92 protein-coding genes and 6 tRNA genes are annotated in these 98658 nt (G+C 39.2%); 46 read left to right on the forward strand and 52 right to left on the reverse strand.

Annotated features, from left to right (window positions below):
• Positions 1–207 precede the first annotated feature (207 nt).
• From OCV82_RS10280 to OCV82_RS10295, 4 genes are all read right to left on the reverse strand, one after another.
• Entirely contained in the window at positions 208–1095 is an 888-nt protein-coding gene (locus OCV82_RS10280; protein WP_154044296.1) for a DUF4377 domain-containing protein, read from the reverse strand.
• Positions 1096–1321: 226 nt separating this feature from the next.
• Positions 1322–1924 carry a lysine exporter LysO family protein gene (locus OCV82_RS10285; RefSeq protein WP_154044297.1) on the reverse strand — a complete coding sequence of 201 codons (603 nt, stop codon included), beginning with the start codon at positions 1922–1924 and terminating at the stop codon, positions 1322–1324.
• Positions 1921–2202, reverse strand: a complete 282-nt coding sequence (locus OCV82_RS10290; protein WP_154044298.1) for a LysO family transporter — start codon at positions 2200–2202, stop codon at positions 1921–1923. The genes OCV82_RS10285 and OCV82_RS10290 overlap by 4 nt, the downstream gene beginning before the upstream one ends.
• A gap of 349 nt (positions 2203–2551) precedes the next feature.
• The gene (locus tag OCV82_RS10295; protein ID WP_154044299.1) at positions 2552–3562 is read right to left on the reverse strand and encodes an aspartate-semialdehyde dehydrogenase; all 1011 of its coding nucleotides are present in this window, start codon (positions 3560–3562) and stop codon (positions 2552–2554) included.
• Positions 3563–3743: 181 nt separating this feature from the next.
• On the opposite strand from OCV82_RS10295, the gene OCV82_RS10300 reads away from it, so the two are divergent.
• The 5 genes from OCV82_RS10300 to OCV82_RS10320 all read left to right on the forward strand — a co-directional run bounded on the left by OCV82_RS10300 (position 3744) and on the right by OCV82_RS10320 (position 9158).
• Positions 3744–5891: a cation:proton antiporter gene (locus OCV82_RS10300; protein ID WP_154044300.1), complete on the forward strand. Its 2148-nt coding sequence runs from the start codon at positions 3744–3746 to the stop codon at positions 5889–5891.
• The gene (locus tag OCV82_RS10305; protein ID WP_154044301.1) at positions 5870–6595 is read left to right on the forward strand and encodes a tRNA threonylcarbamoyladenosine dehydratase; all 726 of its coding nucleotides are present in this window, start codon (positions 5870–5872) and stop codon (positions 6593–6595) included. Before OCV82_RS10300 ends, OCV82_RS10305 begins: the two co-directional genes overlap by 22 nt.
• A gap of 13 nt (positions 6596–6608) precedes the next feature.
• The gene (locus OCV82_RS10310) at positions 6609–7259 is read left to right on the forward strand and encodes an ABC transporter ATP-binding protein (protein WP_154044302.1); all 651 of its coding nucleotides are present in this window, start codon (positions 6609–6611) and stop codon (positions 7257–7259) included.
• A gap of 135 nt (positions 7260–7394) precedes the next feature.
• Positions 7395–8234, forward strand: coding sequence for a CvfB family protein (locus tag OCV82_RS10315; RefSeq protein ID WP_154044303.1), 840 nt, complete (start codon positions 7395–7397; stop codon positions 8232–8234).
• 126 nt (positions 8235–8360) lie between these two features.
• Entirely contained in the window at positions 8361–9158 is a 798-nt protein-coding gene (locus tag OCV82_RS10320; protein WP_154044304.1) for a hypothetical protein, read from the forward strand.
• A 157-nt stretch (positions 9159–9315) separates the two neighbouring features.
• Here OCV82_RS10320 and OCV82_RS10325 read toward each other — a convergent pair whose 3' ends face one another.
• The 5 genes from OCV82_RS10325 to OCV82_RS10345 form a co-directional block, all read right to left on the reverse strand.
• Positions 9316–10644, reverse strand: coding sequence for a TolC family protein (locus OCV82_RS10325; protein WP_154044305.1), 1329 nt, complete (start codon positions 10642–10644; stop codon positions 9316–9318).
• A 27-nt stretch (positions 10645–10671) separates the two neighbouring features.
• Entirely contained in the window at positions 10672–11766 is a 1095-nt protein-coding gene (locus OCV82_RS10330; RefSeq protein ID WP_154044306.1) for an efflux RND transporter periplasmic adaptor subunit, read from the reverse strand.
• A 106-nt stretch (positions 11767–11872) separates the two neighbouring features.
• Positions 11873–13117 carry an ABC transporter permease gene (locus OCV82_RS10335; protein ID WP_154044307.1) on the reverse strand — a complete coding sequence of 415 codons (1245 nt, stop codon included), beginning with the start codon at positions 13115–13117 and terminating at the stop codon, positions 11873–11875.
• A 2-nt stretch (positions 13118–13119) separates the two neighbouring features.
• Positions 13120–14367: an ABC transporter permease gene (locus OCV82_RS10340; RefSeq protein ID WP_154044308.1), complete on the reverse strand. Its 1248-nt coding sequence runs from the start codon at positions 14365–14367 to the stop codon at positions 13120–13122.
• 11 nt (positions 14368–14378) lie between these two features.
• Positions 14379–15098, reverse strand: coding sequence for an ABC transporter ATP-binding protein (locus OCV82_RS10345; RefSeq protein ID WP_154044309.1), 720 nt, complete (start codon positions 15096–15098; stop codon positions 14379–14381).
• A 139-nt stretch (positions 15099–15237) separates the two neighbouring features.
• Between OCV82_RS10345 and OCV82_RS10350 the strand changes: the two genes are divergently transcribed.
• Positions 15238–16212, forward strand: coding sequence for an ROK family protein (locus OCV82_RS10350; RefSeq protein WP_154044310.1), 975 nt, complete (start codon positions 15238–15240; stop codon positions 16210–16212).
• Between the two features lie 81 nt (positions 16213–16293).
• Here the strand turns inward: OCV82_RS10350 and OCV82_RS10355 are convergent, their stop codons facing one another.
• Entirely contained in the window at positions 16294–16689 is a 396-nt protein-coding gene (locus OCV82_RS10355; RefSeq protein WP_154044311.1) for a VanZ family protein, read from the reverse strand.
• Between the two features lie 92 nt (positions 16690–16781).
• Here OCV82_RS10355 and OCV82_RS10360 point away from each other — a divergent pair, with 92 nt between their 5' ends.
• Positions 16782–18149 (forward strand): sodium-dependent transporter, encoded by a 1368-nt coding sequence (locus OCV82_RS10360; RefSeq protein WP_154044312.1) that lies wholly within the window; start codon positions 16782–16784, stop codon positions 18147–18149.
• A gap of 12 nt (positions 18150–18161) precedes the next feature.
• A complete protein-coding gene (locus OCV82_RS10365; RefSeq protein ID WP_154044313.1) occupies positions 18162–18881 on the forward strand; it encodes a helix-hairpin-helix domain-containing protein in 720 nt (239 codons plus the stop codon).
• A gap of 120 nt (positions 18882–19001) precedes the next feature.
• Here the strand turns inward: OCV82_RS10365 and OCV82_RS10370 are convergent, their stop codons facing one another.
• A complete protein-coding gene (locus tag OCV82_RS10370) occupies positions 19002–20423 on the reverse strand; it encodes an alkaline phosphatase (protein ID WP_154044314.1) in 1422 nt (473 codons plus the stop codon).
• Between the two features lie 136 nt (positions 20424–20559).
• On the opposite strand from OCV82_RS10370, the gene OCV82_RS10375 reads away from it, so the two are divergent.
• The 3 genes from OCV82_RS10375 to OCV82_RS10385 all read left to right on the forward strand — a co-directional run bounded on the left by OCV82_RS10375 (position 20560) and on the right by OCV82_RS10385 (position 23505).
• Entirely contained in the window at positions 20560–21474 is a 915-nt protein-coding gene (locus OCV82_RS10375; RefSeq protein WP_262543486.1) for a fimbrillin family protein, read from the forward strand.
• A gap of 94 nt (positions 21475–21568) precedes the next feature.
• Positions 21569–22141 carry a xanthine phosphoribosyltransferase gene (gene xpt, locus OCV82_RS10380; RefSeq protein ID WP_154044316.1) on the forward strand — a complete coding sequence of 191 codons (573 nt, stop codon included), beginning with the start codon at positions 21569–21571 and terminating at the stop codon, positions 22139–22141.
• A 32-nt stretch (positions 22142–22173) separates the two neighbouring features.
• Entirely contained in the window at positions 22174–23505 is a 1332-nt protein-coding gene (locus OCV82_RS10385; RefSeq protein ID WP_154044317.1) for a nucleobase:cation symporter-2 family protein, read from the forward strand.
• Between the two features lie 177 nt (positions 23506–23682).
• Here OCV82_RS10385 and OCV82_RS10390 read toward each other — a convergent pair whose 3' ends face one another.
• Positions 23683–24327 (reverse strand): HAD family hydrolase, encoded by a 645-nt coding sequence (locus OCV82_RS10390; protein ID WP_154044318.1) that lies wholly within the window; start codon positions 24325–24327, stop codon positions 23683–23685.
• Between the two features lie 190 nt (positions 24328–24517).
• Between OCV82_RS10390 and OCV82_RS10395 the strand changes: the two genes are divergently transcribed.
• Positions 24518–25924: an amidophosphoribosyltransferase gene (locus tag OCV82_RS10395; RefSeq protein WP_154044319.1), complete on the forward strand. Its 1407-nt coding sequence runs from the start codon at positions 24518–24520 to the stop codon at positions 25922–25924.
• A 76-nt stretch (positions 25925–26000) separates the two neighbouring features.
• On the opposite strand, the gene OCV82_RS10400 is transcribed toward OCV82_RS10395, so the two are convergent.
• Positions 26001–27227, reverse strand: coding sequence for a BamA/TamA family outer membrane protein (locus OCV82_RS10400; RefSeq protein WP_154044320.1), 1227 nt, complete (start codon positions 27225–27227; stop codon positions 26001–26003).
• A gap of 209 nt (positions 27228–27436) precedes the next feature.
• Between OCV82_RS10400 and pepT the strand changes: the two genes are divergently transcribed.
• From pepT to OCV82_RS10420, 4 genes are all read left to right on the forward strand, one after another.
• Positions 27437–28663, forward strand: coding sequence for a peptidase T (pepT, locus tag OCV82_RS10405; RefSeq protein ID WP_154044321.1), 1227 nt, complete (start codon positions 27437–27439; stop codon positions 28661–28663).
• Positions 28664–28769: 106 nt separating this feature from the next.
• A complete protein-coding gene (gene gcvT, locus OCV82_RS10410) occupies positions 28770–29855 on the forward strand; it encodes a glycine cleavage system aminomethyltransferase GcvT (RefSeq protein WP_154044322.1) in 1086 nt (361 codons plus the stop codon).
• A 118-nt stretch (positions 29856–29973) separates the two neighbouring features.
• The gene (locus OCV82_RS10415; RefSeq protein WP_154044323.1) at positions 29974–32226 is read left to right on the forward strand and encodes a cation:proton antiporter; all 2253 of its coding nucleotides are present in this window, start codon (positions 29974–29976) and stop codon (positions 32224–32226) included.
• Between the two features lie 121 nt (positions 32227–32347).
• Positions 32348–33910 (forward strand): tetratricopeptide repeat protein, encoded by a 1563-nt coding sequence (locus OCV82_RS10420; protein ID WP_154044324.1) that lies wholly within the window; start codon positions 32348–32350, stop codon positions 33908–33910.
• Positions 33911–33981: 71 nt separating this feature from the next.
• Here OCV82_RS10420 and OCV82_RS10425 read toward each other — a convergent pair whose 3' ends face one another.
• Both OCV82_RS10425 and OCV82_RS10430 read right to left on the reverse strand, forming a co-directional pair.
• Positions 33982–34536 carry a 1-acyl-sn-glycerol-3-phosphate acyltransferase gene (locus OCV82_RS10425; RefSeq protein ID WP_154044325.1) on the reverse strand — a complete coding sequence of 185 codons (555 nt, stop codon included), beginning with the start codon at positions 34534–34536 and terminating at the stop codon, positions 33982–33984.
• A gap of 17 nt (positions 34537–34553) precedes the next feature.
• Positions 34554–34820 carry a hypothetical protein gene (locus OCV82_RS10430; RefSeq protein WP_154044326.1) on the reverse strand — a complete coding sequence of 89 codons (267 nt, stop codon included), beginning with the start codon at positions 34818–34820 and terminating at the stop codon, positions 34554–34556.
• Positions 34821–35093: 273 nt separating this feature from the next.
• Between OCV82_RS10430 and OCV82_RS10435 the strand changes: the two genes are divergently transcribed.
• From OCV82_RS10435 to OCV82_RS10450, 4 genes are all read left to right on the forward strand, one after another.
• Complete coding sequence (locus OCV82_RS10435; protein WP_154044327.1) at positions 35094–36737, forward strand: diphosphate--fructose-6-phosphate 1-phosphotransferase; 1644 nt, start codon at positions 35094–35096, stop codon at positions 36735–36737.
• 149 nt (positions 36738–36886) lie between these two features.
• Entirely contained in the window at positions 36887–37795 is a 909-nt protein-coding gene (locus OCV82_RS10440; RefSeq protein ID WP_154044328.1) for a glycoside hydrolase family 25 protein, read from the forward strand.
• Between the two features lie 69 nt (positions 37796–37864).
• Positions 37865–38233 carry a YccF domain-containing protein gene (locus OCV82_RS10445; protein WP_154044329.1) on the forward strand — a complete coding sequence of 123 codons (369 nt, stop codon included), beginning with the start codon at positions 37865–37867 and terminating at the stop codon, positions 38231–38233.
• Between the two features lie 37 nt (positions 38234–38270).
• Positions 38271–39611, forward strand: a complete 1341-nt coding sequence (locus tag OCV82_RS10450; protein WP_154044330.1) for an MFS transporter — start codon at positions 38271–38273, stop codon at positions 39609–39611.
• Between the two features lie 225 nt (positions 39612–39836).
• Here OCV82_RS10450 and OCV82_RS10455 read toward each other — a convergent pair whose 3' ends face one another.
• The 15 genes from OCV82_RS10455 to prmA all read right to left on the reverse strand — a co-directional run bounded on the left by OCV82_RS10455 (position 39837) and on the right by prmA (position 51061).
• Positions 39837–40214 (reverse strand): hypothetical protein, encoded by a 378-nt coding sequence (locus OCV82_RS10455; RefSeq protein WP_154044331.1) that lies wholly within the window; start codon positions 40212–40214, stop codon positions 39837–39839.
• On the reverse strand, positions 40211–40765 hold the full coding sequence (locus tag OCV82_RS10460; RefSeq protein ID WP_154044332.1) for a hypothetical protein: 555 nt from the start codon (positions 40763–40765) through the stop codon (positions 40211–40213). Before OCV82_RS10460 ends, OCV82_RS10455 begins: the two co-directional genes overlap by 4 nt.
• Before the next feature lie 115 nt (positions 40766–40880).
• The gene (locus tag OCV82_RS10465) at positions 40881–41972 is read right to left on the reverse strand and encodes a hypothetical protein (protein ID WP_154044333.1); all 1092 of its coding nucleotides are present in this window, start codon (positions 41970–41972) and stop codon (positions 40881–40883) included.
• A 10-nt stretch (positions 41973–41982) separates the two neighbouring features.
• Positions 41983–42729, reverse strand: coding sequence for a DUF6175 family protein (locus OCV82_RS10470; RefSeq protein WP_154044334.1), 747 nt, complete (start codon positions 42727–42729; stop codon positions 41983–41985).
• A complete protein-coding gene (locus OCV82_RS10475) occupies positions 42726–42977 on the reverse strand; it encodes a hypothetical protein (protein WP_154044335.1) in 252 nt (83 codons plus the stop codon). The genes OCV82_RS10470 and OCV82_RS10475 overlap by 4 nt, the downstream gene beginning before the upstream one ends.
• Before the next feature lie 5 nt (positions 42978–42982).
• A complete protein-coding gene (locus OCV82_RS10480; RefSeq protein WP_154044336.1) occupies positions 42983–43597 on the reverse strand; it encodes a DUF4230 domain-containing protein in 615 nt (204 codons plus the stop codon).
• A gap of 10 nt (positions 43598–43607) precedes the next feature.
• Entirely contained in the window at positions 43608–44162 is a 555-nt protein-coding gene (locus tag OCV82_RS10485; protein ID WP_154044337.1) for a DUF4230 domain-containing protein, read from the reverse strand.
• 238 nt (positions 44163–44400) lie between these two features.
• Positions 44401–45549: an EcsC family protein gene (locus OCV82_RS10490; protein WP_154044338.1), complete on the reverse strand. Its 1149-nt coding sequence runs from the start codon at positions 45547–45549 to the stop codon at positions 44401–44403.
• A gap of 140 nt (positions 45550–45689) precedes the next feature.
• Complete coding sequence (locus OCV82_RS10495; RefSeq protein ID WP_258321474.1) at positions 45690–45845, reverse strand: hypothetical protein; 156 nt, start codon at positions 45843–45845, stop codon at positions 45690–45692.
• An 81-nt stretch (positions 45846–45926) separates the two neighbouring features.
• Positions 45927–47681, reverse strand: a complete 1755-nt coding sequence (locus OCV82_RS10500; protein ID WP_154044339.1) for a KAP family P-loop NTPase fold protein — start codon at positions 47679–47681, stop codon at positions 45927–45929.
• Between the two features lie 58 nt (positions 47682–47739).
• Positions 47740–47982, reverse strand: a complete 243-nt coding sequence (locus OCV82_RS10505; protein WP_154044340.1) for a hypothetical protein — start codon at positions 47980–47982, stop codon at positions 47740–47742.
• A gap of 72 nt (positions 47983–48054) precedes the next feature.
• Positions 48055–48366, reverse strand: coding sequence for a hypothetical protein (locus OCV82_RS10510; protein ID WP_154044341.1), 312 nt, complete (start codon positions 48364–48366; stop codon positions 48055–48057).
• Between the two features lie 54 nt (positions 48367–48420).
• Entirely contained in the window at positions 48421–49083 is a 663-nt protein-coding gene (locus tag OCV82_RS10515) for a hypothetical protein (protein WP_154044342.1), read from the reverse strand.
• A 1-nt stretch (position 49084) separates the two neighbouring features.
• The gene (locus OCV82_RS10520) at positions 49085–49447 is read right to left on the reverse strand and encodes a hypothetical protein (protein WP_154044343.1); all 363 of its coding nucleotides are present in this window, start codon (positions 49445–49447) and stop codon (positions 49085–49087) included.
• Between the two features lie 768 nt (positions 49448–50215).
• Positions 50216–51061, reverse strand: a complete 846-nt coding sequence (gene prmA / locus OCV82_RS10525) for a 50S ribosomal protein L11 methyltransferase (RefSeq protein ID WP_154044344.1) — start codon at positions 51059–51061, stop codon at positions 50216–50218.
• A 171-nt stretch (positions 51062–51232) separates the two neighbouring features.
• Here prmA and OCV82_RS10530 point away from each other — a divergent pair, with 171 nt between their 5' ends.
• The 7 genes from OCV82_RS10530 (at position 51233) to OCV82_RS10560 (ending at position 59879) form a co-directional block, all read left to right on the forward strand.
• The gene (locus OCV82_RS10530; RefSeq protein ID WP_154044345.1) at positions 51233–51454 is read left to right on the forward strand and encodes a hypothetical protein; all 222 of its coding nucleotides are present in this window, start codon (positions 51233–51235) and stop codon (positions 51452–51454) included.
• On the forward strand, positions 51451–51867 hold the full coding sequence (locus tag OCV82_RS10535) for a putative toxin-antitoxin system toxin component, PIN family (RefSeq protein ID WP_154044346.1): 417 nt from the start codon (positions 51451–51453) through the stop codon (positions 51865–51867). Before OCV82_RS10530 ends, OCV82_RS10535 begins: the two co-directional genes overlap by 4 nt.
• 212 nt (positions 51868–52079) lie before the next feature.
• On the forward strand, positions 52080–53363 hold the full coding sequence (locus OCV82_RS10540; RefSeq protein WP_154044347.1) for a hypothetical protein: 1284 nt from the start codon (positions 52080–52082) through the stop codon (positions 53361–53363).
• Positions 53364–53398: 35 nt separating this feature from the next.
• Positions 53399–55030, forward strand: a complete 1632-nt coding sequence (locus OCV82_RS10545) for a hypothetical protein (protein ID WP_154044348.1) — start codon at positions 53399–53401, stop codon at positions 55028–55030.
• A 126-nt stretch (positions 55031–55156) separates the two neighbouring features.
• The gene (locus tag OCV82_RS10550; protein WP_154044349.1) at positions 55157–56326 is read left to right on the forward strand and encodes a tetratricopeptide repeat protein; all 1170 of its coding nucleotides are present in this window, start codon (positions 55157–55159) and stop codon (positions 56324–56326) included.
• A 181-nt stretch (positions 56327–56507) separates the two neighbouring features.
• Positions 56508–58286, forward strand: coding sequence for a glycosyltransferase family 117 protein (locus OCV82_RS10555; protein ID WP_154044350.1), 1779 nt, complete (start codon positions 56508–56510; stop codon positions 58284–58286).
• 45 nt (positions 58287–58331) lie between these two features.
• Entirely contained in the window at positions 58332–59879 is a 1548-nt protein-coding gene (locus OCV82_RS10560; RefSeq protein WP_154044351.1) for a hypothetical protein, read from the forward strand.
• Positions 59880–60162: 283 nt separating this feature from the next.
• Here the strand turns inward: OCV82_RS10560 and OCV82_RS10565 are convergent, their stop codons facing one another.
• The 4 genes from OCV82_RS10565 to OCV82_RS10580 all read right to left on the reverse strand — a co-directional run bounded on the left by OCV82_RS10565 (position 60163) and on the right by OCV82_RS10580 (position 62370).
• The gene (locus OCV82_RS10565; protein ID WP_154044352.1) at positions 60163–60597 is read right to left on the reverse strand and encodes an RNA-binding S4 domain-containing protein; all 435 of its coding nucleotides are present in this window, start codon (positions 60595–60597) and stop codon (positions 60163–60165) included.
• 1 nt (position 60598) lies between these two features.
• A complete protein-coding gene (pth, locus tag OCV82_RS10570; protein WP_154044353.1) occupies positions 60599–61162 on the reverse strand; it encodes an aminoacyl-tRNA hydrolase in 564 nt (187 codons plus the stop codon).
• 40 nt (positions 61163–61202) lie between these two features.
• Positions 61203–61808 (reverse strand): 50S ribosomal protein L25/general stress protein Ctc, encoded by a 606-nt coding sequence (locus OCV82_RS10575; RefSeq protein ID WP_154044354.1) that lies wholly within the window; start codon positions 61806–61808, stop codon positions 61203–61205.
• Positions 61809–61989: 181 nt separating this feature from the next.
• Positions 61990–62370: a DUF3276 family protein gene (locus OCV82_RS10580; protein WP_154044355.1), complete on the reverse strand. Its 381-nt coding sequence runs from the start codon at positions 62368–62370 to the stop codon at positions 61990–61992.
• Between the two features lie 176 nt (positions 62371–62546).
• On the opposite strand from OCV82_RS10580, the gene nusB reads away from it, so the two are divergent.
• The 5 genes from nusB to OCV82_RS10605 all read left to right on the forward strand — a co-directional run bounded on the left by nusB (position 62547) and on the right by OCV82_RS10605 (position 65944).
• The gene (gene nusB / locus OCV82_RS10585; RefSeq protein ID WP_154044356.1) at positions 62547–63470 is read left to right on the forward strand and encodes a transcription antitermination factor NusB; all 924 of its coding nucleotides are present in this window, start codon (positions 62547–62549) and stop codon (positions 63468–63470) included.
• Positions 63471–63518: 48 nt separating this feature from the next.
• On the forward strand, positions 63519–63827 hold the full coding sequence (gene yajC, locus OCV82_RS10590) for a preprotein translocase subunit YajC (protein WP_154044357.1): 309 nt from the start codon (positions 63519–63521) through the stop codon (positions 63825–63827).
• A 15-nt stretch (positions 63828–63842) separates the two neighbouring features.
• A complete protein-coding gene (locus OCV82_RS10595; protein ID WP_154044383.1) occupies positions 63843–64868 on the forward strand; it encodes a CdaR family protein in 1026 nt (341 codons plus the stop codon).
• The gene (gene coaE / locus OCV82_RS10600; protein WP_154044358.1) at positions 64858–65454 is read left to right on the forward strand and encodes a dephospho-CoA kinase; all 597 of its coding nucleotides are present in this window, start codon (positions 64858–64860) and stop codon (positions 65452–65454) included. Before OCV82_RS10595 ends, coaE begins: the two co-directional genes overlap by 11 nt.
• 85 nt (positions 65455–65539) lie before the next feature.
• Complete coding sequence (locus OCV82_RS10605; protein WP_154044359.1) at positions 65540–65944, forward strand: DUF5606 family protein; 405 nt, start codon at positions 65540–65542, stop codon at positions 65942–65944.
• Positions 65945–66046: 102 nt separating this feature from the next.
• On the opposite strand, the gene OCV82_RS10610 is transcribed toward OCV82_RS10605, so the two are convergent.
• From OCV82_RS10610 to OCV82_RS10645, 8 genes are all read right to left on the reverse strand, one after another.
• Positions 66047–66119, reverse strand: a tRNA-Gly gene (locus tag OCV82_RS10610).
• A 14-nt stretch (positions 66120–66133) separates the two neighbouring features.
• A tRNA-Tyr gene (locus tag OCV82_RS10615) sits at positions 66134–66216 on the reverse strand.
• 28 nt (positions 66217–66244) lie between these two features.
• Positions 66245–66317: transfer RNA gene (locus OCV82_RS10620), tRNA-Gly, on the reverse strand.
• A gap of 13 nt (positions 66318–66330) precedes the next feature.
• A tRNA-Tyr gene (locus OCV82_RS10625) sits at positions 66331–66413 on the reverse strand.
• 28 nt (positions 66414–66441) lie between these two features.
• Positions 66442–66514, reverse strand: a tRNA-Gly gene (locus OCV82_RS10630).
• A 13-nt stretch (positions 66515–66527) separates the two neighbouring features.
• Positions 66528–66610 (reverse strand) — tRNA-Tyr (locus OCV82_RS10635).
• 61 nt (positions 66611–66671) lie between these two features.
• Complete coding sequence (ribH, locus tag OCV82_RS10640) at positions 66672–67166, reverse strand: 6,7-dimethyl-8-ribityllumazine synthase (protein ID WP_154044360.1); 495 nt, start codon at positions 67164–67166, stop codon at positions 66672–66674.
• Positions 67167–67271: 105 nt separating this feature from the next.
• Positions 67272–67949, reverse strand: coding sequence for a tetratricopeptide repeat protein (locus OCV82_RS10645; RefSeq protein WP_154044361.1), 678 nt, complete (start codon positions 67947–67949; stop codon positions 67272–67274).
• 146 nt (positions 67950–68095) lie between these two features.
• Between OCV82_RS10645 and recF the strand changes: the two genes are divergently transcribed.
• Together recF and OCV82_RS10655 are read left to right on the forward strand one after the other, a co-directional pair.
• The gene (gene recF / locus OCV82_RS10650) at positions 68096–69220 is read left to right on the forward strand and encodes a DNA replication/repair protein RecF (protein ID WP_154044362.1); all 1125 of its coding nucleotides are present in this window, start codon (positions 68096–68098) and stop codon (positions 69218–69220) included.
• Positions 69207–69497, forward strand: a complete 291-nt coding sequence (locus OCV82_RS10655; RefSeq protein WP_154044363.1) for a DUF721 domain-containing protein — start codon at positions 69207–69209, stop codon at positions 69495–69497. The genes recF and OCV82_RS10655 overlap by 14 nt, the downstream gene beginning before the upstream one ends.
• On the opposite strand, the gene OCV82_RS10660 is transcribed toward OCV82_RS10655, so the two are convergent.
• The 7 genes from OCV82_RS10660 to OCV82_RS10685 form a co-directional block, all read right to left on the reverse strand.
• Positions 69484–70035 (reverse strand): 5-formyltetrahydrofolate cyclo-ligase, encoded by a 552-nt coding sequence (locus OCV82_RS10660; RefSeq protein ID WP_154044364.1) that lies wholly within the window; start codon positions 70033–70035, stop codon positions 69484–69486. The two genes, OCV82_RS10655 and OCV82_RS10660, sit on opposite strands and share 14 nt — an antisense overlap.
• Complete coding sequence (locus OCV82_RS10665) at positions 70035–71696, reverse strand: S41 family peptidase (RefSeq protein WP_262543511.1); 1662 nt, start codon at positions 71694–71696, stop codon at positions 70035–70037. Before OCV82_RS10665 ends, OCV82_RS10660 begins: the two co-directional genes overlap by 1 nt.
• A gap of 28 nt (positions 71697–71724) precedes the next feature.
• The gene (locus OCV82_RS10670) at positions 71725–72153 is read right to left on the reverse strand and encodes a deoxycytidylate deaminase (RefSeq protein ID WP_154044365.1); all 429 of its coding nucleotides are present in this window, start codon (positions 72151–72153) and stop codon (positions 71725–71727) included.
• A 2-nt stretch (positions 72154–72155) separates the two neighbouring features.
• Entirely contained in the window at positions 72156–72638 is a 483-nt protein-coding gene (locus OCV82_RS10675; protein ID WP_154044366.1) for a DUF4847 family protein, read from the reverse strand.
• 92 nt (positions 72639–72730) lie between these two features.
• Positions 72731–73021, reverse strand: a complete 291-nt coding sequence (locus OCV82_RS15200; RefSeq protein WP_353880951.1) for a Fic family protein — start codon at positions 73019–73021, stop codon at positions 72731–72733.
• A gap of 13 nt (positions 73022–73034) precedes the next feature.
• On the reverse strand, positions 73035–75071 hold the full coding sequence (locus tag OCV82_RS10680) for a M3 family metallopeptidase (protein WP_154044367.1): 2037 nt from the start codon (positions 75069–75071) through the stop codon (positions 73035–73037).
• A 56-nt stretch (positions 75072–75127) separates the two neighbouring features.
• The gene (locus tag OCV82_RS10685) at positions 75128–75808 is read right to left on the reverse strand and encodes a Crp/Fnr family transcriptional regulator (RefSeq protein ID WP_154044368.1); all 681 of its coding nucleotides are present in this window, start codon (positions 75806–75808) and stop codon (positions 75128–75130) included.
• A gap of 167 nt (positions 75809–75975) precedes the next feature.
• Between OCV82_RS10685 and OCV82_RS10690 the strand changes: the two genes are divergently transcribed.
• Entirely contained in the window at positions 75976–76614 is a 639-nt protein-coding gene (locus tag OCV82_RS10690; RefSeq protein WP_154044369.1) for a MarC family protein, read from the forward strand.
• A gap of 104 nt (positions 76615–76718) precedes the next feature.
• On the opposite strand, the gene OCV82_RS10695 is transcribed toward OCV82_RS10690, so the two are convergent.
• Positions 76719–77567 carry a helix-turn-helix domain-containing protein gene (locus OCV82_RS10695; protein WP_154044370.1) on the reverse strand — a complete coding sequence of 283 codons (849 nt, stop codon included), beginning with the start codon at positions 77565–77567 and terminating at the stop codon, positions 76719–76721.
• A 232-nt stretch (positions 77568–77799) separates the two neighbouring features.
• On the opposite strand from OCV82_RS10695, the gene OCV82_RS10700 reads away from it, so the two are divergent.
• Genes OCV82_RS10700 through OCV82_RS10725 form a run of 6 tightly spaced genes read left to right on the forward strand, consistent with a single transcriptional unit; the run spans position 77800 to position 87139 of the window.
• A complete protein-coding gene (locus OCV82_RS10700) occupies positions 77800–80406 on the forward strand; it encodes a DUF4493 domain-containing protein (RefSeq protein ID WP_154044371.1) in 2607 nt (868 codons plus the stop codon).
• 17 nt (positions 80407–80423) lie between these two features.
• A complete protein-coding gene (locus OCV82_RS10705; RefSeq protein ID WP_154044372.1) occupies positions 80424–81689 on the forward strand; it encodes a DUF4493 domain-containing protein in 1266 nt (421 codons plus the stop codon).
• Positions 81686–83878, forward strand: a complete 2193-nt coding sequence (locus OCV82_RS10710; protein ID WP_154044373.1) for a DUF4493 domain-containing protein — start codon at positions 81686–81688, stop codon at positions 83876–83878. Before OCV82_RS10705 ends, OCV82_RS10710 begins: the two co-directional genes overlap by 4 nt.
• A gap of 20 nt (positions 83879–83898) precedes the next feature.
• Positions 83899–84627, forward strand: coding sequence for a hypothetical protein (locus OCV82_RS10715; RefSeq protein ID WP_394802657.1), 729 nt, complete (start codon positions 83899–83901; stop codon positions 84625–84627).
• 5 nt (positions 84628–84632) lie between these two features.
• On the forward strand, positions 84633–85517 hold the full coding sequence (locus tag OCV82_RS10720) for a hypothetical protein (RefSeq protein ID WP_154044374.1): 885 nt from the start codon (positions 84633–84635) through the stop codon (positions 85515–85517).
• Between the two features lie 11 nt (positions 85518–85528).
• Complete coding sequence (locus OCV82_RS10725) at positions 85529–87139, forward strand: PCMD domain-containing protein (protein ID WP_154044375.1); 1611 nt, start codon at positions 85529–85531, stop codon at positions 87137–87139.
• 238 nt (positions 87140–87377) lie between these two features.
• Here OCV82_RS10725 and OCV82_RS10730 read toward each other — a convergent pair whose 3' ends face one another.
• Complete coding sequence (locus OCV82_RS10730; RefSeq protein WP_154044376.1) at positions 87378–88712, reverse strand: NADP-specific glutamate dehydrogenase; 1335 nt, start codon at positions 88710–88712, stop codon at positions 87378–87380.
• 223 nt (positions 88713–88935) lie between these two features.
• On the opposite strand from OCV82_RS10730, the gene OCV82_RS15205 reads away from it, so the two are divergent.
• A complete protein-coding gene (locus OCV82_RS15205) occupies positions 88936–89088 on the forward strand; it encodes a hypothetical protein (protein WP_394802658.1) in 153 nt (50 codons plus the stop codon).
• A 78-nt stretch (positions 89089–89166) separates the two neighbouring features.
• Here OCV82_RS15205 and OCV82_RS10740 read toward each other — a convergent pair whose 3' ends face one another.
• Positions 89167–91452, reverse strand: coding sequence for an NADP-dependent malic enzyme (locus tag OCV82_RS10740; RefSeq protein ID WP_154044378.1), 2286 nt, complete (start codon positions 91450–91452; stop codon positions 89167–89169).
• A 312-nt stretch (positions 91453–91764) separates the two neighbouring features.
• Here OCV82_RS10740 and OCV82_RS10745 point away from each other — a divergent pair, with 312 nt between their 5' ends.
• The 4 genes from OCV82_RS10745 (at position 91765) to lpxA (ending at position 98450) form a co-directional block, all read left to right on the forward strand.
• A complete protein-coding gene (locus OCV82_RS10745) occupies positions 91765–92976 on the forward strand; it encodes an efflux RND transporter periplasmic adaptor subunit (RefSeq protein WP_154044379.1) in 1212 nt (403 codons plus the stop codon).
• 66 nt (positions 92977–93042) lie between these two features.
• A complete protein-coding gene (locus OCV82_RS10750) occupies positions 93043–96264 on the forward strand; it encodes an efflux RND transporter permease subunit (protein WP_154044380.1) in 3222 nt (1073 codons plus the stop codon).
• 11 nt (positions 96265–96275) lie between these two features.
• A complete protein-coding gene (locus OCV82_RS10755; RefSeq protein ID WP_154044381.1) occupies positions 96276–97658 on the forward strand; it encodes a TolC family protein in 1383 nt (460 codons plus the stop codon).
• A 24-nt stretch (positions 97659–97682) separates the two neighbouring features.
• The gene (gene lpxA / locus OCV82_RS10760; protein WP_154044382.1) at positions 97683–98450 is read left to right on the forward strand and encodes an acyl-ACP--UDP-N-acetylglucosamine O-acyltransferase; all 768 of its coding nucleotides are present in this window, start codon (positions 97683–97685) and stop codon (positions 98448–98450) included.
• Positions 98451–98658: the final 208 nt, after the last annotated feature.

Here is a 98658-nt window from a genome sequence, read left to right on the forward strand (position 1 = left end):
TAAGGACTCGCTTTTCTATTGTACAAACAGGGCACTGGCATCTGTAGGTACGAACTTATTTGTGAATTACTCATATGTATAAAATTAATTTTGAATAGTTACTTACAATGTTTTTTTTATAATTTATTCTGATATAATATCTATTGTTTACTTACCGGTTGTCTTTTCGTAATGCTTAACTTGTCTTTGTTTTAATGGAATCAATGTCTATTTTATGCTATGACTTACCGCTACAGCCTTTACTCCGGCTTCAGGATATTTCTCCTGATAATACTGTGTAAAATCTTTATAGAAATATGGAACAGGTGTAGGACCGGCAGATTTGCTTTTTGAAGGATTGCAAATGAATACATCATATTTTATTGCATTTTCTTCATTTTCAGGATCATTGCCTATAATGAAAGTCCATTCCATAGTTCCGGCTATCGTTCCTTCAGGTTTAAGATTTTTGTATGATTCCGGAAAGTCAGCACCATCTATGTTCACTTTCTTTATAAAACCAAGCATACCTATTTCCTTCTTTTCGTTTACAAGAAGCCATCTTGTCCAGTCGTTTTCTATATAGCAATTTAGATCGCCGAATGTAATCATAGGATTTGAGTTTATATCTTCTTCTATGATATCTTTATTTTCCGCATCAATATAATATCTGAAATCAGTATTAATACAGCTACAGTATTCAGTGTAGAACCATTCAGGGATAAAATTGTTTGGAACGTCATCAGATGTTTTTTCTTCCTTGGAAATCAGTTCCAGCTGCTCATATTCCGTCCACGCCGGATCTCCCATGCTATGATCCAGATAGTTGGTCTCGCTGATGCGTAAAGTATATTCATATCCAGGTTCGTATTCAAATCCTTTTATACTTCCAAGTTGTTCCCATTCGGCAGAATGTTCCCTCATTACCGCATATACTTCTGATAAGTGATTGTCACCGGATGAAAATAACAGTCCCGGCACTTTTTCTGATGCTACTGTGATGGTATATTCTTCATAACCTGTAATTTTTCTGCCTTCTTCTTCCTTCTGGCAGCTTATAAATATGGATGTACAGATTAATAATACAAGTGTTTTCAAGATTTCTGAAGTTTTCATTTCGATTACATGTATTCGTTTCCATAAGCAAATGTAGATTTTTATTTTATGAAAAACAATAAATTAGTATGCAAATTACAGTTCCTAAACGGCTTAATCAGCCCCTAAAAATTACCTTCTAAAAGAATATTTTAAAGCGTGGGCAAATTCGATCTAAAACGTGCCCGTGTTTTAGGTCGAATTTGCCCACGTTTTTTCAAAGGTATTTTCAAGGTGATTTAGTTCATTATAAAGAACAGAAGAAAGTGACTAGAAACGGAACGCTGAAGTCTACTACAAAACCATGAAATATTGAAACAACTACAAATTCCTGTCCGCTGCATCTTGTAATTATGGGTAATGTGGTATCCATTGTTGTAGCACCTCCTGATGAAATAGGAGCCAGGTTTCCGAACCATCTTACAAGTAATGGTGCAGCCAGTAGAGTTATAATTTCTCTTGAAATATTTGATAGCAGAGCCATTGTTCCTAATTCTGCTCCCTTATATTCTGTAATGAATATGCTTGATAGCGAATAATACCCGAATCCGCTTCCTACAGCCATACATTCAGCTGTTGTTCTGTGCGTCAGGATGAGGCTGGCCACTGCTGCTCCCGCCAATGTACCGAGGATTGTCATGACAGGTAGGAATACCAGTCTGGGATTTAGGGCACGGAAGTTTTTTATAGTTTGCGGATCATTGCCTATGCTTAGTCCTACGGAGAACATTAGTGCACATAAAGCATAGAAGCTGATGTCTGTTTCTGAAATATCCAATGGCAGAATATTATACAATCCTGTGATACACCCCAAAATAAAGAAACCTACGATAATAAGACTGCCTTTCATACTTTTGCTCCTTTCTTTCTTTTGTAGAGGACATACCATAATGCCCATGCACAGGTACAGCTGCCCAATACTGCACAGATTGTAATTATGATGGCTTCCAGGCCAAGGGTGGCTAGTCCGTTTATAATCTCCTGGTTGCCGCCTACCTCGATGCCGAGAATGAATAATAACAACCATATAAGAAATGTTATTAGTCTGTTGATTGGTTTCAACGGATATTTTCGGGTGAAAACACCTATAATAATACCGGTAAACATTATTAGAATTACTGTGAACATACGCTTGATTTGTGGATATTTAGTTAATAAAGATATACTACATGTAAATCGTGTTATAAACCATTGATTTGTTTATTTCAAATTTGCAAATTAAAAAAAACTCCTTACCTTTGCATCGTGTTTTTCATAGTATTAGATTTAAGGTTAATAAAGGTTGGAGTACAGCGGTACTCCTTTTTTTATGTCCGTATGTATAGGTCTGATATGTTTAAGAAAAATGACAAGTCGTTTTGTTTAAAAAACAGTACATTTTTTTGATTTAGTAAACCATGTTTGGTATAGATAAAAAAGGAGGTTTCAGTTTTATTGGGCTGAAACCTCCTTTGCTGTTTATTGGATATATGGTCAATTATCCTATATTCTTGACCTTGATGAGGTATTCTGCTATTTGTACGGCATTCAGTGCGGCACCTTTCTTGATCTGGTCACCCACAATCCAGAATGTAAGTCCGTTTTCGTCTGCCAAATCCTTACGGATGCGACCAACATAAACTGGATCCTTGCCTGCAAGGAACAATGGCATAGGATATTCTTTTTCAGCAGGGTTGTCCATAAGAACAAGTCCTTCGCCTTTTGAGAAAGCTTCGCGAGCCTCTTCTACTGATACAGGACGTTCTGTTTCAATCCAGATGCTTTCAGAGTGTGAACGAAGAGCAGGAACACGAACACATGTTGCACTTACCTTAACGTCAGAGTGCATGATCTTGCGTGTTTCGTTATACATCTTCATTTCTTCCTTAGTATAACCGTTTTCAGTGAATACGTCAATCTGAGGGATGAGGTTGAATGCAAGCTGATAAGCGAATTTTTCAACTGTTACAGGCTCGTTGGCCAATACCTGACGATACTGTTCGTAAAGTTCGTCCATAGCGGCAGCACCTGCACCGCTGGCAGCCTGATATGTTGATACGTGAACACGCTTGATATGTGTGAGGTTTTCGATAGCTTTAAGAGCTACAACCATCTGTATAGTTGTACAGTTAGGGTTTGCGATGATACCACGAGGGCGGTTCAATGCATCCTCTGCATTAACTTCAGGAACTACCAATGGAATATCGTTGTCCATACGGAAAGCACTTGAATTGTCTATCATTACTGCTCCGTACTTGGTGATTGTTTCCGCAAATTCTTTTGAAGTACCAGCACCGGCAGAAGTAAAGGCAATGTCAACACCTTTAAAATCATCGTTGTGCTGCAGAAGTTTGACTTCTATTTCTTTTCCACGGAATGTGTATTTTCGTCCTGCACTACGTGAGGAACCGAACAAAACTAATTCATCTAAAGGAAAATCTCTTTCTTCGAGCACTCTCAGGAACTCTTGTCCTACGGCTCCGCTCGCACCAACAATTGCTACTTTCATGTCTTTATAAATCTATTAAGTTAATATTTCCCTAACTATTATATATTCGTAAATTTTAGTCGTATTGTATCGTTTGTTATTATTTAGACTGCAAAAATAAAACATTCTGACTGATAAATATTGAAACTCGGAACTTTTTTTCTATTTTTGTTCAATAAATGAAAAATTACGATACGAATTTATGAAAGATTTGCTCAATTTACTAGACCTTGATTTTCATTTCCCCATAACAGACCCGACGTGGATTTTCTTTTTGGTGCTGGTAATCATATTGCTTGCTCCTATTATCTTGGAAAAACTGCATATTCCGCACATCATAGGAATGATATTGGCCGGAGTCGTTATCGGTGAGCATGGATTTAATATCCTGGCGCGCGACAGCAGCTTTGAACTGTTCGGGAAAGTAGGACTGTATTATATCATGTTCCTTGCCGGTCTGGAAATGAATATGGAGGACTTCAAGAGCATACGTGGAAAAGCGATGGTATTGGGGTTGTTGGCCTTCGTCATTCCGTTGGGCATCGGTTTTTGGACCAATGTAAACATCTTGGGCTATGGAGTCGTCTCTTCGGTATTGCTTGCCAGTATGTATGCGTCGCATACTCTTATCGCTTACCCCATTGTCATCCGTTACGGCATAAACCGCCATCGGGCTGTGGGTATCGCGGTAGGGGGTACGGCGGTGACAGATACCCTTACTTTGCTTGTGTTGGCAGTCATCGGCGGCCTGTATAAAGGCGAGACTTCGGATATGTTCTGGGTATGGCTGGTGTTGAAAGTGTTAGTGCTTGGAGCCATCATTATGTACACCTTCCCGCCTATAGCCCGCTGGTTCTTCCGCCGTTATAGTGACAATGTGGTGCAATATATTTTTGTCATGGCGATGGTGTTCCTTGGTGCCGGACTGATGGAAATCGTTGGCATGGAAGGTATATTGGGAGCGTTCTTGGCCGGATTGGTATTGAACCGTTTGATTCCTCACGTGTCACCGCTGATGAATCATTTGGAGTTTGTGGGTAACGCGTTGTTCATCCCTTATTTCCTTATAGGTGTCGGCATGCTGATAAACGTAAACGTGTTGTTCGGGCATATAGATTCTATAAAGGTAGCTTCTGTGATGATTGTGGTGGCATTGGTCGGGAAATGGATAGCTTCGTGGTTGACTCAGAAGATTTTCCGGATGCGTGCCGTGGAGCGTGAGTTGATGTTCGGGCTGAGCAACGCGCAGGCGGCGGCCACTCTGGCGGCGGTATTGGTGGGTTACGACATTATCTTTCCCTCCGGCGAGCGGCTGTTGAACGAAGATGTGTTGAACGGGACGATTTTGCTTATATTGGTGACATGTGTTGTCAGTTCGTTCATTACCGAACACACGGCCAAGCAGATTGCCACGAGCGACGATGTAGGCTTGGATGAAGGCAAAGAGCATGAAAAAGAGCGTTTCCTGGTTCCTATAGCTAATCCGGAAACTTTGGAAAGCTTGATGAGTTTGGCGTTGGTCTTGCGCAACGAAAAGATAAGCGACAATTTGGTTGCGCTTAGTGTCATCAACGACAACAACGATTCGGTGAAGCAGGAAATGCGAAGCAAGCGTAACTTGGAGCGGGCGGCCCAGATAGCAGCGTCAACCAATGTGCGGATGAAGACTGTTAGCCGTTTTGATTTGAACATAACAACAGGCATTCTTCATACGGCAAAGGAATGTGATGCGACTGACATTATCATAGGTTTGCATTATAAGGCGAGCATCGTTGACTCTTTTTTCGGTAACATGACAGAGAATTTGTTGAAGAATACATATTTGCAAGTGATGATTGTGCGTTTCCTGATACCTGTCAATACGTTGCGCCGAATAATTGTGGCGGTGCCTCCAAAAGCCGAGTTCGAGCACGGTTTTACCAGATGGATAACATATATGTGCCGTTTGAGCAGCCAGCTTGGGTGCAGGGTGCATTTTTATGCTCCTTTGCGTACTTTGGGATACATCAGCGGTTTTATACAAAAGAAATTCAAGGACACGCGTACCGTTTATTCCGAACTTGAGAATTGGGAAGACTTGTTGTTGTTGACCGGGCAGGTTAATTACGACCATCTGCTGGTTATTGTAAGTGCGAGGTGCGGGTCTATTTCTTACGATTCTTCTTTCGAGAAACTTCCGACGCAGGTCTCCAAATATTTCAATAACAACAGCATCATGCTGCTCTATCCTGAACAAAAAGGCGATCCTAACGAGAGTCTTTCTTTCTCCGACCCGCACGGATGGGCAGAGACGCAATATTATGATAAAGTAGGTAATTGGATTTATAAATGGTTCAAAAAGAATTCGTAAATTGGCAGCAGCGCACGGAACTGTTGCTGGGAAGAGAAAAAACGGAGCGGTTACGCCGTGCCCATGTACTGGTGGTAGGTTTGGGAGGAGTAGGGGCGTATGCTGCCGAGATGTTGTGCCGTGCAGGCATAGGGCACATGACTATAGTAGATGCCGATACCGTGCAGCCTACCAATATTAACCGTCAGCTTCCGGCACTTCATTCCACGTTGGGGCAATACAAGGCAGATGTGCTTGCCACACGTTTTCGCGATATTAATCCCGATATACGATTGGATGTATTGCCTGTATATTTGAAGGATGAAGCTATTACGGAGTTGCTGGACAGTGAAAGGTTTGATTTTGTTGTTGACGCCATTGACACCGTGGCTCCGAAATGTTATCTTATATATAATGCTTTGAAGCGAGGGCTAAAGATAGTCAGCAGCATGGGGGCAGGTGCCAAGAGTGATATTACGCAGGTCAGATTTGCCGATTTATGGGAGACTTACCATTGCGGACTTAGCAAGGCTGTGAGAAAACGTTTGCAGAAAATGGGGATGAAGCGGAAATTGCCGGTGGTGTTCAGTACAGAGCAAGCAGATACGAATGCCGTCGTATTGGTAGATGACGAGCAGAATAAAAAATCGACTACAGGCACTGTGAGCTATATGCCGGCGGTGTTCGGGTGTTATCTGGCTGAATATGTGATAAAGAGAATCTAAACATTCCTGAGATATGATAGAGATAGAAGGAATAACGAAAAGTTTTGGACAACTTCAGGTGCTGAAAGGCATAGACCTGAATATTGACAAAGGTGAAGTCGTGAGTATTGTAGGTCCGAGCGGTGCAGGAAAAACCACTCTTCTTCAGATAATAGGTACTCTTGACAGAGCTGATTCGGGTAGGGTAATTATAAACGGTACTGACGTAAGCCGCATGAAAGAGAAAGAACTGTCTGCGTTCAGAAATAAGGAGATAGGCTTTGTCTTTCAGTTTCATCAGTTGCTTCCGGAGTTTACCGCTCTTGAGAATGTTACAATTCCAGCCTTGATAAAAGGTGTGTCCGCAGCAGAAGCAAAAAAGAAATCTATGGAAATGCTGGATTTCCTTGGACTATCGGCACGTGCGTCGCATAAGCCTGCCGAGCTTTCCGGAGGAGAAAAGCAGAGAGTGGCAGTGGCACGCGCCTTGATTAATAATCCGTCTGTAGTGTTGGCCGACGAACCGTCAGGAAGCCTTGATACTAAAAACAAGGAGGAGCTGCATAATCTGTTCTTTGAACTGCGGGATAAACTGGGACAGACATTCGTTATAGTAACACACGATGAAGGACTGGCAAGCCAGACAGACCGTACAATACATATGCTGGACGGAAGGATAGTTTAATTAATAATGAATAATTAAAAATTAATAATTATGAGTTGACAAGGCTACAGTTACAAGTTAATAGAAAGGTTCTCCATCCGGATGGCAACCTTGTCAACTTGTAAACTTGTCAACTAACTTAAAAACTTAAAATATATGAGTCATATTAGATTGGGAGAATACAACCTTCTGGAAGTCGTAAAGGAAGTTGATTTCGGGGTTTACCTTGATGGTAGCGAAGATGGAGAAATATTGTTGCCTACACGTTATGTACCTCAGGGATGCAAGCCTGGTGACGTACTGAATGTGTTTATTTATCTCGATATGGACGAACGCCTGATTGCAACTACATTGCAACCTTACGTTAAGGTGGGCGAGTTTGCATGTCTGGAAGTGGCATGGGTGAACCAGTATGGTGCTTTCCTTGACTGGGGACTTATGAAAGACCTTTTCGTACCTTTCCGCGAGCAGAACATGAAGATGATAAAAGGAAATTCGTATGTAGTTCATGTACATCTTGACGAGGACAGCTATCGTATAGTGGCATCGGCGAAAATAGAAAAGTTCCTTTCGAAAGATATGCCGGAATATACTCCTGGCGATGAGGTGGAGGTCCTTATATGGCAGAAGACAGATTTGGGATTCAAGGTAATTGTTGACAATAAGTTCGGTGGTATGATTTTCAAGAACGAGATATTTACCGATGTGCGTACAGGCATGAAGATGCATGCATACATAAAGCAGGTACGTCCTGACGGCAAGATTGACCTTGAACTTCAGAAGGGTGGAGTGAAAAAGGTGGAAGACTTTTCAGATACTCTTTTGGAATATATCCGTAGTAACGGTGGTTCTACACCATTGAACGACAAGACTGACGCAGACGTGATATACAGCACTTTCGGGGTAAGCAAGAAGACCTTTAAGAAGGCTGTGGGTGACTTGTACAAGAAGCGCCTGATTGTTCTCGAAGGTGAACAGGGAATACGTCTGGCCTGATAATAGCAGTATATAGGATTTATCCTATGTCATGTAGGAACATTCCTAAAAACGTTTGGGAATATTCTGTTGTAGGGGGATTTTTATCCTCCTATTTTTGTATCAGGAAATTAAAACGGTAAGATTATGAAGAGAAGATTTTGTTTAATGATTATGGCAGTTGCAGCCTTTATGTTTGTGTTGCCTGCCGGTGCCTTCGATTTGGGCGACGTCAGGGTTAATGCCCGCTTCCTGACTGACAGGATGGCATTCGAACTGAAGTTGAACGAACGTCAGTATAATGATTTGTATGAGATCAATTTCGACTTTTTCAGTAATGTCGATCCTTATCTGGCGGCTTTGTCAAGGGCGGATGCCAGAGCCATGGATGCGTACTACAGGTATCTTGACGAGAGAAACGATGACCTGAGATGGATATTGTCGAATACGGCATATGTGAAATTCATGTCGATAGACTATTTTTTCCGTCCTATATATGCAATGAATAATGTATGTTATGTACGTGTATATAAAGTTTATCCAGACAGACGTTTTTACTATTACGGATTGCCTCCGCACTATTATACTTACAGAGGAGCACACGCACGTGCACATTGTGGTGGAGTAAGTTATTATAAGAAGAATTTCAGAAAGTATTATAACCACAAGGTATATGCGGGACATTATCAGTGTCGCCCGGAACACAGACCGCATGATTTTGGAAGACCTGAACCTCCGGTACGTCCGCCACGTCAGGTGTGTCCGCCGTCACGACCTATTCCTCCGTCAGTGTCACGTCCGCCAAAGCATGACAATGACAAGCATGACAGATACGAACGACGCAACGAAAGAAAGGAGAAAAGGAGCAATGTCAGAAAACCGAATGACAGGAACTTTTCACGTAGCGCAAATGAAAGCACCCGTAGAATAATGCGGGAAATTTGAAACAGCATCAATTAATTCTTTTTATTATATCTCTCTTGTTACAGTTAGTATTTTTTTTCTAAGGAAATGTTTTCAGGATAATAAAAGCCGACCATACTTACTTGTGGGTAATAAACTGGTATGGTCGGCTTTTTATATAATTGTTTATATATCCGTATTATTTCAGTGTCAGAGGTACTCCTTTATAGAAATCAAGAATCTTCGTACGGAATATATAGTCGTATTTGGCCTGAAGCTTTTCCGAGATTGCTTTCATCCAGCTTGTACGGCTTTCGTTGTATTCGGTGGCATTGGCCTTACCTTCTGCATATTTTTCTTTCATAAGGTTGAAAGATGCTTCTGCAGCCTCGTCGGCTGTCAAGCTGCTTTGGTATCTGCTTTCGGCGCCAAGTGCATTGTAATATGCTTGTTGTATTTCTTTGTATAAGGCTTTTTTGCTGTCTTCAAGTTGCCAGTTCAGGGTGTTCTGCTGTATTCTGGCACTTCTTACCTGGTTTCTTGTGCCGAAGCGGTTGAATATAGGAACACTAAGCTGGAAACCGAAATACTGGCTGAAATTGTCCCTTAACTGTGAACCGAATACAGGATTCTTCATGCCTGCTACCTTGTAATAGTTTGTACTAAGGCCGGCTCCGAAGCTTAATTGAGGGAAATAAGCGCTTTTGGCTATTTTCACTGACTTGGCGGCTCCTTCAAGACGGTATTGTGCCGCTTTAATTGATGGTTTGAACAGTATAGCCTGATTGTAAATGTCAGTAGGTGAGGTTATGCTGCTCATATACTCTTCCATCTCGGCTGTTGGAGACACAATGGAAAAGTTGTCCGGTGATGGAAGTTCCAGCAATTGGCTCAAATCCAGTAAAGCCAATTTGTAGTTGTTGTCTGCCTGTACAGCCGACAACTGGTCCTGTGCCACTCTGGATTTTGCTTCAAGCCATTCTGCTTCAGATGCCTTTCCGGTTTTGAAATACGCTTCCTTTTGCTCTAGCATTTCTTTGCTGAGTTCAACCTGTATGTGTGCCACCTGGGCAAGCTCGTCGTTGAAGAGTACTTGCAGATAGGCTGACGCAACCTGTATGCTGATGTCTTCTTTTGCTTTATTCAGGTCTTCGGTTGCAGCCTGCAGGTTAAGTTTTGCAAGGGCTATGTTGTTAGTTATCTTCAGTCCTGTGAAAAGCGGTATGCTTGTATTCAGGTTGAACGAGGTGTTCTGTGTGTTCAGGCTTTTGTAAGTGTTGTCGGCCTGGATGCTTCGTCCGAAGTTGAAAGAGTGCGATGCACTGCCGTTCAAGTCCGGCAATCTGCTCCATTTGGCTGTATTAAGCTCTACTTCGCTCTGCTCTTTTGACGCTTCCTGCTGTTTGATATTGAGATTGTTCTCTATGGCATGTCTGATGCATCTTTCTAGGTCCCATTTTTCCTGTGAGTATGCATTTGCCGATAGCAGAATCATCAAAGCCGAGGTTATGATTATGTTGTTCTTCATTTCAGTTTCCGATTAAACTGTTATACATTATTCTTTCTTTAGTCCGCGGACAAACTCGTTCTCTTTCAGTCCTGATTTTATCTCAACGTTAATTCCGTCGCTGACTCCGGTTATGACACTTTTACGCTCGAATTTCTGACCTGACACGCTGTCGGTGAGCAGGAACACGAAAGTAGAGTCTCCCTTGAATTCCAATGCGCTTTCGGGTATGCTGAGCACATCGTTTGCTCTCTGAAGTTCCATTTCGGCATTTGCACTATATCCTGAACGGATTGTAACACTGTCGGGCACTGTAATGGCAGCTTTGATTTCAAACTGGTTGGCTCCGTTGTTTTCCACGCTTTTAGGTGAAATGTATTCCAATGTTGCGTTGAACGACATATCCTGTAGCGCACCTAAAGTAATCTTTACAGGTATTCCTACGGTTATTTTTCCAACTTCTGTTTCGTCAACGTTTCCACGGAAAATGAGGTCGCCCATGTCGGCAACGGTTGCAATTGTCGTACCGTCATTGAAAGTGTTACTCATGATTACCGAGTTACCCACTTTAATAGGTACGTCAAGTATCAGTCCGTCGATAGTGGAACGTATCAGTGTGCTGCTGAATGAAGCACTGTTCTTGGTTATACCTTCCTTGATGATTTCCAGATTGTCCTTTGCTGCCTGTATCTCTTCGCGTGCCTGTTTGGTTGTGAGCAATGTCTTTTCATATTCTTCGCTGCTGACCAGTTTCTTTTCGTAAAGTTTTTCCATTCTTTCAAGGTCAATTTCTGCCTGGCGGCCATTCATCTCGGCCAGACGCACACGGCTTTCTGCAGAATTGAGCTGTCCCAATTCAGGAATAACTTTCACTTTGGCTATCACTTCTCCTTTTTTTACTGTTTCTCCGGCTTCTTTATATACTTCTGATATGATACCTGAAATCTGTGGCTTTATCTGTACCTCGTCTCTAGGTTCTATCTTTCCTGTAGCCACGGTTGTTTGTACGATGTTTGATTTTACTACTTTCAATACGTTGTATTCAACGTCTTTTGGCTGTGATTTCTGGTAAAGGAATACGAAAGTTCCGATGAACAGCAGTGCTATGACTACCATTATACCGATTCTGATAAATTTCTTCATATGATTTGTTTTTTTAAGTTTCCTGTTTTTATGTGTTATCTAGCTATAAATGACTGACAAATAACTCTTAATTTTTCATTATTAATTTTTAATTATAAATTGAACATCACTCATCCCTTATAGCCTCGATTGGTTTTATTGCCATTGCCCTGAAGGCAGGTGCCAGTCCGGCAAGCAGTCCTAATATAAGCAGTAAGACACAGGCCCCTATGGCTCCCCAGAAACTAATCTGGAAGTGTGCTGCCGAGGTAGGCGAGGAGAGTGCCTCTTCTACAATATTCAGAAGGAAAACGGCAAAAGATATTCCGCTCATACCTGCTATGATGGTAAGTACCATACTTTCTGTAAGAATCTGACTGAGGATGTCGTTAGGGCGTGCGCCTATCGCTCTGCGGATACCGATTTCAGTGGTTCTCTCTTTTACTGTGACCATCATTATATTGCTCACGCCAATAGCTCCAGCCAGCAGTGTACCCAGACCTACCATCCATCCCAGAACTTCTATGCCGGAGAACAGATTGTCCATCATTCCGAACATGGCTTCGGCATTTACGCTGATTACAGCCTGTTTATCGTCTGGATGTACATTATGTGCGCGCTTTATTACGGATTCCACTTTTTTCTGTACTTCGCTTACGGAGTATCCCTTCTTGACGGTAAAACTCAACATCTGGATTTTGTCTCCGAAATTATAGTTTTGCTGCATGGTTGAGAAGGGGATAATGATTGAGGTTTCTGCCTGTCCCTGAACAGACATGTTTCCGGCAGCCATGTTGACTCCTATCACCTGATAATATATACCGCTTACTTCGATATATTTTCCGCAAGGATTGCTTTTGTCGGGAAAAAGACTTTCGAAGATTCTGCTGCCTAGTACACATACTTTTCTTCGGTTTATAATATCCATATCGTTTATATATCGTCCCATGGATATTTGTGGCTCTTCTATCTTGGCATATATCGGATAAAGTCCTTTAAGAGTACCCGAGGTCTTATTCTCATTATATACCATGTCTATTCCCCATTTCGTTATGTTCGGGGTTACAACTTCTATTTCAGGAACACTTCGCCTTACTCTTTCCACGTCAGTGTTTGTGAGTTCCCAGAAACGTCCCTGCTGGAATCCTTTATAGGCTTTGCTTGTCTGGTTTGTACCCATAAAACCTGAGTTTGTTGCAAATCCTACAAACTGTTTTGCCATAAGGTCCTGCACACCCTTGGTTCCTCCCATAAGGGCCACAAGCATGAATATTCCCCAAAACACTCCGAAAGCCGTAAGCAGGCTTCGTGTCTTGTTTCTCGTTATGGTGAGGATTATCTCCTCGCATGTATCCAAATCAAATCGTCTCATAATCAGTCTGCTCTAAGTGCTTCAATCGGTCGTATCATTACAGCCTTTCTTGCAGGGAACAGTCCGGCAAGCGTTCCGGCTATTATCAGTGTAAGAGTGGCTTGTATGGCAATGCTTATATCGACAGTAGGATTTTCGAAGAAAGTCATTGAGAAGACTCCTGCATCCACCACTTGCTTGCCTGCTACTATATTCATGTATTCTGTGGTGGCAATTCCCGCAACCATGCCTATATATCCGAAGAATGTTGTAATTACTACGCTTTCGGATATGATGAGCCAAAGAATGGAAGAAGGCTTTGCCCCGAGTGCTTTTCTTATTCCGAACTCGTGTGTTCTTTCTCTGACCGTAATAAGCATGATATTGCTTACACCTACGATTCCGCTAAGCAGAGTGAAAATACCTACTACCCATATCGAGATTTTTAGGATATTGGTTGCCGACTGCTGTTGCAGATATTGTGTAAATCTGTTCCAGATCCATATCGCGCTGTCATCGTCGGGAGCAAAATTGTTGTTCTTGCCTATTGCAGCGCGGTATTCTTTTTCAAATTTATCGTTTGTAGCCTGGTCTGTAAGATTTTTTGTGGCAAATATTATATTGTCGATACTGTCACCTTTGCTGTATATCAGCTGTAGTGAGGTGAATGGAATAAGCGCGCTTGGTGAGAAACTGTTCTGGTCGGAATATATACCTATTACTTGATACATGACACCTTGTGATGTGATATATTTGCCTATTCCTTCAGTGTGTGGAAACAGTATGTCGTATGTCTTCTGGTGAAGTACGATAACTTTTCGCATTTCATCCATATCACGCTTGTTGATAAATCTTCCCCTGACAAGTTTCATCGGTTCCATCTCCGTGTGGTTCGGGAATACACCGTCTATGGTGATGCTGACATTTTCTTTGCCGTATGTCAGTATTCCGCTGTGACTTGTTGTGGCTCCTACTGTGGTGATGTTGTCTTTAAATCTTTTTGACGTGATTTTCATATCGCTTTCGTTAAGCGATATGTTTCTGCCTTCGTTCAATCCGTTGAACGCTTTTGATGTAAATCCCGGATAAATCTTCATGGAATTCATCTTCATGTCAGCCGACTGGTTTTCGAAAGCATGGATAAGTCCGTTTCCGGCCCCCAAAAGGACAATAAGCATATATATTCCCCAAGCTACGGCAAATCCTGTGAGTGCCGTACGAAGCTTGTTGCGCATTATTGTACCGTATATTTCCTGAATAAGATCTGTCATTTCCCTATGTGTTATTTCATAAATCCGTTTTTCCCGAACGGTGATGCGTTATGATCGATATTGTCTTCTATCTTTTCTATAATACCGTCTTTTATATGGATTATCTTGTTTGTCTGGTTGGCTACACCGCTTTCGTGTGTCACTATAATGATTGTAAGGCCTTCTTTTTCGTGCAGCTCTTTAAGGATATTCATTACTTCTACCGAGGTCTTGCTGTCAAGCGCTCCTGTAGGTTCGTCCGCCAGGATTATTTCTGGTTTTGAAATCAGAGCTCTTGCTATTGCCACTCTCTGTTTTTGTCCTCCTGACAGTTCGTTTGGCATGTGGTGTGCCCATTCCTTCAGGCCGAGCTTGTCAAGATATTCCATTGCAAGCTCGTTTCTTTTCTTTCTGCCTACTCCCTGATAATATAGGGGCAGGGCTACATTTTCCATTGCATTCTTGAACGAGATTAGGTTGAAGGATTGGAATATGAAACCTATCATCCTGTTTCTATATTCGGCTGCTTTTGTCTCGCTGAGGTTTTTTATCAATACACCGTTTAAAGTGTATTCTCCGGTATCGTAATTATCGAGTATCCCCAATATATTAAGTAATGTGGACTTTCCGGAACCGGATGCTCCCATTATAGAAACGAATTCCCCTTTTTCTATATCCAGATTTATACCTTTCAGGACATGTAACGGCGCACCGTTGTGATATGTCTTGTTTATGTCTTTCAGATGAATCATTTTGCCAGTTGATTAATAAATTCGCGGCTAAATTAGGAAAAAACTTATAGATTCGTATTAATATTTATTTGAAAAATTTGTGAGATTATTGTCTATTGTATATTTTTGTCTCAATAATTAACCCTAAACAATAAATGTCATGACTGTAAATATGGAAAAACCCTATGTGGTTGGTATGGACATCGGCGGTACAAATACCGTTTTCGGTGTAGTTGATTCTCGTGGAAACGTTTTGGCTTCCGATTCAATCAAGACTCAGGAACATGAGGAAATAGATGAATACGTTGATGCAGTGTGCAAAAAACTTATTCCTTTGTTGCAGCAGTTCGGTGGAGCTGAAAAGTTCAAGGGAATGGGTGTTGGTGCGCCTAACGGAAACTATTATAAAGGAACAATTGAATTCGCTCCAAATCTTCCTTGGAAGGGAGTTATTCCTTTGGCAGCAATGTTTGAAGATAAGTTGGGAATACCTACAGCTCTTACAAACGATGCCAATGCAGCTGCAATCGGTGAAATGACATACGGAGCTGCACGCGGATTGAGAGATTTCATAATGATTACACTTGGAACAGGTGTTGGTAGTGGTATCGTTGTAAACGGACAGTTGGTTTACGGTCACGACGGTTTTGCAGGTGAGCTAGGTCACGTGGTAGTAGAACGTGACGGTCGTATTTGCGGTTGCGGACGTAAAGGTTGTCTTGAAACATACTGCTCGGCTACCGGTGTTGCACGTACTGCACGCGAATTCCTGGTTGCACGTTCAGAACCAAGTTTGCTTAGAGAGATTCCTGCAGAAGAAATCGTATCAAAGGATGTTTACGATGCAGCTATCAAAGGTGACAAGCTTGCTTTGGAAATATTTGAATATACAGGAACAATTTTGGGTAGAGCATTGGCTGATTTTATCGCGTTCTCAAGTCCGGAAGCAATTATTCTGTTTGGAGGTCTTGCCAAATCAGGTGATCTTATCATGAAACCTATACAGAAGGCTATGGATGAAAACGTTCTTAAGATATATGCCGGTAAGACTAAACTGTTGCTTTCACAGCTTAAAGATGCAGATGCTGCCGTTTTGGGTGCAAGTGCATTAGGTTGGGAAGTGAAGGAAGATTAATCTTTAAGTAATATATACATAAAAAAAACTCATCAGGTGTTTGGTATGATACCTGATGAGTTTTTTTATGTATATATCCGATTATTTCTTCTTATACTTTTTCCATATGTATGGCCGTAATACATAGTAACTGAAAATGCTGCCCAGTATTACACCTGTGATGTTGGCTGCAAAATCCAGCCAGTCGCCACCTCTTGTCTCTGTCAGTGTGGCTTGACCTATTTCTATGAGTCCGCTCATGATAATAGGGCATATAATTCCCCCTATTATAAGATGTCTTTTTATCAAAGGAAAATGTTGCCTTATATGTTCAGACCATAGAATGACTGTAAGTCCTCCGTACATACAGATGTGTACTATCTTATCGAGATTCTTTATCTCGTTCAGTGACGTTTGCGGAGGTTTGAAGAACGACAAATAAAGTATTGCCGCTATCACCAGAATAGATAATGGATAACGCTTTAAATATGTAATCATGTTATAAATATTAATTTTCCCGCCAAAAATATGATATTTTTTGTACATTTGTGCCGCTAAACAGTTCTATTTATTATTTAATATGTTTTTTTATGCAACATAATCACGACAGAGTTAGTTTTGGAAGTAAATTGGGTGCGATATTGGCGGCGGCAGGTTCAGCAGTGGGATTGGGTAATATATGGCGTTTCCCTTACGAAGCGGGTAATCATGGTGGTGCTGCTTTTATCCTTATATATTTGGGATGTATCTTCATATTCGGTTTGCCGATAATGGTAGCCGAATTCACTATCGGGCGTAGTGCCAAAGCGAGTACCGGAGGATCTTTCAGTGTTCTTGCCCCCGGCACAAACTGGAAATGGGTGGGATATTTGGGTGTTCTTACCGGTTTCCTTATCTTGGGATATTATTCGGTTGTGGCAGGATGGACGTTGGAATATCTGCTTCAGTCGGCTATAGGAGGTTTCGAAGGAAAGGATGCCAACGGCTTTATAGCTATGTTCAATGAGTTTTCGTCCGATCCGTTACGTCCTATCATATGGTTAACGGTTTTCATGCTGCTTACACATATTGTAATTGTCAAGGGTGTGAAAGACGGAATAGAGCGTTCGTCAAAGGTTATGATGCCTGTCCTTTTCATTCTTGTAGTTCTTCTAGCAATATGTTCTGTCACTTTGCCTGGAGCTGAAAGGGGTATAGAATTCCTTTTTAAACCGGATTTCAGTAAGGTTACTCCTGAAGTATTCTTGGGAGCTATGGGGCAGGCTTTCTTTTCGATGAGTCTTGGTATGGGATGTCTGTCAACCTATGCATCATATTTTGGAAAGGAAACAAGATTGGGGCATACGGCGATGAGTGTCGGAATAATTGATACGTTCGTGGCAATACTTGCCGGTATAATTATATTTCCGGCAGCTTTTTCTGTTGGAATAAACCCTGGTTCCGGTCCTTCATTGATATTTATAACATTGCCAAATGTGTTCCAGCAGGCATTTTCCGCAGTGCCGTTATTGGCTGTGGTATGTGCTATGGCATTCTATCTTCTTCTAGCTTTGGCCGCGCTTACTTCAACGATTTCACTTCACGAGGTTTCTACTGCCTTTCTCCACGAAAAGTTCGGACTTACACGTGGAAGGGCTGCGACCATCGTGTCTTTGGGTTGTTGGTCTATAGGTGTCGTTTCATCGCTTGCACTGGGAGAATGGAGCGGATTCAAGATTGCTGGTATGAACTTCTTTGATGCCTTGGATTATTTTACAGCAAAAATCATGTTGCCTGTTTCCGGTATGTTGTCTGCTATCTTTGTCGGATGGGTACTAAACAAAGCTATCGTAAAAGGTGAGGTTACAAATTATGGCGCGTTGAAGTCAACTTATTATCCTCTTTATATTTTCATTTTGAAGTTTATCGCTCCGGTCGGTATAATGCTTATTTTTCTTAATGAGTTGGGACTTTTCTAAAAAGCATTATATATGTGGAAGGATTGGTTCTTTTATTCTCGCGGACAGCGTAGGGCAATAATATTTTTATTGTTGGTTCTTATTCTGCTGATATGTATTTTGGCGAGCGAAAATATAGGGAATAACAGGACTGAAATTGCGATTGAGCCGTTAATAATTGCCGATTCTTTGTATGTCAGGATTGATAATGACAAGCGTAATCGTGACAATTACAGAAGATATAAAGATAAAGAGCCTGTATATAAGAAGAAAAAAAAGCAGTCTTCTGATTTTTCCTATGAGCATAAGAAGGAAGAGAATAAAGAGATAAAGAAATATCCTAAACAGGAGAAATTCAATGCAGGAATCATAATTGATGTAAATACGGCCGATACGTCAATATTGAAGAAAATTCCTGGCATAGGAAGTGTCATTTCAAGAAATATTGTGAACTATAGGAACCGTTTGGGAGGGTTTTACAATACCGCTCAATTACTAGAAGTACAGTATGTTGATTCTACATTGCTGAAATGGTTTGAAGTCAAGTCAGATGTTTTCCGTAAAATCAGAATCAATAAAGCCGGAATAGATGAATTGCGTTCGCATCCGTATATGGATTTCTATAAGGCCAAAGCTATTATTGATTTCAGACGTAAGAGAGGTTCTATAGATGGTATGTCTCAGATATCAATGTTCGGGGAATTTTCGGAAGAAGATATAGATAAGCTAAGTCATTATTTTTCGTTTGAATAGGGAGTTAGCAGTTCTTTTCCATTATATGTTATCAGCCGTTTGGTAACTGTCCGGTTGAACATTCACCTGACAATTTCCAAACGGCTGATAAATATTTTTAAACTATTGTGGCTGTACAGTTTATTTTTCTACTGTATATCCGGCAGATTTTGCTATAAGTGCAGGAATTTGTGTGTTGTCCAATCTTCCGCTGAAGTTTTCAGCTCCGGCTCCGATTGCAAATACAGGAACATATCCGGCAGAGTGTCCTCCACTAGTCCATCCTATAAGAGCAATCTCGCTTATTATGCGTTTAGCCTCTGCGGCAAGAGCTTCATCGCGTGCATACTCACTTTTTTCCATTTTGGCATTCTGACCCTTCAATGTGTTTTCGTAAACATTTACCAGGCGTTTTTCCTGTTCCTCTGAAAGCTTTATTTCATCCCAAAAACCGAAGTTCTCTTTCAAGGCTGTCTTTACTGATTCCCATGGAACATTATTCTTATATTTCTTACGCAGTGTATTCAGTACTTTGGTAAATCCGCTTTCGCTCATTTTCTGGTTATCCAGTGCTTTCAGGTTAAGTCTGTATTCTCCTGTACCTAATACTATACCACCGGTTTCATGGTCGGCTGTTACCACAATAAGTGTTTCGTCAGGATGTTGTTTGTAGAATTCGTATGCTTGCCTGATAGCCTTGTCCAAATCCTGCACTTCGCGGAAAGCAGTTGCTGCATCGTTGCTGTGGCATGCCCAGTCTATTTTTCCGCCTTCCACCATCAGGAAGAAACCTTTACTTAAATCTTTTGAAAGGAAATCTATGGCAGAGCGTGTAATTTCTTCAAGTGAAAGGTCTTTCTCTGTTCTGTCTATAGCATATGGAATGGCACTTCTGTCTTTTGATGAGGCTTCTTCACTTTGGAAAAGAACCATCTTGTCGGCTTTAGCGCTTTTCTTGGTATAGTCATTATAACCTCTGGCGATGGAATAACCGTATTCGTCAGCCATCTTGTAAAGGTTCTTTGCGCTTTTGTCTTTCTTATTGTCCGGTTCCATAAAATCTGAACCTGCGTAGAAATCAAATCCTGCAGCATAAAGATCGGCACCAATGTTGTAATAGCTTTCGCGTCCTGCTTCGTGGGCATAGAATGCAGCCGGAGTTGCATGATCGACGCTGACACTTGTTGCTACTCCAACTTTACGTCCGCTGTTTTTTGCCCATACGGCAACACTGTTTACAGGAGTTTCAAGGTCTTTCAATACACCGATAGCACCGTTTTTTGTCTTGTTGCCTGTAGCCAATGCAGTACCTGCTGCGGCAGAATCGGTAACTCCGTTTGTTGCGGAGAAAGTGGTTGCGACCGTAGATACCGGAAATTGAGTGAAACACAAAGGTTCGATGGCTATTTCGCCTTTCATTTCACCCTGGAAAAGTTCTGTTCCCTGTACCTGGTTTACACCCATACCGTCGCCGATAAAATAAAACACATATTTAGCCTGCTGTGCAAAGCTCCAGTTGCACGAAAGTAATACGAGAGCAAATAATAAATGGAATTTTTTCATTGTTGTTTGGTTTTTGATTTGTGCAAAAATAAGAAAATATTGTGTTTTAGCTTTAGTTTAATCTTTTTTCACGTTTAAATAATGGATAAAATCCGTTTTTGAAAGTTTAGATATTACAAATAAATTAATTATGATTATGTCTAAAGTCTTTTATCTGGTATCATTGCCTCTGATTTTTTGTTCATGTAAAAATGAATTGCCATTAAATGATGATATGTCTGTAAAATTATTTGTTGAAGTAGGGAACTCTCCATTTTCAAGAACGGTAACTTCAGTTGACGGAAGTGTTGATTTCCGTGAAAATGATATTACAGGCATGTTTATAGAGAATATTGATAATCCTGTTGAGTGGACATACAGGAATGGCAATTGGGCTACGGAAAACAGTATGATGTGGGAGAACCGTACTGATGATTTTGAGTTCCTGGCATATTATCCGTGTGTACAAACCGATAATGTATTGCGCTCTTCTGTCCCTATGCCTGACCTGTCCGTACAGTCAGGTAATATATCTGATATCGGCGAAAAAGACTTTCTGGTAGGAAAATGTGTTACTTCTTATGCTGATAATAACGGAATTGTATCTTTCAGTGGGGAAAATTCTTTTGTACACGTTTATTCTCTGTTGCATCTGAGTGTCATCAATGACGACCAGTCACAGTCATTTTCCATGAAAGAGTGTAGCTTTTCCGGTGAGGGTATAGTTACTCCTCATGTCTATTCATTCGATACATCATCTGAAGGAATGAAGAAAAGTGGATCTGATGACATCTCAGTATTACAGATTAATGATTTGTCTTCTTTGTCGGCTGTTACGGTACTTATAAACCCTATCACACTGCAAACTCCTCTTAGATTTACATTGAGATATATTTCCGGCGACAAAGAATACGAGGCTTCAGCCAATTTAGGTAATAATTTTGCAGGTGGAAGTTTCAGTAAAATTACATTGAGGGTTATTGACGGTAAACTGGTGATGACAGGTAATGAAGTAACGGATTGGAATGTCATAACGTTGGATGAAGTAATATTAAATGGGGCTTCGGTGTAATATAATGTCATTATTTTGTAATACATAAAGAAATTTCTTGTAATTTTGCACTTTCAAAATCATTTAGAAACTCTTTTAATTATTAGTTGCACGTATGAAAGCACTGAAGGAACGGATATTGCGCGACGGAAAATGTTTTGAAGGTGGTATCCTTAAAGTTGATAACTTTATCAATCATCAGATGGACCCTATTCTGATGAAATCCATGGCGGTGGAATTTGTAAGGCGTTTTGCCAGTACCAAAATTAACAAAGTGCTGACTATCGAAGCAAGTGGTATCGCTCCTGCCATCATGGTGGGCTATTTGCTTGAACTTCCCGTAGTCTTCGCAAAGAAAAAGAAACCAAGCACAATGGAGAATATGCTCACCACTACTGTTTATTCTTTTACTAAAGACAGAAATTATGATGTATGCGTAAGCAGCGACTATCTGTGTCCTGGTGATAAAGTGCTTTTCATTGACGATTTCCTTGCCAACGGTAATGCTGCCAAGGGTATAATAGACTTGGTTAACAAGGCGGGAGCTGAATTGGTAGGTATGGGATTCCTGATTGAGAAATCATTCCAACACGGAGGCGAACAGCTCAGAAACATGGGGGTACATGTAGAGTCACTCGCCATCATTGAAAGTCTTGACGACTGTAAGATTGTTCTTAAAGAAGAATAAAAACTCATAAACTCAAAAACTCAAATCAACAAATGGAAAATGAACAGAATGTAGCCCCAGGCGAGGGGCTGATTTACGGACTTAACGACCGCCCACCTTTGAAGGATACCATTTTTGCGGCCTTGCAACACTTGCTGGCTATTTTCGTGGCAATCATCACTCCTCCGCTTATCATAGCAGGAGCGTTGGGACTTGACATCGAAACTACCGGTTTCCTTGTTTCCATGGCACTTTTCGCGTCTGGTATTTCTACTTTCATACAGTGCAGAAAGGTAGGACCTATCGGTTGCGGACTTTTATGTATTCAGGGAACAAGTTTCTCTTTTATCGGTCCTATCATTTCAGCCGGACTGACAGGAGGATTGAGTTCTATATTCGGAGCAACTATTGCTGCTTCTACTGTCGAGATGCTTATCAGCCGCGTGCTTAAATATACACGCAAGATTATCACTCCGCTAGTGTCGGGTATCGTTGTTACACTTATCGGTATGAGCCTTATCAAAGTAGGTATATCTGCTTGTGGAGGTGGTGTAACGGCACAGAATGACGGTACTTTCGGAGCGTTCCAGCACGTTGGTCTGGCAGCTTTGGTACTTGTGCTTATCATTATTTTCAACCGTAGTTCGAACCGCTATCTCCGCATGAGTTCCATCGTTATAGGTCTTCTGGTGGGATATGTCGTAGCCTGGGCTTTGGGTATGGTAGATTTCTCGTCTGTGCAGAGCTATGGAGGTTTCAATATTCCTATACCTTTCAAATATGGTATCTCGTTCGATATCTCTGCCATCATCGGTCTGGGACTTGTCTATCTTATCACAGCCATTGAGGCATATGGCGATGTGACTGCCAATTCGCTTATTTCAGGCGAGCCTGTAGAAGGAGAGAAGTTTGTAAAACGTGCTTCGGGAGGTATCCTTGCCGATGGTTTCAACTCTATGCTTGCAGGTATCTTCAACTCTTTCCCTAACTCGATTTTCGCACAGAACAACGGTATGATACAGCTTACCGGTGTAGCCAGCCGCTATGTGGGATATTTCATTGCCGGCTTCCTTATCCTGCTCGGTCTGTTCCCAGCGGTAGGACTTGTGTTCTCGCTTATGCCTGAGCCGGTACTTGGAGGTGCCACTCTGCTGATGTTCGGTACTGTGGCAGCTGCCGGAATACGTATTATCGCTTCTCAGAAGATTGACAGAAAGGCTACTTTGGTAATGGCATTGAGTTTCTCTTTCGGTCTTAGTGTTGAGCTTGTTCCGGAGATACTTTCTCAGTTGCCTGAAACTGTAAAGAACATATTCTCGTCAGGTATCACTACAGGTGGTCTTACAGCTATTCTGGCTAATATTCTTATCAGAATAAAGGAATAACATTGTTTTAATATCAAAATAAGGGCGATGGCTGTCTTGTTTGTGGACGGCCATCGCCTTTTTTATGTTTTGTCGCAGTTGGCGTTACACGTTCGTGTTACACCCGTTACACGTTCGTGTTACGCTCGTTGCACGTTTGTGTTCCGCCCGTTACACGTTCGTGTTACGCCAATTATGTCAGAGAATTTCATCAAGGGTGTCCATTATTTTCACGTGAGGATACATTTCAAGTTCATATCGAGTGGTCATCCCGTGCAGTACACCTGCGAAATCAGCTCCGGCGTTGCGTGCCGTCTCCGCATCTACGGTGCTGTCGCCGCAATACAGGACATCTGCTGTTTCTAATCCCAGATGACCTATGGCGAACATCAATCCCTCGGGCGAAGGCTTTGGAGTTTTTACATCCTCTCCGCCTACGATTATGTCAAGAAATCCTTCAGGCAGTTTCGTTTCCAACAGTTCCATTATTCTGTATCTGTACTTTGTAGAGATTATTCCGATTTTTGCTCCTCTTTCCTTCAGGCGTGAGAGCACATCGAGTGTTTCCGGAAACAAAACTGTGTTTGCTGTCATTAGTTTGTCGGCTTGTGTCACATATTCTTTGCGGTAGGCGGCCAGAGTTTCTTTATCGTCTATGCCTGTAAGTATAGTAAATGATTCCTCAAGAGTTTTTCCTATGGTACGCTTTATGGCTTCGTCGCTGATGCCTTCATGTCCGTGCGTGGCGAGTACATTTCTGAAACACATAACTATGCCGCGTGACGAGTCGGCGAGTGTATAGTCGAAATCGAAAAGATAAGCCTTGTAAGTTTTCTGTATCATTTGGTTATAAGTTTTTATTTCGCGTAAAGGTAATGCATAATGAGGGTTATCCAAAGTAAAACATGTTTTTTGTTTTCAGATTGTAGTTTGAGCGATTTTTTTTGTAACCTTTATACCTTCATGCTTATGCATATTTTCTGAATTTTTTGTACTTTTGTTCCGCTTAAACTAATTTAATTGTTTTAAAAGAATGGGAGGTTTTTTTGGTACAGTCTCTAAGGCTGAATGTGTGACCGATTTGTTTTACGGCACAGACTATAATTCTCACCTTGGCACAAAGCGTGCCGGAATGGCTACTTACTCTGCCGGTGAGGGTTTCATGCGCGCTATCCACAGTTTGGAAAGTTCTTATTTCCGCACTAAGTTCGAATCAGAGTTGCCGCAATTTAAAGGAAATGCAGGTATTGGAGTTATAAGCGATACCGATCCGCAGCCTATTATGATAAACTCTCACTTGGGCAAGTTCGCTATAGTGACAGTGGCAAAAATCAATAATGAAGAGGAGTTGGTAAATGAGCTTCTTTCATCGAACATGCATCTGTCGGAAATGAGTATGGGCAAAACCAATCAGACGGAACTTGTAGCATTGCTTATTGTTCAGGGAAAGGATTTCGTGGATGGTATAGAGAATGTATTCAACAAGATAAAAGGTTCTTGCTCAATGCTTATTCTTACTGAAGATGGCATAATCGTTGCACGCGACAAGTGGGGACGTACTCCGATTATCATAGGTAAGAAGAATGGTGCATATGCTGCAACTAGCGAGTCGAGCAGTTTGCCAAACCTTGATTTTGAAATAGAAAAATATGTCGGCCCGGGAGAGATTATCCGTATGCGCGCCGATGGATTGGAGCAGATGCGTAAACCTAATGACAAAATGCAGATCTGCTCTTTTTTGTGGGTTTACTATGGTTTCCCTGTTTCTTCATACGAAGGAAGGAATGTAGAGGAAGTTCGTTTTATGTCCGGTTACAAGATGGGACAGACTGACGATTCTGAAGTGGACTGCGCTTGCGGTATTCCTGACTCCGGTGTAGGTATGGCGCTGGGTTATGCCGAAGGAAAAGGTATTCCTTATCATCGTGCAATAGCAAAATATACTCCTACTTGGCCTCGCAGCTTTACTCCTAGCAATCAGAGTATGCGTTCGCTTGTGGCAAAGATGAAACTTATACCTAACCGCTCTATGCTTCAGGGTAAGAGACTGTTGTTCTGCGATGACTCTATTGTACGTGGTACCCAACTTCGCGATAATGTGAATATTCTCTATGATTACGGAGCAAAAGAGGTACACATGCGTATAGCTTGTCCGCCGCTTATTTACGGATGTCCGTTTATCGGTTTCACTTCGTCAAAGAGTGACATGGAACTTATCACACGCCGTATTATCAAGGAAATAGAAGGTGATGAGAATGCTAAACTTGACAAGTATGCTACTACTGATTCTCCTGAGTATAAGGAACTGGTGGAGCGCATCAGGTCTCGTTTCGGACTGACTTCGCTGAAGTTCAATACCCTTGAAACTTTGATTGAGGCTATCGGACTTCCTAAGTGTAAGGTTTGTACACACTGTTTCGACGGTTCAAGCTGTTTCTGATATAAATAAGACATATATAAAAAAACTCCGCAGGTCATCGTACCTTGCGGAGTTTTTTAGTATATGAAATGTTTTATCAGAATGCTTCTGTCATATTTATATAGAATAGGTTCTGTTTGTTTACGAAGTCCCTACCTATATCAAGTCTGAAGTTCATACGTGGCTGTACTTCTATTCTCAGACCGACACCTGCGTTGGGCAGTACACCTTCGATCTTGCCTGGATTCGGTCCCATAAAACCGGCGCCTCCCCATACTACGTATCCTAAGCGGTTAGCTACTTTCTTCCACCAGTTACTTCTGTCGGTATTGAACATCTGTCTGTATTCCAGTATTGCAAGATGTGATGACTTGTCGCGGAACTGTCCCATATAGTAGCCTCTGAGGTCGAACGGAGTACCGCTAAGCACATACTTGTTCAGAGGTATATTATTGCCGAATACGTTTTTGCTCTGTACTGTCCATGCCAGGACTTTTCTTTTGCCTACCGACTTGTACTGGCGGTAGTCGAATTCCAAACGGTAGTAATTGTCATCGCCACCTAACCATTTCTGATACATTACACCGCGGAAATCAAAATACAGACCTTTAAACGGATTGGCTGGAATGTCGCGTGTGTCGTAACTTAACAGGAATCCCAGACCGGAACTGAAATTGCTGTATCCGTCGGCAGTACCTCCGGCCTTTATGTAATTCTTGTCTTGTGTTATACCTTCAGCCACATTCATCATGTGGTCGTAGTTCAAGTCAATCTGCGGACCGGCAAAAAAATTTGTTTCTTTTATACGGAAAAGGAACCATGGGTTAACCTGTATTCCGCTGTATTTGTATTGGCTGGTTTCTTTGCCTCGGATGTAATTCTTGTTGGTGGTATATCCCACTCCGTAATAGTTCTCCTGTGTGTTCTTGTAGATGAATTGTCCGAAGATACGGAATTTATCGTTCTTGAAGAACAATTGTGGTTTTACCACTATATTAAGTCCACCTTTGAACATCAGTGCTACGGAAGCAGGAACTACCGAACGCTTCATGGTGCTGTCCTTTGGATTCATGCTGAAAGTTACCAGAGCGCTACCACCTACCAATAAACCGAAATCAGGGGTATAGCTCGGACCGCCAAGAATATTATAATGTACGTTTCGTTGGGCTTTTTTTTGTCTTTTGAGTTCTTTTTTGCTTAGAACGACTGTTGTATCGCCGGCAATAGGAATACCTTGTTTTACAATCTCTGCTTCTTGTCCTAAAGTTTTCACTGGAAGCGCTGTCAGACACGCTATGAGTAATAATGTAGGATATAATTTCATTCTATCTATTATATATATTTTGGTGCAAAATTACGAAACTTACTCAATAGTTTGATGTTCTTTTGATAATACTTTTTGGTTTTTATGATGTATTTCCTTTTAAATGAGTTTCCGAGTATGAAAAATTACCAAAAAAAGGATATGTAGTTTTGTTATTAGAAACCATTTATTTAACTTTACATCAATCAATAATTTAACATATAAAAAACATGACAGTAATAGACAGATTTTTAAAGTATGTGACTTTTGATACCCAGTCGGACGAGAATACAGGCGTTACTCCAAGTACCGCAAAGCAGATGGTTTTTGCGAAATATCTGCAGCAGGAACTTCAGGAACTTGGACTTGAAGAAATCTCCCTTGATGAAAACGGATATTTGTTTGCCACCTTGCCGGCAAATATAGACAGACCTGTTCCGGTGGTAGGATTTATCGCCCACATGGATACAAGTCCTGATATGAGCGGTGCTAACGTCAAACCTCGTATAGTAGAGAATTATGACGGAACTGATATAGTATTATGCAATAAGGAAAATATTGTTCTTTCCCCTTCGCAGTTCCCTGAATTGCTTGACCATAAGGGTGAAGACCTTATTGTGACCGATGGTCATACTCTTCTTGGTGCCGACGACAAGGCTGGTATCGCCGAGATAGTTTCTGCTATGGCATATCTGAAAGAACATCCCGAAATCAAGCATGGAAAGATCAGAATAGGTTTCAACCCTGATGAGGAAATCGGTTTGGGAGCACATAAATTCGATGTACAGAAGTTCGGTGCCAAATGGGCCTATACAATGGACGGAGGCGAAGTGGGCGAACTTGAATTTGAGAATTTCAATGCCGCAGCCGCAAAAATAGTGATAAAAGGAAGAAATGTTCATCCGGGTTATGCGAAAAACAAGATGATAAATTCAATGCTTGTAGCAAATGAGTTTATGTCTATGCTACCGGCTGATGAGACTCCGGCCACAACCGAAGGTTACGAAGGTTTCTATCACCTGGTAGGCATGAAGGGCGAGGTAGAGCAGTCGGAACTTTCATATATCATCCGCGATCATGACAGGGAAAAATTTGAAAGCAGAAAGGCTTTCGTTGCCGATTGTGCAAGCAGGATCAACGCCAAATATGGCAGTGAAATTGTTGCAGTGGAACTTAAAGACCAGTATTACAACATGCGTCAGGAGGTGGAACCGCTGATGCACATCATTGACATTGCATTCGGTGCGATGAAAGAGGCCGGAGTAGAGCCTAAGGTCAAGGCTATACGAGGAGGTACTGACGGTGCGCAACTGTCGTTCAAGGGATTGCCTTGTCCTAATATCTTTGCGGGAGGATTGAATTTCCACGGAAGATACGAGTTTGTTCCTGTTCAGTCTATAGAAAAGGCTGTAAAGGTAATAGTGAAAATTGCGGAACTGACAGCAAACAGATATTGATTATTGTAATAGTTTGTGAGTTTGTAAGTTTTTAAGTTGGTAATAACAAACTTATAAACTTATAATCTCATAAACTAATAAACTCACAAACTTTAAACTTATACTTATGAAAACTACTCCATTTACAGAGAAGCATATAGCTCTTGGAGCTAAGATGCATGAATTCGCAGGTTACAATATGCCGATTGAATATTCAGGAATTATCGAAGAACACCTGACGGTGTGTCAGGGTGTGGGAGTCTTTGATGTTTCGCATATGGGAGAATTCTGGGTAAAGGGACCATCTGCGCTTGAATTCATTCAGCTGGTTACCTCGAACAATGCTGCAGTACTTACTCCGGGAAAAATTCAATATTCATGTTTCCCTAATGAAGATGGCGGAATAGTAGATGACCTATTGGTTTATGCATACGAGCCCGACAAATATATGCTTGTGGTGAATGCGGCAAATATAGAAAAGGACTGGAACTGGTGCGTTTCGCATAACACAGTCGGTGCAGAACTGGAAAATTCGTCCGACAATATCGGACAGCTCGCTATACAGGGACCTAAAGCCATTGATACATTGCAGAAGCTAACAGATATTGTTCTGGCTGATATTCCTTATTATACTTTTAAGGTTGGCGAACTTGCCGGTGTGAAAAATGTCATTATATCCAACACAGGATATACCGGTGCGGGAGGTTTCGAACTATATTTCTATCCGCAGGATGCAGAGAAAATCTGGAATGCAGTGTTCGAGGCAGGCGAGGAGTTCGGCATCAAACCAATAGGCTTGGGAGCCCGCGATACTTTGAGACTCGAAATGGGATTCTGTCTGTATGGTAACGATATAGACGATACGACTTCGCCTATAGAAGCTGGGCTGGGATGGATAACAAAGTTTGTTGACGGAAAGAACTTTACAAACCGTGCCGCACTTGAGAAGCAAAAGGCAGAAGGCGTTTCACGCAAGCTTGTAGGTTTTGAGATGATAGACAGAGGTATTCCGAGACACGGTTATCCTCTTACTGATATGGATGGAAACGTTATCGGTAATGTTACATCTGGAACAATGTCGCCAACACGTAAGATAGGTATAGGCATGGGATATGTCAAAACTGAATTTTCCAAGCCGGGAACAGAAATATGTCTGGACAATCGTGGCAGAAAACTTAAAGCCATAGTAGTCAAACCTCCTTTCAGAAAATAAAAATATTGTCTTTTTGATATTATAAAGCGGAAGTTTATGTGATATTTTACATAGACTTCCGCTTTTGCTATTATTTTATTTAGTAATTTTGCGGTTGTAATAACTATTTATAACGATTATGTCTCATTTGGCTCCTTTAATAAGCGATTTGGCCCTGATATTGATATGTGCCGGTATAATGACCCTTGTGTTCAAGAAACTGAAACAGCCATTGGTGCTGGGGTATATAGTTGCCGGATTTTTGGCCAGTCCGCATTTCACTTTTACTCCTTCCGTAACTGATGCCGACAGTATAAAGACCTGGTCGGATATAGGTGTGATATTCCTTTTGTTTGCCCTTGGTCTTGATTTCAGTTTCAAGAAACTGATGAAAGTCGGGGGGGCGGCAGTTATTTCGGCATGCACCATTATCCTGTGTATGATAGCGGTGGGAATATTCGTAGGTTGGACCTTCGGATGGAAGCAGATGGACTGTATCTATCTGGGAGGTATGCTTGCCATGTCATCTACCACCATTATATATAAAGCATTTGATGATTTGGGCATCAGGCAGCAGAAATTCACAGGACTTGTGTTGAGTATTCTTATTATTGAAGATATTCTTGCCATCGTACTTATGGTTATGCTTTCCACAATGGCTGTGAGCAAGAATTTCGAAGGAATGGAGATGGTAGGTAGTATCCTGAAACTGGTGTTCTTCCTTATCTTGTGGTTCGTGGTCGGCATGTATCTCATTCCTACATTCCTCAAGCGCTCGCGTAAGCTGATGAGTGACGAGACACTTCTGATATTCTCCTTGGGCATGTGTTTCGGAATGGTGGTCCTGGCTGCCAAGGTGGGATTCTCTCCGGCATTCGGAGCTTTCATTATGGGTTCCATACTTGCCGAGACACTCGATTCGGAGCGTATTGAAAAGCTGGTTGCCCCTGTAAAGGACTTGTTCGGTGCCATATTCTTCGTGTCTGTGGGTATGATGGTCGATCCTAATCTGATAGTTGAGTATATATGGCCTATTGTAGCCATAATAGTGGCAATCCTACTAGGACAGACCATATTCGGTACAGGCGGTGTGCTGCTTTCCGGGCAGTCGCTCAAGACCTCCATGCAGTGCGGTTTCAGTCTGACACAGATAGGTGAGTTCGCGTTTATCATAGCGTCGCTTGGTGTAAGTCTGAACGTGACCAGCGATTTTCTGTATCCGATAGTCGTTGCGGTGTCTGTAATAACCACGTTCCTTACACCTTATATGATCCGTCTTTCTGTTCCGGCATATAACTTTGTAGATAAACGTATGCCTCCTAAATGGAGAAACATGATAGAAAGATACTCGGGCTCCACCCAGCCGGCCAATTATCAGAGTAACTGGAAATCGTTGATTTATGCCATAATCAGGATTACTGTGATATATTCTGTACTGACTATTGCGGCCATTTTTATATCTTTCAGCTTTATTCTTCCTTTGCTTGTTGAAACTATGGGAGACAAATGGGGACGTTGGGCAGGCGCGGCCATAACGATAATTCTTATATCGCCTTTCCTGCGTGCCATGATTATGAAGAAGAACCACTCCGTCGAGTTCAAGGCTTTGTGGAAAGACAGCAGGTTCAATCATGCTCCTCTGATATCTGTGGTGATACTCAGAATAGTGATAGGTGTGATATTCGTGATTTATGTGATTAACCATATATTCCAGGCTTCCGTCGCTATAGTTGTCGGAGTGGCAATAGTCGTGGTGCTTACAATGATATTCTCCCGTTTCCTGAAGAAACAGTCAATTCTGATGGAGAGGACTTTCGTCCAGAATATGAGGTCGAAGGATATGTTTATGGTTTATAGGGGAAGCAAGAAACCGGAGTACGCAGGACGATTGCTCGACAGGGATATACACCTGACGGATATAAAGATTTCGGCAGATTCATTGTGGGCAGGTTTGACTCTGATGGAACTTAACTTGGGGAAAAGATTTGGAGTTCATGTGGCTTCAATCATACGTGGTACGCACAGAATCAATATTCCGGGTGGACAGACAAGAATATTCCCGGGTGATACAATTCAGGTTATAGGTTCCGACTCGCAATTGTCGGCATTTGCCGAACATGCTGAAGCTGTTTCGGAGGGGTGTGTGGATGATGACTTTGAGAAGAAAGAGATGCTTCTGAAACAGTTTGTTGTGACCGAAAATTCAAAGTTTGTTGGAAAGACTATCCGCGAAAGTGGAATTAGAAACAAATATCACTGCCTTGTAGTAGGAGTTGAATCTTCCGGCGATATGTCATTGCGTCAGCCTGATGTAGATGCAGAATTGCAACAAGGTGATATCGTTTGGGTAGTGGGAGAGGAGTCCGCACTGAATGCCTTATTCGAGGATTGATAGTTTATTCATGTATATAACACTTAAAAGACTAAAAAAATATATCTGAAAAGACTGTATATTATTTAGATATTAATACGGTTTTGTATCTTCGTAATAATATTAACCTTATCTTGATTTTATGTCTTTATACAGTTTTTTCAGATATCTGATATATTCTTTTCTTTTTGTCTTTATCATGTCTTCTTGTTCGCGTCGTGATGATGCCGATGTGAAACGTGCAGTAAACGTTTTGTCGATGGTGAAAGACATGTGCGATAAAGACAGTTTTCCAAAGAATGATTCTATTTTGAATTTTTCAGTCAAGGTATTTTCGCGTGAGGAAATGGATTCCTGTCTTGCTATGGCCTATTTTTATCAGGCCCGAATTCAGCATAAGAATTTTTATCTTCTCAGGGCCATAGACAGTTATGTCATGGCAGGTGAATATGCCGGATCGGACAGTATGCTTCATTTTAAGATTAATCTGGAATTGGCGAAAATATACCGTTTCAAGATGAGGCATGATATGGAAAAGTCGTACATAAATTCAGCTGAACGCTTGTTGAAGTCACTGCACGATTCATCGGCAAACATAGATTTCCTACATGAAAAGGCATTATATTATCTGAATAAAAAAGACATGCCGAAGGTATATTCCACTTTAAGGAAGGCATTGGCATATTTATATGATAAAAACGATAATACTAAGTCGGATATATATAAACATTTGTCGGAGGCATATATGGCTTCGGGTAATTCTGACAGCGTAGTGTATTTTGCCGACAAAGGTCTGGAACTGGGGCCGATTCCCCAGTTGAAGAGTGAACTGCTCATGTTAAAAGGACTGGCATACACCTTGAACGGGAACTCTGATTCTGCATTGCATTATATAATCCCCAACATGTATAGTGTAGATATGCCTGCACGTATTAAATCGTACAAGGCTATGGCTGAAATGTATGACGGTTTGGGAAAACTTCCGCAAGCTTATGATTTTCTTAAGAAATATACTGCAACTCTTGATTCTCTGATAGAGGACAGGCGTGATGAATTTATGGAAAAGATGCACGGATTACATGAATATAACATACAGAAAAAACGTGCCAACAAGGCTGAGATGCAAGCTGCATCAAGCCAGTTGATGTTTTCCAACTTTGTACTTGCCGCATTACTTCTTATTATGTTCTTATCCATATTGCTCCATTATTACCGTTCCAATAAGCGTAAACTGACGGAACGTCTGAGGGAAGAAACATGTCTGAAAATGGAAGAGACCATAAAACGCAGGGATATGGAAATATCGCTTGCGCGCAAGCAGGAAGAACTGAAACAGAAAGAGATAGAAAAGCTTAACAAGAATATTGACTATTATAAGCAACTTAACAATATCACTCTTCCGGTGATAATGAGGAGGCAGAATGCGCAAGGTTCCCTACATCTTTCGGATGATGACTGGAATATAATAACAGGCAATGCAGATGCTTGTTTCGATATGTTCACGGAGAGATTGAAGACGCTTTGTCCGCAACTTACTGACGATGACATACGTTTCTGCTGTCTGGTTAAGATGGAGCTTTCCATGTCAATGCTTTCAGAAATATATCACATTGCAAAGGCCAGCATATCCAGACGCAAGATGAGGCTGAAAGAGAAAATAGGAATAGAGAATACCAGCTTCGATGAGTTTATTATTGATTTCTAGGATATTTGCTTAAGTTTCAGTTTAAAAACAAAAACGGCTGTAAATCAAATAATTTACAGCCGTTTTTGTTTTTAAACCTCTCCTATATCGAACTTCTCAGGATGTTTTCCCTTGAAATCCTTGAAGTAGAGTTTTATTTCGCGCATGTCTTTATCAATATCACCTGTAGGCATGATAGCTTTGTTGGCATAAATGCACTTTTTCTGATAATCAATACCTATAAGCACAATAGGTATATTTGCGCCGCTTGCTATGAAATAAAAACCTTTTTTCCAATTAGGGTTTGCCGAACGTGTACCTTCCGGAGTTATTGCCAAATGGAATTTCGGACTTTTCTTTATCAGTTCCACAGTTTGTTCAACCAGTGAAGTTCGTTTGTTCCTGTTTACCGGTATTCCGCCCATCCATCTGAACAGGTATCCCAGCGGGAAGAAAAACCATTCTTTCTTCATCAGGAAACCAGATTCGCGACCTATTGCACCGATGAACAGTTTTCCTATTATCAGGTCCCAGTTGGTGGTATGTGGGGCAGCACAGATTATACATTTGTCGTAATCGGGAACATTGACTTCAGCCTTCCATCCCAATAGTTTGAAGTAAATAAAACTGAAAAGCGCTTTCTTCATTTCCTCCTGTCAGTGGATTATTTTTCGTTCAGCTTGTTGAATACTTCTTCAATCTGTGTATTGAAATCCGATTTCAGTTTTTTGTAGAAACCTTTTACATTTCCCGGTTCAGTATGGCTGATTCGGCTTATTATATCTGAACGGAGGTTTAGTGTCTTTTCTACAAGGTTTGCGATAGCTTCACGTCTTTCACCTTCGGCGTTCATGCCTTCTATAATACACATACCAACAGTTACTTCAGAAATATAGTTCACATGTTTTTTCAAGTCTCTTCTACTAGCCATAATTCTATGATTTTAATTGATTAATAAAAAATATTTTGTCGTAAAGATAATGTTTTTGTTGGAATATCTACTTCTTTTTGTCAAATATTATTCCTATGGTGTATTTTTTTTATCCGTCATTTTCGTATTTCCGAAAAAAAGGCGAAATTTGCACGGAACGTTGAAAAAGCATTTAAAATAAAACGTCCGCACGTTTTTATTAAAACGGCAAGGCGAATTTTAAAACGTATAGAATAAAATAATATACACCTTATATAAATAAATTTTGAAATTATGACAAAAAGTGCATTACAAATTGCTAGAGCTGCTTATCAGCCAAAATTACCAAAAGCCCTGACAGGTGCGGTTGCAGTGAAGGAAGGTGAAGCTACTCAGTCTGTAGCCGATCAGGAAGCTATCAAAAAGTTGTTCCCTAACACTTACGGAATGCCTTTGATCCAGTTCGTAGAAGGACAGGCTCAGAACACTGCAGAGATGAATGTCGGTGTTATCTTGTCTGGTGGACAGGCTCCTGGTGGACATAACGTTATCTCTGGTCTTTTCGACGGTATCAAGAAACTTAATCCTAACAACAAACTTTACGGATTTATCCTTGGTCCTGGCGGTTTGGTTGACCACAACTATAAAGAACTTACTGCTGATATCATCGACGAATACCGCAACACAGGTGGTTTCGATATCATCGGTTCAGGTCGTACAAAACTTGAAAAAGAAGAACAGTTCGAAAAAGGTTACGAAATCTTGAAAGAACTTGGTATCAAGGCTTTGGTTATCATCGGTGGTGATGACTCTAACACTAACGCTTGTGTATTGGCTGAATATTATGCTGCCAAGAACTATGGCGTACAGGTAATCGGTTGTCCTAAGACTATCGACGGTGACTTGAAGAACGAAATGATTGAAACATCATTCGGTTTCGATACTGCATGTAAGACATATTCAGAAGTTATCGGTAACATCGAACGCGACTGTAACTCAGCTCGCAAATACTGGCACTTCATCAAATTGATGGGACGTTCTGCTTCTCACATCGCTCTTGAATGTGCTCTTCAGACTCAGCCAAACATCTGTATCATCTCTGAAGAAGTTGAAGCTAAGAACATGTCACTTGACGATGTAGTTACTTCTATCGCTCAGGCTGTTGCAAACCGTGCTGCTGAAGGAAACAACTTCGGTATCGTTCTTATCCCGGAAGGTCTTATCGAGTTCATCCCTGCCATGAAGGCTCTTATCGCTGAACTTAACGACTTCCTTGCAGCTAACGGTGAAGAATTCAACAAAATTGAACCTAACAAACAGCGTGAATATATCATCAGCAAGCTTTCTGCTGAAAACGCTGCTATTTATGCTTCTCTTCCAGAAGGTGTTGCTCGTCAGTTGTCACTTGACCGCGACCCACACGGAAACGTACAGGTATCACTTATCGAAACAGAAAAACTTCTTTCTGAAATGGTAGGCAAGAAACTTGCTGCATGGAAGGCTGAAGGCAAGTTCGCAGGTAAGTTCTCTGCACAGCACCACTTCTTCGGTTACGAAGGACGTTGCGCTGCTCCATCTAACTTCGACGCTGACTACTGTTACTCACTTGGTTACACTGCTTCATTGCTTATCGCAAGCGGTAAGACAGGTTACATGTCATCAGTGCGCAACACTACTGCTCCTGCTGCTGAATGGATTGCAGGTGGTGTGCCTATCACAATGATGATGAACATGGAACGTCGTCACGGCGAAATGAAACCAGTTATACAGAAGGCTCTTGTTAAACTTGACGGTGCTCCTTTCAAAGCATTCGCTGCACAGCGTGAAGCTTGGGCTAAGGAAACTGCATATGTTTATCCAGGTCCTATCCAGTACTTCGGTCCTACAGAAGTTTGCGACCAACCAACAAAGACTCTTCAGTTGGAACAGGCTAAATAATATCGGTTAATGACTGATATGATATAATTGCCAGGAATCACCACAGACAAGCAACAGAGTATGTATGCTCCTGTGGTGATTCTTTTAATATAGTGAATGTACTCGAAATTCAATTCTCTGTTTGATTTTATAATATAAATTTTTTAACCATGATAAAAGAACCGAAAGTTTCTGTGGAGAAGAAGGTTGCAAAAAGGCCTGCCGCAAGACGCAAACCGTTGCAAACAGCAAATGGCGGAAGTCGCAAACCGGTAAGGGCTAAATCTTCCACTTCAAAGAAACAGTCACAGTCTGTAAAACTGTCGGATACTGCCCATTACGTATTGATGGCAGTCGGTGCATTGATATTCGTGGTTGGATTTTATTATTTCTTCATACGTCCGTATTCATACAGGTGGAAACCGTGTTATGGGATGAAAGCATACGGAGTTTGTCTCCCTTATGGATATGCAGTACATGGAATAGATGTTTCACATCATCAGGACGAAATAGACTGGAAAGTATTGAAAAGTGTACAGTATGCACAGTTTCCGGTACGTTTCGTATTTATAAAGGCCACAGAGGGAGGAGATTTCAAGGACAGGGCTTTCGACTACAATTTTGCCGAGGCTGACAGTATGCATTTCATACGTGGCGCATACCATTTCTATAATCCCAATACAGATCCTGTGAAACAGGCGGATTTCTTTATTGACAATGTAAAATTGAAAGCGGGCGACTTGCCTCCGGTACTTGATATTGAGAAAAGACCAAAGGATGCGGTTAAACTGAAAAGAGACCTGCTTGTATGGTTGAACAGGGTTGAAAGACATTATAAAGTAAAGCCTATATTATACACTTCTTATAAATTCAAGAACAAATACTTGTCTGATTCTGTTTTTAATACATATCCTTATTGGATTGCACATTATTATGTGGATTCGGTGAGATACGAAGGCGAATGGAAATTTTGGCAACACACGGATGTAGGAACCATGCCGGGAATAAATGAGCAAGTCGATTTGAATGTGTTCAACGGTTCCATGAGCGACTTACTGGAATTAACAATTAAGAATTAATAGTTAATAATTAGCCCATGCTGATTGCTAACAACTGATAACTAACAACAAATAACCGACAATTAACCCATGAATATTTTGATGAACATTCTTTGGATAATCTTCGGCGGATTATTCGTATGTCTGGAATATGTGATTTCCAGCTTTCTTCTTATGATTACCATCATAGGGATTCCTTTTGGTCTCCAGACTCTAAAGCTGGCAATGCTTGCGCTTTTTCCTTTTGGGGTGAAGGTACAAAGCACATCTTCAGATGGAGGGTGTCTGAGTGTATTCATGAATTTGTTGTGGATACTTTTGGGGGGCGTATGGATTGCGCTTACACATCTTCTTTTCGGTGCCTTGCTGTGCATTACAGTGATAGGAATACCTTTCGGAATGCAACATTTCAAACTCGCTGGACTGGCTTTGACTCCGTTTGGTAAAACTATATCCTGACACTATTATTTTTTAACTATTAATACATTTTTAATTGATGACAAAATTCTCTCGTGCGTTCTGGACAGCCAACTTGTCGGAACTTTTTGAACGTATGGCCTATTATGCCATCTTTATCGTAATTACACTTTATCTATCTAACACATTAGGCTTCAACGATATTGAAGCGAGTCTTATTTCAGGTCTTTTCTCCGGAGGACTTTATTTCCTTCCTATGTTTACCGGAGCGTTTGCCGATAAGATTGGTTATCGTAAGGCAATACTGATTGCATTTACACTGCTTACTATAGGATACCTAGGGTTGGGTATGCTTCCTGTGATGCTTGAGTCGGCAGGATTGGTAGAATATGGCGAAAAAACTCATTTCACAGGACTTGAAACCAGCAGTCTGCGTCTGCTCATTGTGCCAGTGATGGTGATACTTGTGATTGGAGGTTCTTTTATCAAATCTATAATCTCTGCTTCTGTGGCTAGAGAAACAACATCCGAAACTCGTGCACGCGGATATTCCATATTCTATATGATGGTAAATATCGGAGCATTTACTGGTAAGTGTTTTGTCGATCCTATGCGTTCTATAGTAGGCGATGAGGCTTATATCTATATAAATTTCTTCTCAGCCACATTGTGTTTCATCGCTTTGCTTACTATATTCTTTTTCTTCCATTCTGCCAATACATCAGGTGAGGGAAAAAGTATGGCGGAAGTGTTCCGTGGATTGGGTAAGGTATTTACCAACGGACGTCTTCTGTTGCTTATACTTATAGTGACAGGTTTTTGGATGATACAACATCAGATGTATGCCACAATGCCTAAGTACGTAATCCGTATGGCGGGCGAGACTGCCAAACCGGGATGGATTGCCAATGTAAATCCGTTCGTTGTGGTAATATTCGTGAACATCATTACCCAGCTTATGGCAAAACGTAAGGCTCTGACATCAATGGCGGTAGGAATGTTCCTTATACCTCTTTCCGCATTGATTATGGCGTCCGGAAATCTGTTCGAAGGAGATATCTTCGGTATGCACCCTATCACAGTGATGATGATTGCCGGAATTGCTGTGCAGGCACTTGCCGAATGTTTCATCTCTCCGCGATATATGGAATTCTTCTCATTGCAGGCTCCAAAAGGAGAGGAGGGACTGTATCTGGGATTCAGTCATCTTCACTCATTCCTTGCTTCAGTAATCGGTTTCGGTTTATCAGGTATTCTTCTTACGGCATATTGCCCGGACCCTGCACTGTATGATTCCGTAGAGGCATGGAAAGCCGATGCTGCTAATGCGCATTACATCTGGTATTGGTTTACTGGTATCGGTGCCATTTCGGCTATTGCACTTATAATATATGCTAAGGCTACAAAGAGCGGAAAATGATATTCTGTTCAGTGAACGGCTACTGAACGGGCAGTGAACATATTTTGAAAAGGAGAAGACGCATAATGAATGGGTTCTGATGCCATTCGTTATGCGTCTTCTTATTATGGGTAAAGGTTTGCAATATTCTTGCAAAAGTTTTGCAAAGCTTTTTTAATCCTTTCTCTAATAGTTTTTAAACGGTATTTAAATGATGTTTAATCAGTGTTTAATGTTGTATCTATTCTATTCTTTTATGAATACAGAAAGTACAAACATGCATATACTTGGAATAGTAAGCACTAAAGTAAAAAAGCTGGCTATAGCAATGCCAAATGAGTGTTTTATTCTTTTCTGCATAAGATCTACTTTGCTTGACCTGTACTTGTCACTTCTTGATAAAACTTCATCAAAGTTCTTGTAAGCAAATATACCTATTGGTATAGACATTATTATTGCTATAATGCATGTAGCAATGAAAATAACTTTTCCTAAAAGATTTATATCTTCACCATTATCAGATATTGTGTAACCACAATATTTTAATGCAAAATATCCTAAAAATATTGATAAGGTAAGGAATGCGTATATGCCATTGGCAAGAATGTAGAGTAATGTTTTCATTTTAGTCTGAATTCTTTACATATTTTGTTAGCATCATCGTAATTATATATTACATCGTCACCATCGTAAGATGTAGAAGGTAGTAGTAGAGCAACTAAAGTTTTCTTGAACTTCGGGCTTAATTCTGCTCCTTGATAGTCTAAATGTATCAATAGCTTTTTTATGGCATTATTATTCTTGCTATGTATTTCATTTATTTCGTCGGTTGCCCAATGACACATGATTGATGAATATCCAGTACCAGCCCAATATCTTGGAGATGCATTATTTATTAGAGGATAATTAATAAGCGACATAGCTTTTATTACATCTTCTTCCCCTCCATTACTATAAATATAGATTAAGTTCTCCAATACAGAGTTTGCGTAATAACCTTCATCTTTTAGTCTGTCTTTGGAAATGTTTAAAGCAAAAATGAAATCTTTGTTCTTTATCATGTAGTCGATTTCAGCAATAGGCACATAGTCAATATTCATACCTTCCTCGTTCATAATCTTATATGCCGTTTCAAAATCGTTTTCATTTACATATTCCATTAATCTTTTTTCCAAAGAATCGTATTTTTCTCTTTCTTCTTTTCTTCTGTTACTATCAACACAGTCATAAATTATGGCAACGACTAGGAAAATAAAGAAAGCAATCAGACACCCAATTTTATTCATGATTTTATTCCTTTCCAAAATAGAATAATTTACCTAACCAGCTCATTTTCTCGTAGTTTACATCTTTCTTGTATTTTTCTAACAAAGTAGTCTGTCCTTCTATTGCTACTTTTGTTGACATTTCTGTTTTATACATATCCAATTCATACTGTCTGTCGAGCTGTTTCATTGTTGAATCCCATTCCCTCATGTCCTGCTCATGTTTTAGCTTAGCTTCCGGATTAAGGCTTTTTATATATTCAGAGTATATTTTGTCGGCTTCTTTTTTGGCCTTCGAATCCGATGGTATATTCCTGTATATAGCCATAGCTTTTTCAGAAAATCCTCCAATATTATCTCTTTCTGTTCCTAATGTCGCTTTAAAGTCATTCAGCATTATATCGGAGTTATTTTCCATATATTTTTCTATAGCATCAAACCTCATTTTAGAAGATTTCCTATATAGTTCCTGACATTCATTTGGTATTGAATTTAATATAGCTAATGCTTCTTCATATTTATGATTATTAATGTATCCGACAGCTTCATTCAGTAACAATTCTCCATTAGTATTATAATAATTGATGATTTTTTGTTCAGTTCCGCTAATGAGATTTGTTATATCTGTATCATTTGTAGAGATAGAAGAAATGGCATTTATAGTAGCCAATTCCTTTGAATCGCCCACTCCAATAAGCGTTTTGTTTATTGAATTGAATATTTCTCCTGTCAGAATATTTCCAATATAGATTATTACACTGTAATTAATTTTATGTTTCTGGGGTATGGTAGAGGTTATATCATAGCTGGTTTCTGTCAAAGTCGGAGCAACTATGATTTGTGGATTAACGCCTTGTGATGCTATACCATTATGTGTTATAATATTTATAATCTTTGATTTCAGTAATTCTGCACTTTCTGATGGCAGATTGTTTTGTACAATAACGCTTAGTGCAATATTGCCATTAATTGGAGATACAGTTTTAGTGATATTGGATATTTTATTAGTTACAACAGTTTCTTGTGTAGTCGGATTGAATGTCGGCTTATTGTTCTTTTTATTTTCCGAACATGCTCCACATAAAACTATACCAAACAATAGGATAATCTTTTTCATATACAAGTGATTAATTTATGATTACTAATGCATTACCTAATCCCTGAGAATTGTTGCTTGACTGTAATGAGAATGTTTTGAAGAATTCTTTTCTGAACTTTCCTGCAAACTCGTATGCATTAAACTGAGTTCCATCATCCATTACATTTGATATTCTTACATTGGTAAATGCCATTTCTTTTTTTGTATTTGATACCATATTTGCGCTGCCATTTTTAGCATTTGTTATTACCCAGCGGCGAATCCAGTCAGAGTATGTATCTCCTTCATTATTATACATGTCCGATAAATTGATTGGGCAGTCATTGCTAAGGGTAACTCTAAATGAGATTTCTCTACCATTAGCTACGATATCAGTGAAATAGTTTCTTAGCTGAGGCTCAAGTGTTTCCAAATCCTTTGTAATTCCTTTTTCCAAGTATTCATCTAAACTCATATCAAGATTATTTTTATTTGATACGGCAATGACTTTATCGGAATATACATCTATGGCTGACAATGCTATATTGATATACGATTTTCTTGAAGTCCTTCCTGTTATAACATTTTCTTGGTAGTCAAGTTCCAGTATTATATCGGGTAAAACTGTATTGATTAGAAGTGTTTTAGCGTCCTTAGCAATATTATCGGCTTCATCTAGAATCTGTTTATTGTTAATGGATTTAAGTGATTGTTCCAGGTCATTAAGAGGATATCCTATATGTATAAAATACTTTTGTATGGCAGAAACGATACTATTTGATTTCTCACTTTTCACGATGAAGCCATATATATATCCCTTATAATTGTTTCCTTTCCATTGAATGTTTTTATTGCCAGACATTTTTCATCCTTTAACATCCTGTCGCTCGGAATAATCATCAATTTAGGTTTTGCCTGATTGATAACGTTAACAGTGTTGTCATTATTCTCAGTGATATTGATGTCAGTAATATTTTTTTTCTTGTTTCTCTGTCCGCACGAAACAAAACTTAGAGTCAATAATATATAGTAAAGGTATTTCATTTTTTCTAAAAAGGTGCTGTTATACTATCAATGCAAATATAAACGTAATTAAAACCCATAGATTTGAACAGATTTCCAAGTTTAAGCATACCTGTCTTCTCAGCTTTTTCAAGAATTCCAAAATTTAATGCGTCTTGTAATATCCTATCCTTTGCTTTTTCTGTAAGTTTAACTACTTTTTCATGAGACCATGTTCCGTTCTCAACATAAATCTCATAATCTGTAGGATTAAGAATTACATCAAAGACCACAGCTTTAGGCAAGGTAATAGATATAGAATCTTCATTTACAACCAAATCATTACTGTCTAGTTCTGCCAGATTAAATCCAGCTTTGACTTTACCATTTGCTATAATTACAATTTCATCCTTGAAATCAGTATTAAACAAGTCTCCTATATACGATTTATTGAACTCACTGCTCTTAAAGTCTTTTATAACAAGTTCTTCATAATAACAAGTACTATAAAATTCGCCTATTCTCTTAACATCTTCCACCACATTGGCGGTCTTGTCAATTTTTAATTCACTATTGCCGAACAGACCCAATTTATATGCTCCAAAAGCAGCTACTCCAAGTATCGCAACCAGAACCAGAATCTTTATTACATATTTTATCATAACTATTTAATTATTCGAAGTTAACAATAATAGATTTGAATCCCATTTGAGACATCATTGCTTTAAAGAAATCGGAAACATTGTTTTCTGCTTCCTTCAGTATACCGATATTCTCTATATCAGAAATGATATCTTGTTGTCCTTGTCTAAGAAGCATAGTTCTTTCTTCTGCAGTGAACCCACTTCTCAACAACGAGACCTGGTCATATACCAGTTCTGTTTCATCTGTCGGCATATCAATGGATAAAAGCTTGGCATGTGGAAGTATAATAACAACCTCTTTTTTGGATTGGTCAATTTTGAAATTCTCAATGCCAAGCCCCTCAAGGTCTATACCAGCCTTAAGATATGCAGTGCAATTGAACAAAATCTTTCTATCTCCGATTTTATACCATTCGCCTATATCATTGGCTTTTATAACTTTCTTCACTGTATATTCCACAGAACCTAACTCCGATAGTTCTGTAACCTTTTGTATTTTGCTTTCTATCTGCTTGTTTATGTCATTGCATGAAAACATAAACAAACATGAAAACAATACTAAAACTGATTTGTAATTTTTCATATTGATGTAATTCCTTTTAAATTGAAAATGCAACAGTATTGAATATTTGTAAATTATTGATTTATATCTCTTTAAGAATCATATAACCTAATATTTCCCTCAGTCTTGAGTTCAAGATATTCTGAACGCGTATTACCTGATCTTTGATTTTTAATAATAAAAATAGATGATTATATTTAATCCATTTTTGTCTTTTTATTTAAAAATATATTTTGAGAATAAGAAACTTGAATAACTTCTATTTGCATAAATCTTCAATCTGTTCAGGAGTAAATCCCAATCCTTTGCCGACCATTTTTAAATATACCAGTTCAGAATTTTCTGTTTTTCCATCTTGTATAATAAGTTTTGATAGTAATGACATCATAGTCATAGATAGTACAATATCTTCTTTAAACAACTCATAATTTATATTTTGGGTTTTGGGATGTTGTATCATTTTATACAATCCATCTCTATTCTTATCAGAGATATTTAAAGTGTTAGTTAAATTGTATAAGAATTCAGCTTCGCTTTCACTGTATTCTCCATCAACTAATGCCATATTGATCAGTATCTTCACCTTTTCCTGTTCAATAAGTTCCTGCTTCTCAAAATCTATAATTTCATTTAGAAAAAGTGCTTTTGCCGCTTTTGCTATGGCATATGTAGAAAGAGCATCAACACTCGCACCGATAACACCTCCTAATATAGGTATCATTCTATTTATATTTACAAGTCCTGTCTGCCCGAACTTAGTAAACAGTCTGAAACCTACAGCTTTGTTTATTTGTGTCAGTACTGTACCTGGAAGTTTTTTTAAAGCAGCAGTGGTAAATTTAATAGTAAATTGCGATGTTGTCTTTGACAATACATTTCCAGCTTGAGAGCCTAATAGACAAAGATACATACCTGTTTTCTTTTCTTCTGATTCTTCGTGATATCCGCCAAGTTCTGCTATAGCTCCAATCATGCGCAATTGAATAGCCATTACTCCAGCTATATTTGCGGGCAATGTAAGTGGCATAGTTGCTAATCCTCCCAAACTACTTACAAATCCAGTTGAAGCTGCTGCTGTTATTTGCCATCTGACCATAGAGTCAACAGCTTTTATCACACTTCCACCCTCCTTGTCAAGATATTTCTTTGCCATTTCTGATGAAGTTCCCAAACCTGGTATGTCACTATTTGCTTTAGTGTAAGCCCAGTCCAGAACTTGCAGCATTTTATTAGATTTATCTTCTTTAACCTCTTCACTTAAAATTTCTTCGACTTCAGCTTCAATCCCATTTTTCTCTTTATTACTTAATTTCTCCTTAAATAAGGTAATACAATCTGTAGTCTTCTTTACTGCTTCGCCTATCTGTTCTCTACTGTTAAGTAAATTTTTAATTCTCAATAATGTCATAATATAAAATCTTGGTAAATTTATAATATCACACGGAATTCTGATTCAGAACCATTTTCAACAACATTTATTTTATTTACCTTACAAAGGCTAAATATTGCAGAATCATCTTCAACGCCGGATTTACGCATTGCATTAATTTATTTCTTAAAAATGAATTTAAGAATTGCTCCTCCTATTTTCCTCTCCAATCCCTGTTTTGTAGTTGGTATTCCCGTCTTTCTTGCTACTTTATGCTTTAATGCAGTAATTCCAATAGCTCTTTTGAGTGAGAAAGATACTCCTGGTATTTTCATAATGTGATAAATTATGTTATTTATTTTAATATCGTGAGGAAAATATTTTTTAGTAAGTACTTTCCTCACTTTAATACATTATTACGCTTGTGTTACAGGATAGCCTAATTGTTTGTTTACTATTTCTAAAAAGATAGAAAATTCAGCTGGCTTTCCTTGTGAAGTAGTTGGCCAGTTTGAACATATAATAATAGGTTCATCTGCAGTTTCTATAAAGTCTGAATCTGTTGCATTCTTCTTTATGAAGTTCAGTTTTCCTGCGGCTTGCTTTTCTATATATGTGTCTTTTCCCATGAAAACAGTTTCCATATTTTTCTTTATAGGAAAGGCCGCCTGTAACATCGCTTTTGTTGTTCCAGGATGATCTTTTATATATTTTCTTATTACGTCACGGACCAACTCTACCTTAACACTATATTCTTTTCCATCAAATTTGTAGTTGTTTGTATCTCTATTAAACACATGTACCTTTTTAGGTGTATCAAATGCCTTAAGGTTTGTAACAGCTGAAAGTTCGATTGTATCTTCTATAACCTTGCCAATACTGTTGTCATCTTTTATCATCTCAGCTATTTTATTGAGCATTTGTGACACTTGAAACACGCGATTGCTCAAATGGGTTTCTTTTTGACACATACGGAAAACAATTTTCTCCCATTCTTCATCAAATTCTTCTGCAGCATCCAAACTTATCTTTTCTTCTGGTGTCAACGAACGTAATTTAAGCTTTGCTGCAATTGTCTCATTCCATTGTTTAAAATCTGGTTCCTCTGCTAACTGGTTGTAGATATATGGATAAGCAATCTGCATGCATACAAGCCCGAAATTTATTACTTTATATTTATTGGCTATGTCCTCTGCTCCTGTTTTCGATATACCTGTGTTTATTATTGATATCAATGACAGCGTATTTGTCAATCTTTTCAAGGAGCGTGGATTTGTACCAACTGATAGTCTTGCTAGTTCAGAAACAGATTCTTGAATAGCATTATCTTTCATTTCCTCTTCTGTGAAGAAGTTTATTTTTGATAATGCGTCAACTAAAAAAGCATCAATGTTATAATTAGCTACAGGCATTGAGAATGGCAACTGTATAATTTTGTCGAAAAAAGATCTGAACTCACGTTCATTCTTGTCTGTAAGCTCACCAAACTTAGGTTTTAGGCCTTTTATCACTACATCATAATCAATGGCTAAAATAAATATGCAATGTTCAAGATCGAATATGTTTTTCAATAACTCGAGAATTTCAACTGCAACTGGCGGATCAATTCTATCAAGGTCATCTATAAAGAAAGTAAAACCTGTTCTTGTCGAATCATTCTTGAGTGATTCTTCCACTAATTTTGAGATTTCTTCTTTCAACTGTAAAATATCACTTTGACCATTATCTGAACCAAATAAATCGTCAATAGCTTCTCCGTCAACTCCTACAGTACTAATAGCTACCTTAGTTCCTACCGAAGCTATCTTTTTAAAAAGTCCACCAATCTTTTTTTTACTCTCTTCCCATTTATGTGCCGGATTAAGTGCACCGATTTGATTAATAATACCATCAAGTATTGATATTATAGCTTGAGCAGGAGTTTTCATAAGTGAATACTGCCATGTATTAATCCATATTGGAAAGAACTGCGCATTATCGATATCACACAGATTCCAGCGAAGAAGATTCATAAGAGACGTTTTACCGGAACCCCATTCACCCTGCAAAGCTATTGTAATAGGTGTATCAGTAAGCTTAATGTATTGTATTAATGCGTCCTGATAGATTTTTATTCCAAAAAGGTCTTCCTGATCATGACGCCTAGGAACGTCTATTATACTTGATTTCATTTCTTATTCTATTTAATAAAGATTGATGTAGTTTGATGTTTTATTTAAAGTGCTATGGTTATTTAGACCTTTTAAGTGATTCTTTCGCACTTTCAATCTGCCTTTTAAGCTCTTCCACTCTTCTGTCATGAGAGGCGGCTTTATCTATTTTATATTTTTTATAACTTGCTTTAGATAATGGAGAAGAAGTATTTTTTATCATTCTTGTATAATATTCATTATCTTTCTTCTTTGCCTCCTTCTCCTTAGTTATACTTGCTCGCAGATCTATAATTTTCTTTTTATAATATTCTTTGCTCATAGTATTGTTTATAATGACATGGTAAACGTACTTACCATGTCATATTTTTAGATTTATTATCAGACAACAGTTTTATTTTCCTGCAGCGGCAAGTGTCAAATCGTTGTCTACAAGCTTTTTGTCTTCAGGATCTGAAACTTGAACACCTATACCATACATTTCACCTATTTTCTTTTCAAAGTTTCCAACTCTTAAATTCCCACCAACTGTCAATGAGCCACCTTTTGCGTCAGCTTTCCTTATTGAAGCCAAAGTAGCTTTATCATCTGCAAATGTTTTACAAGATGTTGTTGTGTAAACTCTTAATGAAGCTCCAAAACATTTTTTAAAATTCTCTTTCAAGCCTTTTACTGTCATACGACCATCTAAACTAAATTCTGCCATAATTATAACTTTTTAAATTACTACCAGTTACTAATAACAATTATTTACATCATACTAAATTTCAACTATGCAATAATGGAATTTAATTTCTTTTATTTCCTTAATATGCCAATTGATACAATATTCTTTATTAAGTTCAAAACATTTATATTGTTTTGCACAAGTTGTTTCTGAATTTAACCATTGCTTTTTTGTACTATGAAATCCTTCATTCATATTAAAATGAAAACAATTGGACGTTAACGAGCTTTCTTTTGTATAAGAATCATCATTTGTTAAAAATACAGCAATAGCATTTTTAATGTTATTAAACCTTTCACATACCTGTTCCAATCGCTTAATATCTTTCCAAAAACTATATCTACCAATATCTTGTGCGCTCTGATTTTTTATAACAGTTACATTTTGTTGAAGCATTTCCCCAAAACGTTCTATTTTACTCTCAACCTTCTTAGTTTTATACTTAATTTCTACAGGTAAATATTCACAATCTTTCTTTACAACGATATCTAATCGTAATTCACTTTCCCAAACATAATCATTAAGTTCATTATGTGGTACGTAATACTCTACATCGACATCATCATAGTTGCTAGTTGATTCTTTTAACCACAAAGCAAGATGCATTTGAAAGTCTCTTTCATTAAAAAGAATTTCATTATTTTGTTTTAAAAAACTGTGAATATCTTTTTTGACTACTGACAATAAACTTTCCATACTAATATTCACCTCTTGCTGCCTGCCCTATTGTTATTTCATTTGGAACAAATTTAGAACCAGCAGGATCCTTTATCTGTACTTTTAATCCAAAATTCTTATTAAAGAGTTCTTCTACTTCACCCACTTTCATACTAGCCTTTATTTTCATTCCATCAGCAGAACTCTTTACTTCTTTAGTAGTCTTTTGATTTAAAGCAGCCAATGTTAATTCTCCATCAGCTATTTTCATGCCTTTGTAGAAAACCAAAGTTAAACCAAACGATTTCTTGAAATCAGATGAGATTGTTTTTAATTTTTTCTGAGGAGCTACAGTAAATTCGGCATTCTTGAAATTGTCTAATAAATTATTTATTATGCCCATAACAATATATTTAAGTTATACCTACTCTAGTAAGGGATTTTCAGCTTATTCCCCCTATAAGCCTCCGAATTCAGATTTTAAGATTATATACAAAGAAAGGCGTGAGGCTTGTCCTGCAGTCCATTATAACTAGGTATCGCCAAACACCCAACAGAAATGAACAAAGACAATTTACCCACGCCTGAATGTAGTATCGACCGATATGGAGACACCATACCGGATACATATACAAACAGAAAATGAGCGTAATATTGTCCTTTATCCTTCTGTTTTTAGAAATTGGCGATTTCAGTTATAGGATAAAAGCAAAAAACGCTTTCTTTACGTCCAACCATTTCTCCGGTCGAACATTGCAAATATAACGTTTTTTGTTAATATTACGCTCTGTTGGTATTTATTTTTTCAAAAATATGATTAATTCATGTATTGTGTACAGTCCAAATTAGTCCATTTATTTATTAGTGAACGTTTACTGAACGCTCAGTGAACGTGTGCTGAACAATGAAAAAACGCATAATGATGAAGGAGGGAATACTTTCATTGTGCGTTTTCTGATATTACAAATTGTTCTTAAAAAAAGTTTTTTAATATTCTAATGGTCTTCGAATGACATTCTAACGCTATTCGAACACTATTTAAACGCTATTTAAGCAGTATTTAAATGCTATTTAATAACATAAGAAGAACCTCTATTTCTTATAAAGTATCAGTCCGGAAAATGTTCGCTGAGCGTCCATTCACCGTTCACTGCCCGTTCGGTAGAAATTATCATTCCATTATAAGCTTCACTGCAGCCCAGTTGTTTTTCTCGCGGTAATGTACAAACTTGAGTCCGAGGCTTTCCCCTTTGCTACGGATGGCATCTATATCCTGTACATAGAATCCGCTCATGTATATTTCCGAGCCTTTGTGCATACATGCTGTATAGGCAGCCATATCGTTCAGGAGGATATTTCTGTTGATATTTGCTATTATTACATCGAATGGCTTGCGTCCTTCGAGAAGTGATGCGTCGCCTAATTCCACTGTAATATTGTTGATGTTGTTGAGTGCTATATTATCGCGCGAATTGTTTACACACCAGTCGTCGATGTCAATAGCTGTTACCGGGTCCGCGCCTCTCATGCTTGCCAGAATAGCCAGGATGGAAGTTCCGCATCCCATGTCGAGTACAGATTTGCCTTTCAGGTCGGCATCAAGCAGTTCGCCAAGTATAGAGCTTGTAGTTTCGTGATGTCCTGTTCCGAAAGCCATCTGCGGATTAATGACAATGTCATATTCAGCCTTTGGATAATCCTTGTGGAATGTGCTGTGTATCACACATCTGTCTTCTATTACTATAGGTTGGAAGAAGTTCTTTTCCCATTCTTCATTCCAGTCCTTGTCTTCAGGTTCTGTGATGGTGTATGTTATCTTTGTATCCGGAATAGGGAAGTCTGCTATTATGTTTTTGAGTGCTTCTTCGTCGAAAAGTGACTGTTGTATATAGGCTTGCATGCCTCCTTCGCATTCTACAAAACTTTCAAAACCTGCTTCAGCCGTAAGTGCGGAAAGGATGTCTGTAATAGTTTCATTACATGGATTAGCGGAAAATGTAACTTCAAAGTATTTCATATGTGGATATTTTTGTTTAATTTATGACGCAAAGATAATAAAAGAATGAATGGCATAATAATGTTGTTTACCTTTGTTTATCTTGATATTGTGAAATAATAAATTTAAATATACTATATTTCAGATTAATTGTTTATCTTCGCATAAATGAACTGTTAAAATGTCATATATATGGAAAGAACTGTATTTAATAAAGCTCAACTTGAGATGCTTGAAATTATGGCAAATGTGCGTTCGGAAAAGGAGTTGGATGAACTTAAGCATGTGATATCTGAGTATTATGCTAAGCGTGCAGATGAAGAAATGGAAAAATTATGGGAATCTGGTCAATGGAATGAACAGACATTAAAGGATTTAAGTAATGCTCATTATCGTACACCATATAAGCAATGAACAGGTTAATTGTATTGGATACCAATTGTTTGGTACAAATGTTGTCTATTCATAGTCCGTATCGTTCTGCATGGCAGGCTTTTCGAGATGGAAAGTATATTTTATGTGTTACAAATGAAATTTTGGAAGAGTATCAAGAGATTATATGTAGAGTAGCGAATGAAGCTGTAGCTCATAATATTGTAAATGCGATAGCCCGTAGTCCTTATACTCGTTTTTTTACGCCTCATTTTCGTTTTCGTCTTATAGAACAAGATCCTGATGATAATAAATTTGTTGATTGTGCGATAGTGTCGGGTGCTGATTATATAGTAAGTGAGGATGCTCATTTTCGCGCTCTGGATACAATTCCTTTTCCTAAAGTTTTTGTCGTAAGATTGGAAAAATTTGTAGCAGAAATAGCCAATTACTAAAGGATTTTTCTATCTATGATTCTATATCGTCTTATCATATTATTATTGTGATATGGTAGGACTATATTTTTATTGTATAAACTCAAATTAGGGAAATCCCTATGATATATTAGGGAATTTCTATACATAGTATGATATTACCATATTATATTTGTACGTGAATAAAAGTATGATGTATTAAACCTATAAACTAAATAAATAAAGATATGAAGATGAGAAGAAAAGTACTGGCTTCCATGCTGTTTGCTTTCCTGCCGTGGTTGGCAATGGCGCAGAGTACTGACGACCTTTATTTTATCCCAAAGAAGGAGAAAAAGACCGAGGTGAGTCAGAAGGTTGGAGTAGTACCTAAGGAAGTCTCAAACAAAACGGTGAACGAACTGCCGTCGAATACGGCTATAGTTGTGAAAGATGTGAAGGGGAATGTGCGTGATGTTGACGAATATAACCGCCGATATACATCGCGTGACAATACTTTTACATACGATAATGATACTCTATATATTGAGGAAAAACCATATAATGAACGTGGTGAGTGGGTAAACGGTTTCCAGGGTTCGGACATGGACTATGAATATGCAATGAGAATTGTACGTTTCCGTAATCCGAGATATGCCATACCTATAAGTAGTCCTCTTTATTGGGATGTGGTTTATGGAGCTTTCCCTTCATGGGACTGGAATGTTTATGACGATGGCATGTATGCTTATATCTTCCCTACATATACCAATCGTTTGTGGTGGGACTGGAGATGGTCATACGGTTTCTATGGTCCAGGATGGGGATTTGGCTTTGGATGGCATTCCCCATGGTACTCTCCTTGGTATTATGGTGGATGGTATTCACCATGGTATGCAGGTTATTGGGGTGGCTACTGGGGTGGTTACTGGGGACCTGGATGGTATCATCACCATCATTATCCATATTATGGATGGAACAGCGGATGGTATCGCTCAGGACATACTGACTACAGACCAGGCAGGTACCAGTCATATAACAGAGGTAGTTCTATTGTCGGTTCAGGATCGTCATATACCAGACGTCCACAGTCTTCTTCGTCTGCAATAACAACAAACAGAGCCAATACGGCTGCCAGACGTTCGTCTATAGGTAGAGTGGTGACTGGAAGTAATACAAGAGGTGAGGCTACTCAGTCTGTAAGACCGGGCAGAACTGCTATAAGGAATCAGGGTGTAACGACTGGAACAAGTACAGGTACACGTGTAAATTCAAGCAATACATACACTCGTCCTAATACCGGAACTTATACACGACGCAGTGCTACTAATATAGACAGAACAGGCTCTAACTATAATCGTCCTAGCAGTACACGACGCAGCTCGAACTATTATAATAACAGCAATACGCGAAGCACATATCAGCGTTCAAACACAGGTTCGTCCGGTAGCAGTTTCAATAGAAGCAGCAGTAGTTATAGCAGATCATCTGGAGGCTCTGTTACACGTTCAAGTGGTGGCAGCAGTCGTCGCAGATAATTATAATAAGTTGTTTCCTATAAATTTTCAACACAATGAAAAGACTAAATATTTTTGCTGTATTGACAATGTCAGCATCGGCATTGTTTGCACAAACACAATATGATGCAGCCCGTATCACCGGTACTGAGCTTAACGGAACAGCGCGTTTTGTTGGTATGGGTGGTGCAATGGGAGCTTTGGGAGCCGACATATCTGTCATAGGAACAAATCCGGCAGGTATAGCGTTGTTCAGAAGTCATAATGTCTCAACTTCGTTCGGCTTTAACAAGAATATGACAAGCAGCACATTTAATGGCACCAAAGTGAATGACAGCCGTACTAAAGCTTCATTCGATCAGATAGGTTTTGTATATTCAAATAAGATTGGTAACAAGACTAATTTGAGATATCTAAACTTTGGATTCAATTATCATAAGGCTGCAAACTTTAACAGGCAATTTACTTCGAAGGGCGCTTTGAATGGTTCTTCTTTAAGTTGGCAGATGACTGACATGATGATTGGTGCAGGATACGGATCGCAGGAAAGCTATGATAATGTTCTCGATGCTGACAATCCATATACATCTGAATATTTTTATGGAACACCATTTCTTGGTGCAATGGGAGCCAGAACAGGACTTGTTGATGGCGGAACAGATGAGCAGGGATTCTATATGATGGGATGGAACGGCGATATGGGTGAATACTATAGCCGTGAAGAAGGTGGTATCAACCAGTATGATTTCAATATGTCGTTCAATGTTCAGGACCGTTATTATTTTGGTGTGACATTGGGAGTGTATGATGTAAATTATAAACGTTATTCTTCATATTCTGAAACTCTTCTTGATGATAATGGAGCGGATAACGGAAATTTTACATTGAACAATTGGTTTAGTACTCAAGGAACAGGTTATGACCTGAAGTTCGGTTTTATCGCGCGTCCGTTTGAATATTCTCCTTTCAGAATAGGTTTTGCAGTACATACACCTGTTTGGTATATGTTGACAGACAGATATACATCAACATTAAGTACGGATATATTTGCAATGTCTGAACCTTATACTGAAAACCTTTCAGACTATCTGAATCCGGATTATGTGTGGGATTACCGTATGCGTACGCCGTGGAAATTTAATGTGAACATGGGTACTACATTCAGTGGTGTATTGGCTGTAGGAGCAGAATATGAATATTCTGACTATTCGTATATAAATTACAAGGATTATAACGGATATGATCTTTCCAGTTCAAATATTGCTACAGATAAGTATCTTAAAGGAGTACATACATTGAAACTCGGTATGGAAGCCATGCTTACACCGTCGTTCAGTTTCCGTGCCGGATATAACTATGTTACTTCAGCATTCAAAGAAGGTTCTGTACGTTATGTGCCAAATGTAGAAACAATGAACGATAAATATATCTGGTTTGACGAAACACGTACCGATCCGGAATATCATAATATCAAGGCACGTAATACTATAACCTTGGGACTTGGCTACAGTGGCAGGATTGTGTATGCGGATGTGGCTTATAAGTACGATTTCTATAAATCAGATTTCTATATGTTCGACGATTATAAGTTTGCAGGCGATGGAGTTACTGTTGTTGACAGAAACAATTCTGCGTTGGTCGATCATAACCGTCATCAGGTATTATTTACTGTAGGTTGCAGATTCTAATCATTTTCATCTTTCATATACAATATCTTTTGTTTCATCCGGCTTGACGTTATGTCAGGTCGGATGATTTTTTGTATATACGGAGATAAATGTTACATTTGCGATTGTATATAAGTTTTGTATTCTATGAGACATCTTTTATCATTTATATTTTCATTCCTGCTATCTTGTATTTTCATTTCGTGTAATTACGGAAATAGTCAGACTGATGATACTTCGTATGATATAACGTTGCTGTTTGACCAGGCAAAGGCTTATGAAGCTGAAGGAGATGCTGAAAAAGCTATGGTATGTTACCTGAGTGCTATTGATATGCTGAAGGAAAGACAGGACACTGTATTGAAGGTTTCAGCATACACAAGACTGGGAGATTTTCATTTCAGATACGGAATGTATGAGAAAGCGGTTGAGAACCATCGTGAGGGATACAATATAGCGAGAAGAATGGATGATGATAAACTCTTGTGTGAGTCTGCGGCAAGATTGGGACTTGACTATATGATGCTTAACCAGAAGGATACAGCTGTGTATTTTATAGACAAGTACCGTAGTGTTTCTTTTGCAAAAGGTTTGCAATATGTTTTCAAGGATGACTATGGACTGGATTCGTTTAATCCCGAAAAGGATGATTGGAGTTCTATCGTCAATACGGTGAAGGCTGATACTATTGGAAACCTGAAATGCAGGGAACAGCTTATGTCGCTGGAGGCAGATTTCATGCATGAGAAGGCTTTGTTGAGAAAAGAGAATGCAGAAAAGAGTAGTGTTGTTAATGCGGCTTCTGTCATATTTATTGTAGGTATGCTTTCGGCTTTGTCCGTTTTCTTTTACCGTGGAAGGAGGAAAGCCGAAAATAATCTTACTGATGCGATACAAAATGGTATAGACAGGAAAATTTATTATGATAATCTTGAATTGGACTTATGCAGACAGGAGGAACAATTGAAGATGCGCGAGGAACGGTTGCTTTCTGATAAGAATATATCTGCGGTGGCTCTGATGAACAAGATGAAGTCTTCGCCTTCATACATGCCTGTAAAGAGTACAGATGAATGGGAGAGCCTTTTTTCATTGGCAGAAACATTGTATCCGGGATTTTCCGATAGTCTGGATACGGCATGCGGGTTGACAGAACGTGACCGGGAGATTAGTTGCCTGACGAAACTTGGATTTACAACCGGACAGTTGGCTGTATTTTATGGGATATCACCGGGCTCTATAACAAAAGCAAAATTCAGAATACAAAAGAAAATGGAAACGGGACGTGTTTCTGAAATTCCCGCTCAGATGGCCTGATATATGTGTATTGATGAGGCTCAGAATCGGTAATGTCTGCATCGTTTTTTACTGGTTTATTTTGTAAGTACTTTATTTATAGTGGAATATATACTGATTTCTGTCATGAAGATGTCCGTATAGATATTATCAATGTAAATGGAGAAGCTCGCTAACTTTGTCTGAAAAAACAGAGAAAGTTATGTGTAAATATCAACGAGTGAATCTTATTTGCGGATTTATAGCATTTTTAATTTCTGCAGTGGTCTATATAATCACTGTAGAACCGTCTGCCAGTTTTTGGGATTGTCCCGAGTTTATTCTTTCGGCATCGCGACTTGAAGTAGGTCATCCGCCCGGTGCTCCTTTTTTCATGTTGGCAGGAAATGTGTTTTCTCTTTTTGCTTCCTCGCCTCAGGATGTTGCATATTGCATAAACGTGATGAACGCACTTCTCAGTGCCGGATGCATATTCTTTTTGTTTCTTACCATAACATATCTAGCGTCGTCGCTGATATGTGCCGGTAAATCTAAGAGTGAATATTCCTCGTCTTCGGTAGCATTGATTATGCTGTGTGGATTTACCGGAGCTCTGGCGTATGCTTTTACGGATACTTTCTGGTTTTCGGCAGTGGAGGGTGAGGTATATTCTTTCTCGTCTTTTCTCACAGCTCTTACAGTATGGATTATCCTGAAGTGGGACGAAGAGTCGGGCAGCGTCTCTTCCGACAGATGGATTGTGCTTCTGTCGTATATTATCGGATTGTCAATAGGTGTGCATTTGCTGAATCTTTTGTGTATTCCTGCTGTAGGACTGGTTATATATTATCGTAAATTCTCAAATACCGGTTTACGGGGACTTTTTTCGGCACTTTTACTAAGTATGGTTGTGATAGCAATAGTGCTTTACGGAATTATTCCAGGAGTGATGAAAATGGCAGGGCTTTTTGAGCTGTTTTTTGCCAACACCCTGGATGCCGGATATGATACGGGCATGATAGTTTATTCCGTCTCGCTTTTCATTGTGCTTGTATTGTCATGTATCGAAAGTGTCAGAAGGAGTAATGTACGCATTGCATTGTTCTTTATTTTTCTTTCTATAATGATGCTTGGCATAACTCTCCATGGAGATATTGTCTTTACGCTTTGTCTTTCAATTATAGTAGCTCTGATTATGGTCTTCTTCTTTAAGAAGGTTAGGCTTGATAAGCTATGGAGAATATCGTATGTTGTAAGTTTCAGTATTCTTATGCTTACGGTCGGCTACAGCTCGTATGCCATAATATTGATACGTTCATCGGATAATACTCCTATGGACCAGCAATCGCCGGAAGATCCTTTTACGCTTCGCGATTATCTTGGGCGTGAACAGTATGGTGATACTCCTTTGCTTTATGGTCAGTCTTTTGCATCGGTGAATGCCTTGAAGGAAAAAGACGGGTATCTGGCTTATGATTATAAGGAAACAGAGAATATATATAGGAGAAAGGACTGGACTACAGATTCTGCAGAAAGCCGCAAAGACGAGAAATATGTCATAACAGGAAAAAAGATGAAACCAAAGTATGAGGATGTGACATGTATGATTTTTCCACGCATGTACAGCCAAGCTCATGCAGAGCAATATAAGTCCTGGATTCCTGGTGGCATGAAAGGTAAGCAAGTTACTTATTATGATAAATCAAGAGGGGAGAATGTTTCTGTAACTGTTCCTACTTTTATGGATAATTTGAAATATTTCCTGTCCTATCAGATTAATTATATGTATCTGAGGTACTTTATGTGGAACTTCGTAGGCCGTCAGAATGATATTCAGGGTTATGGTGATAAAATAGCGGGTAACTGGATAACAGGCATTGGTTTTATAGATAAGCTTAGAGTTCTTGATAATGAGTTTCTTCCTTCATCCCTGAAAAACAATAGGGGAAGGAATGTATATTATGCCTTACCGTTGATATTCGGAATATTGGGTATCTTGTGACAGTGGAGGAGTGGCTCTCAAGGAAAACGTCAGTTCAATATAGTGATGATATTGTTCTTTATGACAGGACTGGCTATCGTTTTATATATTAATCAGGTTCCTTTACAGCCACGCGAAAGGGATTATGCTTATTCCGGTTCGTTTTATGCATTCGCTGTATGGATTGGTTTTGGTGCGGCATCTATTTTCAATTGTATAAGGTCAATATCCGGAAAAATCAAGCCTTGGACTGCTATTTCTCTTTCTGCTATGATGTGCGCCGGGCTTGTATTGCTGATTGTTTCCCAGACCTGGGATGACCATGACAGAAGTGATCGCTATCTTTGCCGCGACATGGGATATAACTACCTGAATACACTTCAGGAAGAGGGTAATCCGATACTTTTCGTAAATGGTGACAATGAGACTTTCCCTCTTTGGTATGCGCAGGAGGTGGAAGGTGTGCGTACAGATGTGCGTGTGTGCAATCTGATGTATCTCACAGGAGGCTGGTATGTCGATCAGATGTGCCGACCGGCCTATAATTCACCAGCCTTACCTGTTTCGTTTTCAAGAGAATATTATAGGGATGGAGTGAATGATTATGTGCGTGTAAATCCTGTTGTTGGCTATTCAGACGATGGAAAACCGTATCGCATAAAGGAACAGATAGAAGCTTATTATAAGTCTCATCCCGGAGAGTTCCCTTTCGGGGAAGACCCGTGGGAGTGGAAGAATATTGTCCGTTATTGGCTTACTTCCGAGGATGAGGCTATGAGATGTATTCCTACTGATGAGATACATTTCAGTATAGACGCTGATGCAGTAAAATGTTCTGGTATGTATATTCCGGAAAATGTTGATATACCGGAAACAATGACTGTCAGTCTCAAGGGAAAGTCGTATCTTACGCGAAGCGGTGTAATACTTGCAGATCTGATAAGTAATTGCAATTGGAAACAGCCGCTTTATGTAGCCAAATCAATGCAGATAAGTGAATATCTTGATTTGGATGATTATCTGGTGCTGGAAGGAATGGCCCAAAGGATTGTTCCGTTTAATGCACGAAAACTCAATAAAACCGTAGATGCCGACAGATGTTATGAGAATATAATGAACAAGTATTCATATGGAAACATGTCTGATAATACGGTCTATTTCGATGAAACCAACAGACGTATGGCTATCACCATGCAGAGGATGATTTGTGGTGCTGCCGAATGGATGCAATCTACTGGCGATACAATACGCAGTTCTTCCATGGCAGCAAAATGCCTTGATGAAATATCAAATAATGATATTCTCTTGGACGAATATTCATGTGCCGACCGTTTGGCGTTGATTTCTGATTCCTCTCTTAATAAAGATATCTATTCTGATATCATGAAGAACCGTATGGAATATGTTTTGTGGTATCTATCGTTCTCAGACACCGATTTTATATTATATGCGGACAAGCTTTTGCGTACGCTGTATAGTGTAGATCCGGATTTGGTAGATCGCGAATATAATGAAGCGTTGAGTATTTCTGAAGAAAGATTTAATATTCTTGGTATGAAAGATTATGCCGAATTTGTCGGAAAAATGAAAAAAAGGATTGGCGATATGGAATAAAAATATTCCTGATAAAATATTCATTATTTCATGTAAATATAATGGGCGTTTTCTGATATGTACATCATATAATTTATCAATATGTTGTAAATCAGTATAATAGATATTCTATATGTACATCATGGAATTCACTTTCCTTTGTCCATAATCCCTATCTTTGCAATGTAACACAAAAACACCCATATATTTTCATTCTATATCTTTAATCGCTGAAAAGCCGTATCTTAATATCATTGCTCATGGATATTATTGATACGGCTTTTGTCATTTTATATTTTCTGATTTATTGTTCGTCTTCTTCGTTTTCTTCATCTTCCAGATCGAAATCAAAATCATCGAAATATTCAGGAGTAAAGAATTCGTCAAGACTTCGTCTGTCTTTTTTGGTTGGACGTCCGGTTCCTCTTGCACGGTCTATGAAACCGCTTATCCTGCTCATCTCAAGAAGTTCGTATTGTTCAGGAGATGTTACGTTTTCCATTATTTCAGGAACAAGTTTTGCACCGACACGTTTTTCTATGGCTTGCAATACTTTGAATGAATATGTGATAGGAGATTTCTTTACGTTTATAACATCTCCCGGTTTTATCATTCTTGATGGCTTGGCTTGTGCTCCGTTAATGCTCACTCTGCCTTTTTTGCAAGCTTCTGCTGCAATAGTTCTTGTTTTGAAAATTCTGGCAGCCCACAACCATTTGTCAATTCTTGCTTCAGCCATTTTATTTGTTGTTATATTGGTTCATTGTAATATTCAGACCTGCCAGACAGAAGCTTTTGATTATTTCGTCTGCCAGTTCAATCCTTTCAGGAAGGATTTTCTTAGCTTCATCATCGAACTCTCCTAAAACGAAGTCTATTTGTCCACCTTTAGGAAAATCGTTGCCTATACCGAAGCGTAAGCGTGAATAGTTTTGTGTTCCCAATGTAGCAGCAATGTGTTTCAATCCGTTATGACCGGCGTCGCTACCTTTGCCTTTCAGTCTAAGCGTTCCTAAAGGTAGGGCAAGGTCATCTACTACTATTAAAACATTTTCCAAAGGGATTTTTTCTTGCTGCATCCAATATCGGACAGCGTTTCCGCTTAGGTTCATATATGTTGACGGCTTTAACAATATCACCTGACGTCCTTTCAACGACAAGTTGGCTACGGCGCCATAACGTTTGTCGCTAAAAATAATATTGGACGCCTTAGCTAAGGCGTCCAATACCATAAATCCTATATTGTGACGGGTATTACGGTATTCATCACCGATATTTCCCAGTCCTACTATCAGATATTTCATTAATATGGATTTGTAATGTATTAGTTGTTTAAACTATTACTTATTTCTTTCCTGTAGCTGCTGCAGCCTGAGCACCACGAGCGGCACGAGTCAATTTAACAGCACATACAACTGCTTCTTTTGCATTCAAGATCTGCAAACCTTCATAGTTCAATTCACCAACCTTGATAGTTTTACCAAGACCCAAGTTTGTTACGTCGATAACAAGTCTTTCAGGGATTAAGTTGTAAAGAGCTTTAACTTTCAGTTTACGAACCTGCAATGCCAATTTACCACCGGCTTTAACACCTTCAGCAAGACCTTCCAATTTAACAGGAACTTCCATAACGATTGGGTTAGATTCGTCAATCTGCAAGAAGTCAACATGAAGAATGTTGTCAGTTACAGGGTGGAACTGTATATCTTTCATTATGGCTGTAACAATTTTGCCATCGATATTCAAGTCAACTACGTAGATGTGTGGTGTATATACCAAATTACGTAAACCGTCGTTTGTTACAGTGAAGTGAGTTGCTACCTGATTACCGTTTTCATCTTTGTTCAATCCGTACAATACACAAGGAACACTGTTGTTCTTACGAAGGTCACGTGTAGCTTTTTTTCCAGTTTCAGTTCTCAAAGAACCTTTGATTTCAATTGATTTCATTTCTTTAAATTTTTTGTGTTACTCTAAATTAAGTTGAATATAAATTTGCTTAATTCGCCATCACACGATGCGGTATATCACACGATGAGCTTAAAAAAGCGGTGCAAAGGTAATCGATTTATTTTTAATAGCCAAATATTGTCTTGATTTTATTTATATAATATAGTTCTTGATGAATTTATCAGAATTCAATGTCTATCTTTATGTCTGATGATGCATTAACGTTTTCTTCATCAGATTTGTCTTCTATATTGTTTTCGCTGTCTTGAGTGTCCGGTGTATTTCCATTATCTTCTATGAACTTAATAGCTTCCTGCAATCCGTTGATGAATTTATCAAAATCTTCTTTATAAAGGAATATTTTGTGTTTTTCGAAACTTATAGATGGAGCATTCCCCTCTCCGGTTATAATTTTCTTGCTTTCTGTTATAGCAAGGAACATGTCGTCTTTCTTATTTTTTCTTACATCAACATAATATATTCTTTTGCCAGCTTTTATGGCTTTTGAGAATACAATTTCCTTGTCTGTTTCTGTCATGCTTTTCTTTTTCAAATCTTCCATAGTCACTATATATTATAAATAAATTGTGCCCAAAGTTGAATATTTTTTTTTTATGTTCAAAGAAACTGTGTGTAGAATTTAATCCAATAGTGAAAAAAAATAGAATTTTGGGCGTTTATATTGCTTTAAAAGAATAAAATGATTACTTTTGCACCCTGAAATTTCATCTTATTAATATGATAAACAGAGTTCTTATTCGTCTGAAAATAGTTCAGATTATTTACGCTTATTATCAGAATGGCGGTAAAAACTTGGATACTGCAGAAAAAGAGTTGTTCTTCAGTCTATCCAAAGCGTACGATTTGTACAATTATCTTTTGCTTCTAATGGTGGCAGTAACTCGTTATGCGAGTAAGAAAATCGATGCTGCCAAAAACAAGTTGGCACCTACTAAAGAAGACTTATCTCCTAACATGAGGTTTGTCGAAAATAAGTTCATAGCCCAATTGGAGGCGAATAATGAACTTAACGCATTCGTTGTCGCTCAGAAGAAAACATGGGACAATGAAGACGATTTCTTGAAATCTCTGTATGAAAAAATACAGCAGAGTGATATCTATGCTGAGTATATGGCAGCTGAGTCAACATCATACGAGGATGACCGTGAATTCTGGAGAAAAATCTACAAGAATATTATCTTCAATAATACAGAACTTGATGAGGTATTGGAAGACCAGAGCCTTTACTGGAACGATGATAAGGAAATTGTAGATACTTTCGTATTGAAGACTATAAAGCGTTTTGATCCGAAAAACGGTGCAAAGCAGGAACTTCTTCCTGAATTCAAGGATGAGGAAGATCAGGATTTTGCCCGTCGCCTGTTCCGTCGTGCAATTATGAATGCAGAATATTATCGTCATCTGATAGGTGAAACTTCAAAGAACTGGGATTTGAACCGTGTTGCCTTGATGGATGTTGTGATAATGCAGATAGCCCTTGCAGAGATACTTAGTTTCCCTAATATTCCTGTTAATGTTTCTCTCAATGAATATGTTGAGATAGCAAAACTTTATAGTACTCCAAAAAGCGGTGGCTTTATTAACGGAACATTGGATGCTATAGTTAATAAATTGAAAAAGGAAAATAAGCTGACAAAATAATAATATATTTGTCGGCGTAACTATTATTAATTAAAAAAATAAGAAACTATGAATTTATTGACAGTAATGCTGCAAGCTCAGGGTGGAGCAGATTATTCTTTCTTGATAATGATGGTGGCAATATTTGCTATCATGTATTTCTTCATGATTCGTCCTCAAAACAAGAAGCAGAAGGAAATTGCTAATTTCCGTAAGAATCTTGAAGTTGGACAGTCTGTAATTACTGCAGGTGGTATATATGGAAAAGTAAAAGAATTGGAAGATAATGCAGTAATAGTAGAAATTGCTCCAAGTGTAAAGATCAAGGTTGATAGAAACTCTATATATGCTGACGCTCAGGCTCAGGTGAATAAATAAAATAATAAAGATATGTTGTTCGGTAAAAAGAACATCAAGAATATTTTAAAGTCTTATTTAAATAAAATCAGAAACTTCCTGCTTACTGAAAAGTGCAGGGAGTTTTTGATTTTTTTGTTTTTTGTGGTCATATCTTTCGGCTTTTGGATGCTCCAAACCTTAGATGGCGGTTTCGAAACAGAGTTTACTATTCCTTTAAGACTGAAGAATGTTCCTAAAAATGTAGTCATAACATCAGAATTGCAGGATGAGGTCAAGGTGAGAGTAGCTGACCGCGGAACTGTTCTTTTGAATTACATGTTGGGCAGATCGTTCTTGCCTATATCAATTGATTTTGCTGATTATGAAAATGGAAGTTCGCGAGTAATTCTGCCGCAAGAAGATTTGAAGAAAAGGGTTGCATCGCAGTTGAATTCCACTACAAGGCTCTTGTCTGTATATCCCGACTCTGTAGGCTTTGTTTATTCTACAGGCAAATACAAGAAGGTGCCTGTCTCTGTCAGCGGAAAGATAACTCCGGGAGTTCAATATTATGTCTCAGATATAAGTATAACACCGGATTCTGTTATAGTATATGCTCCATCGGAGATATTGAAAACCGTACAGACAGCATACACAGTACCATTGGAATGCGAGGATCTGACAGAGAAAACCTCTTTGAGAACTTCTTTTAAAAAGATAGAGGGTGTCAAGTACGAACCTTCATATTGTGATGTATCAATATCCGTTGATATGTATTCTGAGAAAACGGTGGAAGTGCCTGTCAAAGGAATTGGTTTTCCGGCAAACAAGACCTTACGTACATTCCCTTCTAAAGTTAAAGTTACCTTCAAGGTGGGACTTTCCGATTATTCATCAGTCGATGCTTCCGATTTTCATATAAACGTAAAATACGATGAATTACTGCGGTCTGGAAGTGATAAGATAGATTTGTCGGTGGATACTTCTTGTCCACATGTGTCTAATATAAGGGTAAATCCGTCAAGTGTTGATTACTTGATAGAAGAAACCAGTTTTTTCGTTTCAGACAATGAAAAATAACGTATTTATAAGGCTGGGAATAACCGGAGGTATTGGAAGTGGTAAATCCTTCTTTTCTTCTTCGTTGAAAGAACGTGGTGTGCCTGTTTTTGATTCTGATAGTGAAGCCAAGAAACTAATGGTTGCGGACCCTGTTATAGTTTCTTCATTGAAATCCTTGTTGGGTGATGAGGTGTATATTGATGGGAAACTGAACAAGCAACTTCTGGCAGGCTATATTTTCAGTTCACCTGATAATGCACATAAGGTAAATGCCATTGTGCATCCATGCGTAAAGCAAGCGTTTCTTTCGTGGGCTGACGAGCATTTCAAAAAAGGAAGTAGGGTGGTAGCCATCGAAAGTGCCATATTGTTCGAATCCGGTTTTGACGATATAGTCGATAAGATTGTAATAATTCATGCTCCTTTGGAAGTCCGCATTTCCAGAGTGATGAAGCGCGATAATGTAACCAGCGAGAAGGTTATTGAGCGTATAAATTCACAGATGAACGATGATGAAAAAATATCAAAATCGGACTTTGTGATAGAAAATGACGGCTCGGTTTCATTAAACGAACAGATAGACAGATTGTTTTCTGTATTGTGAATCATAAAAGATATTCAATGTCTTGTGTAATTCGAAAGTGAGTTGTATTTTTGTTCGGTAATTAACAATTAAAATAATAAGAAACATGTTGAAAACAATTTTGGCTATATCCGGCAAGCCGGGATTATATAAGCTTATTTCTCAGGGAAAAAATATGCTTATTGTTGAGTCTGTAAGCGCAGACAAGAAGCGTTCACCAATTTATGCTTCGGATAAAGTGATTTCATTGGGAGATATTGCAATGTACACTGATGCGGATGAAGTTCCATTGTCAGAAGTTCTTGAAGCTGTAAAGACAAAAGAAGGCGGAAAAGAAACATCTTTAGACTACAAGAAAGCTTCTGCTGAAGAGTTGGGAGAATTTATGGCTGAAGTACTTCCTAATTACGACAGAGATAGAGTTCATTTGAGCGATATCAAGAAGCTTATTCAGTGGTATAATCTTCTTGTATCAAACGGAATTACAGAGTTTGTAGAAAAAGCAGAGTAAAGAATCTCGATATTTCTTATTTCAGGCTGTCTCTTATGAGGCAGCCATTTTTTTGTTATAATATGGCATAAAAAAAAGAGTCCTGAAAAGGACTCTTTGTAGAGCGGAAGACGGGGCTCAAACCCGCGACCCTCAGCTTGGAAGGCTAATGCTCTATCAACTGAGCTACTTCCGCATCTTTAATATTTGTGGGCAAAGATGGATTCGAACCACCGAAGGCGTAAGCCAGCAGATTTACAGTCTGCCCCATTTGGCCACTCTGGTATTTGCCCTTTCAAGAAACTATGTTTCAATAATGAGAGCGGAAGACGGGGCTCAAACCCGCGACCCTCAGCTTGGAAGGCTAATGCTCTATCAACTGAGCTACTTCCGCATCTCTATTTTTGTGGGCAAGGATGGATTCGAACCACCGAAGGCATAAGCCAGCAGATTTACAGTCTGCCCCATTTGGCCACTCTGGTACTTGCCCTTTCGAGAAACTATGTTTCAATAATGAGAGCGGAAGACGGGGCTCAAACCCGCGACCCTCAGCTTGGAAGGCTAATGCTCTATCAACTGAGCTACTTCCGCATCTCTATTTTTGTGGGCAAAGATGGATTCGAACCACCGAAGGCGTAAGCCAGCAGATTTACAGTCTGCCCCATTTGGCCACTCTGGTATTTGCCCTTTAGCCATTGAAAGCTTAACAACAGATGTTGCTTTTTTCAATTGCGATGCAAAGATACAACTATTTTTTTAATCTGCAAGTGAAGTCAATCATTTTTATTGCAGTAATTGCACATTCGTCACCTTTATTTCCTAATTTTCCACCGGCTCTGTCCTCAGCCTGTTCCATATTATTGGTTGTAATCAGACCGTAAATCACTGGTGTATCGGTTGTTGCATTCAGGTGAGCTATACCTTGTGTAGTTCCGGCGCATACATAGTCAAAATGTGGAGTATCGCCTCTTACAACGCATCCTAATGCTATTATTGCATCGAACTTATTGCTTTTTATCATTTGTGCCGATCCGTAAGTAAGTTCGAAGCTTCCAGGTACAGTCTGCACATGTATGTTCTCATCTTTCGCTCCGTGCTTTTTCAGAGTCTTTACTGCACCATCCAGTAACGCTCCTGTAATATTGCTGTTCCATTCAGATACTACTATTCCGAATCTCATTTCCGATGCGTCGGGCACTGAATTGAAGTCATAATCCGATAGATTGTGATAAGCTGTTGCCATGATTTTATAAGTTTAGTAGAGTTAAGATAAAAAAACAAGCACGGAACTCCTTTTGCGCATAACTTTTCCTGCGCCGGAAATCCGTGCCTGTAAGTAATAAGTTTATTATTTAATAGAAGCGCGTTCTATATATTTGTCAATATCCATTGCCTGATATGAGTTGGCATAATCTTTCTTTACAGTTTTGTATGCTTCAACTGCTTCAGCATTCTTTCCCTGTTTTTCAAGAATCTGTCCTGCTTGAATCAGGTAAATAGGGCTCAATGAAAGGCTGTTGGCACGTTTGGCAGCTTTGATAAGTGTAGCGGCAGCTTTGTCCAACTGTCCCATCTGTGCATAGCAGTTACCCATAGTACCAAGTATTGCAGGAGCAACCAACTGGTCGTCACCGTCGAATTTACTCAGATATTTTTCTGCATCTTCATATTTGCCAAGCTGAGCGTAGCAGATACCTGCATATGCGTTGGCAAGATTTCCGGCTTTTGTTCCGCTGAATTCGTCAGCCAATTTAACGAAGCCGGCAAATCCAAGGCTGTCACCGTTTAATGCTGCTTCATAGTTGTCAGCACCAAAATATTGTTCACCTTTGAAGATAGCTTCAGAAGCTTTTAATTCTTTAGGTTCAGATACAAAGTTCTTATATGCCATGTATCCGCCTACGATAACTACCAATGCAATAACTGCACCCAATAACAAATTCTTGTTTTTGATAAGGAAATCTTCAGAATTGCTGATAGTTTCATCCATGTTCAGCAAATCATTTGTGTTTTTTTGTTGACTCATTGTTATATTATTTTTTATTATTATTTCTAATGTGTATTTCGGACAGCAAAAGTAATTTATTTATGTTTATAAACGAAATTTGTCGGCATCTTTTTTTACCAATCATGCTTTTATTGTTAATTTTGTGGCTAAAACATGACTTAATTATGTGGCTTAAACGCATCTCCATATTAAATTACAAGAACATAGAACAGGCAGAGCTGTCATTTTCTCCCAAAATGAACTGTATTATAGGCCGTAACGGTATGGGAAAGACCAACCTTATGGATGCCGTATATTACCTTTCATTCTGCAAGAGCGCTACAAATCCCATTGATACGCAGAATATATTTCACGACCGTGATTTTTTTGTGGTGCAAGGCTTCTATCAGACTGACAACGGTGAGCCGGAAGAAGTATATTGCGGACTCAAACGAAAGCAGAAAAAACAGTTCAAGCGCAATAAAAAGGAATATACCCGACTTTCAGACCATATCGGCCTCATTCCTCTTGTAATGGTTTCTCCATCCGATTCAGTACTGATATCAGGAGGAAGCGAAGAACGCCGCCGGTTTATCGATGTCGTTATCTCCCAGTTCGACCGTGAGTATCTGGATGCGCTTATACGATACAATAAGGCCATGCTCCAACGTAATACATTGCTTAAATCGGAAGTGGAGCCTGAACCGGAACTGATGAACGTTTGGGAAGAGATGATGGCCTCGTCCGGCGAGGTTGTATATAAGAAACGCCGTCAGTTTATCGACGAGTTTATCAAAGTGTTTCAGTCGTATTATTCCTTCATATCCGAGGATATGGAAACAGTAAGTCTTGAGTACGAGTCGCACGCTTCGCAAGGAAATCTGCTGGAGATAATCCGTGGCAGCCGTCAGAGAGACTTGATTATGGGATACTCCCTGAAAGGGATACATAAGGACGATCTGATAATGAAATTAGGTGATTTTCCTATAAAGCGCGAAGGTTCGCAAGGGCAGAATAAGACATATCTGATAGCATTGAAACTGGCTCAGTTTGAGTTCCTGAAACGTACAGGAAGCCGTACAACTCCTATAGTGCTGCTTGACGATATATTCGACAAGCTCGATGCGCATAGGGTAGAGCAGATAGTAAAACTTGTGGCAGGCGACAGTTTCGGCCAGATATTCGTTACTGACACCAATCGCGACCATCTGGACAAGATTCTAAAGAAGATAGACGGCGACTATAAACTGTTTGAAGTGGAAAATGGAAATATAACAGAAAGAAAGGAAATGTCGGATGAAACGGAATAATACAGAAAAACTGGGTGATGTGATAATGCAGCTTTTACGTCAGGAAGGGCTGGAGACCCCCCTTAACCAATATCGACTTATCGATTCGTGGAAAGATGTTGTAGGTCCTGCAATATTCAGACATACCACCAACATATATATAAAGAACCAGACCTTATACGTGCAGCTCTCGTCGTCTGTCATACGTCAGGAACTCCAGATGGGGCGTGAGTTATTAATAAAAAACCTGAACTCCCGCGTAGGAGCCCAGGTTATTACCAATATCATTTTTTGCTGATATATCCATCTTCTGTCCACACTTCGTCCATCGCGACGTCATGTTCGCTGTGTGGAATTTCTTCGCTTAACTGAAAGCCGAAACACACTCCAATCTTGAAAGTGTTAAGCTTTTTCAGGAAACGGTCATAAAAACCTTTTCCTCTGCCAAGCCTGTTGCCGTGCCTGTCGAATGAAACTCCCGGTATTACTGCCGCATCAATCGATATCAGGTCGTTATAGGCTTCGCCCTGCGGTTCGTCAATATTGAAACTGCCTTTCTGCATACATTCGCTGCCGGCATAAACTCTTATTTCAAGTTCATCACCTTTTACTACCGGCAGCAGGATAGTTTTCTCCTTGCTCCATTTCTCAACAAAATCGTGGGTGAAAACCTCGTCCGGAAGCGAATGGTACAGCAGTACCGTCTTTGCGCATTTCAGGACAACATTATCTTCCAGCTTTTCCATTATTGTGGAAGATAATGCTTTCAGTTCACTTTCCGAAAATTCTTTTTTCTTTTCGGCAATGCGTTTTCTTATTTCATCCTTTGTTTCCATCAGGCAGCTTCTTTATCAGTAGTTCCCTCGTCTGTCATTTCAGGCGCTTTAGGCACAGACTCGCCTTTCTCCAATACCTCAACAGCTTTCAGAACCGTATTGTCTGACTTGTTCAGATATTTGATGTATTCTTCTATACCCAACATGTTGTAAATAATGTTGCCGTATATACTTGTTTCGAACAATTCTTTCGATGTAATCAGCATGTTGTTTCTTCTCTTCAAGCCTTTCTTCTCAGCCCATTTTGAGAATTTCACCAGCAGATTCTGTGTCTTGATATAGTCGCACAGCTCGTCTCCTGTTTTATACTCCATCAGTTTGCTTCTGTTCTGGTCTGTATAGTCGAAAGCATATCTTATGATAAGACCTCTGTTGGCAGCCATTCTGAAATAAGATGTCATGCCCAAAGTGTCGTGCGGAACGAAAATGTCAGGCATTATTCCTCCTCCGCCGTAAACCTTTCTGCCAATTCCGGTATAGTAGATTTCCTTCTCATTCTGCTTGATGCTGTCTGCCGAGAAGAACTCGCCATGCTCATATCTTGTCAACAGGTCCATTTCGTATTCAGCACCGTTTCCTTGCTCGTACGGTTTCTGGATACATCTTCCCGATGGAGTGTGATATCTGGCGATTGTCAGTCTGATGGCAGAACCGTCGTTGAACTCTATAGGCTGCTGTACAAGTCCTTTTCCGAATGAGCGTCGTCCGATGATAGTACCTCTGTCGTTGTCCTGTATCGCTCCCGCAAAAATCTCGCTGGCAGATGCCGAACCTTCATCTACCAGAACTATGATTGGCAGTGACTGGCTGCTTCCTGTTCCGTTTGAAGTATAGTTCTCTCTTGGATATTTTCTACCTTCAGTATATACTATAAGTTTGTTTGCCGGAAGGAATTCGTTCACCATCTGTATGGCAGCCGCCATATATCCACCTGTATTTCCGCGCAGGTCAACTATAAGTCCCTGCATATTCTCCTGATTCAATTTTGCAAGTGCAAAAAGCAGTTCAGGATAAGTGGTTTCGCCAAATTTGTTTACTTTTACGAATCCCCACTTGCCGTCAATCATATATGCCGCGTCAACGCTCTTGACAGGAATATCACCTCTTATAATAGTGAAATACAGGGTCTCAGTCTCACCGGGACGGAAAATACCCAGTTTCACTTTACTTCCCTTTTCTCCTTTCAGCCTTTTCATGGCTTCGCTGTTGGTTACTTTCTTTCCTACGAAAGCCGAGTCGTCAACCTCAATGATACGGTCGCCCGCCATAAGTCCCACTTTTTCCGAAGGGCCTCCTGGTATTACACTGTTTACGTGAATTGTATCGTCCTTAATCGTGAACTGAATACCTATACCGCTGAAATGTCCTCTCAGTTCAGAATTTACTTCCTCCAGCTTTTGTGCCGGTATATACGATGAATGAGGATCCAGTTCCGACAGAATCAGAGGCATTGTTTTTTCCACCATGTCTTCCATGTTGACGGTGTCAACATACGAATCGTTTACAATTCTCAGAAGAGCGTTGATTTTGTTTGACGACCCCTTTATTACTCCAAGCTTGTTTCCTGAATAAAGATTGGTGTAAAACACACCTATTGCTATACCAATCACTATGCCTACGGCAAGCAATATCGGCATGAAACGTTTATACTTATTGTCCATATATATAGATTTTATGTTATACAGTTTGTTATTCGTTTTCCAGATAGACTACCTCAATACCGGCTTTTCTTAGTAGGTTTAGTCCGTCTTCCAGACGATATTTCTCTCCATACACCAGTCTTTTTATACCTGCCTGTATGATAAGTTTTGCACATTCTATACAAGGTGATGTGGTTACGTACATTGTTGCTCCTTCACTGCTGTTGTTTGAGCGCGCAATTTTTGTTATTGCGTTAGCTTCAGCATGCAGTACATAAGGGATTGTTAGTCCCTCTTCGTCTTCGCATACGTTGCTGAATCCTGATGGTGTACCGTTATAACCGTCTGATATTATCATCTTGTCTTTCACTATAAGGGCTCCCACCTGACGGCGTTTGCAGTATGAGTTTTCAGCCCATATGCGCGCCATGCGCATATATCTTTTGTCTAATATTTCTTGTTTGTTTTCCTGTTCCATAATTATTGATTTAAAGAACCTAAGGGATAAAATTGTATGTATTCTGATTTATTTGAATTGAATAATTTTATACATTTAGAATCTCCTCTATAAAAATTAGCAGATTTTATGGCATCATAAAAAGTTTTATCCAGACCGGAAATATTACCTTGGGTCTGTATGTTTATATAGAAGCTTTTATCTTTGCTCATAGCATTCCATGTTCCTTTAAACGTGAAATTTTCACCTTTACCGGAAACATTACCGTTTTCTTCAAATATAATATTGTAATAATCTGTCTTTTTGTTGATTTGACTCAAATCGTCAATATTTAAATTAAGTTTATAGTTATTATCGTCTTTCCAATTGGTTGTGGTATATGAACCACTCCAATGCCATGTCTTATCGTTTGCAAAGATTTCGAATACATCATCCTCTTGGTTGCATCCGCATAGTACTAGTGGTAGTACCATCATTGCTAGTATATACTTTATTATCTTTTTCATTGTTATAAATTTTTTTTGTGTTTGCTGTTAAAACTGTTGTTGCAAAAGTAGCCAAATTCATTTGTTTGGCAAAATACAAGGTATCTCTACAATTATAATTTCTTTTTTATTGTTTTGTATTTTTGATTTCTGCTATTGGGCTTGTCTGGAATTGTTGGTTCAAGTGTAATTCCAATAAAAGGTGTAATATATTTCTTTCTTACCCATTTTTTGTCATTCACTCCTAGCATTTTTGCTATTTCACTAATACTTCTTGGGGTGTTACAGAAATCAAATACTTTTTCTTGTGGTGTAACTTGGGGTGAAGATATTGATGACTGGGGGTGAATATTGTCTGTTCTGGGGGTGATGTCATTTTTTACTTGGGGTGACGTATTTGAAATTAACTTTACTCTCTTATTTTATTCCATTTCTTCTAAGTAAAGCCTCAATACCCGGTTCCTGTCCGCGGAAACGTTTGTACAGTGTCATAGGATGCTCTGTTCCGCCTTTCGACAGTATATTGTCTCTGAAAGACTGTGCGACTTCGCGGTTGAATATACCTTTTTCCTTGAATACTGAGAATGCGTCCGCATCAAGCACTTCAGCCCATTTGTAGCTATAGTACCCGGCAGAATATCCTCCGGACATGATGTGTCCGAACTGTACACTCATACATGTGTCATCTACCTGCGGAAGAAGCTGTGTTTTTTCCCATGCCTTCTTTTCATATTCCTTCACGTCGCCGTCGAATGCTTCTTTTCTTGTGTACCATGCCATATCCAGAAATCCGAAACTCAACTGTCGCAGACATGCATATGCCACGTTGAAATTCTGCGAATCTATGATACTCTTGATGAGGCTCTCTGGAATAGCTTCACCGGTGATATAATGTCTGGCAAATGTGTTCAGGAATTCCTTTTCCACCGCAAAGTTCTCCATAATCTGTGATGGAAGTTCCACGAAGTCCCAATACACGTTGGTTCCGCTCATACATTGGAATCGTGTGTTGGCAAACATTCCGTGCAGCGCATGACCGAATTCATGCAGGAATGTGTTTACTTCCGAGAATGTGAGCAGGGCAGGCTTTTCGGCTATAGGTTTTGTGAAATTCATCGTAACCGAAACATGCGGGCGGCTGTTCGTTCCGTCATCTTCTATCCACTGCTCCTTGTAGCTAGTCATCCATGCCCCGGAACGCTTGCCTTCCCTTGGATGGAAGTCGGTGTAGAGCACAGCCAGGAAGCTTCCGTCGGCATCAAACACTTCGAAAGCCTTTACGTCAGGGTGATACACCGGTATATCCTTGTTCTCACGGAATGTTATTCCGTATAGTCTTGTGGCAAGTCCGAATACGCCTTCTTTCACCTTTTCAAGTTCGAAGTATGGTCTCAACGCCTCTTCGTCAAGGCTGTATTTGCGGCTTTTCAGCTTCTCGGCATAGAAAGAGAAATCCCACGGCATAAGTGTGAAACCGTCTCCTTCGGTTTCCTTTGCCAACTGTTCTATCTCTTCTATCTCCTTATGTGCGGTAGGGGAGTATGCTTCCAGCAGGTCGTTCAGGAGTCTGTAAACATTCTCACTGTTTTCTGCCATTCTTTTTTTCAATACATAGTCTGCATATGTCTCGAATCCCAGCAGTTGAGCAATTTCCATACGCTTGTTTACCAATTGTTTCACAATTTCGATATTGTTCCATTCGTCATTGTGTGTACACTGTGTATTGTATGCCATATACATCTGCTTTCTCAGTTCACGGCGGTTGCTGTATTTCATGAACGGCACATAGCTAGGAGCCTGCAGAGTGAATACCCATCCTTCCTTGTCTTTACCTTTTGCTGTATGTTCGGCAGCTTCCACAGCGCTTTCAGGCAGTCCTTCCAGATCGTTCTTGTCTGTGATGTGCAGTTCGAATTTATTGGTTTCCTTCAGGTGGTTCTGCGAGAATTTCAGCGTAAGCGTACTCAGCTCGGCAGACAACTTTCTGAAAGTCTCCTTGTCATCATCGTTCAGGTTGGCGCCGTTTCTGATAAATCCGTCGTATGTCTTTTCAAGCAATCTGTTCTCTTCTGCGGTCAGCTCCAGACTGTCTTTCTTTTCATACACTTTTTTCACCTTTTCGAACAATACCGGATTCAGACTGATATTATTGCTGTGTTCGGTCAGTTCAGGCATCAGTTTTTCCGCTATGGCATCGAGCTCGTCGTTGGTTTCGGCACTCATCAGATTGAAGAACACTGTAGTTACCTTGTCCAGAAGTTTTCCCGAATGTTCCAGTGCCAATATTGTGTTTCCGAAGTCCGGCTCTTCCGTATTTTCGGTAATTGCCTTTATCTCTTCGTCTTCCACTCTCATGCCTTCCCTTATGGCAGGTTCGTAGTCCGAAATTTTAATTCTGTCGAAAGGAGTGGTATCGTGCGGTGTGTTATATGGTTGTAAAAATGGATTTGTCATATTTATATATTTTGATATTTCTAAAAACTAACAACTAAGAACTGACAACTCGAAAATTAATTCTTCACCTCCTCGGTAAGTTTAGCCAAGTCCTCTATGGTTATTTTCTTTCTTCCCAATGTTAGTATCCCTTTTTCCTGAAATTCGTTCAGGGCTCTGGATACGTTTATTCTTGTGTCGTCTATCAGTGAAGCCAGATCTTCCATCGTGATGAACAGTGTTTTCTTTCCGTATGGAATCACACATCTCAGCGCGAAGAAGTTCATAAGCTTTTCTTTGGTACATCCTATGTGCGAGTTCCACAGCTTGTTGTTCGCAGTCTGTGCCCTGTTGCTCAGTATGTTCAGATAGTTCAGGTTGAAAATTTCGTATTTGCACAGATTTGTCAGAATGTAGCTTTTGTCAATGTTCAGAGTATCTACATCCCCGGTTGCAGTGTACGATGCATTATATTTTGTGCGCATCCCGAATAGTGACTGTGGTTCTATTATGTATGGAGCCTGTACCTCTTCCACAATCTTGAAGTTGTGTATCGGATCGTTTGTTGTGACGGCAACCTTGCCTTCAAGTATGAAAATCAGGCTGTTGCATCTGTCATCCTGCGAAACGATGTTCTGTTTGGCTTCATATTTATGAAATCCCATTTTCACTTTTTCTATGATGCTGGTTATATTTTCTTTAGTCAATCCCTGGAACAGTGGCAGCTCCAGTAGTGTATCGTACATCGAAACCTTCATAATCCGTTAAATTTATTGAGCGTAAATCTTTATTTTAACATACAAAGTTAACAATTTATTTTGTATCACTACATCAGTGTGTATATTGATTTTAGTATTTTTTTCCTTAATGTGTATGAATAATGATTTTTTATGTATTTTTGTAATGTAAAAAATATATCATCAAAATGAAAACGTTATTTATCCAGCCTGCATCGGTTCCTTTTTTGGGGGCGTTCGATGTTCAGCAGTTTCTCAGTGCATTCATAGTGTTGTTTGCCGTGATAGATATAATTGGTTCTATTCCAATCATTTTGGATTTGAAGCAGAAGGGTAGGCCTGTAAATGCCATGAAGGCTACGCTGATAGCTTTTGCCCTGCTGATAGGTTTCTTTTATGCCGGCGATATGATGCTTAAACTTTTTCAGGTTGACATTGCTTCCTTTGCCGTAGCCGGTGCCTTCGTTATTTTTATGATGTCGCTTGAGATGATTCTGGATGTGGAGATATTCAAGAACACGGGGCCTATAAAGGAAGCTACCCTCGTTCCTTTGGTGTTCCCGCTGTTGGCAGGAGCCGGAGCGTTCACAACGCTGCTTTCATTACGTGCCGAATATGCCCCTATTAATATAGTATTGGCACTGACACTTAATATGGTGTGGGTATTTATAGTTTTGAAGCTGACTGACGTGATAGAACGTTTCCTTGGAAAGGGCGGAATATATGTAATCCGCAAGTTCTTCGGTATAATTCTACTGGCTATTTCTGCCAGACTTTTCACGGCAAACCTAACTTCGTTGATAGAGCAGTTTCAGGCTTTGAAATAAGGCTTTGATACGTTTAAAAAAAACGGGCGTTCATTTAAGGTGAAACGGACGCACGTTTAAAGTGAAATGGGCGCACGTTTAAAGTGAAACGTACGCTCGTTTTTTTACCCCTTATTTCTGTACTCCAAAGGACTCATTCCAACGTGTCGTTTGAAGTACTTTCCGAAGAACGACATATTGGCAAAATTCAGAGAATCCGATATTGCCTGAATGCTTTGTTGCGTAGATTTCAATTGCGATTTTGCGTCCATTATCACCATCGATGATATTATGTCCGCACAAGTTTTTCCTGTGGCTTGTTTTACTATTGAACAAAGATGAGCATGTGTAATCCCCAATTTCTCGGCATACCATGCCACATTCCTGTTGTCGTTGTAGTGCTGCATCACTAGTTGTGTGAATCCCTTGCACAGCTGTTCGCTTTTTGATGAGGCTATGTCATCCTTTACCGATTTCTTCTTATATATTAATGAGATGCCCTTGTGTACGTCGGTGAAAATATTGTCCGCGATTTCCATCCTTATTTTTTCATCGAAGTGTTCATATACATCTATCATAAGGTTGTAATACTTTTCTGTCATCACGGCACCCTCGTCAGACAGTGATAATTTGGGCTTTCCCAAGGTGGAGTAGATAGCATCAAGCAGAATTTTCGATTTGTCGTTTTTTTCTATATATCTTGACGAGAAACCTAAGAAATATATTTTCAAGTCTCCTTTCAGGTCGTTAATCTGAAAGATGGAACCAGGCATCAGTGTTATTATATCGTTTTTCCTTACAGTGAGGTGGTTCAGGTTGACAGATGCTTCAATCTCTCCATCCATACATAGTGCAATGATTTCACATTTCAGACGGACGGGATAGTTTTTGTACATCCCCAGCAGTTCTTTACTTATGTCTGTACCCGACAACCAGTCCTCAGGCAGATCGAATTTAGGTATTGTATTGTCCATTGTAGTATAGTTTACGTTTATGCACAAAAGTAATTAATTTGAAGTATAGACCAATGAATATATTAATAAAAGTCTATAAAATATTAAGATTATACTGATTATGGATGATGTAATAAAGGCTTATATTAAGAATAGGACAAAAATATCAAGAATAGACCTTGCAGGATATGCTAAAAAGCAGTTATTTTGCAGCGTGAAATAATTCTAATTTCCTATTTTGAAAGGTAGAAAAATGAAAAAAGTTTATTATGGATTGTTGTCCTTCGTGCTTTTGATGGTGTCATCATGTTCAAAAGATGACTCACAAAATTCGTTTCAAGGACGTATTGATGTGAATATCAATTCTGACAAAAGTTTGTCGAATGATGCATCTAGAGGTGGTGAAGAAATAGCTTCTCCTGATGTATCTGATTTTGCTTTGAAAATAGAGTCGGTTGATGGGGAAGTCGCTAATTCATGGGACCGTTTTGAAAAATTTCAACCTGTATCAGTAGAAATTGGTTCGTATAATGTTACAGCTTCTTATGGAGATGCAAATGCTGAGGGTTTTGATGCATTAAGTTATTTGGGGAGTACAACTGTAGAAGTAGTAAAGGATGAAACTGCAGAAGCGTCTGTAATGTGTACTATTAACAAAGCGAAAGTTTCGGTATCTTATTCTGATGATTTTAAATCGTATTTTACTTCTTATAGTGCATATATAAATTCTTCAAGAGGTAATAAAGTGACATATGCTTCAGATGAGACTCGTGGGGCTTATTTTGTACCTGGCGATTTGGAACTTTATTTGGTTGTCGCACGACCAGGAATTTCACAAGCTATAACTCTTAATCCTAAGAATTTTAATGCTGAAGTAAAACATGATTATCATTTGACAATGGATGTCGATGCTTCTTCGGCTTCTTTGAAAATTATTTTCAATGATGATCTTTCTTCTGAACAGAATGTAGAGATTAATATTTCGGATGAAAATTTGAATGCACCTGCACCAGCGTTTACTGCTTATGGATTTAATTCTGGTGAGTCATTTGAGATTGTGGAAGGTGGAAATGTTTCTGATAGACTAGAAGCATATCTTAATGCTCCATCAGGATTGGCGAAGTGTGAGTTGATTACTGTTTCCGAGTCTTTGAAAAAAGAAGGATGGCCTGAAAATGTAGATTTGATGAATCTTACGGCTGAACAGTCGCAGAAATTATCGGAATTAGGATTGGAAACAAAAGGTATGGGTTCTAATCACGATAAAATAGCATTGGTTAATTTTAAGAACGTGATTCCTAATCTGTATTGCATGTCAGAAGAGAATGATATTCATACATTTACTCTTCGCGCTACGGATATAATATCAAAGGTGTCAGAGGATTTGGTGTTGAGTGTTACTACTCGTAATAATGGTTTTGCTGTTGCTTTGCCAGAATATGTTCCTTATGGAAGTACCAATATGACGGCTGAATTGACTTTGGAGGGGGATCCTTCTTTGGTTAAATTCTATTATTGGGGATTAGGTGTATATCAGGAGTTTACTGCGGAGAATGTAAATATACAATCTGGGGCGGAAGCTAATAAATTTACTGTTACGTTTACTTATCCTAACTCTTTGATTGATACAGAGAACGGTGTCAAGTTCAAGGCTAAATATGGAGTCAAAACTATAGAAGATGTGTTTAAAGTAGAAGATCCTGATCTTGCTTTGTCTTTAAAGAATGGAGATGCGGATGTATGGGCTACAAAAGCTTACTTGCAAGTAACTGCATCTGCCAAAGCGCGTTCATCACGTACAATATCTTCCTCTACTGTAGAAATACAATATAAAGATGGTGAAGAATGGAAAGTATGGCCTAATCAGTCGTATGATTCTAATACCGGATTGTTCTTGTTGACAGGTATGGGAGAAGGAGCAACAGAAAATGCTGGTGTCTCATATACATTGCGTGCTGCGTATAAACGTGGTGGAGAAGTTGTTTCTTTTTCTAATGAGTTAAATATTGTAACTGAAGTAAAGGCTCAGGTTGGAAATTCTGGATTTGAAGATTGGTATTCAGAGAAAGTGTGGGAAAAGTTTGGGTTTGCAAATGCATCTACTTGTAGAACTTCTATATACTCTTTTTATCCATATATATCTTCTGAGGCTGATAAATGGTGGAGTACAACTAATGCTTTGACAACCCAAGCTAAGGGGGATTATTCATGGTATTATGCGGCTTATGCCGGAGTTATACCTACTAATGCTACAGAAACTCATACTGCGAGTTGGCATATTAAACAATATGGTAATGCTTCTGATTTTGGAATTGCTGAAATAACTGAAGAAATGCTAGATAAACCGAATTCAGGGAATACAGCTATGGAGATTGCAACTGTAGGCTGGGGAAAGAATAACTGGACAAGTCAAAGTAGTGCTCAAAATGGTTGTAAGACAAGGAGTGCTGGATATTTGTTTATTGGTACGTATGATATTAATAGCGGTATGAATTTAGGGCATTCTTTTAATAGTAGACCTTATGGTTTTACATTTGCGTATAAGTTTTATCCATATGCTTCGGAAACAGCTAAAGCTTATATAAAAGTATATAATGGAGATACTGAAATAGGAACTGGTGAGTATTTAATAAATACAGCAACCCCTACATTCACAAATCCTGATAACAATGTTGTAATTACATACACAGATTTAACAAAGAGGGCAACAAAAATAACCATTGTATTTATTTCTTCTACAGCAGAATCTCCTCAAACATTAGCTATAGGTGGAAGTGAAATTGCATGGTGGGGATATTGTGATTCTCGTCATATCGGAAGTATTCTAACTGTGGATGATGTGAAATTAATTTATGAATAAATAAATATTGACATAATATGAAAAAAATATTTTTAATCTGTTTTACTCTGCTTGCCGGTGTGCTGGTTTTCAGCGCTTGCCATAGTGAAGCAATGGATGAGAATGTCTCTGAAGCAAAAGGAAATTTGAATTTGTCCTCTCTGAAAACAGATGTTGATTTAGATATAGAGACTGTATATGTAGGTTCTAGAGCAGATGAAACTGTAGATGTAAGTAATTTCTTGGTTGCAATTTATGATTCTAAATCTCAAAAAGTAGAGCAATGGAAGTATAGTGAAATGCCTGAGGTTGTGTCATTGACAGTAGGAACATATTCTATAGAAGTATTATCTGCTGAAGCTCCATCAAATGGATTTGATGCTCCTTTTTATAAAGGAACAGCTACATGTGAAATAAAAGAAAATGAGTTGGTAGATGTACCTGCTATTACTTGCAAACTGGCAAATATGCTATTCTCTGTGGTATATGATGAAGAGTTTCAGGATAAGATGGGGAATGATGTTGTGACTACAATTTCTGTCGGAGAAAATTCTTTGGATATACCTTATGCAGAAACACGTAAAGCATATCTTATTGCACCGGAAGGTGAGACTGCAGCATTGAATGTTACTCTAAAAGGTACTATTGATGGAGAAACAATAGATTATAGCAAACGAATTGATCAAGTAAGAGTTGGTGTACATAACATTATAAAATATGAGTTTGATCCTGTTAGTGATGGCTCAATGGGTGATGGAACTTTAAATGTAGCTATCAATGTAGATTCATCGATGAATGAGTCTGATGAAGTAGTAGGAACTAATCCTGGGGAAGAACCTGGTATTGATGATTTCCCTACTGAAGGTGGTGAGGATCCTGGTGAAGGAGGAGGAGAACAGAATGTTCCGTCAATTATAGGATCTGATTTTAATGGAAATCCTTTTGATATAGAAAATGATGTGTTGGACATAAAAGGAGCTTCAACATTAAAAGTAGAGATTAATGCTGAAAATGGTATTGCACATCTTTATGTTGAAATTCAATCTGAGACATTGGATGTAACAGAGGTAGGTTTGATGAACAGTTTTGACTTGGCATATCCAGGTGATTTGGAAGAAGGTTTGAATGGCTTGGGATTTCCAACAGGAGCAAATGTAATAGGTCAAAAGCATACAACTTTTGATATTTCTACATTTACAGGACTATTAGTTAGTTTCGAAGGTAATCACAATTTTGTGATTCGTGTAGTAGATCAGAATGATTTGGAAGAAACAAAAGTTTTAAAGTTAAGAGTGGTAAAATGAAAAAGATAAAATCATTTATATCTGTTTTATGTTGTATAATATTTACTCTTTCTTCTTGTAAGAATGATGTAGTATTGTCAGAAACAGAGGGAAGTTTGAAGCTTTCTGTAGGAGTCTCTGATAAAGTGGAAGTCGTTTCCAGAACATTATCTGGTGAAGACCAAAGTATATTGGAACAGAATTGCAAAATTCGTATTTATAATGAAAAAGCATTGCTTCGTAAATACCAGGGTTTGGAAAATGTACCTTCGGAAATAGCCTTATTGAGTGGTGATTATTCTGTACGTGTAACAGCTGGTGATTCTTTAGCAGCTTCATTTGAAAAACGTTTTTTCGAAGGGAAGAAGGATTTCTCAATTGTAAAAGGTGAAATCAGTACTGTAGAAGTAAATTGTGGCATTGCAAATACTGTAATAGCTATAACTTGGGATGAATCACTTAAAGAAGTTTTTGATGGGGATTGTCAGGTGACTATTACATCTGCTACTGGTGAACTCGTTTATTCATCAGCAAATCCAGAGGCTAAAGGATATTTCAGTCTGCCTGAAGATAACAGAAAGTTGACTTGTAAATTTAAAGCAACTACATTGACAGGAGAACCATATGAAAAGTCTATGGAATTATCCGATTTAAAAGCATCTACACTTTATAATTTGAAGTATAGTTATACATCTGTTAGTCAGGATCCTACGGGTGGTGCCTCTATACAGATAAAGGTGGATGAAACTTCTTTGGAGGAAGAAGAACATGTCATTGTTTTTAAACAACGACCGGTGATTGTATGTAAAGATGGAGAAGAAACTGTTTATAATCTTGAACAGCCTGTATATTTGGAGATAAATGCGCAACAAGATTTTTATTTTCAGGTTTCAACATCATCATCTTTGAGCTCTTTGATTATTAGAAACGAACGTTTTACTGAATGGGGATGTATCGCTAACCAGTTTGATATGTTAAAGCTTGAAGGTAATGAGGAAAACATGAAGAATTTTGGAATTTCTGTTACTGATTCGAAGGTATCTTTGAATGGAGATGTTTGGACATTCTTGTTTGCTAAAAAACTGATAGCAGAAATGACAGCTAGCGAGGGGAGTGTGACTACTACAATTGAAGCTACTGATGCAAATGGAAAGAATCGTGTGGTTATATGGAATATTATTGCCTCAAATGCTACAGTCGTGACTGGAGAAACAATTCCGTATGAAGTATGGACATCAAAAGCTACACTGCATGGAACAGTTACCGGTACGTTGGCTTCTACTCCTAAATTCCGCTATAGAGCAAAGAATACAGCTGAATGGAGTATTGTTGAAGCTGATTTGGTTGAGAATTCATTTAGTAAGGAAATTACAGGTTTGACACCTGGTACTACATATGAGTATCAGGCTATGGATGGTGAACAGGCATCGGCTGTTACTTGTGAATTTACTACGGAAACAGCTTTCCAACCTGATAATGCAAGTTTTGAATATACTCAGGTATTAAAAGTTTCTACATTGTTGGGAAGTAAAGATTGTTTGTTCTTCTATAAAGAAGATTCTGAAATGTGGTGGGATACAGGAAATACTGGTTCTGCTACTGCAGGTAGAAATATAACCACTCAGGATTCTTCAATAAAAAATAGTGGAGAATATTCTGTGAAATTAGCATCAGATAATGTAATGAATACTTTTGCTGCAGGAAACCTTTTCTCTGGTAAATTTTTAGGAACGGAAGATTTGACAAAAGGTATTCTGGGTTGGGGACGTCCATGCACAAGCCGTCCTAAAGCTTTGAAAGTGTGGGTACGTTATATGCCTGGTCCTGTTGATTTTCCTGGATATCTGGAGGAAGGTTCTACGGATAATGGTATTATTTATGTAGCAGTTGGAGAATGGAAGTCTAGTGATAGCCAATATGGTGCAGAATGGCCTGTTGTGGTACGTACAAAAGGTCCTACATTATTTGATCCGAATGACAGTGGTACTATAGCATACGGAGAACATATTTTTACTGAGAACTTCGGCGCTGAAACTGAAACCAGTATGAAAGAAATAACTATTCCTTTGAATTATGAGGACTATGGTGGCTATGATAGAAAACCAAAGTCTATTATTATTGTAGCAGCTGCTAGCCGTTATGGTGATTATTATCAGGGAAGTTCTACAAGTAAAATGTGGCTTGATGATATGGAATTGATTTATGAATAAGTAATAACTTAGATAAATTTGTGAAGAAACTGTTATTTATATTATATCTTGCGTGTACTGCTATGGTGGGGTATGCGCAAGATTCTTATCAAAAGAAACTTCCTCCCAAAGTCTTTGTGCCTAAAGGACAATGGATTACTGGAAGCTCTGTTTCGTATTCAGAACATACGGAAAATAATTATGATCTTTTGATTTTTGAGAACATTAATGCTGACGGTTATACGTTTAAGGTAAGTCCAATGTTTGCTTATGCCTTAAAAGATAATATGGCTATTGGAGGGCGTTTTAAATATGGAAGAACTTTAGTCCGTATGGACGAGACACAACTTAATCTAGACGATGAGAATCAGTTTGATGTAAACAATATATATCAGCTGAAACATTCATATTCTGCAATGGCTATTTTCCGTAATTATATTCCATTAGGTGAAAGTAAACGTTTTGCTATTTTTAGTGAAACTCAGCTTGAAATAGGTGGAAGTCAATCTAAAGTCGCAAATGGAAGAGGAGAAGCATTAACAGGTACTTATTCTGAATCTACCGATTTGTCTTTTGGGGTTACACCGGGAATGGTTGCTTTTATAAACAATTATACTGCTGTAGAAGTTAGTATAGGTGTACTAGGTGTAAACTTAGGTAAAACTAAACAAGTTACGAATCAGGTTGAGACTGGAACAGTGTCATCTACAACAGCTAATTTTAAAATTAATTTGTTCTCAATAGGTTTGGGAATTGCATTTTATTTGTAAGTAATATGAAAGTGAAATTGTTATATATAATAGCGGGTTTGTTTTCACTTTTAGGGTGCTTACAAATCAGAGCTCATGAAGTGGATTCTGTTTCTTTTGATTTGGATTCAACTGTTGTGATATATAGAAACGTGGTAGTACATGATACTGTGTATGTTCCTGTATCGGTAGCAGAAATGCCTGTAGATTCATCGAAAATAATATATACAAAACCAGTTGGACGTTATGATCGTGGAATTACTAATTATCGTTTTATTCCGAAGCATAAATGGATTGGTGGTGTAACTGTTTCTATTTTTAATTATGAGACAGATAACAGCAGACTTTTGTTTTCTCTCCTAAAGGATATTGATGTAAACCTGCGTACTTTATCTATAAAACCTTTTGTCGGTTATTCAATAAAAGATAATACAGTTGTAGGTTTAAGACTTGGATATTCGCGTATTTCAGGAGGAATAAATAATTTTTCATTGAATGTAGAAGATTTTGATATTTCTTTGAAGGATATTAAATATTCGGATGATGCATATTCATTTAGTCTTTTTCATCGCTCTTATGTAGGACTTGATCCAAAGGGGCTGTTTGGGCTTTTCAATGAGACTACATTAGGGTATAGTATGGGTTCTACTCGTTTTTCACAAGGAAGCGGTGAAACTTTAAAATATACTGATACCTCGATAAATCAATTGAATATAGGTATTAATCCAGGAATTGCCATATTCATCATGCCAAATGTCGGGGCAGAGGTTTCTTTTGGTGTAGCTGGTTTTACATATAATTGGGAGAAACAAAAGAAAAGTTCTGGAGAGGTAGGTAAACGAACTAATAGTGGAGCTAACTTTAAAATTAATTTGTTTAATATAAACATTGGTATAACTGTGTGTATCTGATGGAGAATAATATGATAAAAGATATAACTGTTAGGCTGGCACTGCTTTTGATTCTTTGTTTGTTGCCTGCTTGTATTAAGAACGATTTGCCTTATCCTACTGTAAAACTTTATATTACTGGAATGACAGTAGAAGGACAAGTTGGAGATGCTATAATCTCTAATGAAGAACGAAAAGTGACGGTGGAGCTGGAAGAAACTGTAAATAAAGCGAAGGTTAAGGTAAATACATTTGAAATTACAGAAGGAGCAACAGCGACTATTGCTAAGGATTCTGTTATTGATTTTACAACGCCTTATGATGTTACATTATCATTGTATCAGGATTATACATGGACAATTGAGGCTAATCAGAATATATCACGTGTCTTTAATGTCGCCGGACAGATAGGTAGTGCTATTTTTTATCAGGAATTACGTGAAGCTTCTGTTAATATCCCCAAAGAGAAAGGATTGGGAAATATTGAAGTTACAGATTTGAAATTAGGCCCGGAGGGTTCTACGTATAATGGAGCATCTGGTATCCCTACGCTTGAATGGGAAAAGAAAGGAGCCTTTGCCATGACTAAGGTGAGGGTAGCATATAGTGATTTCATAGATGAGGAATGGACATTATATGTTAATTTGACAGATGTAAAAGTAGGAATTAATAGAGTAGATGCTTGGACCAAAGTTGCTTGGATTGATGGATTTGGAAGAGAAGGAGAAAATAATGGATGTGAGTACAAGAAGGAAGGAGATACTGATTGGATTAAAGTTGAAGATTCTGAGTTGACTCACGACGGAGGAAAGTTTATTGCACGTGTTGTTCATTTGCAGGCAAATACTACTTATGTTTGTCGTGTTTTCTCTGGAGATGAATATAGTGAAGAAGTTACGTTTACAACAGGTTCTGAACTTCAGCCTGAGAATTATAGCTTTGAATATACTTCTGGGACAAGTCCGTTATATTTATATGCTGAAGGGCAGGAAATGTGGTGGGATACCGGAAATAAAGGTTCTTCAACTATGGGTAAGAATGTAACGACAGTTGATACAGATTATAAACATACTGGGAATCAGTCTCTTTTATTATCTTCTCAGTTCGTTGGAATAGGAAGTATAGGTAAATTCGCCGCAGGAAATGTCTTTGCCGGAAAATATCTTAAGACCGAAGGTACCGATGGTATATTAGGTTTTGGCCGTCCTTTCATTTCAAGACCAACAAAATTGAAAGGTTATATAAAATATAACTGTGGTGTAGTAGATAAAGGAGGTGATAAAATTGCCAATGGACAGAATGATATAGGTACTGTTTATGTAGCTTTGACTGATGGAGATGGAGTAGCGTATGATGATGGAAGCAAATGGTCTTGTATCATTAAAACAAAAGAAAAGGATCGTCAGCTGTTTGATAAAAATGCATCTAACGTGTTTGCTTATGGTGAGATGATCTTAAATGAAAGTACGCAAGGTGATGGCTTGATTCCTTTTGAAATAGAGCTAGACTATAAAGCTACAGATAGAGTAACGACAAGAATCGTGATAGTGGCATCAGCCAGCTATTATGGAGACTTTTTCCAGGGTAGTACGAGCAGCAAGATGTGGCTGGATGACATTACATTGGAATATGATTATGAATAATATCTCTTTATTGGATTATTAAAAAAGCAGGAAATAATATTCCTGCTTTTTTTGTTTCTTATATCTACTATAGACGGGGATGTGTGAGTGGAAACCAATTAAACTACAACTTTAATAGATAATTATTCTGTAATGTTTAACATGGAGAATATATAAAAAATTAGACCGTCTCAACATCTTTCGATATGAGACGGTCTAATTTATATTTAAACTTTATTTCTACTCTTATATCATGGTATTAAACAATACCCTGAGCCATCATTGCTTTAGCAACCTTCATGAAGCCGGCTACGTTAGCACCCTTCACGTAGTTGATATATCCGTCTGGTTCTGTACCGTACTGTACGCAAGCTTCGTGGATGTTCTTCATGATGCTTCTCAGCTTTTCGTCAACTTCTTCTGCACTCCAGCTCAACTTGATAGAGTTCTGAGTCATTTCAAGACCTGATACAGATACACCACCTGCATTGGCTGCTTTACCCGGAGCGTAAAGAATCTTAGCTTCCTGGAATACGCGGATTGCTTCTGGAGTAGAAGGCATGTTTGCACCTTCTGATACAGCGAATACACCGTTTGCGATAAGAGCTTTGGCATCATCACCGTTGATTTCGTTCTGAGTAGCTGATGGAAGAGCGATGTCAGCTTTTTCATTCCATGGACGTGCACCTGCAACGTATTTACATCCGTATTTCTCTGCGTATTCGCGGATACGGCCACGATACAAGTTCTTGAGTTCCATGATGTAGTCGAGCTTTTCGCGGTCGATACCGTCCGGATCGTAGATGTAACCGTCTGAATCGGACATTGTAACGACTTTAGCACCCAACTGGATAAGTTTTTCAACTGTATATTGTGCTACGTTTCCTGAACCTGATACAAGGCATGTTTTGCCTGCAATGTCAATATTGCGTGTCTTCAACATTTCCTGTAAGAAGTAGATGTTTCCGTAACCGGTAGCTTCAGGACGGATAAGCGAACCACCGAATTCGCGGCCTTTACCTGTAAGTACGCCAGTGAATTCGTGAGCCAATTTTTTGTACATACCGAACATGTAGCCTACTTCACGACCACCTACACCTATATCACCTGCAGGAACGTCTGTTTCAGGACCGATGTGACGCCATAATTCCAACATGAATGCCTGGCAGAAACGCATTACTTCGGCGTTTGACTTTCCACGTGGAGAGAAGTCTGAACCACCTTTACCACCACCCATAGGAAGTGTAGTAAGTGAGTTCTTGAATGTCTGCTCGAAAGCAAGGAACTTAAGGATTGACAGATTTACTGAAGAGTGGAAACGGATACCGCCTTTGTAAGGGCCGATAACGTTGTTGTGCTGAACACGATAACCCATGTTAGTCTGGATGTTGCCTTTATCGTCCATCCATGTTACGCGGAACTGATATACTCTGTCTGGAATACAAAGACGTTCGATGAGGTTTACTTTGTCGAATTCAGGGTGTTTGTTGTATTCTTCTTCGATTGTTCCCAAAACTTCTTCTACTGCCTGATGGTATTCAGGTTCATTAGGAAATCTTCTCTTAAGATCCTCCAAAACTTTAGCTGCATTCATAATCTTTACCTTAAAATTAATTGGTTGTTACTATTTGTTGTTTTTTATCTCTCTAGTAGATGATGCAAAAATATATCAAAGAATTGGTTTATGCAACATTTTGATTAAAAAAAATAAGAAAAATATCTTTTTTATACTTTTATTGCATAAAATGTGTTGAAATGCTTATTTCTTTCGGCTGTTGATAGACTTACCTATCGGTATGAAAACCAAGGCTCCTGATATGATTAAAGTTACAATTAGCGGTCCGTCTATTCGTGGTGATGATGTTATGACTACAAAACAGAGTGCTGCCCAAAATAGTGTGAGCAGGACGCATTGTGTATTCGTAAGTGGCTTTCGCATAGCAGGTTTCTTTAATAAAGTGAGTATATAATAAAACGAGTTGGCAAGGTCTTTTCTTTGGAACGGAAACCTTGTCAACTCGTCAAATTAATGCTTCGTCATATTATGATTAACATCCTTTTTTCTTTTTGTCAACTATGGCGTCAATACATGCTATAGCTGTGATGTTCACTATATCGCGCACTGAACTTTCGATGTCGGTGAAGTGGATAGGTTTGTTCAATCCCATCTGGATAGGGCCTATGACTTCTGTTTCACTCATGTTCTGTATGAGCTGGTAAGTTGAGTTCGCTGAGCTTAGGTTAGGGAATACCAGTGTATTGACCTGCTTGCCTAACAGTTTTGTGAACGGATATTTTTCATCGCGCAATTCGTCATTAAGAGCGAATTTTACTTGCATTTCACCATCGATTGCCAATTCAGGATAGTTCTTGTGCATGTAGGCTACAGCTTCGTGTACTTTTGCCGGACTTCCTTCCTGATCGGAACCGAAGTTGGAGTATGAAAGCATTGCCATAACTGGTTCATGGTTGAAGAAACGTACTGACTTGGCAGACAGACGTGCTATATCTATCAGTGTATCTGTGTCCGGATGACGGTTTATAAGTGTATCTGCAATGAAGTATGTACCCTTCTTTGAGTTAAGGATGTGCATAGTTCCGAAGTGTTTGTATCCTTCCTGTATTCCGATTACTTCCTTGGCAACCTTGATAGTGTTGCTGTATTTGGTGTAAAGACCTGTGATGAATGCGTCTGCTTCGCCTGTCTCGACCATCATCATACCGAAATAGTTGCGTTCGAACATCTTATCGTTTGCTTCTGCAAAGTTGGCTCCCTCGCGTGCGCGTTTTTCGCAAAGTATGCGTGCGTATCTTTCTCTTCTTTCAGCTTCGCTGTCGTGGCGGAGGTTGATGATTTCTATACCTTCAAGGCTGAGGTCAAGCTCTTTGGCAAGTTTCTGTATTCTTTCAGTGTTTCCTAAAAGGATAGGGTTACAGATGCCTTCTGATTTGGCTTCTACTGCGGCTCTAAGCATGTTAGGGTGGATACCTTCGGCAAATACAACTCTCTGAGGACAGCTGCGTGCTGTTTCATAAAGCTTGCGTGTAAGTTTGTTTTCCTGACCCATGAGTTCAAGAAGGTGGTTCTTGTATTCATTCCAGTCAGTTATCTCTTTACGTGCGACACCTGAATCCATTGCAGCTTTGGCTACTGCCATTGATACTTCTGTGATGAGTCGTGGATCGACTGGTTTCGGGATGAAATAGTCTGGTCCGAAAGAAAGGTTGTTTACGTGATATGCTTCGTTTACAACGTCTGGAACAGGTTTCTTCGCCAAATCAGCTATGGCATGTACGGCAGCCAGTTTCATTTCTTCGTTTATGGCTTTGGCACGTGTATCCAATGCTCCACGGAATATGTAAGGGAAACCGATTACATTATTGATCTGGTTAGGATAGTCCGAACGTCCTGTTGACATCAAAACGTCAGGGCGTGCGCTCATGGCGTCTTCATATGAAATTTCAGGAGTAGGGTTGGCAAGTGCGAATACTATAGGGCTTGGTGCCATGCTTCGTACCATGTCTTGTGTGAGGACGTTTCCTTTTGAAAGACCGAGGAATACGTCTGCTCCCTTGATGGCTTCTTCCAGAGTGTGTACATCACGACGGTCTGTAGCAAAGAATTTTTTGCTTTCTGTCAGGTTAGGACGGTCGCTTGTGATTACTCCTTTACTGTCGAGCATAAGGATATTTTCCTTGCGTGCTCCAAGTGCTATATATAGTTTTGTACATGATGTAGCTGATGCACCTGCACCGTTAACTACAATCTTGACGTCTTCAATTTTCTTTCCGGCAACTTCGAGGGCATTCAGAAGTCCTGCACTTGAGATGATGGCTGTTCCGTGCTGGTCGTCGTGCATTACCGGAATGTCAAGCTCTGCTTTAAGTCTGTTTTCGATTTCAAAACATTCAGGAGCTTTGATGTCTTCAAGGTTGATTCCTCCGAAAGTTGGTGCTATTGCTTTAACGGCCTCGATGAATTTTTCAGGATCCTTTTCGTTTACTTCAATGTCGAATACATCGATTCCTGCGTATATCTTGAACAGAAGTCCTTTACCTTCCATAACTGGCTTTCCGCTCATGGCACCTATATCGCCTAATCCCAATACGGCTGTTCCGTTTGAGATAACTGCTACCAGGTTACCTTTGGCTGTATAGTCGTATGCTGTTTCCTGATTTTTCTGGATTTCCAGACATGGTTCTGCTACTCCAGGTGAGTATGCCAGCGATAAGTCGCGTTGTGTCTGGTATGGTTTGGTGGGAATAACCTCTATTTTTCCCGGTTTGCCCTGTGAGTGATAAAGCAGGGCGGCTTCTTTTGTTATCTTTACCATAAGTTATTACATTTTGTTGTTATTTGTTTATTAAGATGCACAAATGTATGAATAAAAATCTAATATAAGCTTCATTTGTAATTAAAATCTCTAAATTGTTTTTTCTTTTTCTGAAATTGTTTCTTCATAAACTCTTCTTTTTTTGTCTAATAATCATATTCACTAGTACAATTTTAATATCGTCAGATTTATTGGTTATTCTTAGTTAATTGTTAATTTTAGATGGTCCGAATTTTATATCTTTGCACGTGTGTTTTTATGAAAATAGTTGGCGAACTAAGGTATTTGAAAAAAAATATATAATAATTTTATATGAAAATGAGCGTGAAAAGTAAATTGAATTTTAGCAATGGCCGTATTGCCATAGCTATGTTGGGTGTTTCTGTTCTTACTGCTTGTGGCGGTGGCCAGGGTGGTATGAAGATGGGTGACAATGAATTTGCTGTTATGACAACGGCTTATACTTCAAGTCATCAGACAAAAACTTATCCTGCCACAATAAAGGGTCTTCAGGATATTGAAATCCGTCCACAGGTTTCAGGCTTTATCGTAAAACTGTGTGTTGACGAGGGTGCTACAGTCAAACGTGGACAGGCATTATTCCAAATAGATCCTACACAGTATAAGGCTGCATACGATCAGGCCAAGGCCGGTGTGGAAGCTGCTAAGGCTAGCCTTGAAACTGTGACTTCAACTCTTGAAAACAAGAAAATGCTTCACGAACAAAAAATCATCAGTGATTTTGAGTATCAGACAGCTATGAATAATCTGCTTTCAGCAAAAGCCAACTATTCACAGGCTGAAGCTGCATATACTGCAGCAAAACAGAATTTGGGCTTCTGTACTGTTACAAGTCCGTCTGATGGCGTTATCGGAACTTTCCCATACAGGGTTGGTAGTCTGGTAAGCCCTTCAGTGCAAGAGCCTTTGACTACTGTTTCACAAATAGGTGACATGTACGTGTATTTTTCAATGACTGAGAAACAGTTGCTGGAAATGACAAAATCTGAACAGTCACTGAAGGATCAGCTTGCTGCTATGCCTGAAGTAAAACTTCAATTGGCTGATGGCTCGATTTATGAAGCTGCAGGAAAGATTGATGCTGTAAGTGGCGTTATTGACCAGACTACAGGTTCTGTAAGTATGCGTGCGATATTCCCTAACAGTAGAAATATTTTGCGAAGCGGTGGAACTGCAAATATCATATTCCCTTATGAAATGCAGGATATTATTTTGATACCACAGTATGCAACACAGGAAATACAGGATAAGAAATTTGTTTATGTATTGCAGCCGGACAGCACTTTGAAACATACTGAAATTCAGATTTCAAATCTTAGCGATGGAAAGAATTATATCGTGACAGGCGGTTTGAAGGCTGGTGACCAGATTGTGGTTGAAGGTGTTCAGATCTTGACTGACGGACAGAAGATCGTACCTATTACAACTGCTGAAAAGGAAGCAAAGTATCAGAAACATTTGCAGGACCAGCGTGACGGTAATATACAGACTGCCTTCAATTAATTGCATATCTTGGTCAGAAACAGATATATCAATCTTATTTAATGAGATTTTAAAAAGAATAAAAGAATGAAACTAGATAAATTTATTAATCGTCCGGTACTGTCAACGGTGATTTCTATCTTGATGGTTATCTTGGGTGTTATAGGTCTGGCAACTTTGCCTATTACTCAGTATCCGGATATCGCACCACCTACAGTGTCCGTAAGGGCCACTTATACAGGTGCCAGTGCTTCTGCCGTGTTGAATTCTGTCATCGCTCCTTTGGAGGAACAGATAAACGGTGTTGAAAACATGATGTATATTCAATCAAATGCCACTAATACCGGTTCTGCTGATATCAGTGTTTACTTCAAACAGGGAACTGACCCTGATATGGCGGCTGTCAATGTACAGAACCGTGTGTCAATGGCTCAAGGTTTGCTGCCTGCTGAAGTTACACAGATTGGTGTTACAACACAGAAGCGCCAGAACTCAATGTTGATGGTTTTCTCTCTTTACGATGAGACTGACGAATATAATGTAGAGTTTATTGAAAACTATGCCAACATTAACATCGTGCCTGAAATCAAGCGTGTAAACGGTGTGGGTGATGCCAATGTGTTGGGTATGGACTACTCTATGCGTATTTGGTTGAAGCCTGATATCATGGCACAATATAAACTTGTCCCTTCTGATATCTCTGCTGTTCTTGCTGAACAGAATATCGAAGCTGCACCGGGACAGTTCGGTGAACGCGGAAACCAGACATTCCAATATACTATTAAGTATAAAGGACGTTTGCAGAAAGCAGAGGAATTTGAGAACATCGTTGTAAAGGCATTGCCTGACGGTGAAATCTTACGTTTGGGTGATATCGCAGAGATAGAGCTTGGCCGTCTGGCTTATACATTTAATAATAGGGTTAACGGACATAAGGCTGTATCTGTCATCGTTTACCAGATGGCCGGATCAAATGCTACACAGACTATTTCTGACTTGGAAGAGGTTCTTGCCAAGGCACAGGAGTCACTCCCTACAGGATTGAAAATCAATATTGCCCAAAATGCCAACGACTTCCTTTACGCTTCAATTCATGAGGTAATCAAGACTTTGATTGAGGCATTCGTGCTTGTGTTTATCGTGGTTTACGTGTTCTTGCAGGATATGCGTTCAACACTTATTCCGGCGATTGCAATTCCGGTTGCTTTGATTGCAACATTCTTCGTCTTGAAACTTATCGGATTTAGTGTCAATTTGCTTACTCTTTCTGCCATGGTGTTGGCTATTGCCATAGTGGTGGACGACGCCATAGTGGTGGTTGAAGGTGTACACGCTAAACTTGACCAGGGATATAAGTCGGCAAGAGAGGCTTCAATTGATGCCATGAGTGAACTTGGTGGAGCTATCGTGTCTATTACACTTGTCATGATGTCAGTGTTCATTCCTGTTAGTTTCATGGGTGGTACTGCCGGTACTTTCTATCGTCAGTTCGGTTTGACAATGGCTATTTCAATCGGTTTCTCAGCACTGAATGCGTTGACTCTGTCACCGGCGTTGTGTGCTTTATTCTTGAAACCTCATAAGGCTGAACATGGCGAGAAGAAAATGTCTATGATAGACCGTTTCCATACATCCTTCAATGCTGCATACGATTCTTTGTTGAGCAGTTATAAGAAGCGTGTTGTATTCTTTATACATAAGAAATGGTTCTCTATGGGACTTGTAGCTGTTTCTATAGTATTATTGGTATTCTTCATGAACACTACTCCTACAGGAATGGTGCCTACAGAAGATACAGGTACTATTATGGGTGCAGTGACACTTCCTCCTGGTACATCACAGGAACGCGCGATGGAAATCATGGATAAGGTTGATAGCCTGATTGCCGCAGAACCTGCTGTAAGTTCAAGAACTATTGTTTCCGGTTTCGGATTTATCGGTGGACAGGGTCCTTCATACGGTTCTGTGATTATCAAACTTAAAGACTGGGAAGAACGTTCCTTGATGCAAAATTCAAGTGTAGTAGTAGGAACATTGTTCATGCGTGCACAAAAAATCATTAAGGATGCACAGGTATTGTTCTTTACACCGCCTATGATTCCTGGATATTCGGCTTCAAGTGATATCGAGTTGAACATGCTTGATAGAACTGGTGGTGATCTGAACAAGTTCAATGATGTAGTACATAGCTATATGGACGCATTGAAGCAACGTCCGGAAATCAACTCTGCACAGACTACATTTAACCCAAGTTTCCCACAATACATGATGGATATTGATGCTGCTGCATGTAAGAAAGCAGGTATAAGTCCAAGGGATATTTTGCTTACCATGCAGGGATATTTCGGAGGTTTGTATGCATCAAACTTCAACAGTTTCGGTAAGATGTACCGTGTAATGATACAGGCATCTCCGGAAGCTACGAAGAATATGGAATCATTGAACCGTATAAAAATACGTAACGGAAACGAGATGGCTCCTATTACTCAGTTTGTATCTTTGAAGAAAATATACGGACCTGACGTCATCAGCCGTTTCAACCTTTATACTTCTATTAAGGTGATGGTTGCACCTGCATCAGGTTATACTTCAGGTCAGGCACTTCAGGCTATTGCCGAGGTTGCAAAAGAAAACCTTCCTACAGGTTTCGGTTACGAACTTGGAGGTATGGCCCGTGAGGAAGCCGAAACCAGTGGTGGTACAACTGCCATTATCTTCGTTCTGTGTTTCGTCTTTGTATATTTGCTGTTGAGTGCCCAATACGAAAGTTATATATTGCCGTTGGCCGTATTGCTTTCGGTTCCTGCCGGTTTGTTGGGAAGCTTCTTGTTCGTAAACGGTTTCAGTGCTTTGGGTAGCATACCTGCATTAAAGATGATAATTGGTACAATGTCAAACGACATCTATATGCAGATTGCTCTTATCATGCTTATGGGATTGTTGGCTAAGAATGCAATCCTTATCGTTGAGTTCGCCCTCGACCGCCGTAAGCAGGGTATGGGTATTGCATGGGCGGCTGTGCTTGGTGCTTCTGCCCGTCTGCGTCCTATCCTTATGACATCACTTGCAATGATTGTCGGACTTATTCCGTTGATGCTTGCAGTGGGTGTAGGTGCACATGGTAACCGTACACTTGGTGCTTCAGCCATTGGTGGTATGTTGGTAGGTATGATATTCCAGATATTCATTGTTCCGGTATTGTTCGTAATATTCCAGTGGCTTCAGGAGAAATTCAAGCCTATCGAATGGGATAGCTTGGATGAAAGCGAAGTGGAAGCTGAAATTGAACAATATTCTCATACTAAATAATTAAGACTATAATGAAGAAACAAATCATATTGACAATGTGTGCAGCTGCTGCTTTGAGCAGTTGCCACATTTATAAAGCTTACGACCGTCCTGACACTATTGATGCTTCCGGTATTTATAGAGATCCTGTTGCGGCTAATGATACGTTGGTATCAGACACTACAAATATGGGTAACTTACCTTGGAAGGAAGTGTTTAAGGATGCAAAACTTCAGGCATTGATTGAAGAAGGACTTCAAAACAATGTTGATATGCAGGCAGCTGTGCTTCGTGTGAAGGAAGCTAAAGTAATGCTTACTTCTGCACGTTTGTCTTACCTGCCTTCAATTAATCTTGCTCCTCAGGGTACAATGACTACCATTGGAGGTGGAGATATGGTAAAGGCTTACCAGTTGCCTGTAGCTGCAAGCTGGGAAATAGACCTTTTCGGTAAGATACTTAATGCTAAACGTGGACAGCAGGCTGTATATTTGCAGAGTCAGTACGCCCAGCAGGCTGTTCGTTCTCAGATTATTTGTGGCATTGCAAACGTATATTATACATTGTTGATGCTTGACCGTCAGGTGGAAATCACTACAGAAACGGCTGCTATCTACAAAGAGAATGTACGAGCAATGGAAGCTATGAAATTGGCCGGATATGTAAATGAGGCAGCAGTCACACAGATGCGTGCTGCCAGTCATCAGGTTGAGGCTTCATTGCTTGACTTGAAACGTCAGGTTCGTGAGACTGAAAATTCATTGGCTGTACTTCTTGCAAAAGCTCCGCAGGCAATAGAAAGAGGCAAACTTGCCGATCAGGTTATGCCTGAAGAATTGACAGCCGGAGTACCATTGCAGCTGTTGGAAAACCGTCCTGATGTGAAGATTGCAGAAATGACACTTGCAAGTGCATATTATACGACAAATCAGGCTCGTTCGGCCTTCTATCCTAGCATAACTATTGGTGGTAATGCAGGATGGACAAACGGTTCAGGTGTTCAGGTTTCCAATCCGGGACAGTTTATGTTCCAGGCTTTGGCTTCTTTGACACAGCCTATATTCAATCACGGCAAACTGGTGGCAAACCTGAAAGTTTCGAAAGCGGAAGAGGAGATAGCCCGCATGAACTATCAGCAGACTATTCTTGAAGCAGGTCAGGAAGTCAGCAATGCCTTGTGTCTGTATGAGACAGTTGACAAGAAGCTGATAGAAGATCGTGGTAGAGTAGAGCAACTTGAAAAAGCCGTGACTTATACAAAAGCTTTGTTCCAGAGTGCTGAGGCTACATATCTTGAAATTCTTACAGCACAGCAGAACCTGTTGAGTGCGGAATTGACAGAAGTTTCTGATAATTTCCAGCGTATTCAGGCTGTTATAAACCTGTATAGCGCACTTGGTGGCGGACGTGAATAATTAACCTTAAAAACAGATAAACACATGATTAGTCCTTTAGCTTATGTTGATCCTTCTGCAAAGTTGGGCAACAATGTAACAGTGCATCCGTTTGCCTATATCGACAAAAATGTCGAGATAGGCGATAACAATGTGATAATGCCATACGCCAGTCTTATGAGTGGAACACGTATGGGTAATGGAAATACCGTATATCAAGGAGCGGTGATAGCTGCCGTACCGCAGGATTTTTGTTATACTGGTGAAGAAACATTGGTAAGAATAGGTGATAATAATGTGATTCGTGAAAATGCTGTCATTACACGGGGTACCCATTCTACTCATGATACAATAGTGGGTGACGGTAATTTCATCATGCAGGGAGTACGTATTTCGCATGATGTAGAGATTGGCAACGAATGTATTATAGGAAACGGTTCGCAAGTATCTGGTAACTGTAAGATTTTCGACCGTGCAATACTTACTTCTAATGTCCTGATGCAGGGAAATACCCGTCTGGGCAGTTATTCGATAGTTCAGGGCGGTTGTCGTTTTACAAAAGATATACCTCCATTTATAGTTGCGGCTCATGAGCCAATATCATTCTATAGCATCAATACTCATGTGTTGGAGCATGAAGGATTTCCTGAAACACAGATCAAGCACATTGCGCAGGCTTACAGAATTCTTTATAAGGCAAACACATCACAGCACGATGCCTTGATCAGAATAAAGGAACAAGTTCCTGGTAGCGAGTATATTGATATGATAATAGACTTTGTATCATCATCAAAGCTTGGTATTATTCATTAATTTAAATATTGGGTATTTGCCGGTACTGCTATAATGTATGTACCGGCATTTTTTTAGTATCCATTTTGGGTTTGCTTTTGTAATTATAGGGATATTGGCTGGTGGATATTCTGTTTTTCATACGTAAATATTAAGCGTCCTACACATAAAGTAGGACAGGTTTATACTAAAATTGATATAAAACCGAGTATTTTGACAAAAGAAAGAT

The organism is Bacteroides cellulolyticus (genome assembly GCF_025567135.1).
GTDB classification, from domain to species: Bacteria; Bacteroidota; Bacteroidia; order Bacteroidales; family Bacteroidaceae; genus Phocaeicola; species Phocaeicola cellulolyticus.

Bases quoted from the DNA above. Each gene is read 5' to 3' on its own strand.
- OCV82_RS10280 (WP_154044296.1), bottom strand. From the start codon at position 1,095: ATGAAAACTTCAGAAATCTTGAAAACACTTGTATTATTAATCTGTACA.
- OCV82_RS10285 (WP_154044297.1), bottom strand. From the start codon at position 1,924: ATGAAAGGCAGTCTTATTATCGTAGGTTTCTTTATTTTGGGGTGTATC.
- OCV82_RS10290 (WP_154044298.1), bottom strand. From the start codon at position 2,202: ATGTTCACAGTAATTCTAATAATGTTTACCGGTATTATTATAGGTGTT.
- OCV82_RS10295 (WP_154044299.1), bottom strand. From the start codon at position 3,562: ATGAAAGTAGCAATTGTTGGTGCGAGCGGAGCCGTAGGACAAGAGTTC.
- OCV82_RS10300 (WP_154044300.1), top strand. From the start codon at position 3,744: ATGAAAGATTTGCTCAATTTACTAGACCTTGATTTTCATTTCCCCATA.
- OCV82_RS10305 (WP_154044301.1), top strand. From the start codon at position 5,870: ATGGTTCAAAAAGAATTCGTAAATTGGCAGCAGCGCACGGAACTGTTG.
- OCV82_RS10310 (WP_154044302.1), top strand. From the start codon at position 6,609: ATGATAGAGATAGAAGGAATAACGAAAAGTTTTGGACAACTTCAGGTG.
- OCV82_RS10315 (WP_154044303.1), top strand. From the start codon at position 7,395: ATGAGTCATATTAGATTGGGAGAATACAACCTTCTGGAAGTCGTAAAG.
- OCV82_RS10320 (WP_154044304.1), top strand. From the start codon at position 8,361: ATGAAGAGAAGATTTTGTTTAATGATTATGGCAGTTGCAGCCTTTATG.
- OCV82_RS10325 (WP_154044305.1), bottom strand. From the start codon at position 10,644: ATGAAGAACAACATAATCATAACCTCGGCTTTGATGATTCTGCTATCG.
- OCV82_RS10330 (WP_154044306.1), bottom strand. From the start codon at position 11,766: ATGAAGAAATTTATCAGAATCGGTATAATGGTAGTCATAGCACTGCTG.
- OCV82_RS10335 (WP_154044307.1), bottom strand. From the start codon at position 13,117: ATGAGACGATTTGATTTGGATACATGCGAGGAGATAATCCTCACCATA.
- OCV82_RS10340 (WP_154044308.1), bottom strand. From the start codon at position 14,367: ATGACAGATCTTATTCAGGAAATATACGGTACAATAATGCGCAACAAG.
- OCV82_RS10345 (WP_154044309.1), bottom strand. From the start codon at position 15,098: ATGATTCATCTGAAAGACATAAACAAGACATATCACAACGGTGCGCCG.
- OCV82_RS10350 (WP_154044310.1), top strand. From the start codon at position 15,238: ATGACTGTAAATATGGAAAAACCCTATGTGGTTGGTATGGACATCGGC.
- OCV82_RS10355 (WP_154044311.1), bottom strand. From the start codon at position 16,689: ATGATTACATATTTAAAGCGTTATCCATTATCTATTCTGGTGATAGCG.
- OCV82_RS10360 (WP_154044312.1), top strand. From the start codon at position 16,782: ATGCAACATAATCACGACAGAGTTAGTTTTGGAAGTAAATTGGGTGCG.
- OCV82_RS10365 (WP_154044313.1), top strand. From the start codon at position 18,162: ATGTGGAAGGATTGGTTCTTTTATTCTCGCGGACAGCGTAGGGCAATA.
- OCV82_RS10370 (WP_154044314.1), bottom strand. From the start codon at position 20,423: ATGAAAAAATTCCATTTATTATTTGCTCTCGTATTACTTTCGTGCAAC.
- OCV82_RS10375 (WP_262543486.1), top strand. From the start codon at position 20,560: ATGTCTAAAGTCTTTTATCTGGTATCATTGCCTCTGATTTTTTGTTCA.
- xpt (WP_154044316.1), top strand. From the start codon at position 21,569: ATGAAAGCACTGAAGGAACGGATATTGCGCGACGGAAAATGTTTTGAA.
- OCV82_RS10385 (WP_154044317.1), top strand. From the start codon at position 22,174: ATGGAAAATGAACAGAATGTAGCCCCAGGCGAGGGGCTGATTTACGGA.
- OCV82_RS10390 (WP_154044318.1), bottom strand. From the start codon at position 24,327: ATGATACAGAAAACTTACAAGGCTTATCTTTTCGATTTCGACTATACA.
- OCV82_RS10395 (WP_154044319.1), top strand. From the start codon at position 24,518: ATGGGAGGTTTTTTTGGTACAGTCTCTAAGGCTGAATGTGTGACCGAT.
- OCV82_RS10400 (WP_154044320.1), bottom strand. From the start codon at position 27,227: ATGAAATTATATCCTACATTATTACTCATAGCGTGTCTGACAGCGCTT.
- pepT (WP_154044321.1), top strand. From the start codon at position 27,437: ATGACAGTAATAGACAGATTTTTAAAGTATGTGACTTTTGATACCCAG.
- gcvT (WP_154044322.1), top strand. From the start codon at position 28,770: ATGAAAACTACTCCATTTACAGAGAAGCATATAGCTCTTGGAGCTAAG.
- OCV82_RS10415 (WP_154044323.1), top strand. From the start codon at position 29,974: ATGTCTCATTTGGCTCCTTTAATAAGCGATTTGGCCCTGATATTGATA.
- OCV82_RS10420 (WP_154044324.1), top strand. From the start codon at position 32,348: ATGTCTTTATACAGTTTTTTCAGATATCTGATATATTCTTTTCTTTTT.
- OCV82_RS10425 (WP_154044325.1), bottom strand. From the start codon at position 34,536: ATGAAGAAAGCGCTTTTCAGTTTTATTTACTTCAAACTATTGGGATGG.
- OCV82_RS10430 (WP_154044326.1), bottom strand. From the start codon at position 34,820: ATGGCTAGTAGAAGAGACTTGAAAAAACATGTGAACTATATTTCTGAA.
- OCV82_RS10435 (WP_154044327.1), top strand. From the start codon at position 35,094: ATGACAAAAAGTGCATTACAAATTGCTAGAGCTGCTTATCAGCCAAAA.
- OCV82_RS10440 (WP_154044328.1), top strand. From the start codon at position 36,887: ATGATAAAAGAACCGAAAGTTTCTGTGGAGAAGAAGGTTGCAAAAAGG.
- OCV82_RS10445 (WP_154044329.1), top strand. From the start codon at position 37,865: ATGAATATTTTGATGAACATTCTTTGGATAATCTTCGGCGGATTATTC.
- OCV82_RS10450 (WP_154044330.1), top strand. From the start codon at position 38,271: ATGACAAAATTCTCTCGTGCGTTCTGGACAGCCAACTTGTCGGAACTT.
- OCV82_RS10455 (WP_154044331.1), bottom strand. From the start codon at position 40,214: ATGAAAACATTACTCTACATTCTTGCCAATGGCATATACGCATTCCTT.
- OCV82_RS10465 (WP_154044333.1), bottom strand. From the start codon at position 41,972: ATGAAAAAGATTATCCTATTGTTTGGTATAGTTTTATGTGGAGCATGT.
- OCV82_RS10475 (WP_154044335.1), bottom strand. From the start codon at position 42,977: ATGAAATACCTTTACTATATATTATTGACTCTAAGTTTTGTTTCGTGC.
- OCV82_RS10480 (WP_154044336.1), bottom strand. From the start codon at position 43,597: ATGATAAAATATGTAATAAAGATTCTGGTTCTGGTTGCGATACTTGGA.
- OCV82_RS10485 (WP_154044337.1), bottom strand. From the start codon at position 44,162: ATGAAAAATTACAAATCAGTTTTAGTATTGTTTTCATGTTTGTTTATG.
- OCV82_RS10490 (WP_154044338.1), bottom strand. From the start codon at position 45,549: ATGACATTATTGAGAATTAAAAATTTACTTAACAGTAGAGAACAGATA.
- OCV82_RS10495 (WP_258321474.1), bottom strand. From the start codon at position 45,845: ATGAAAATACCAGGAGTATCTTTCTCACTCAAAAGAGCTATTGGAATT.
- OCV82_RS10500 (WP_154044339.1), bottom strand. From the start codon at position 47,681: ATGAAATCAAGTATAATAGACGTTCCTAGGCGTCATGATCAGGAAGAC.
- OCV82_RS10505 (WP_154044340.1), bottom strand. From the start codon at position 47,982: ATGAGCAAAGAATATTATAAAAAGAAAATTATAGATCTGCGAGCAAGT.
- OCV82_RS10510 (WP_154044341.1), bottom strand. From the start codon at position 48,366: ATGGCAGAATTTAGTTTAGATGGTCGTATGACAGTAAAAGGCTTGAAA.
- OCV82_RS10515 (WP_154044342.1), bottom strand. From the start codon at position 49,083: ATGGAAAGTTTATTGTCAGTAGTCAAAAAAGATATTCACAGTTTTTTA.
- OCV82_RS10520 (WP_154044343.1), bottom strand. From the start codon at position 49,447: ATGGGCATAATAAATAATTTATTAGACAATTTCAAGAATGCCGAATTT.
- prmA (WP_154044344.1), bottom strand. From the start codon at position 51,061: ATGAAATACTTTGAAGTTACATTTTCCGCTAATCCATGTAATGAAACT.
- OCV82_RS10530 (WP_154044345.1), top strand. From the start codon at position 51,233: ATGGAAAGAACTGTATTTAATAAAGCTCAACTTGAGATGCTTGAAATT.
- OCV82_RS10535 (WP_154044346.1), top strand. From the start codon at position 51,451: ATGAACAGGTTAATTGTATTGGATACCAATTGTTTGGTACAAATGTTG.
- OCV82_RS10540 (WP_154044347.1), top strand. From the start codon at position 52,080: ATGAGAAGAAAAGTACTGGCTTCCATGCTGTTTGCTTTCCTGCCGTGG.
- OCV82_RS10545 (WP_154044348.1), top strand. From the start codon at position 53,399: ATGAAAAGACTAAATATTTTTGCTGTATTGACAATGTCAGCATCGGCA.
- OCV82_RS10550 (WP_154044349.1), top strand. From the start codon at position 55,157: ATGAGACATCTTTTATCATTTATATTTTCATTCCTGCTATCTTGTATT.
- OCV82_RS10555 (WP_154044350.1), top strand. From the start codon at position 56,508: ATGTGTAAATATCAACGAGTGAATCTTATTTGCGGATTTATAGCATTT.
- OCV82_RS10560 (WP_154044351.1), top strand. From the start codon at position 58,332: ATGATATTGTTCTTTATGACAGGACTGGCTATCGTTTTATATATTAAT.
- OCV82_RS10565 (WP_154044352.1), bottom strand. From the start codon at position 60,597: ATGGCTGAAGCAAGAATTGACAAATGGTTGTGGGCTGCCAGAATTTTC.
- pth (WP_154044353.1), bottom strand. From the start codon at position 61,162: ATGAAATATCTGATAGTAGGACTGGGAAATATCGGTGATGAATACCGT.
- OCV82_RS10575 (WP_154044354.1), bottom strand. From the start codon at position 61,808: ATGAAATCAATTGAAATCAAAGGTTCTTTGAGAACTGAAACTGGAAAA.
- OCV82_RS10580 (WP_154044355.1), bottom strand. From the start codon at position 62,370: ATGGAAGATTTGAAAAAGAAAAGCATGACAGAAACAGACAAGGAAATT.
- nusB (WP_154044356.1), top strand. From the start codon at position 62,547: ATGATAAACAGAGTTCTTATTCGTCTGAAAATAGTTCAGATTATTTAC.
- yajC (WP_154044357.1), top strand. From the start codon at position 63,519: ATGAATTTATTGACAGTAATGCTGCAAGCTCAGGGTGGAGCAGATTAT.
- coaE (WP_154044358.1), top strand. From the start codon at position 64,858: ATGAAAAATAACGTATTTATAAGGCTGGGAATAACCGGAGGTATTGGA.
- OCV82_RS10605 (WP_154044359.1), top strand. From the start codon at position 65,540: ATGTTGAAAACAATTTTGGCTATATCCGGCAAGCCGGGATTATATAAG.
- ribH (WP_154044360.1), bottom strand. From the start codon at position 67,166: ATGGCAACAGCTTATCACAATCTATCGGATTATGACTTCAATTCAGTG.
- OCV82_RS10645 (WP_154044361.1), bottom strand. From the start codon at position 67,949: ATGAGTCAACAAAAAAACACAAATGATTTGCTGAACATGGATGAAACT.
- recF (WP_154044362.1), top strand. From the start codon at position 68,096: ATGTGGCTTAAACGCATCTCCATATTAAATTACAAGAACATAGAACAG.
- OCV82_RS10655 (WP_154044363.1), top strand. From the start codon at position 69,207: ATGAAACGGAATAATACAGAAAAACTGGGTGATGTGATAATGCAGCTT.
- OCV82_RS10660 (WP_154044364.1), bottom strand. From the start codon at position 70,035: ATGGAAACAAAGGATGAAATAAGAAAACGCATTGCCGAAAAGAAAAAA.
- OCV82_RS10665 (WP_262543511.1), bottom strand. From the start codon at position 71,696: ATGGACAATAAGTATAAACGTTTCATGCCGATATTGCTTGCCGTAGGC.
- OCV82_RS10670 (WP_154044365.1), bottom strand. From the start codon at position 72,153: ATGGAACAGGAAAACAAACAAGAAATATTAGACAAAAGATATATGCGC.
- OCV82_RS10675 (WP_154044366.1), bottom strand. From the start codon at position 72,638: ATGAAAAAGATAATAAAGTATATACTAGCAATGATGGTACTACCACTA.
- OCV82_RS10680 (WP_154044367.1), bottom strand. From the start codon at position 75,071: ATGACAAATCCATTTTTACAACCATATAACACACCGCACGATACCACT.
- OCV82_RS10685 (WP_154044368.1), bottom strand. From the start codon at position 75,808: ATGAAGGTTTCGATGTACGATACACTACTGGAGCTGCCACTGTTCCAG.
- OCV82_RS10690 (WP_154044369.1), top strand. From the start codon at position 75,976: ATGAAAACGTTATTTATCCAGCCTGCATCGGTTCCTTTTTTGGGGGCG.
- OCV82_RS10695 (WP_154044370.1), bottom strand. From the start codon at position 77,567: ATGGACAATACAATACCTAAATTCGATCTGCCTGAGGACTGGTTGTCG.
- OCV82_RS10700 (WP_154044371.1), top strand. From the start codon at position 77,800: ATGAAAAAAGTTTATTATGGATTGTTGTCCTTCGTGCTTTTGATGGTG.
- OCV82_RS10705 (WP_154044372.1), top strand. From the start codon at position 80,424: ATGAAAAAAATATTTTTAATCTGTTTTACTCTGCTTGCCGGTGTGCTG.
- OCV82_RS10710 (WP_154044373.1), top strand. From the start codon at position 81,686: ATGAAAAAGATAAAATCATTTATATCTGTTTTATGTTGTATAATATTT.
- OCV82_RS10720 (WP_154044374.1), top strand. From the start codon at position 84,633: ATGAAAGTGAAATTGTTATATATAATAGCGGGTTTGTTTTCACTTTTA.
- OCV82_RS10725 (WP_154044375.1), top strand. From the start codon at position 85,529: ATGATAAAAGATATAACTGTTAGGCTGGCACTGCTTTTGATTCTTTGT.
- OCV82_RS10730 (WP_154044376.1), bottom strand. From the start codon at position 88,712: ATGAATGCAGCTAAAGTTTTGGAGGATCTTAAGAGAAGATTTCCTAAT.
- OCV82_RS15205 (WP_394802658.1), top strand. From the start codon at position 88,936: ATGATTAAAGTTACAATTAGCGGTCCGTCTATTCGTGGTGATGATGTT.
- OCV82_RS10740 (WP_154044378.1), bottom strand. From the start codon at position 91,452: ATGGTAAAGATAACAAAAGAAGCCGCCCTGCTTTATCACTCACAGGGC.
- OCV82_RS10745 (WP_154044379.1), top strand. From the start codon at position 91,765: ATGAAAATGAGCGTGAAAAGTAAATTGAATTTTAGCAATGGCCGTATT.
- OCV82_RS10750 (WP_154044380.1), top strand. From the start codon at position 93,043: ATGAAACTAGATAAATTTATTAATCGTCCGGTACTGTCAACGGTGATT.
- OCV82_RS10755 (WP_154044381.1), top strand. From the start codon at position 96,276: ATGAAGAAACAAATCATATTGACAATGTGTGCAGCTGCTGCTTTGAGC.
- lpxA (WP_154044382.1), top strand. From the start codon at position 97,683: ATGATTAGTCCTTTAGCTTATGTTGATCCTTCTGCAAAGTTGGGCAAC.